The sequence below is a fragment of the Micromonospora sp. A3M-1-15 genome, from assembly GCF_024213425.1.
Lineage (GTDB): Bacteria > Actinomycetota > Actinomycetes > Mycobacteriales > Micromonosporaceae > Micromonospora > Micromonospora chersina.
In genome coordinates this window covers 1-111,682 of record NZ_JANAVK010000010.1, presented here as the reverse complement: position 1 = coordinate 111,682, position 111,682 = coordinate 1, and the positions used below count along the sequence as shown (strand labels likewise).

The 111,682-nt window shown below is 74.6% G+C and carries 106 protein-coding genes and 1 pseudogene (1 of these 107 cut by a window edge); 60 read left to right on the top strand and 47 right to left on the bottom strand.

Translation table 11 applies throughout. The features are described 5' to 3' along the window. Together NLX85_RS32790 and NLX85_RS32785 are read left to right on the top strand one after the other, a co-directional pair. Positions 1–154 carry the final stretch of a ferredoxin reductase gene (locus NLX85_RS32790; protein WP_254341742.1) on the top strand. It extends 608 nt beyond the left edge of the window, so only the last 154 of its 762 coding nucleotides appear in the window; its start codon lies beyond the left edge, outside the window; the stop codon is at positions 152–154. A 17-nt stretch (positions 155–171) separates the two neighbouring features. Next, positions 172–465, top strand: coding sequence for a DUF6510 family protein (locus tag NLX85_RS32785; RefSeq protein ID WP_254341764.1), 294 nt, complete (start codon positions 172–174; stop codon positions 463–465). Positions 466–477: 12 nt separating this feature from the next. Here the strand turns inward: NLX85_RS32785 and NLX85_RS32780 are convergent. From NLX85_RS32780 to NLX85_RS32770, 3 genes and pseudogenes are all read right to left on the bottom strand, one after another. After that, positions 478–2,004 (bottom strand): annotated as a pseudogene (locus NLX85_RS32780) (glycosyltransferase family 2 protein); the annotation flags it as partial. Further along, the gene (locus tag NLX85_RS32775) at positions 1,986–3,557 is read right to left on the bottom strand and encodes a glycosyltransferase family 4 protein (protein ID WP_254341762.1); all 1,572 of its coding nucleotides are present in this window, start codon (positions 3,555–3,557) and stop codon (positions 1,986–1,988) included. The pseudogene NLX85_RS32780 and the gene NLX85_RS32775, both read right to left, overlap by 19 nt. A gap of 226 nt (positions 3,558–3,783) precedes the next feature. After that, the gene (locus tag NLX85_RS32770; RefSeq protein ID WP_254341740.1) at positions 3,784–5,010 is read right to left on the bottom strand and encodes an MFS transporter; all 1,227 of its coding nucleotides are present in this window, start codon (positions 5,008–5,010) and stop codon (positions 3,784–3,786) included. A gap of 382 nt (positions 5,011–5,392) precedes the next feature. Here NLX85_RS32770 and NLX85_RS32765 point away from each other — a divergent pair, with 382 nt between their 5' ends. Next, positions 5,393–5,926 carry a GNAT family N-acetyltransferase gene (locus NLX85_RS32765; RefSeq protein WP_254341739.1) on the top strand — a complete coding sequence of 178 codons (534 nt, stop codon included), beginning with the start codon at positions 5,393–5,395 and terminating at the stop codon, positions 5,924–5,926. 51 nt (positions 5,927–5,977) lie between these two features. Here the strand turns inward: NLX85_RS32765 and NLX85_RS32760 are convergent, their stop codons facing one another. Both NLX85_RS32760 and NLX85_RS32755 read right to left on the bottom strand, forming a co-directional pair. Further along, on the bottom strand, positions 5,978–6,136 hold the full coding sequence (locus tag NLX85_RS32760) for a hypothetical protein (RefSeq protein WP_254341738.1): 159 nt from the start codon (positions 6,134–6,136) through the stop codon (positions 5,978–5,980). A gap of 96 nt (positions 6,137–6,232) precedes the next feature. Continuing rightward, entirely contained in the window at positions 6,233–7,681 is a 1,449-nt protein-coding gene (locus tag NLX85_RS32755; RefSeq protein ID WP_254341737.1) for a M20/M25/M40 family metallo-hydrolase, read from the bottom strand. A 107-nt stretch (positions 7,682–7,788) separates the two neighbouring features. Here NLX85_RS32755 and NLX85_RS32750 point away from each other — a divergent pair, with 107 nt between their 5' ends. Then, positions 7,789–9,939: a glycogen debranching N-terminal domain-containing protein gene (locus NLX85_RS32750; RefSeq protein ID WP_254341736.1), complete on the top strand. Its 2,151-nt coding sequence runs from the start codon at positions 7,789–7,791 to the stop codon at positions 9,937–9,939. Positions 9,940–9,981: 42 nt separating this feature from the next. Further along, the gene (locus NLX85_RS32745) at positions 9,982–11,280 is read left to right on the top strand and encodes an NAD(P)/FAD-dependent oxidoreductase (protein ID WP_254341735.1); all 1,299 of its coding nucleotides are present in this window, start codon (positions 9,982–9,984) and stop codon (positions 11,278–11,280) included. Between the two features lie 15 nt (positions 11,281–11,295). Here NLX85_RS32745 and NLX85_RS32740 read toward each other — a convergent pair whose 3' ends face one another. From NLX85_RS32740 to NLX85_RS32730, 3 genes are all read right to left on the bottom strand, one after another. Then, on the bottom strand, positions 11,296–12,423 hold the full coding sequence (locus NLX85_RS32740) for an AI-2E family transporter (protein ID WP_254341734.1): 1,128 nt from the start codon (positions 12,421–12,423) through the stop codon (positions 11,296–11,298). A 76-nt stretch (positions 12,424–12,499) separates the two neighbouring features. Further along, positions 12,500–13,291 (bottom strand): spermidine synthase, encoded by a 792-nt coding sequence (locus NLX85_RS32735; RefSeq protein ID WP_254341733.1) that lies wholly within the window; start codon positions 13,289–13,291, stop codon positions 12,500–12,502. 36 nt (positions 13,292–13,327) lie between these two features. Continuing rightward, the gene (locus NLX85_RS32730) at positions 13,328–14,299 is read right to left on the bottom strand and encodes a DUF2267 domain-containing protein (protein WP_254341731.1); all 972 of its coding nucleotides are present in this window, start codon (positions 14,297–14,299) and stop codon (positions 13,328–13,330) included. A 185-nt stretch (positions 14,300–14,484) separates the two neighbouring features. On the opposite strand from NLX85_RS32730, the gene NLX85_RS32725 reads away from it, so the two are divergent. Then, positions 14,485–14,799 (top strand): hypothetical protein, encoded by a 315-nt coding sequence (locus NLX85_RS32725; protein ID WP_091309108.1) that lies wholly within the window; start codon positions 14,485–14,487, stop codon positions 14,797–14,799. Between the two features lie 64 nt (positions 14,800–14,863). Here the strand turns inward: NLX85_RS32725 and NLX85_RS32720 are convergent, their stop codons facing one another. Together NLX85_RS32720 and NLX85_RS32715 are read right to left on the bottom strand one after the other, a co-directional pair. Further along, complete coding sequence (locus NLX85_RS32720; protein ID WP_254341729.1) at positions 14,864–15,211, bottom strand: STAS domain-containing protein; 348 nt, start codon at positions 15,209–15,211, stop codon at positions 14,864–14,866. Positions 15,212–15,257: 46 nt separating this feature from the next. Continuing rightward, complete coding sequence (locus NLX85_RS32715) at positions 15,258–15,653, bottom strand: STAS domain-containing protein (protein WP_254341728.1); 396 nt, start codon at positions 15,651–15,653, stop codon at positions 15,258–15,260. Between the two features lie 209 nt (positions 15,654–15,862). Here NLX85_RS32715 and NLX85_RS32710 point away from each other — a divergent pair, with 209 nt between their 5' ends. The 5 genes from NLX85_RS32710 to NLX85_RS32690 all read left to right on the top strand — a co-directional run bounded on the left by NLX85_RS32710 (position 15,863) and on the right by NLX85_RS32690 (position 20,203). Next, positions 15,863–17,611 carry a PP2C family protein-serine/threonine phosphatase gene (locus NLX85_RS32710; RefSeq protein ID WP_254341727.1) on the top strand — a complete coding sequence of 583 codons (1,749 nt, stop codon included), beginning with the start codon at positions 15,863–15,865 and terminating at the stop codon, positions 17,609–17,611. Beyond that, positions 17,608–18,657, top strand: coding sequence for a B12-binding domain-containing protein (locus NLX85_RS32705; protein WP_254341726.1), 1,050 nt, complete (start codon positions 17,608–17,610; stop codon positions 18,655–18,657). Before NLX85_RS32710 ends, NLX85_RS32705 begins: the two co-directional genes overlap by 4 nt. 78 nt (positions 18,658–18,735) lie before the next feature. Next, positions 18,736–19,083 (top strand): STAS domain-containing protein, encoded by a 348-nt coding sequence (locus NLX85_RS32700; RefSeq protein ID WP_254341725.1) that lies wholly within the window; start codon positions 18,736–18,738, stop codon positions 19,081–19,083. Between the two features lie 73 nt (positions 19,084–19,156). After that, positions 19,157–19,603 (top strand): response regulator, encoded by a 447-nt coding sequence (locus NLX85_RS32695; protein WP_254341724.1) that lies wholly within the window; start codon positions 19,157–19,159, stop codon positions 19,601–19,603. 120 nt (positions 19,604–19,723) lie between these two features. Continuing rightward, positions 19,724–20,203: an ATPase gene (locus tag NLX85_RS32690; protein WP_254341723.1), complete on the top strand. Its 480-nt coding sequence runs from the start codon at positions 19,724–19,726 to the stop codon at positions 20,201–20,203. Between the two features lie 8 nt (positions 20,204–20,211). Here NLX85_RS32690 and NLX85_RS32685 read toward each other — a convergent pair whose 3' ends face one another. Continuing rightward, complete coding sequence (locus NLX85_RS32685; protein ID WP_254341721.1) at positions 20,212–21,051, bottom strand: hypothetical protein; 840 nt, start codon at positions 21,049–21,051, stop codon at positions 20,212–20,214. A gap of 331 nt (positions 21,052–21,382) precedes the next feature. Between NLX85_RS32685 and NLX85_RS32680 the strand changes: the two genes are divergently transcribed. Then, on the top strand, positions 21,383–22,333 hold the full coding sequence (locus tag NLX85_RS32680; protein ID WP_254341720.1) for an endonuclease/exonuclease/phosphatase family protein: 951 nt from the start codon (positions 21,383–21,385) through the stop codon (positions 22,331–22,333). A 4-nt stretch (positions 22,334–22,337) separates the two neighbouring features. On the opposite strand, the gene NLX85_RS32675 is transcribed toward NLX85_RS32680, so the two are convergent. Together NLX85_RS32675 and NLX85_RS32670 are read right to left on the bottom strand one after the other, a co-directional pair. Beyond that, complete coding sequence (locus NLX85_RS32675) at positions 22,338–22,766, bottom strand: OsmC family protein (protein ID WP_091309083.1); 429 nt, start codon at positions 22,764–22,766, stop codon at positions 22,338–22,340. A 398-nt stretch (positions 22,767–23,164) separates the two neighbouring features. Beyond that, positions 23,165–24,112: a serine/threonine-protein kinase gene (locus NLX85_RS32670; RefSeq protein WP_254341717.1), complete on the bottom strand. Its 948-nt coding sequence runs from the start codon at positions 24,110–24,112 to the stop codon at positions 23,165–23,167. A gap of 149 nt (positions 24,113–24,261) precedes the next feature. On the opposite strand from NLX85_RS32670, the gene NLX85_RS32665 reads away from it, so the two are divergent. After that, the gene (locus NLX85_RS32665) at positions 24,262–24,477 is read left to right on the top strand and encodes a hypothetical protein (RefSeq protein WP_254341716.1); all 216 of its coding nucleotides are present in this window, start codon (positions 24,262–24,264) and stop codon (positions 24,475–24,477) included. Between the two features lie 6 nt (positions 24,478–24,483). On the opposite strand, the gene NLX85_RS32660 is transcribed toward NLX85_RS32665, so the two are convergent. Genes NLX85_RS32660 through NLX85_RS32650 form a run of 3 tightly spaced genes read right to left on the bottom strand, consistent with a single transcriptional unit; the run spans position 24,484 to position 26,999 of the window. Continuing rightward, positions 24,484–25,278, bottom strand: coding sequence for an alpha/beta fold hydrolase (locus tag NLX85_RS32660; protein ID WP_254341714.1), 795 nt, complete (start codon positions 25,276–25,278; stop codon positions 24,484–24,486). After that, the gene (locus tag NLX85_RS32655; RefSeq protein WP_254341712.1) at positions 25,275–26,168 is read right to left on the bottom strand and encodes an SDR family oxidoreductase; all 894 of its coding nucleotides are present in this window, start codon (positions 26,166–26,168) and stop codon (positions 25,275–25,277) included. Before NLX85_RS32655 ends, NLX85_RS32660 begins: the two co-directional genes overlap by 4 nt. Before the next feature lie 9 nt (positions 26,169–26,177). Further along, the gene (locus tag NLX85_RS32650) at positions 26,178–26,999 is read right to left on the bottom strand and encodes an FAD:protein FMN transferase (protein WP_254341710.1); all 822 of its coding nucleotides are present in this window, start codon (positions 26,997–26,999) and stop codon (positions 26,178–26,180) included. Between the two features lie 173 nt (positions 27,000–27,172). Between NLX85_RS32650 and NLX85_RS32645 the strand changes: the two genes are divergently transcribed. Genes NLX85_RS32645 through NLX85_RS32625 form a run of 5 tightly spaced genes read left to right on the top strand, consistent with a single transcriptional unit; the run spans position 27,173 to position 33,716 of the window. Further along, entirely contained in the window at positions 27,173–27,913 is a 741-nt protein-coding gene (locus NLX85_RS32645) for a response regulator transcription factor (RefSeq protein ID WP_107079796.1), read from the top strand. Beyond that, complete coding sequence (locus NLX85_RS32640) at positions 27,891–29,402, top strand: cell wall metabolism sensor histidine kinase WalK (protein WP_254341709.1); 1,512 nt, start codon at positions 27,891–27,893, stop codon at positions 29,400–29,402. The genes NLX85_RS32645 and NLX85_RS32640 overlap by 23 nt, the downstream gene beginning before the upstream one ends. A gap of 45 nt (positions 29,403–29,447) precedes the next feature. After that, entirely contained in the window at positions 29,448–31,613 is a 2,166-nt protein-coding gene (locus tag NLX85_RS32635; RefSeq protein WP_254341708.1) for a glycosyltransferase family 39 protein, read from the top strand. Between the two features lie 3 nt (positions 31,614–31,616). Continuing rightward, the gene (locus tag NLX85_RS32630) at positions 31,617–32,843 is read left to right on the top strand and encodes a bifunctional glycosyltransferase family 2/GtrA family protein (RefSeq protein ID WP_254341707.1); all 1,227 of its coding nucleotides are present in this window, start codon (positions 31,617–31,619) and stop codon (positions 32,841–32,843) included. Between the two features lie 54 nt (positions 32,844–32,897). Next, positions 32,898–33,716, top strand: a complete 819-nt coding sequence (locus NLX85_RS32625) for a helix-turn-helix domain-containing protein (RefSeq protein WP_254341706.1) — start codon at positions 32,898–32,900, stop codon at positions 33,714–33,716. A gap of 66 nt (positions 33,717–33,782) precedes the next feature. Here NLX85_RS32625 and NLX85_RS32620 read toward each other — a convergent pair whose 3' ends face one another. Then, entirely contained in the window at positions 33,783–34,181 is a 399-nt protein-coding gene (locus NLX85_RS32620; protein WP_254341704.1) for a VOC family protein, read from the bottom strand. 181 nt (positions 34,182–34,362) lie between these two features. Between NLX85_RS32620 and NLX85_RS32615 the strand changes: the two genes are divergently transcribed. From NLX85_RS32615 to NLX85_RS32600, 4 genes are all read left to right on the top strand, one after another. Continuing rightward, positions 34,363–34,512, top strand: coding sequence for a hypothetical protein (locus NLX85_RS32615; RefSeq protein ID WP_167364301.1), 150 nt, complete (start codon positions 34,363–34,365; stop codon positions 34,510–34,512). 5 nt (positions 34,513–34,517) lie between these two features. Next, entirely contained in the window at positions 34,518–35,933 is a 1,416-nt protein-coding gene (locus NLX85_RS32610) for a class I SAM-dependent methyltransferase (protein WP_374628785.1), read from the top strand. After that, on the top strand, positions 35,926–37,971 hold the full coding sequence (locus NLX85_RS32605) for a sulfatase-like hydrolase/transferase (protein WP_254341702.1): 2,046 nt from the start codon (positions 35,926–35,928) through the stop codon (positions 37,969–37,971). The genes NLX85_RS32610 and NLX85_RS32605 overlap by 8 nt, the downstream gene beginning before the upstream one ends. 194 nt (positions 37,972–38,165) lie before the next feature. Next, positions 38,166–39,449 (top strand): citrate synthase, encoded by a 1,284-nt coding sequence (locus NLX85_RS32600; protein ID WP_091309039.1) that lies wholly within the window; start codon positions 38,166–38,168, stop codon positions 39,447–39,449. A gap of 71 nt (positions 39,450–39,520) precedes the next feature. Here the strand turns inward: NLX85_RS32600 and NLX85_RS32595 are convergent, their stop codons facing one another. From NLX85_RS32595 to NLX85_RS32575, 5 genes are all read right to left on the bottom strand, one after another. After that, the gene (locus NLX85_RS32595) at positions 39,521–42,337 is read right to left on the bottom strand and encodes a M14 family zinc carboxypeptidase (RefSeq protein ID WP_254341700.1); all 2,817 of its coding nucleotides are present in this window, start codon (positions 42,335–42,337) and stop codon (positions 39,521–39,523) included. Positions 42,338–42,415: 78 nt separating this feature from the next. After that, complete coding sequence (locus tag NLX85_RS32590; RefSeq protein WP_254341698.1) at positions 42,416–43,189, bottom strand: fasciclin domain-containing protein; 774 nt, start codon at positions 43,187–43,189, stop codon at positions 42,416–42,418. Positions 43,190–43,193: 4 nt separating this feature from the next. Continuing rightward, positions 43,194–45,296 carry a M14 family metallocarboxypeptidase gene (locus NLX85_RS32585; RefSeq protein ID WP_254341696.1) on the bottom strand — a complete coding sequence of 701 codons (2,103 nt, stop codon included), beginning with the start codon at positions 45,294–45,296 and terminating at the stop codon, positions 43,194–43,196. 109 nt (positions 45,297–45,405) lie between these two features. Further along, positions 45,406–46,062: a response regulator transcription factor gene (locus NLX85_RS32580; RefSeq protein ID WP_254341694.1), complete on the bottom strand. Its 657-nt coding sequence runs from the start codon at positions 46,060–46,062 to the stop codon at positions 45,406–45,408. A 134-nt stretch (positions 46,063–46,196) separates the two neighbouring features. After that, positions 46,197–46,616 (bottom strand): NUDIX domain-containing protein, encoded by a 420-nt coding sequence (locus tag NLX85_RS32575; protein ID WP_254341692.1) that lies wholly within the window; start codon positions 46,614–46,616, stop codon positions 46,197–46,199. A gap of 97 nt (positions 46,617–46,713) precedes the next feature. Between NLX85_RS32575 and NLX85_RS32570 the strand changes: the two genes are divergently transcribed. Beyond that, positions 46,714–47,607: an alpha/beta hydrolase gene (locus NLX85_RS32570; protein WP_254341690.1), complete on the top strand. Its 894-nt coding sequence runs from the start codon at positions 46,714–46,716 to the stop codon at positions 47,605–47,607. A 37-nt stretch (positions 47,608–47,644) separates the two neighbouring features. Here the strand turns inward: NLX85_RS32570 and NLX85_RS32565 are convergent, their stop codons facing one another. Both NLX85_RS32565 and NLX85_RS32560 read right to left on the bottom strand, forming a co-directional pair. Then, positions 47,645–48,145 (bottom strand): GNAT family N-acetyltransferase, encoded by a 501-nt coding sequence (locus NLX85_RS32565; RefSeq protein ID WP_254341688.1) that lies wholly within the window; start codon positions 48,143–48,145, stop codon positions 47,645–47,647. A 94-nt stretch (positions 48,146–48,239) separates the two neighbouring features. Further along, the gene (locus tag NLX85_RS32560) at positions 48,240–49,637 is read right to left on the bottom strand and encodes a glycosyltransferase family 4 protein (RefSeq protein ID WP_254341687.1); all 1,398 of its coding nucleotides are present in this window, start codon (positions 49,635–49,637) and stop codon (positions 48,240–48,242) included. A gap of 313 nt (positions 49,638–49,950) precedes the next feature. Between NLX85_RS32560 and glgX the strand changes: the two genes are divergently transcribed. The 5 genes from glgX to NLX85_RS32535 all read left to right on the top strand — a co-directional run bounded on the left by glgX (position 49,951) and on the right by NLX85_RS32535 (position 57,827). Continuing rightward, positions 49,951–52,071, top strand: a complete 2,121-nt coding sequence (gene glgX / locus NLX85_RS32555) for a glycogen debranching protein GlgX (RefSeq protein ID WP_254341684.1) — start codon at positions 49,951–49,953, stop codon at positions 52,069–52,071. Between the two features lie 3 nt (positions 52,072–52,074). Next, positions 52,075–54,411: a malto-oligosyltrehalose synthase gene (treY, locus tag NLX85_RS32550; RefSeq protein WP_254341682.1), complete on the top strand. Its 2,337-nt coding sequence runs from the start codon at positions 52,075–52,077 to the stop codon at positions 54,409–54,411. Continuing rightward, positions 54,408–56,141, top strand: a complete 1,734-nt coding sequence (gene treZ / locus NLX85_RS32545; protein ID WP_254341680.1) for a malto-oligosyltrehalose trehalohydrolase — start codon at positions 54,408–54,410, stop codon at positions 56,139–56,141. The genes treY and treZ overlap by 4 nt, the downstream gene beginning before the upstream one ends. Before the next feature lie 121 nt (positions 56,142–56,262). After that, entirely contained in the window at positions 56,263–56,592 is a 330-nt protein-coding gene (locus tag NLX85_RS32540; protein WP_254341678.1) for a YciI family protein, read from the top strand. Then, the gene (locus NLX85_RS32535) at positions 56,592–57,827 is read left to right on the top strand and encodes an RNA polymerase sigma factor (protein WP_254341676.1); all 1,236 of its coding nucleotides are present in this window, start codon (positions 56,592–56,594) and stop codon (positions 57,825–57,827) included. The genes NLX85_RS32540 and NLX85_RS32535 overlap by 1 nt, the downstream gene beginning before the upstream one ends. A gap of 42 nt (positions 57,828–57,869) precedes the next feature. Here NLX85_RS32535 and NLX85_RS32530 read toward each other — a convergent pair whose 3' ends face one another. Continuing rightward, on the bottom strand, positions 57,870–58,868 hold the full coding sequence (locus NLX85_RS32530; RefSeq protein WP_254341673.1) for a hypothetical protein: 999 nt from the start codon (positions 58,866–58,868) through the stop codon (positions 57,870–57,872). A 142-nt stretch (positions 58,869–59,010) separates the two neighbouring features. On the opposite strand from NLX85_RS32530, the gene NLX85_RS32525 reads away from it, so the two are divergent. Beyond that, positions 59,011–59,586, top strand: a complete 576-nt coding sequence (locus NLX85_RS32525; RefSeq protein WP_254341671.1) for a GNAT family N-acetyltransferase — start codon at positions 59,011–59,013, stop codon at positions 59,584–59,586. Between the two features lie 10 nt (positions 59,587–59,596). On the opposite strand, the gene NLX85_RS32520 is transcribed toward NLX85_RS32525, so the two are convergent. Further along, the gene (locus NLX85_RS32520; protein WP_254341669.1) at positions 59,597–61,075 is read right to left on the bottom strand and encodes a glutamate--cysteine ligase; all 1,479 of its coding nucleotides are present in this window, start codon (positions 61,073–61,075) and stop codon (positions 59,597–59,599) included. A gap of 163 nt (positions 61,076–61,238) precedes the next feature. Here NLX85_RS32520 and NLX85_RS32515 point away from each other — a divergent pair, with 163 nt between their 5' ends. Then, a complete protein-coding gene (locus NLX85_RS32515) occupies positions 61,239–61,577 on the top strand; it encodes a DUF3817 domain-containing protein (RefSeq protein WP_254341667.1) in 339 nt (112 codons plus the stop codon). A gap of 10 nt (positions 61,578–61,587) precedes the next feature. On the opposite strand, the gene NLX85_RS32510 is transcribed toward NLX85_RS32515, so the two are convergent. Together NLX85_RS32510 and NLX85_RS32505 are read right to left on the bottom strand one after the other, a co-directional pair. Continuing rightward, positions 61,588–62,448, bottom strand: a complete 861-nt coding sequence (locus NLX85_RS32510; RefSeq protein ID WP_254341665.1) for an alpha/beta fold hydrolase — start codon at positions 62,446–62,448, stop codon at positions 61,588–61,590. Between the two features lie 37 nt (positions 62,449–62,485). Beyond that, a complete protein-coding gene (locus NLX85_RS32505) occupies positions 62,486–63,034 on the bottom strand; it encodes a hypothetical protein (protein WP_254341758.1) in 549 nt (182 codons plus the stop codon). Between the two features lie 142 nt (positions 63,035–63,176). Between NLX85_RS32505 and NLX85_RS32500 the strand changes: the two genes are divergently transcribed. The 4 genes from NLX85_RS32500 (at position 63,177) to NLX85_RS32485 (ending at position 69,120) form a co-directional block, all read left to right on the top strand. Beyond that, positions 63,177–64,304, top strand: coding sequence for a Vms1/Ankzf1 family peptidyl-tRNA hydrolase (locus tag NLX85_RS32500; RefSeq protein ID WP_254341663.1), 1,128 nt, complete (start codon positions 63,177–63,179; stop codon positions 64,302–64,304). Then, complete coding sequence (locus tag NLX85_RS32495) at positions 64,297–66,057, top strand: thiamine pyrophosphate-binding protein (protein WP_254341661.1); 1,761 nt, start codon at positions 64,297–64,299, stop codon at positions 66,055–66,057. The genes NLX85_RS32500 and NLX85_RS32495 overlap by 8 nt, the downstream gene beginning before the upstream one ends. A 277-nt stretch (positions 66,058–66,334) precedes the next feature. Then, entirely contained in the window at positions 66,335–67,744 is a 1,410-nt protein-coding gene (locus NLX85_RS32490) for a hypothetical protein (protein WP_374628773.1), read from the top strand. Between the two features lie 242 nt (positions 67,745–67,986). After that, positions 67,987–69,120, top strand: coding sequence for a SigB/SigF/SigG family RNA polymerase sigma factor (locus NLX85_RS32485; RefSeq protein WP_254341659.1), 1,134 nt, complete (start codon positions 67,987–67,989; stop codon positions 69,118–69,120). Positions 69,121–69,186: 66 nt separating this feature from the next. Here the strand turns inward: NLX85_RS32485 and ctaD are convergent, their stop codons facing one another. The 5 genes from ctaD to NLX85_RS32460 all read right to left on the bottom strand — a co-directional run bounded on the left by ctaD (position 69,187) and on the right by NLX85_RS32460 (position 74,860). Beyond that, positions 69,187–71,214 (bottom strand): cytochrome c oxidase subunit I, encoded by a 2,028-nt coding sequence (ctaD, locus tag NLX85_RS32480; RefSeq protein WP_254341657.1) that lies wholly within the window; start codon positions 71,212–71,214, stop codon positions 69,187–69,189. A gap of 87 nt (positions 71,215–71,301) precedes the next feature. Further along, complete coding sequence (locus NLX85_RS32475) at positions 71,302–72,033, bottom strand: ATP-binding protein (RefSeq protein WP_254341655.1); 732 nt, start codon at positions 72,031–72,033, stop codon at positions 71,302–71,304. Between the two features lie 94 nt (positions 72,034–72,127). Beyond that, entirely contained in the window at positions 72,128–72,592 is a 465-nt protein-coding gene (locus NLX85_RS32470; RefSeq protein ID WP_374628772.1) for a DUF4383 domain-containing protein, read from the bottom strand. A gap of 110 nt (positions 72,593–72,702) precedes the next feature. Next, positions 72,703–73,857, bottom strand: a complete 1,155-nt coding sequence (locus tag NLX85_RS32465) for a glycosyltransferase (protein ID WP_254341653.1) — start codon at positions 73,855–73,857, stop codon at positions 72,703–72,705. Positions 73,858–73,879: 22 nt separating this feature from the next. After that, the gene (locus NLX85_RS32460; protein WP_254341755.1) at positions 73,880–74,860 is read right to left on the bottom strand and encodes a glucosyl-3-phosphoglycerate synthase; all 981 of its coding nucleotides are present in this window, start codon (positions 74,858–74,860) and stop codon (positions 73,880–73,882) included. A 249-nt stretch (positions 74,861–75,109) separates the two neighbouring features. Between NLX85_RS32460 and NLX85_RS32455 the strand changes: the two genes are divergently transcribed. The 8 genes from NLX85_RS32455 (at position 75,110) to NLX85_RS32420 (ending at position 84,474) form a co-directional block, all read left to right on the top strand. Further along, positions 75,110–76,150: a Gfo/Idh/MocA family protein gene (locus NLX85_RS32455; RefSeq protein ID WP_254341647.1), complete on the top strand. Its 1,041-nt coding sequence runs from the start codon at positions 75,110–75,112 to the stop codon at positions 76,148–76,150. Continuing rightward, complete coding sequence (locus NLX85_RS32450; RefSeq protein ID WP_254341645.1) at positions 76,143–77,231, top strand: zinc-binding dehydrogenase; 1,089 nt, start codon at positions 76,143–76,145, stop codon at positions 77,229–77,231. The genes NLX85_RS32455 and NLX85_RS32450 overlap by 8 nt, the downstream gene beginning before the upstream one ends. 29 nt (positions 77,232–77,260) lie before the next feature. Then, positions 77,261–79,009: an ABC transporter ATP-binding protein gene (locus tag NLX85_RS32445; RefSeq protein ID WP_254341643.1), complete on the top strand. Its 1,749-nt coding sequence runs from the start codon at positions 77,261–77,263 to the stop codon at positions 79,007–79,009. 108 nt (positions 79,010–79,117) lie between these two features. After that, entirely contained in the window at positions 79,118–81,409 is a 2,292-nt protein-coding gene (secA2, locus tag NLX85_RS32440; RefSeq protein ID WP_254341641.1) for an accessory Sec system translocase SecA2, read from the top strand. Positions 81,410–81,598: 189 nt separating this feature from the next. Then, entirely contained in the window at positions 81,599–82,339 is a 741-nt protein-coding gene (locus NLX85_RS32435; protein ID WP_254341639.1) for an ANTAR domain-containing protein, read from the top strand. A 76-nt stretch (positions 82,340–82,415) separates the two neighbouring features. Beyond that, complete coding sequence (locus NLX85_RS32430) at positions 82,416–82,919, top strand: DUF2231 domain-containing protein (protein WP_254341637.1); 504 nt, start codon at positions 82,416–82,418, stop codon at positions 82,917–82,919. A gap of 43 nt (positions 82,920–82,962) precedes the next feature. Beyond that, positions 82,963–83,721 (top strand): class I SAM-dependent methyltransferase, encoded by a 759-nt coding sequence (locus NLX85_RS32425; protein ID WP_254341635.1) that lies wholly within the window; start codon positions 82,963–82,965, stop codon positions 83,719–83,721. Between the two features lie 57 nt (positions 83,722–83,778). Next, on the top strand, positions 83,779–84,474 hold the full coding sequence (locus tag NLX85_RS32420) for a gamma-glutamyl-gamma-aminobutyrate hydrolase family protein (RefSeq protein WP_254341633.1): 696 nt from the start codon (positions 83,779–83,781) through the stop codon (positions 84,472–84,474). A gap of 73 nt (positions 84,475–84,547) precedes the next feature. On the opposite strand, the gene NLX85_RS32415 is transcribed toward NLX85_RS32420, so the two are convergent. Both NLX85_RS32415 and NLX85_RS32410 read right to left on the bottom strand, forming a co-directional pair. Further along, a complete protein-coding gene (locus NLX85_RS32415; RefSeq protein WP_256567894.1) occupies positions 84,548–85,471 on the bottom strand; it encodes a DUF3500 domain-containing protein in 924 nt (307 codons plus the stop codon). 86 nt (positions 85,472–85,557) lie between these two features. Then, positions 85,558–85,950 carry an ankyrin repeat domain-containing protein gene (locus NLX85_RS32410; RefSeq protein WP_254341629.1) on the bottom strand — a complete coding sequence of 131 codons (393 nt, stop codon included), beginning with the start codon at positions 85,948–85,950 and terminating at the stop codon, positions 85,558–85,560. A gap of 68 nt (positions 85,951–86,018) precedes the next feature. On the opposite strand from NLX85_RS32410, the gene NLX85_RS32405 reads away from it, so the two are divergent. The 9 genes from NLX85_RS32405 to NLX85_RS32365 all read left to right on the top strand — a co-directional run bounded on the left by NLX85_RS32405 (position 86,019) and on the right by NLX85_RS32365 (position 92,215). Continuing rightward, positions 86,019–86,396, top strand: coding sequence for a signal peptidase I (locus tag NLX85_RS32405; RefSeq protein WP_254341627.1), 378 nt, complete (start codon positions 86,019–86,021; stop codon positions 86,394–86,396). Positions 86,397–86,513: 117 nt separating this feature from the next. After that, positions 86,514–86,966 (top strand): cysteine dioxygenase family protein, encoded by a 453-nt coding sequence (locus NLX85_RS32400; RefSeq protein ID WP_254341625.1) that lies wholly within the window; start codon positions 86,514–86,516, stop codon positions 86,964–86,966. A gap of 50 nt (positions 86,967–87,016) precedes the next feature. Further along, entirely contained in the window at positions 87,017–87,508 is a 492-nt protein-coding gene (locus tag NLX85_RS32395) for a rhodanese-like domain-containing protein (protein WP_254341623.1), read from the top strand. A gap of 52 nt (positions 87,509–87,560) precedes the next feature. Beyond that, positions 87,561–88,151, top strand: a complete 591-nt coding sequence (locus NLX85_RS32390) for a winged helix-turn-helix domain-containing protein (RefSeq protein ID WP_374628767.1) — start codon at positions 87,561–87,563, stop codon at positions 88,149–88,151. A gap of 301 nt (positions 88,152–88,452) precedes the next feature. Then, a complete protein-coding gene (locus NLX85_RS32385) occupies positions 88,453–89,061 on the top strand; it encodes a winged helix-turn-helix domain-containing protein (protein ID WP_254341621.1) in 609 nt (202 codons plus the stop codon). A gap of 105 nt (positions 89,062–89,166) precedes the next feature. After that, positions 89,167–89,796, top strand: a complete 630-nt coding sequence (locus NLX85_RS32380) for a uridine kinase (RefSeq protein WP_254341619.1) — start codon at positions 89,167–89,169, stop codon at positions 89,794–89,796. 245 nt (positions 89,797–90,041) lie between these two features. Continuing rightward, positions 90,042–90,440, top strand: a complete 399-nt coding sequence (locus NLX85_RS32375; RefSeq protein ID WP_148431330.1) for a TraR/DksA C4-type zinc finger protein — start codon at positions 90,042–90,044, stop codon at positions 90,438–90,440. 45 nt (positions 90,441–90,485) lie between these two features. Continuing rightward, positions 90,486–91,361 carry a DUF72 domain-containing protein gene (locus NLX85_RS32370; protein WP_254341618.1) on the top strand — a complete coding sequence of 292 codons (876 nt, stop codon included), beginning with the start codon at positions 90,486–90,488 and terminating at the stop codon, positions 91,359–91,361. Positions 91,362–91,786: 425 nt separating this feature from the next. Then, on the top strand, positions 91,787–92,215 hold the full coding sequence (locus tag NLX85_RS32365; protein WP_154226126.1) for a DUF2267 domain-containing protein: 429 nt from the start codon (positions 91,787–91,789) through the stop codon (positions 92,213–92,215). On the opposite strand, the gene NLX85_RS32360 is transcribed toward NLX85_RS32365, so the two are convergent. Together NLX85_RS32360 and NLX85_RS32355 are read right to left on the bottom strand one after the other, a co-directional pair. Next, positions 92,172–93,008: a DUF72 domain-containing protein gene (locus NLX85_RS32360; protein WP_254341617.1), complete on the bottom strand. Its 837-nt coding sequence runs from the start codon at positions 93,006–93,008 to the stop codon at positions 92,172–92,174. The two genes, NLX85_RS32365 and NLX85_RS32360, sit on opposite strands and share 44 nt — an antisense overlap. 9 nt (positions 93,009–93,017) lie before the next feature. Beyond that, positions 93,018–93,761, bottom strand: coding sequence for a PIG-L deacetylase family protein (locus NLX85_RS32355; RefSeq protein ID WP_254341616.1), 744 nt, complete (start codon positions 93,759–93,761; stop codon positions 93,018–93,020). Positions 93,762–94,035: 274 nt separating this feature from the next. On the opposite strand from NLX85_RS32355, the gene NLX85_RS32350 reads away from it, so the two are divergent. Further along, the gene (locus NLX85_RS32350; RefSeq protein WP_091308928.1) at positions 94,036–94,326 is read left to right on the top strand and encodes a hypothetical protein; all 291 of its coding nucleotides are present in this window, start codon (positions 94,036–94,038) and stop codon (positions 94,324–94,326) included. 8 nt (positions 94,327–94,334) lie between these two features. Continuing rightward, complete coding sequence (locus NLX85_RS32345; protein WP_254341615.1) at positions 94,335–95,606, top strand: cupin domain-containing protein; 1,272 nt, start codon at positions 94,335–94,337, stop codon at positions 95,604–95,606. Positions 95,607–95,749: 143 nt separating this feature from the next. Here the strand turns inward: NLX85_RS32345 and NLX85_RS32340 are convergent, their stop codons facing one another. The 5 genes from NLX85_RS32340 to NLX85_RS32320 all read right to left on the bottom strand — a co-directional run bounded on the left by NLX85_RS32340 (position 95,750) and on the right by NLX85_RS32320 (position 100,801). After that, positions 95,750–96,421, bottom strand: a complete 672-nt coding sequence (locus NLX85_RS32340; RefSeq protein ID WP_254341614.1) for a hypothetical protein — start codon at positions 96,419–96,421, stop codon at positions 95,750–95,752. Then, positions 96,418–99,090, bottom strand: a complete 2,673-nt coding sequence (locus NLX85_RS32335) for an FtsK/SpoIIIE domain-containing protein (protein ID WP_254341611.1) — start codon at positions 99,088–99,090, stop codon at positions 96,418–96,420. The genes NLX85_RS32340 and NLX85_RS32335 overlap by 4 nt, the downstream gene beginning before the upstream one ends. Beyond that, positions 99,083–99,964: a hypothetical protein gene (locus tag NLX85_RS32330; RefSeq protein WP_254341609.1), complete on the bottom strand. Its 882-nt coding sequence runs from the start codon at positions 99,962–99,964 to the stop codon at positions 99,083–99,085. Before NLX85_RS32330 ends, NLX85_RS32335 begins: the two co-directional genes overlap by 8 nt. A gap of 9 nt (positions 99,965–99,973) precedes the next feature. Beyond that, positions 99,974–100,234, bottom strand: a complete 261-nt coding sequence (locus NLX85_RS32325; RefSeq protein WP_030504016.1) for a hypothetical protein — start codon at positions 100,232–100,234, stop codon at positions 99,974–99,976. A gap of 189 nt (positions 100,235–100,423) precedes the next feature. Then, complete coding sequence (locus tag NLX85_RS32320) at positions 100,424–100,801, bottom strand: hypothetical protein (RefSeq protein WP_254341608.1); 378 nt, start codon at positions 100,799–100,801, stop codon at positions 100,424–100,426. Between the two features lie 116 nt (positions 100,802–100,917). On the opposite strand from NLX85_RS32320, the gene NLX85_RS32315 reads away from it, so the two are divergent. The 3 genes from NLX85_RS32315 to NLX85_RS32305 are packed head-to-tail and all read left to right on the top strand — an operon-like array spanning position 100,918 to position 104,029. Next, the gene (locus tag NLX85_RS32315; RefSeq protein ID WP_254341605.1) at positions 100,918–103,467 is read left to right on the top strand and encodes an ATP-dependent Clp protease ATP-binding subunit; all 2,550 of its coding nucleotides are present in this window, start codon (positions 100,918–100,920) and stop codon (positions 103,465–103,467) included. Positions 103,468–103,505: 38 nt separating this feature from the next. Next, positions 103,506–103,679, top strand: coding sequence for a hypothetical protein (locus tag NLX85_RS32310; protein ID WP_254341604.1), 174 nt, complete (start codon positions 103,506–103,508; stop codon positions 103,677–103,679). After that, positions 103,679–104,029 carry a DUF3140 domain-containing protein gene (locus NLX85_RS32305; protein ID WP_212836627.1) on the top strand — a complete coding sequence of 117 codons (351 nt, stop codon included), beginning with the start codon at positions 103,679–103,681 and terminating at the stop codon, positions 104,027–104,029. The genes NLX85_RS32310 and NLX85_RS32305 overlap by 1 nt, the downstream gene beginning before the upstream one ends. 69 nt (positions 104,030–104,098) lie before the next feature. Here the strand turns inward: NLX85_RS32305 and NLX85_RS32300 are convergent, their stop codons facing one another. From NLX85_RS32300 to NLX85_RS32290, 3 genes are all read right to left on the bottom strand, one after another. Continuing rightward, on the bottom strand, positions 104,099–104,335 hold the full coding sequence (locus tag NLX85_RS32300) for a hypothetical protein (protein ID WP_091308900.1): 237 nt from the start codon (positions 104,333–104,335) through the stop codon (positions 104,099–104,101). Positions 104,336–104,354: 19 nt separating this feature from the next. Beyond that, positions 104,355–105,341, bottom strand: a complete 987-nt coding sequence (locus tag NLX85_RS32295) for a LysR family transcriptional regulator (RefSeq protein WP_254341603.1) — start codon at positions 105,339–105,341, stop codon at positions 104,355–104,357. Positions 105,342–105,416: 75 nt separating this feature from the next. Next, positions 105,417–106,034, bottom strand: coding sequence for a hemerythrin domain-containing protein (locus NLX85_RS32290; RefSeq protein ID WP_254341602.1), 618 nt, complete (start codon positions 106,032–106,034; stop codon positions 105,417–105,419). 116 nt (positions 106,035–106,150) lie between these two features. Here NLX85_RS32290 and NLX85_RS32285 point away from each other — a divergent pair, with 116 nt between their 5' ends. Both NLX85_RS32285 and NLX85_RS32280 read left to right on the top strand, forming a co-directional pair. After that, positions 106,151–107,479, top strand: coding sequence for a M20/M25/M40 family metallo-hydrolase (locus tag NLX85_RS32285; RefSeq protein WP_254341601.1), 1,329 nt, complete (start codon positions 106,151–106,153; stop codon positions 107,477–107,479). Between the two features lie 57 nt (positions 107,480–107,536). Further along, positions 107,537–108,196, top strand: coding sequence for a hypothetical protein (locus tag NLX85_RS32280; RefSeq protein ID WP_254341600.1), 660 nt, complete (start codon positions 107,537–107,539; stop codon positions 108,194–108,196). A 67-nt stretch (positions 108,197–108,263) separates the two neighbouring features. Here the strand turns inward: NLX85_RS32280 and NLX85_RS32275 are convergent, their stop codons facing one another. Further along, the gene (locus NLX85_RS32275) at positions 108,264–108,455 is read right to left on the bottom strand and encodes a DUF5703 family protein (protein ID WP_091265978.1); all 192 of its coding nucleotides are present in this window, start codon (positions 108,453–108,455) and stop codon (positions 108,264–108,266) included. A gap of 90 nt (positions 108,456–108,545) precedes the next feature. After that, complete coding sequence (locus NLX85_RS32270) at positions 108,546–109,517, bottom strand: aldo/keto reductase (RefSeq protein WP_254341599.1); 972 nt, start codon at positions 109,515–109,517, stop codon at positions 108,546–108,548. Between the two features lie 167 nt (positions 109,518–109,684). Between NLX85_RS32270 and NLX85_RS32265 the strand changes: the two genes are divergently transcribed. Both NLX85_RS32265 and NLX85_RS32260 read left to right on the top strand, forming a co-directional pair. Further along, positions 109,685–110,737 carry an LLM class F420-dependent oxidoreductase gene (locus NLX85_RS32265; RefSeq protein ID WP_091265972.1) on the top strand — a complete coding sequence of 351 codons (1,053 nt, stop codon included), beginning with the start codon at positions 109,685–109,687 and terminating at the stop codon, positions 110,735–110,737. Continuing rightward, complete coding sequence (locus NLX85_RS32260) at positions 110,734–111,570, top strand: undecaprenyl-diphosphate phosphatase (protein WP_254341597.1); 837 nt, start codon at positions 110,734–110,736, stop codon at positions 111,568–111,570. Before NLX85_RS32265 ends, NLX85_RS32260 begins: the two co-directional genes overlap by 4 nt. The last annotated feature ends 112 nt before the right edge of the window (positions 111,571–111,682 follow it).

The following is a 111,682-nucleotide window of genomic DNA, read 5'->3' as shown; positions in this document are numbered from 1 at the left end:
CGACGTGAACAGCCACGGCTGGCCGCCCGACCTGGAGCCGCTCTGCTACGTCTGCGGCCCCACCGGCTTCGTGGAGACCGTGGCGGACCTGCTGGTGGGTCTGGGCCACCCGACCCGGCGGGTGAAGACCGAACGGTTCGGCCCGACCGGCTGACCACCCGAGGAGAGCGCATGACCGACATGTCCTATCTGGACGGCAACATGCTCGACGGGCCGATGCGCGAGCTCTTCGCGGTCGACCTGAGTTCCGCCATGGGCCGCTGCGACCACTGCGGCACGACCGGCCCGGTGGCCGGGCTGCACGTCTACTCGCACGCCCCCGGGCTCATCGGGCGCTGCCCGGCCTGCACCGGGGTGATGGTGCGCCTGGTGCGCGCCCCCGAGCGCGCCTGGCTGGACCTGCGTGGCACCACCTTCCTTCAGATCCCCCTGCCCCTCGACCAGCCCCACCCCCGCCCGCTCTGACGCGGCCACCCTCGGCCACCGGCGGCGCAGCCGGCTGACGAGCTGCCCGACGGTCACCGGCACCACCGACAGGACGAGCTGGCCGTTGCGCGGGTCGACGGTCGCGGCCACCCCGTACAGGCGGGCGCCGCGGCGCACCACCCGGGGGCGGCCGGCGGCGAGCCGGGGCGCCCGGACCGGGGCGCTGCCCCGGCCGTGGTCGCCGTCGAGCTCGGCCCGGACCGGGTGCCGCTGGCCGCTGGCCGCGCTGCCGGCGAGGAGCCGGTCGACCGGGAAGTCGGTCCGCACGGTCCGGCCGGTCGGGTCGGTGGCGTCCAGCAGGGTGGTGCCGTCGAGCGGGCCGGCCACCAGCCGGACCGGCCCCGCCTCCGCCGCGAACCGGGGGTACGGGCTGCGCGTGGTCACCGCGAGGGTGTGCGCGTCCGCCCAGCTCACCGTCACGGTGTCCAGGCGGGCCAGCCAGTCGGCGCGTACCTCGGTGACGTCGGTCCAGGCGGCCGGCGCCCCCGGGTAGCCGGCGTGCCAACGGCCGTGCGCGACCACCGTGGCCGGGACACCCCGCTCGGCGTCCTGGTCGATGACGGCCAGCAGTTCGTCGACGCCCCCGGCGGTCACCGCGCCGAGCCGCAGCCGGGCCTCGATGTCGAGCCGGTCGCGGAGCCCGTCGGTCACGTACCGCTCGACGAGCCGGCGTACCGCCGCGTGCACCCGCTCCTGCGCGGCGCGGTCCAGCCGGCGGAAGTCGTCGCCGACCAGGTTGGCCAGCTCCAGCCCGACGTGCCGGCGCAGCACCGCGTCCCGGCGCGGGCCGGCCGGGATGAGCCCGGCCACGAACGCGAACAGCCGCTCCACGCTGACCAGGCGCTTGTCGACCCGGCTGTGGTAGGTGATGTTGCGGGCGTCCAGGCGGCGCACCGCGTGGTAGTAGTCGTAGTCGGCGAGCACCGAGATCCGCCGGGCGTGGTAGCAGGCGGCCAGGGTGAACGGCTGGTCGCTGAGCACCGGCATGTCCTCGGGGAAGCGCAGCCCGAGCCGGTCCACGAGGTCCCGACGGAACAGCTTGGTGTTCGCCAGCGACCAGGGCAGCGCCGAGTCGAACAGGCTCACGTCGACCACGTTGCCGGCGGCGAAGACGTCGGAGAAGACGTGCCGGCCGTTGACCCCGACCACCTTGCCGAGCACCACGTCCGAGCCGTACCGGTCGGCGGCGGCGACCAGCCGCTCCAGGGCCTCCGGGCCGAGGTGGTCGTCGGAACCGAGGAAGAAGACGTACCGGCCGGTGGCCAGCTCCAGGCCCCGGTTGCAGGGGGCGGCCGGGCCGCCCGAGTTGGCCTGGTGGACCACCTTCACGGTGCCGGGGTGGCGGGCGGCGAACCGGTCCAGCAGCCGGCCGCTGCCGTCGGTGGAGCCGTCGTCCACCGCCACGATCTCCAGACGGTGCCGGCCGATGGTCTGGCGCAGCAGCGAGTCCAGGCAGGCCCGCAGGTAGGGGAGGGTGTTGTAGACCGGGATGACGACGCTCACGTCGGGGGTGGGCACCGGAGCGCTCCTCGTGGAGTCGGCGGGGCGGGCGGGTCCGCCTGGGGCGGGGGCGGGGCGTCGGGCAGCAGCCGCCGGTAGACCGCCTCCAGCACCTCGGCCTGCGCCGACCAGGTCCAGCCGGCGAGCAGGCCCGGCCGGTCGTACGCGGCGCGGTGCCGGGCGGGGTCGGCCAGCACGGCGGTCACCGCGCGGACCAGGTCGTCGACGTCGCCGGCGCGGAAGACCTCGCCCTGGCCGGTCTCCCGCACGGTGGCGGCCATGGTGCGCACGTCGCTGACCACCACGGGCAGCCGGGCGTGCGCGTACTCGAAGAACTTGGTGATCAGGGCGATCTCGTGGTTGGGCCAGCGGTGGATCGGGATCACCCCGACGTCGGCGCCGGACAGGAACGGCACCACCTGCCAGTGCGGCACGTACGGCAGCACGTGCAGCCGGTCGGCGGCGCCGAGCCGGGCGGCCCGGTCGGCGAGGCGCTCGACGTAGCGCAGCGCCGGGTTGACGACCAGCGCGAGGTGCACCCCGGGCAGCCGGGGCAGCGCCTCGACCAGGCTGTCCAGCCCGCGCTGCGGGGCCGCCGCGCCGCTGTAGACCAGCAGCGGCACGTCCGGGCCGATGCCGCACTCGGCCCGCAGGTCCGGCGGCGGCACGTCGTCGGCCGGGCGGCGGTCGTCGGCGGGGGCGTTGAGCAGCACGCCCGGCGCCTCGGCGAGCCCGTGCTCGCGGCGCAGCAGCTCGGCCAGGTCCGCCGAGACGGTGAGCACCGCGTCGGCGTACGGGGCGTACTCCCGCTCGTGGGCCCGGTGGGCGGGCAGCCAGCGCGCGTGGTCCCGCCACGGCTTGATCCCCGGCAGGAACTCGTGGGCGTCCCAGACCAGGGCGACCCGGCGGCCCTGGCCGCCCGCCCGGATCTTGGCGCGGGCGCCGACACCGAGCATCCGGAAGTCGTGCGCGTGGATCAGGTCCGGGCGCAGCCGGTCCACCTCGGGGCCGTAGGCCAGCTCGTAGTCCCACAGCCCCGGCTCCAGCCGCCGCCAGGCCCGGTCACCCAGCGCGAGCTGCCAGAACAGCGTGTACGCCCGGTCCCACGGGCCGCGGAACCGCCGGCCGTACCGGACCCGGTTCATCATCTTGCTGCGCAGCCACACCCAGCGGTCCAGCAGCCGGGCGGCGACCTCCCGCCGGCGCAGCGCGCGCCGGGCCCGGCGCAGCGGGCCGCCGGCCAGCTCACCGGCCGCGGCACGTCGCGTCACGAGACCGGACCGGACGGCCAGGTCGGCACGCCAGGCGCGAACCCACTGGGCGCGGTGCTCGGCGATGCCGCCCGACCGGTACGCCAGCGGCCAGCGCAACGAGCGGCGGAACTCGTGCCGGCGCCGGTGCAGCGGCTCCGGCACGGGCAGCAGCCGCACCTCGGCGGCCCCGAGCCGCCAGCTCCGTTCCGTGCCGTCCGGCGAGCGGCCGAGCAGCGTCACGTCCCACCCGGCCTCGGCGGCGGACCGGGCGATCTTCTGCACCCGGGAGTCGCCCTCGACCTTGTTGTCGACGAGCATGACGACCCGGCCGCGGGGCGCCGGTGTCGCCTCGTCGTGTGCCACTGCTGGTCCTCCGCTGGTCGGCCGGCCGTCCCGGCGCGACACCACGCTGGTGGAGGCATCCGTCGTCGGGGCTACGCCGACGTGACGGCAAGGTGACCGAGAGGAGGCGGTTGAGCGGTGACCCGCGACACGGGGGACGCCGGTGGGGAGACCGGACGGCCTCCCCACCGGCGGGGACGGATCAGCGGGCGGTGTCGCCCAGCCGGCGCCAGGCCAGCGCCGTGAGCACGGCCAGGGTCACGGCGGCCAGCCAGAACGGCGCCAGGAGGCTCCCGGTCGCCCGGGCCAGGACGCCGCCCGCGACGGTGCCCAGCGCCGCTCCGCCCAGGTCGGCCAGGGCGTAGACGCTGTTCACCCGGCCGCGTAGCCGGTCCGGCACGAGTCGCTGCCGCAGTGACACCACGAGCACTCCCCAGACCATGGCGTGTGCGCCCCACACGGCCAGCGCCGCGCCGGCGACCACCGGATGCCGGGTCCCGGCCAGGACGACCTGAAGCCCGACCTCGATCAGCAGCCCGGCCCGCAGCAGCGTGGGGGTGCGGAAGCGGGACCGCAACCGGGTGGCCAGCGCGCTGCCGGCCAGCCCGCCGACCGCCGAGGCGGTCAGCAGCAGGCCGTACCCGACCTCGGCGAGGCCGAGCCGCTGCCGGGCGTAGAGCACGAACGCGGCGAACGCGGCGCAGAACGCCACGTTCATGACGGCGATGCACCCGGCCAGGGTGCGCAGCACCGGCACGGCCCAGAGCGTGCGTACCCCTTCGGCCATGTCGGCCCGCAGCGACCGGCGCGCGCCCGGGGGCGCCGGCGGCGTCGCGGACGGAACGGGTCGCCAGCGCAGCAGCGCCAGCAGCAGCGCGGCCGTCCCGAAGGTGGCCGCGTCGAAGCCGAACGGCAGCGCGGCCGCACCCACGAAGAGGTACGCCCCGAGAGGCTTGGCCACGAACTGGTTGCCGATCACGAAGGTGGCGGAGAGCCGGCTGTTGGCCTGCTCCAGGCGGTCGGCGGGCACCACCGACGGCAGGAGCGCCCCGGCGGCGGTGTCGGCCAGGGTCTCGCCGACCCCGGTGAGGAAGAAGGCCAGGCAGACCAGTGGCACGGTGGCCGCCCCGGCGAGCACCGCGCCGGCCAGCGCGGCCAGCACCAGCGCCCGACCGAGGTTGACCGCGACGATCAGCCGGCGGCGGTCGAGCCGGTCCGCGAGCGCCCCGCTGACGAGGGACAGGAGCAGCCACGGCAGTTGCGGGGCGAGCGCCGCGGCGGCCACCGCCGCCGGATCCGGGGTGAGCGAGGCGACGAGCAGCGGCGCGGCCACCAGGGTGACGCCGTCGCCGAGGTTGGAGACCGCCGAGGCGATCCAGAGCCGGTGGAAGTCGGGGCCGAGTCGCCCGGCGGGAAGGGTGGCCGTCATGCCGGCCACCGGGCAGGGATGTGCGGTCCGGGCGCGGCGCGGCGCCCGGACGGGTCGTCCGGAAACACGAGGAACTCCCTCGGAAGCGATGTGGTGGCGTGCGGGCACGCCGGGATGTCGGGACCCGCGCGGGGCGGATCATCGGATCGCTTCGCGGCGAGGGGGTGGCGGTGTCGGGGCCGGTGGGCGGCGCCGGGTGGCGGCGTCGCCGGTCAGGTCAGGACACCGGGACGCCCAGCGGCGAAGCGGGAACCAGCACCGTGCCGAGTGGAGCAGTCCTCATGATCGACCTCCCGTCCTCGGGGGCCACGCTAGGGCACCCCGGCGCGGGGCGCGACCCCGGTTGGACAGCGGCCGGGCGGGTGACCGAGAGTGGATCACCGTGAGGTACCTGCGCAGCGACGGCCGCGTCGCGATCCGCCGCCCCCGCCCCGACGACGAGGCGGAGTTCGTGGCCGCCGCCCGGCGCAGCCACGACCTGCACCACCCGTGGCTCGCCGCGCCGAGCGACGCCGGGCAGTACGCCACCTACCTGCGCAAGATCCGGGGGCGGGGCAGCTCCGGGTACCTGCTCTGCGACCGGGCCACCGGCGAGATCGCCGGGTACGCGAACATCAGCGGCATCGTCATGGGCGCGCTGCGCGGCGGCTACCTCGGCTACGCCGCGTTCCTGCCGTACGCCGGCACCGGCCACGCCTCCGCCGGGGTCCGGCTGGTGATCGAGCACGCGTTCACCGCGCTCGGCCTGCACCGGCTGGAGGCGAACATCCAGCCCGGCAACGAGCCGTCGAAGCGGCTGGCCCAGCGGCTCGGATTCCGGCTGGAGGGCTTCTCACCGGACTACCTGTTCATCGACGGCGCCTGGCGGGACCACGAGCGCTGGGCCATCACCGCGCCGGAGCCGGGGCTGCGCTGACGGCGCGGTGGCGGCCGCCGAAAGGGCGACCGCCACCGGCGTCGTCGGACCTCAGCGGCCAGGCCCCCGATCCTGCGGGCGCTGGCCGGTCAGCCGTTGCCGCTTCGCCTCCTTCTGCTCGAAGCGCCGGCGCTGCCGGGGCGTGAGCTGCGGGCGGCCGCTCTGCTGCCGGTAGTGGGCCTCACGTCGGTCGGACGGCAGGATACTCATCCCGGGCTCCCCTCGGTCGTGATCGACTCTCGCGCTCCCACCACCCTCCGTCGCGTCCGGGTGAGGCATCCTCACCCGGTCCGGGTGGGGGCGCGGTCAGCTGCCCGGCTTCGGGAAGGCCACCGGGCTGCGGTGCCCCGTCCGGTCCACCGCCCGCACGCCGAAGAACACGTTGTCCTTGGACAGGTCGATGGTCACCTCGGTGACGTCGCCTACCGGCAGCACCTTCTGCCACTCGGGGGCGGTGGTCTCCCGCCACACCACCTCGTAGCCGGCGAGGTCCGGCTCGGTGCCGCGCTGCCAGCGCAGGGTGGTGTCGTTGGTCAGGTTCGTGGTGACGACGGTGACCCCCTTCGGGGTGCCGGGCGCCTGGGCGAGGGACCACAGCGTCGCGCCGTTCACCCGGGCCACCCGGGTGATGTAGTCGAAGTCGCAGAACTCCGGCAGGTCGCCGTACTGGACGCCGTCGACCACCCGGACGTCCTGGTGCTGGTGGGCGAAGTCCTCGTTCGGCTCGGTGAACCGCCCGGCCGGCCAGCCCTCCCGCAGGAACGAGATGTGGTCGCTGCCGCGCAGGTAGCGGTCCCGCCGGTAGATCACCCGGACCCGCATCCCGGTCGCGCCGTTGCACGCGACGTCGGACACGAACCGGGCGAGCTGCCGCGAGGGCGAGTCGTTCTCCCCGCCGACGGACTGCCGCACGCTCGCCTCGGCCGGCGTCTCGGCCGTCGGCACACCCTCGGCGAAGAGCCGGACCGAGCGCGGGTCACGGGTGCCGTCGTCGGCCGTGCTGCTCCCGACGATGTCGTTGCTGAACATGCCCTGGACGTCCACGCCGGCAGCCTTGAGCCGGCCGGCCAGGTACGCCGAGCCGTACAGCCCCTGTTCCTCGCCGGCCACGGCGGCGAGGACGATGGTCGCCTCGCTGCGCCGGGTGGCCAGCACCCGGGCCAGTTCCATGACCACCGCCACGCCGGATGAGTCGTCGTCGGCGCCCGGGGCGTCGCTGACCGCGTCCATCACGTCGGTGGCGCGGGAGTCGTAGTGGCCGGTGATCACGTAGACCCGGTCCGGCGCGGTGTCGCCGCGCAGGGTGGCCACCACGTTGGTGATGGTGGTGGCGGTCGGGATCCGGGAGGCCGGCTGCTGCACGTACGACTGGAGCTCGACGGTCATCCGGCCGCCGGAGGCGGCGGCGTACCCGGTGAGCTGGGCGTGGATCCAGTCGCGGGCGGCGCCGATGCCGCGTACCGGATCGTTCTGGTCGGAAAGGGTGTGCCGGGTGCCGAACGCGGCGAGCCGGCGGACGGTGGCCTCGATCCGGTCCCGGTCGATCTCGCGCAGCAGCGCGGCCAGCTCGCGGTCCGGCGGCTGCGGCCGGACCGGGTGGCCGGGGCCGGGCGGCGTGACGGCGTCGGTGGCGGCGGCCGGGGTGGCGGCCAGCGGGGCGGCCACGGTGGCGGCCGTGGCCGCGGCGGAGGCGGTGAGGAAGGTGCGCCGGGTGGGCCTCGTGGGCCGACCCCCGGCGGTCTCGTGGGTTCCCATCAGGGCATCCTCGCCCCGGATGGTGAGAGTTGTCCATATAGCCGGAGATGGATTCATCCGGAACGGGTGATGCCGCCCTCGCCCGCGCTCCTTCTACCGTGGGCGGCATGGCTGCCGTGCGTCCGACTCCGGCCGATCCGAGGCCCGACCTGGCCGCCGCCGCCGGGCCCGGCGACCAGCGAGCCGTCCCGCCCGAGCTCGGCCCCGAATCGCTCGCGGTGCTCAGCGGGCCCACCTTCATGTACTCCGACCCCGCCGGGGACGTGCCGCCGGGCAGCATCGGCGGGCTGGTCCACCTGGACACCCGGATGGTCAGCGGCTGGGTGCTGACCATCGACGGCTGCCGGTTCCCGGTGCTGCGCTCGGAGACCATCGACCACTACTCCGCGCAGTTCATGCTCACCAATCCCGAGCTGCGTGGCCTGCCGCCGGACAGCCTCACCGCGCGCCGGCTGCGCTACGTCGGCGAGGGGTTCCACGAGCGCATCGAACTCGTGTCGTTCTGCACGGAGTCGGTCCGGTTCGAGGTCAGGCTGGCCGTCGCCGCCGACTTCGCCGACCTGTTCGAGGTCAAGTCCGGGGTGCGGGACCGCTCCGCCGACATCGTCCGACGGCACGGCGTCGATGGCGCCGCACTCTTCTTCCGCTACGACCGGGACGGTTTCACGGCCACCACCGAGGTGCGTTCCAGCCTGCCGCCGGACCGGATCGAGGGCGACGATCTGGTCTGGCAGGTGGAACTGGACCCCCGTGAGGGCTGGCAGGTGGACCTGGAGGTGCCGCTGCCGCCGGGGCTGGGCGTGGTGGAGCCGGTGCGCGGCGACATCGCCGAGGTGTTGCACCGGCGGGCAGACGACCCGCTGCGTCGCTGGATGGAAACCCGCGCGATGCTGGACAGCGACAACCCGGTGCTGGAACGGGTCACCCGCCGGTCCCGCCACGACCTGGCCGCGCTGCGGCTGGACCTGGAGGTCAAGGGCCAGCGGGTCATGCTGCCCGGGGCCGGGCTGCCCTGGTTCCTCACGGTCTTCGGCCGGGACACCCTGATCACCGCGTACCAGACCCTGGTGGCCGGGCCGGGCCTGGCCCACGGGGCGCTGCTGGCGCTCGCCCGCCTCCAGGGCACCCGGTGCGACGACTTCACCGACGAGGAGCCCGGCCGCATCCTGCACGAGGTCCGCAGCGGCGAGCTGACCCGCACCGGCGCCAAGCCGTACACGCCGTACTACGGCACGGCGGACGCCACCCAGCTCTGGCTCATCCTGCTGTCGGAGTACTGGCGGTGGAGCCGCGACGACGAGACCGTCCGCCGCCTGCGCGAGCACGCGCTCGCCGCGCTGCGCTGGATCGACGAGTACGGGGACCGGGACGGCGACGGGTACGTCGAGTACGCGACCCGCTCGCCGGAAGGGCTGGGCAACCAGTGCTGGCGGGACTCGCCGGACGGCGTCTGCTTCTCCGACGGCCGGATCCCGGTGCTGCCGATCGCCACCTGTGAGATCCAGGGCTACACCTACGACGCGAAGCTGCGCCTGGCCGAGCTGGCCGACGGCCCGCTCGCGGACCCGGTGCTGGCCGCCCGGCTGCGGGCCGACGCGGGCGAGCTGTACGAGCGGTTCAACCGGGACTTCTGGCTCGACCGACGCGGCGGCTTCTACGCGGTCGGCCTGGACGGCGACAAGACCCCGATCGACTCGAAGACCTCCAACATGGGGCACCTGCTGTGGAGCGGCATCGTCCCGCCGGAGCGCGCCGAGGCGGTGGTGCGCCAACTGATGCACGACGACATGTTCTCGGGATGGGGGATCCGCACCCTCTCCCGGGACGAGCGCACCTACAACGCCCTCGGCTACCACCTGGGCACGGTCTGGCCGCACGACAACTCGATCGCGGCGCTCGGTCTGGTCCGCTACGGCTACCGGGACGAGGCCAACCGGATCGCCATGGCCCTGCTGGAGGTGGCCGAGCAGTTCGGCTACCGGCTGCCGGAGGCGCTCAGCGGGTACAGCCGGGACCGGACCATGTTCGCCGTGCCGTACCCGACCGCGTGCAGCCCGCAGGCCTGGGCGGCCGGCGCCCCGCTGGCCCTGGTCCGGGCCATGCTGGACATCAACCCGGTGGGCGGCCGGCTGGAACTCGACCCGGACGTGCCGCCCGAGCTGGGCCGGATCACCGCCGAGCGGGTCCGCGCCTTCGGCCGCTGCTGGGACGTCGAGGCGGTCGGCCGGACCGCATACGTCCGGCTCGCCCCCGACTGACGGCCACGTTTGTCGGGGTCCTCGACGGGAACGGCAGCGGGCATGACGAAACCTCGTGTGGTGATCGTGGGGGCCGGGTTCGCCGGATACCACGCGGCGAAGACGTTGAGCCGGCTGGCCGGCAAGCGGGCCGAGATCGTCCTGCTGAACACGACCGACTACTTCCTCTACCTGCCGCTGCTGCCCGAGGTCGCCGCCGGGGTGGTCGAGCCCACCCGGATCTCCGTGCCGCTCGCCGGCACGCTCGACGGCGTCCGCGTGGTCATCGGCGAGGCGGACCGGGTCGACCTGCAGAACCGCTGGGTCGGCTACCGCTCCGCCGAGGGGGACCACGGCCAGCTCGCGTACGACCGGCTGGTGCTCTGCGTCGGCAGCGTCAACAAGCTGCTGCCGATCCCCGGGGTGACCGAGTACGCGCACGGCTTCCGCGGCCTGCCCGAGGCGCTCTACCTGCACGACCACGTGATCCGCCAGCTCGAGCTGGCCGAGCTGGCCGAGGACCCGGTCGAGCAGCGGTCGCGGACCACGTTCGTGGTGGTCGGCGCGGGCTACACCGGCACCGAGGTGGCCGCGCACGGGCAGCTCTTCACCGACCGGATGATGGCCCAGCGGCCCCACCTCAAGGTGCGTCCCCGCTGGATGCTGCTGGACGTGGCCCCGCGCGTCCTGCCCGAGCTGGACCAGCGCCTGTCCGTCACCGCCGACCGGGTGCTGCGCCGGCGCGGCGTCGACGTGCGGATGGGCACCTCGGTCTCCGAGGCCACCCCGGACGGGGTGCTGCTCACCGACGGCGAGTACGTCCCGACGTGCAGCCTGGTCTGGTGCGTCGGGGTACGCCCGGACCCGTTCGTGGCCGAGCTGGGGCTGCGCACCGAGAAGGGGCGCCTGGTGACCGACGAGTACCTCAACGTCCCCGGTTACCCGGAGGTGTTCGCCTGCGGCGACGCGGCGGCCGTGCCCGACCCGACCCGTCCCGGGCAGATCTGCGCGATGACCGCCCAGCACGCACAGCGGCAGGGCAAGCTCGCCGCGCACAACATCGCCGCCTCCTACGGGCAGGGCAACCGGAAGCGGTACAAGCACCGCGACCTGGGCTGGGTGGTCGACCTGGGCGGCAAGGAGGCGGCGGCCAACCCGCTGCACGTGCCACTCGCCGGCCTGCCGGCCAAGGTGGTCACCCGCGGCTACCACCTGTACGCCATGCCCAGCAACCGGGCCCGGGTCGGCGCGGACTGGCTGCTCGACGCCACCCTGCCCCGGCCCGCCGTGCAGCTCGGCCTGGTCCCGGCACACGCCGTGCCGCTGGAGAGCGAGTCGCCCGAGGTGGTGTACCGACGCTGACCGGGTCCGCCCGTCTCATCCGCCGGCCGGCGGCGGGTTCCCGTCCCTGGGAGCCCGGCCGCCGGCCGGACGCCGGAGCGGCACGTCGGCGGCCGGGACGGGCAGCGCCTGCCGGCCGGTGCGGGCGAACTCGCGCAGCAGGACCTGCGCCATACCGGCCGCCGGGATGGCCAGCAGGGCGCCCACGAGTCCCGCCAGTTCGGCGGCGAGCAGCACGCTGACCAGCACGGTCAACGGGTTCAGCCGGACCGCGCGGGCCATGATGACCGGCTGGAGCAGGTGGTTCTCCACCTGCTGGTAGACCACGAAGAAGACCAGCACCACGACGCCGGCCGTGGGGGAGTGCAGGAACCCCGCCCCGGCCGCGACGATCGCCCCGAGGGTCGCCCCGACCAACGGGATCAGGTCGGCCAGCGCGACCACCAGGGCGATCACCCCGGCGAACGGGACCCCGAGGAGGAAGAGCACGCCGAAGGTCAGCCCGCCGCAGATCACGCTGATCAGCAGGTTGCCGCTGAGATAGCCGGTGATGATCCGGGAGGAGTCCCGGCCGATGCGCCGCAGCCGCTCCGCCGCACCGTCGCCGACGAGCTTGAGCGTGCCGGAGATGATCTTCGGGGCCTCCAGCACCATGAGGTAGGCCAGCACCACGACGGTGACCACCGCGGCGACGACCTGAAGCACGCCCCGCAGCACCCCGACCGCCGGCTCGCCGAGCCGGGAGCCGTAGCGCTGGATCTGTTCGGCGTGGGTGTCGGCGTACCGGCGCAGGTGGAAGCGGTTCAGCGCCTCGCCGACCGGGCCCCGCCCGGCCCGGGCCTCGTGGATGAGGTGCGGGGCCCGGTCGGCGAACCGGCCCAGCTCGTCGACCAGCGGCAACACGATCATCGCGCCCAGCGCGGCCAGCACCACGAAGGTGGCCAGGAAGACCAGCAGGGTGGCCAGCGCCCGGCGCCGGACCAGCCGCCGCTCCACCCGGTCCACCAGAGGCTTCAGGGCGACCGCGAAGAACGCCGCGACCAGGCCCCAGACAAGCACCCGCCGGGTCGCCCAGAGCAGCGCCAGCCCGACCAGCGTGGCCAGCACCAGACCGATCACGATGAGCGCCCGGCGGGCGGTGGACCGGTCATCGGCGTTGCTCATCCGGCGCGGCTACCCGCCCCCGACCCTGGGAAACCCGGCGCGGCACCCGCCCCCGACCCTCGGAGAACCCGCCGGCTCAGCCCTCGGCCAGGGTGGCGTCGGTGGCCGGGCGGGTGCCGGCGACGAACGCGTCGAGCGTCGCACCGTGCACCACCCCGCCGGGCACCGGGTCGCCGGCGGCGCGGGCGACGAGCCGGCGTACCGGCAGGCGGTCGGGCCGCGTCGCGGCGGCGAGCACCAGGTTGCCGTACCGCCGGCCGCGCAGCATCCGCCGGTCGGCGACCAGGCAGACGTCGGCGAAGACCGTCCGCAGCGTGGCCACCTGGGTCCGGGTGTGCGCCAGCGGCGGGAGGTCGGTGACGTTGACCAGGAAGACGCCGTCCGGGCCCAGCACCCGGGCCACCTCGGCGGCGAACTCGACGCTGGCCACGTGGCGGGGCATCCGGGCCGCCCGGTAGACGTCGGCCAGCACCAGGTCGTAGGCCCCGGCCGGCGCGGCGGTGACCGCGTCCCGGGCATCGCCGTTCTCCACGACCACCTCGGGCGGCACCGGCGGCAGGTCGCGGCGCACCAGTTCGACCACCGCGGGGTCGCGCTCGATCACCCGCTGCGGGGAGCCGGGACGGGTGGCGGCCAGCCAGCGCGGCAGGGTGAGTGCCCCGCCGCCCAGGTGCAGGGCAGCCAGCGGCCGGCCCGGTGGGGCGGCCAGGTCGACCACGGCGGCCATCCGCCGCACGTACTCGAAGTGCAGGTGGCGCGGGTCCGTGACGTCGACGTAGGACTGTTCGACCCCGGCGGCGAGCAACGTCCGGCCGGTGGGCCGGGCCGGGTCCACGACGATCTCCAGGGCCTCGGCGTCGCTCTCCACGGCGGGCAACGGTACCCGGCCCGCACCCGACGCCGCTCAGCCGGCGGCCATCCCGGCGCCGGCCTCGTCGATGGCGTCGTCGACCCGCCGGGCCAGGTCCACGTCCGCCGCCGTCACCCCGTCGACCTGCTGGGTACGCACGGTGAGCACGGCGCTGTCCTGGTCGGGCCGCCCGATCTGCGGGCCGCGCCCGGTCTCGCCCCGGAGCTGGTCGAGCCGGTCGAGCACCCGGTCCAGGTTGCCGGCCGGCAGCTCGATGGTGCGCACCAGGGACTGCCGGTCACTGGACCAGTACGGCAGCTGGGCGAGCGCGTCGCGCAGTTCCTGCTCGTCCAGCGGAGCGGCGGCGGACGTCGCGCCCACCAGGCCGCCGCCGGCCACCGGCGGCGCGAGCAGGTCCCGCAACCCGTCCGGTACGCGCAGCGACTCGACGAGGTCGCCGTCCGCGTCGGCCAGCGCGGCCAGTGTGGCCTGCGCCTGGTAACGGGCCTGCTCCGGGCTGAGGCGGCTGCGCCGGCCCACCTCGGCCAGGAAGCCGGGCAGGTCGCGCCGCTGCTGGATGCCGTCCACCGGCACCACGTCGTGCAGCTTCACCGGCACGGCCTCGAGCAGCCGTTCCCGCTCGGCCTCGTCGAGCGCCCACGCCAGCGCGAGCACGGTCGCCTCGGCCGCCACCTTGGCCGTGGAGAAGTCCACCCCGGCCCGCCGGCTCACGTCGTCGACGAGATCCCGGTAGCCCATGGTCGTCACCCGGGCCGGCCGCTCGTCGGGCAGCGGGCGCGGGCGCTCCGCCACGGCCGCCGGCGGCGGCGCGGGACCGCCGCGCGTGGTATCCGGCTTGTGCCGGCCGGCCGGCGGCGGGCCAGACCGTTCGCGCTGGTCCAGCGAGGTGATCTGCTTGGACGCGCTCAGGCTGGCGCCGGTCTGGCTGGGCCGCAGACCGCGTTCCCGGGCGTCCCGGGCCAGGGCCCGGCGGCGCTGGTTGTCGCCCTCCATCTGCTTGCGCATCGTCGCACCTCGTTCCTGGTCGGTTGCGCTTGCGCCGGTCGCGTTCCCGGCGCCGCTGGGAAGGAAACGGGCGCTGCCGGTCCGGCCAGCTTCACTCGCTGCGGGTGAGGACCGGTCACCCGGCGGGGCCGCACCATCGGGGTGGACCGGAAGAACTTCCGACGCACGCGGAAGGGCAGGTCGTCATGAAACGGATCGTGGAGATCGTCCCCGCCCGGCCCGGCTGGTACGCGCGGTGGCAGGTCGACCCGGAGGGCACCCGCTGCTATCCGGTGACCCTCTGGGCGCTGCTGGAGGAGAGCGACGGCAGCGGACGCGAGGTCGTCGGCGTCGACTGTGTGGGGCAGTGGCCGGGAGCGGACGACAACGAGGTGGGTGGGGAGTTCGTCCGTTACCTGTTCCAGACGCCCGATTCCGGCGCGCCCGAGGACGCGGCCTCGCCCACGGTGGGGGAGCTGCGCGAATCCGGCCCTCGACTGCAGGCCATCCCGGCCGCCTGAGCCACCCTCCCCGGCCCCCGGCCCCTGGTCCCAGGGTCGGGGGCCACCCCCCGTCCGGCGGCGGTCAGCCGACCTGGCGGGTGTCCCCGGTCGCCGCGGACGGCGGGATGGCCAGCAGCTCGGTCAGCCCGGTGCGGTCCAGCAGCTGGCGTACCGGCGGGTTCAGGGAGTCCAGCCGCACCGTGCCGGCGCCGGACCGGTGGATGACCACCAGCGCGCTGAGGCCCGAGGAGTCGCAGAGCGTCACCCCGGCGAAGTCGAGCAGCAAGTCCTGGTAGCCGTCGCGGCGCAGCTCGGCGGCGGCGGCGACGAGGTCGGGCGCGCTGTCGAAGTCGAGCTCACCGGTCAGCCGAAGCCGGGCACGTCCGGCGGCGAGCCGGTCCACCTCGATGGTCAACAGCTGGGAGGGCATGTCGCCATGTTCCCAGGTGGGGATGATCGGGAAACCCCGGGGGTGCTCACGCGAAGGCGGCCGAGTCCGTCGCGGGCCGGCCGGACCGGCCCTCCGGCCGCGGCCGCGACAGCAGGCCGGTGACCCCCGTCATGTCGAGGATGGTGGTCAGGAAGCGGGGCGGCTCCCGGAGCAGGATCGCGGTGCCACCCCGCTGGCCCTCCCGCCAGGCGTGCACGATCACCGACAGGCCGGTGCTGTCGATGAAGAGCAGGTCGCCGAAGTCCAGCACGAGCGTCGCGGGGTGCTCGGCCAGCAGCCGGTCGACCTCGGCGCGCAGCGGGGCGGCCGTGGTGAAGGCCAGGTCACCGCCGACCTTGACGACCGGGGCCGCGGGGTCGGACCGGTCCAGGGAGATGGTCAGCGGCGTCGCCTCGGGCGTGTTCCGTCGGGGTGCCACCATCACGCCTTTCCGCGGCTCCCGCTCGGGGCCGGTCGTCAGGGATCGTAACCACCCCGGACCGGCCCCGCTGGATGGCGCGTCCGCAGGCCGGGGCGCAGGCCGTGGGGTGGCGGTCCCGGCACACCGGCGTAGGGTGGGGTGGAGAGATCTGACCATACGCGCCGTCTCCGGCGCGCCGCGGGGTATCGAGAAGGAGTGGGGCTCAACTGGTGACTGCTGCCGACGTCAGGGGTGCTGACCCGGGCGACGGAAGGGTCTCCAGGCCGGGCGCCGGAAGGGCTCGCCCGAGGTCCACCGCCGCGGCGGCCCTGCCGCCCCTGGCCCCGGACCGCGGCCTGCCGACCCCCGACTGGTCGGAGGTGGTGGAGCACTTCCGCGAGGGTCTCATCGTCTGCGACGCCGACGGCGTGGTGCGGCACCTCAGCCCGGTCGCCGAGCGGCTGGTCCCCGAGGTGGTGGCCGGCGAGGTGCTCGCCGCGGCCGGGGTGCCCGCGCTGCTCGGCGCCGATCCGGGCGAGTTCACCCATCACGGGCGCCGCCTGCGGCTGCGGCGGGTCCCGCTCTCGGCCGCCCGCCGCTGCTGGTACGTCGAGGACGTCACCGAGAGCGTCAGCCGGGCCGACGCGTTGCTCGCCGAGCGGGCCCGCTCGGCGTTCCTCGCCGTGGTCGGCGAGAAGCTCGGCAACCCCCTGCACCCCGACCGCGCCGCCGCGGCGGTGGTCCGGCTGGCCGTGCCGACCGTGGCCGACGTCGCCGTGCTGGTGCTGGCCCCGCGCTCCGGCCGGGTCCGCTGGTGGCGGGCCGTACGGGCGGACGACGAGGCGCCCGCCGTGGACAGCGGCATGCTCGCCGCCACGGCGCTGCCGTCGGCGATCGCGGAGGGCCTCGACGGCGCCGAGCCGCACGCCCTGGACTGGCTGGTCGAACAGGCCGTCGAGGCCGGCTGGCTGCCGGGGCTCGACGCGGCCGGAGCCACCGCGCGGGTGGTGCCGCTGCCCGGTCGGGAGACCCCGGCCGGCGTGCTGCTCGTGGCCCGCCGGGCCGGCCGCTGGTACGACGATGCCGACCTGGACCTGGTCCGCGCCTTCGCGGCCCGCGCCGGCGCCGCGCTGACCACCGCCGTGCTCTACCGCGACCAGGCCGAGGTCGCCGACACCCTCCAGGCCAGCCTGCTGCCCGTCGAGCCGGCGGCGGCCACCGGCGTGCAGTGGGGCACCGCGTACCGGCCGGCGCAGGCCGGGCTGCGGATCGGCGGTGACTTCTACGGCTCCCACCGGCTCGTCGACGGCGGTTCGGTCTTCTTCCTCGGCGACGTCTCCGGCAAGGGCGTCGAGGCGGCGGTGTTCACCGGCCAGCTCCGGCAGTGCCTGCACGCGCTGCACCGCGTCGAGTCGCAGCCGGGACGGCTGCTGAAGCTGCTCAACGACGCGCTGCTGGAGACCACCCAGGCGCACGGGCAGGGCCGGTTCGCCACCATGGTGCTGGGCGTGGTCCGCCCGCACCGCGACGGCAGCCTCACCCTGACGATGGCCGGCGGCGGCCACCTCCCGCCGCTGGTGCTGCGGGCCTCCGGCGAGGTCGAGGTGGTGCCGCTGAGCGGGATGCTGATCGGCGTGGTGCCGGATCCCCGGATCGGCGAGGCGACCGTGCACCTGGCGCCGGGCGAGACCTGCCTGCTCTACAGCGACGGGGTGACCGAGGCGCGGGGCGGCCGGCGCGGCGACGAGCAGTTCGGCGCCGAGCGGCTGCTCCACGCGGTGACGGGCTGCCACCGGATGCCCGCCCCGGCGCTGGCCGAGCGGATCGAGCAGGTGACCTGCGACTGGCTCGGCCACGGCGACCACGACGACATCGCGGTGCTCGCGCTGCGGGCCACCGGCCCGGGCCGACCGGGCCGCCACCTGCACGCGGTGCACGGTCCGACCGGTGCCGACCGACCGAGGGAGACCACTCCGTGACCGCGACGACCACCGAGGCCGACCCGGCTCACGTCTTCCCCGGCTACCTGGAGTTCCTCGCGGAGGCCGATGAGCACGGCGCCGTCGAGGTGGCCGTCGGGCTGCTGGAGTCCGGCGTGCCGGCCGAGCGGGTGCTGCTGGACCTGGTCGCCCCCGCGCAGGCCGAGGTGGGGGAGCGGTGGGCGCGTGACGAGTGGAGCGTGGCCCAGGAGCACGCCGCCACCCACATCAGCGAGCGGGTGGTGGCCGCCGTCGCCGCGTACGCCGATCCCCGCCCGACCCGGGGCCGGATCGTGGTGGCCTGCATGGACGGTGAGTGGCACGCGCTGCCGGCCCGGCTGGTGGCCGAGGTGCTGCGGCTGCGCGGCTGGCAGGTGACCTTCCTCGGGGCCAGCGTGCCCGCCGCGCACCTGGTCTCCTACCTGCACCGCTACGACGCGCACGCGGTCGCCCTGGCCTGCGCGCTCCCGATGCGGCTGCCGCACGCCCACCGGATGATCGAGGCGTGCCGCCGCTCGGACGTGCCGGTGGTGGTGGGCGGGCGCGGCTTCGGCGACGACGGCCGCTGGGCCCGGGTGCTCGGGGTGGCCTGGGCGCCGGACGCGCCTATTGCGGCCGACCTGCTCGCCGACGAGCGGGCGCTGCGCTCGGTGCCGCCGGCCCGGCTCGACCACCTGGCCGACGACGAGTACGCGAGCCTCACGAAGCGCCGCGGCGAGCTGATCGACAGCGCTCTGGCCGACCTGCGGGAGCGGGTGCCGGGGGTGCGCGACTACACCCCGACACAGCTCGACTCGACCGTCAGCGACCTCGGCTACATCGTCGACTTCCTCGCCGCCGCCCTCTACGTCGACGACGAGTCGCTCTTCGGCGAGTTCGTCGAGTGGCTGGTGGCGATCCTGGTCAGCCGCCGGGTCCCGGCGAGCGCGGTGGGGCTCACCCTCGACCACTATGGACAGCGGCTGCGCGACTTCCCCCGCGCCGGCCGCTTCCTCGACCGGGCTCGCGCCCTGGTCAGCGGGCTGCCGGCCGCCCCGGCACGGTGACCGCCGAGGTGCGGGGAACCCTGCGTATACTTGCTGCACTGCAAGGGTTGGCCTGCGGTGGGAGCGAGGGGGGCCACGGTGACGTTCACGGTCACACACGCCCGGCTGGACGGCGGCCGGGCCCGCCTCCGGCTCGCGGGTGAGCTCGACCTGGGCACCGCGCCGGAGCTCACCGCCGCCATCGACCGGCTGGCCGCCGAGGGGCACCGTGAGCTGCTGCTGGACCTCACCGAGCTGACCTTCTGCGACTCCACCGGCATCGCCGCGTTCGTCCGCGGTGACAACCTCGCGGCCGCCGCGGGCGGGTGGTTGCGGCTCACCGGGGCGACCGGGCGGGTGGCCCGGGTGCTCCGGATGACCGGGCTGGACGACGTGCTGCGCTACGAGGCGGACAGGGCCGACCCGGCCACGCCGGCCGCCTCCTGATCGGATAGATTTCCCCGCCGGTGGTCGACCTCGCCGTCGGCGCCTCCACCTCCGAGACGAAGCAGGTTTTCCCATGGGTCATGGCACCCCCAGCCCCGTTCGTATCCTGGTGGTGGACGACGATCCGGGTGACGTCCTGATGATCGAGGAGGCGCTCGAGGACTCGGACGTCGAGAAGGTCATCGACGTGGTCAACGACGGCCAGGAGGCGATGGAGTTCCTCCGCCGCGAGGGCCGGCACACCGAGGCCCGTCGGCCCGACGTCATCCTGCTCGACCTGAACATGCCGCGCATGGACGGGCGTCAGGTGCTCGGCGAGGTGAAGCGGGACGAGAACCTGTGCACCATCCCGATCGTCGTGCTGACCACCTCCAACGCCGACACCGACATCCTCGGCAGCTACACCCTCCAGGCCAACGCGTACGTGACGAAGCCGATCGACCTGGACGACTTCAACGACGTGGTGCGCCGCATCGACGAGTTCTTCGGCCGGGTGGTCGTGCTTCCCAAGCACCCCTGACCACCTTCGTCCGGGCATCCGGATGCTGAACATTTTGCGGGAACGGCCACGGGCGTGGCCGCCCGCCGCCCAGGATCGTCAGGTGGGGAAGTGACACCAGCTGCCTGGGGGGCGACACGCATGAGGTTCTCCGTGGTTGAGACCGGTTACGACCAGCGGCAGGTGGACTCCTGCCTGGACGAGCTGGGAATCCGGTTGGTCCGGCTCGCCGCCCGCGCGGAGAGCGCCGCCGGCGCCGGCCGGGAGTGGGACCAGATCCGGGAGGACGCGACCCACCTCTGCGACTTCCTGCGCCGCCGCACCGCCGTCGTGGACGGCGAGGTGACCGCCGGGACGGCCGCCGAGCGGGAGGCCGCCGCGCTGCTGGCCCAGGCCCGCGGCGAGCTGGAGGCCGCCCGCGAGGAGGCCCGCCAGGTACGCGAGCAGGCGTACGCCGAGGCGGTCCGTGCGCGCCGGGACTTCGAGGCGGCGCTGCTGGCCCGCCGCCGACGCGAGGCCCGTGTCGACGAGGTCCTCGCCGGGGTACGCGGCGACGTGGTGCCCCCGGAAACCCCGACCGCCGCCGCGGGGCTGCCGACCGGTGGGCGCAACGCGGCCTGAGCGCCCGCTCAGACCAGCGCCGCCACCACGGTGGTGGCCCGCTCCTCGTGCTGCGCGTACGCGTCGGGGAAGGCGGAGACCTGCACCGCCTGGGCCGCCGCCGTGAGGCTCAGCTCGGTCCAGTCGGGCACCTCGTTGAGCGCGGTGAAGAACGCGCGGGCCGCGTACGCCGGCCGCATGATCTCGGCGACGGTGCCCCAGCCGCTGCTGGGCCGCTGCTGGAACAGCCCGATCGAGTCGTGGTCGGAGCCGCTGCCCTGGTGCGGGTAGTCGAACGACTCGGGGAGCACGTCGCTGGCCAGGTTGTAGAGGTTGCTCTCCTGCATGGCGGTGGCGACGGCCACCACCAGCGCCCGGCGGGGCATCTTCATGGCCAGGCCGGCGTCGACGATCGCCTTGGCGTTGTCCATCTGCCGCTGGTCGAGGCCGGCGACCGGCCGGGGGTGCTTGGGCCGGACCGGCTTCTTCGGGGCCTTCCTGGTGGGCGTCGGGCTGGGCGTGGCGACCGGGATCGGGGTGACCGGCACGGCGACCGGCGGGGCGCTGCGCTCGAAGTCCCGGGAGGCACGCTGCTCGCTGGCGGCGGCCGCCCGGTCGGCGAGCGCCTCGCGGACCGGCTCGTGCGCCTGCCCGGTCGTCCGCGCGCCGACGACCCCGATCAGGCCGAGGCAGCAGGTCACGCCGGTGGCGACGGCGACCCGGGCGGGGGTGGAGCGGATCGGCCCGCGCCGTGCCGGCTCCGGGGCCCGGTGCCGCCCGATCGTCCGTTCGGCTGATGCCGGGTCGATCGTACGGCGAACGGGTGAGGTCTCGGTTGGCTGCTGTTCAGCGGGGTCGTCGGGATGCACCCGCCGAGGCTAGAAAGCTTCCCGGCCCTTGCCATCGGGGTGGTTGGTGGCATGCGTCACAGTTTGCCGCTATCCGCCCCCGCATTACGCTCGGTAGAACATGAATTCGATCTCTCTCGCCTTTCGTATTTTCCGGTCATGTCGGAAAGTCCGGAACGGAACGTACGCATGATCATCTTTTTGGCGGTTCCGGCCGGCCTCCTCCGTTCGGGGGAGGTCAGGCCCGTCACCTGGGCGTACTCGCCTGGGCCGGAGAGGCCAGGCGGCCGGTCCGGGGGACGTACTCGGATCGCCACTACCCGCGGGCCGGCGGCTCGATACGATGCGGACGGTGACGGAGCAGATGGTCGATGAGCGGGCCGCCGGAGAACCCGCCGGCCGTCGGGGCCGGCGAGGGCTGATCGTCGGTGTCTGCGCCGTCCTGCTCGCCGTGCTTCTGGTCGGCCACCGCGCGGTGCCCAACGTGCACGGCCTGGGCAGCCTCGTGGACAGCGCCACGCCACTGCTCGGGCTCGGCGTACCCCTGCTCGCGCTCGCGGCGCTGCTGCGCCGGTCCCGGCCGGCCCTGCTCGCGGTCCTGCTGCCGGCGGTCGTCTGGGCGGCCCTCTACGGTGGGGCCTGGCTGCCGCCGGCCTCCGGCGCGGGCGCCACCTCGCTGCGGGTTGCCAGCCAGAACCTGCGCTCCGGCAACCCCGACCCGGCCACCACGGTCGACGCCCTCGCCGACGCCGACCCGGACCTCATCGGGCTTCAGGAGGTCGACGACGGCGACCGGGTCGCCGCCGCGCTGGCCGGCCGCTACCCGCACCGGGCCACGGTCTCCACCGTCGCGCTGTGGAGCCGCTGGCCGATCCGCGAGGCACGCGGCGTGGACACCGGCCTCGGCTGGGAACGGGCCCTGCGGGCCGTGGTCGCCGCCCCGCAGGGCGACCTCGCGGTGTACGTGGTCCACCTCGGCTCGGCCCGCGCCGGGCACACCGCCACCCGCGACGAGACCGTCGCCGCCCTCGCCGCCACCGTCCGGGCCGACGACGCGCCTCGGCTCGTGGTGCTCGGCGATCTGAACACCGCCACCACCGACCGGGTCTTCGCGCCGCTCACCCACCTGCTGCGCGACGCCCAGGCCGACGCCGGACAGGGCTTCGGGTTCACGTGGCCGGCCGACCTTCCGGTGACCCGCCCCGACCACGTCCTCTTCCGGGGGCTCACCCCCACCGCGGCCGGCGTGCTGCACACCCCCGACAGCGACCACCGGGCGGTGACCGCCGGCTTCCGCTGGTGAACGGTCAGTGCCGGCCGTTCTCCGCCGGGGTGACGGTCAGCCGGTGCCGGCTGTTGTCGCCGCTGGAGAACGGCCAGAGCCGGTCCGCGTGCGCCACCAGGTCGGCAAGCTGCTCACGGGTGAGGCCGGCCGAGGAGATCTCGGCGTGCACGTCGGCCCGGTACCGGCCGTCGTCGTCACGGCCCAGCTTCGCCGCCGCGGTCACCTCGACGGTGTGCGCCTCGTCGGTGATCTCACCGGCCGCCTCCACCGCCGCGTGGTGCAGGCAGGAGGCGAACGCGGCCGCCAGGAGCTGTTCGGGCGTCAGACCGGTGCAGTGCGGCGCCAACGGGGACGCCAGGGCGGAGGAGAGACCGCCGTCTTCGGTGCGTACGTGACCGCCCGCGGCGGTCGCCGTGGCCGTCTCGGCCAGCCAGGAACTCGGATCCGGCATCGCGTTCCTCCCGTCACTCACCCGCCCGGCTACCCGGCCCCCGGCCGGCGAAACCGCGCCTGAGCAGGCAGCGCCGGTGGGCTACGCGGTGTCACCGCCGGTCCGACCGGGGGGATGCTGCGCGGCGCCTTTGCTCTGCAGCCACGGAGGCAACAGTTGCGGTGAGTGACCACGCCGGCCGGGGGCGTGCCCGCCGGCGTGGAGAAAGGGCAGCTCAGGATGGTGGTGCGCGGAGGGCTGCAGAGCAAAGGCGGGAAGAAGCCTCCCCGGCCCTCGCCGGGGCCGTTACTGATGGTGAACGCGGCGGCGCCTGCACGCACAGTGACCTCTGCGTCGGGTGAGCGGTGCCGATGAACGCCGGACAGGAGGGATGGCTCGGCGAGGTCTGCCCTACGGCGTCAGCCGGCCCGGCCCGTCGGGTACGCGTCGACGGCGACCGCCTCGGTCGCCTCGGCGGCGGCCCGCTCGGTCCACGGCGACACCGGCACGCGCCGCTGGCGGGGAGCCGCGGCGACCATCGGCACGTAGACGCGGGCGTCCACCACCTCGGCGAGCAGCAGCGCGGCCATCAGGCTGCTCGGCCGGGCGGTCGGGTCGGTGGCGAGGCAGCGCCGGCACAGATCGGCCGCCTCGGCCGGCAACCCGTCGATCTCGGGCAGCGGCTCCGGCGCCCGGCGCCGGCCCGAACGGAGCAGCTGGGTGGTGGTGTCGGCCGTGTACGGGAGGCGACCGGTCAGGCAGTAGTAGAGGAGCACGCCCAGGGCGTACATGTCGGCGGCGGGGGTGGCCGGCTGCCGGTCGAGCTGCTCCGGCGCCAGGTACGCCGGCGTGCCCACCACGATTCCGTCCGGGGTGTGGTCCGGCGCGCCCGCCGGGGTGGCGATCCCGAAGTCGAGCACCTTCACCCCGGCCGGGGTCAGGATCACGTTCGCCGGCTTCACGTCCCGGTGCACGATGCCGTGCGCGTGCGCGGCCGCCAGGGCGGCGCTCACCTCGGCGCAGACCCGTACCGCGATCCGCCAGTCCAGCGGGCCGCCGCGCAGGTGGGCGGCGAGCGTCTCCCCCTCGGCCAGTTCCATCACGATGTACGGCAGCGCGCGTCCGTCCGGCAGGGCGGCCGTGCCGAAGTCGTGCACGCTGGCCACGTTCGGGTGCACCAGCCGGGCCGCCGAGCGGGCCTCGGCTCGGATCCGCTCCACCGACGTGGCCTCCCCGTCCAGTCCCGGCGAGATCAGCTTCACCGCGACGGTCCGGTCGAGGACGAGGTCGTGCGCCCGCCACACCTCGGACATCCCGCCGATGCCGACGCGCCGTTCGAGCTCGTACCGCCCGCCCAGCGTCCTCATCGACCACTCCTCGTCCTCGTTCGGTCCCCTCCGGTCTCGCTACCCGAGCCCCGAGCAGGGCAAACCGCCGGGGTTACCGCCCCCGGGCGGGGTAGCTTCGCGGGCAGGGGATCGTGTCGACGTCGAGACGGAGGGTGACCGTGGGTCTGGTGCGCGTACGGTTCGTCGGCGGGCCGGCCGACGACCTGGTCCGGGACCTGCCCGCCGACCCGGACGGGTCGCCGCCACCGCGGTGGATCCTGCGCCACCCCGACCGGCCGCCCGGCGGCGAGGCGGACCACCTCTACGAGCGCGACCACCACCACGACGGGGGCGACTGGACGATGCGCTACGTGCGCACCGACCCGTTCGGCGCCACCGAGTGAGCCCGGTCAGGCCGCCCGCGCGCCGGTGGTGTCGAGGATGACCGAGGCGACAAGCTCCGGGTCGTCGTGCATCGGCACGTGCCCGCAGCCGGTCAGGCCCAGGTGCCGGGCCGCCGGCAGCCGGGTCCGGGCCAGCGCGGCCTGCCGGTAGGGCAGGATCCGGTCCCGGGTTCCCCAGGCGACCGTCACCGGCACGGTCGGCGCGCCGGCGAACGCGTAGCCGCGGCCGGCGCGGGCCACCGCGCGGAAGGCCCGCGCCTCGCGCAGCGCCCGCGCGTCGGCCAGCGCCTCGGCCAGCGCCATCCGGTTCGGTCGGGCCAGGATCATGCCCAGGGCGAGGGTGCGCAGCGCCGGGTTGCCGAACAGCGAGCGCAGCACCGGCTCGGGCAGCCGCGCCGCGTTGCGGTGCAGGGTGAGCACGGTGAGCGCCCAGCGCAGCTCGCGCGGGGTGCAGAAGCCGGCGGGGGAGAGGGCGGTGGCCGAGGAGACCGCACCGGAGGCGGCCAGCTCCAGCGCGATGGCCCCGCCGAGGCTGTTGCCCGCCACGTGCGGGCGCTCCAGCCCGAGCGCGGCGAACAGCTCCACGACCGCGGCCACCAGGCCGGGCATGTCGGCGGGCAGGCCGGCGGCGGGCACCGGCGAGCGGCCGAAGCCGGGTAGGTCGACGGCGATCACGTCGTGCGCCTCGGCGAGCCGGTCCAGCACCGGTGACCAGGCGGCCCAGTGGTGCCCGATGCCGTGCAGCAGCACCAGCGGGGCGCCGGCCCCCCGCCGCTCGAAGACCACCTCCACGCCACTCATTGCCGCACGTCCGGCGTGCTCGCTCCGAAGCCCCGGCCCAGCGCCCGGGTCTGCTCCTCGATCAGCGGGACCGTGTCCCTCGCGGTCCGGCCGATCAGCCGGTCGGCGAGCGGGCTGACCAGCACCGACCGGACTGCCTGCACGACGCCGACGGCTCGTGGCACGTAGACCCGCCGCCGGCGGCGCTCGATCGCCCGGACGAACGCCGCGGCGCACTCCTGCACCGTGGTGGTCCGCCGCATCGGCCAGGGCAGCTTCGCCAGCGCCGCCTCGAACGCCGGCAGGTCGGCCCGCGCCTCGCGGACCAGGTCGGTGTCCACCCAGGACGGGTGCGCCGTGCCCACGGCCACCCCGCGGTGCGCCAGCTCGAGCCGGATGGCCGTGCCGAAGTGCTCGACCCCGGCCTTCGAGGCGCAGTAGGCGGCCATTCCCGGCAGCGCGGCGAACGCGGCGGCGGACGAGACGATCAGCAGGTAGCCCCGGCGGGCGGTGAGCGCCGGCACGGTCGCCGCCGCGGTGCGCATCGCCCCGATGAGGTTCACCTCGACCGTGCGGACCAGCGCCTCGACGTCGCCGACGGCGATGGTGCCCCGGTTGGCCACCCCGGCGTTCGCCACCACCGCGTCGATGCCGCCCAGCGCCGCGACCGTGCCGTCGACCGCGGCGGCCAGCTCGGCCTGGTCGGTGACGTCGGCGGGAAACCACACGTGCCCGGGACCGAGCTCCGCGGCGAGCGCGGCGAGGCGGTCGGGCTCCAGCCCGACCAGCGCCAGCCGTGCGCCCCGGGCGGCGGCGAGCCGGGCGGTGTGCTCGCCGATGCCCCGGGCCGCCCCGGTCACCAGCACGACCTTGCCGGCCAGCCGGCCGGCGGGACGACCGTCGATGGACATGCCGGCAAGTTACCACCGGGTAGCAGGCTGGGGAAGGCCCGTCCGGCGTGTCCGCGGCCAGGCCCGGACGCCCTGTCCGGCCAGCCATTCCGGGCCGCCCGCGCCGCGGGCCAGCGCGCCCACCGCCAGCATCGCGGCCCGCGCGGCGTCGGGCGCGGCCACCGTCACCGCGGACCACGGCGAGTCCGGCGCGGCGCCGGTGCGGGGATCGCGTACCCCGCCGCCGTCCGGGCGCAGCACGTCGGCCGTGACCAGCGCGCCGCCGGTCAGCGTGGCCGGCCCGTGCGCGACCCGCCAGCCGCCCGCCGGCGCCGGCCCCGCGGCGGCCACCCGGGACCCGACCGCCACCAGCACCCCGATCCCGTGCCGGGCCGCCACCTGCTCGGCGCACCGCTGCACCAGGTACGCCCCGGCCGTCGCGCCCAGGTCCAGCCAGAGCGGCGGGGGCACCGCCAGCAGGTCCCCGCGCAGCGACACCGCCCGCCAGCCCTCGCCCCGGTCCACCCGCCCCCAGCCCGAGCCGCAGGCCGGCAGCGGGGCCACCGACCGGCGCAGCCGGGCCGCGCCGACCGTCGGGTCCACCGCGCCGCCGCTCGCCTCCGCCGCGCCCAGCGACACCGCCACCAGGTCGCGCAGCAGCGGACCGACCGGCACCGCCCGGCCGGCCGCCCGGTGCGCCCGGGACAGCTCCAGGTCGACCGCGCGCAGCCCGGCCAGCCGGCGCGCCACCTCGCGGCGGGCCGCCGGCAGCGCCGTACGATCGGACACCGCCACCCGGACCGCCGCACCACGACTCCACCACCGGAGCTCGAAGAACCCGTCCACGCTCATGCGCCGAGCGTCCCCGGCGAGGCTGGAGGGGACGTGGGCCGTGCCTGTGCTCCGGCTGTGCGTCCGCCCCGACGACCCGACCGCGCGGATCCCCGCGGCCGGCCCGCACAGCTGGTACACAGGATCAGGACAGGACCGGCACAGCGGGTGCGCCCACGATGGGGGTCATGGTCATGAACGGGCAGGCCGCGCAGGGCCGGATCGAGCTGCGCCGACCCGACGGCGAACCGGTGCGGGTGCTGGTGGTGGACGACGAGCCGACGCTCACCGACCTGCTCTCGATGGCGCTGCGCTACGAGGGCTGGCAGGTGACGACCGCCGGCAACGGGATGGCGGCGATCAGCGCCGCCCGGCAGTTCAAGCCCGACGCCGTAGTGCTCGACGTCATGCTCCCGGACCTCGACGGCTTCCAGGTGCTGCGCCGGCTGCGCGAGCAGGCCCCCACCGTGCCGGTGCTCTTCCTGACCGCCCGGGACGCGGTGGAGGAGCGGATCGCCGGGCTCACCGTCGGCGGCGACGACTACGTCACCAAGCCGTTCAGCCTCGAAGAGGTGATCGCCCGGCTGCGCGCCCTGCTGCGCCGCTCCGGGTTCGCGGTCGCCGCCCGCGAGGAGGCGGTGCTCACCGTCGGCGACCTCAGCCTCGACGAGGACAGCCACGAGGTACGCCGCGGCGGCGACCTCATCAACCTCACGGCTACCGAGTTCGAGCTGCTGCGCTACCTGATGCGCAACCCGCGCCGGGTGCTCAGCAAGGCGCAGATCCTCGACCGGGTCTGGAACTACGACTTCGGCGGCCAGGCCAACGTGGTCGAGCTGTACATCTCGTACCTGCGCAAGAAGATCGACGCGGGCCGCGAGCCCATGATCCACACCTTGCGCGGGGCGGGTTATGTCCTCAAGCCCGCGGAGTGACCGGGGCGGTCGGCTGCGTCGGCGGCTGGCCGGCTGGTCGCTGCGCCGCCGCCTGGTGCTCTCCGTGGTGGCGCTGCTGGCCCTGGTCAGCGTCGGCATCGGCGGCCTGACCACGATCGCCCTGCGCCACTTCCTGATCCGCCAGGTCGACGACCAGATCACGGCCGGCGACCGCCGACGCGAGAACGTGCCCGACATCTTCCGGGACCAGCCGACGCCCGGGCGGCCCGGCGACGCCGGGCAGTGCGAGGCGCTCCAACCACCGCCCGGCTTCCCCGTGAACTCCGTCGCCGTGAAGGTCGACGACGGTCAGGTCACCTGCGCCAAGATCAGGACCGGTCCGCGCGTGGTCGAGTCGTTGCCGGCGGAGCAGGCGGCGGACGCGGCCGGGCAACCCACCGACGGGCGGCCCCGCACCGTGGACATCGGGGACCGTGGCGACTACCGGGCCGTCGCCCATCAGATGGCCGACGGAGACGTCCTGGTCTTCGCCGTCCCGCTGTCCAGCGTCAACGACACGGTCATGTGGGTGCTGGTCGCCCAGGCCGGGCTGGTCACCGCCGGGCTGATCATCGCCGGCGGGCTCGGCGCGCTGATCGTCCGGGCGGCGCTGCGCCCGCTGAACCGGGTCGCCGCCACCGCCGCCCGGGTCACCGAGCTGCCCCTGGACCGGGGCGAGGTGGCCCTGTCGGTGCGGGTGCCGGCGGCCGACACCGACCCGCGTACCGAGGTCGGGCAGGTGGGCGGCGCGCTCAACCGGATGCTCGGCCACGTCGCCGCCGCGCTCGCCGCCCGGCAGGCCAGCGAGACGCGGGTACGCCAGTTCGTCGCCGACGCCAGCCACGAGCTGCGTACCCCCCTCGCCGCCATCCGCGGCTACGCGGAGGTGGCCCGGCGCGGCCGGGACGAGGTCCCCCCGGACGTGGCGCACGCCCTGCGCCGGGTGGAGTCGGAGAGCACCCGGATGACCAGCCTCGTCGACGACCTGCTGCTGCTCGCCCGGCTCGACTCCGGCCGTCCGCTCGCGGTCGAGCCGGTAGACCTCACCGCCATGGTGGTCAACGCGGTGAGCGACGCCCACGTGGCCGGCCCCGAGCACCGCTGGCAGCTCGACCTGCCCGACGAGCCGCTGAGCGTCACCGGCGACGCCCACCGGCTGCACCAGGTGCTGGCGAACCTGCTCGCCAACGCCCGCGTGCACACCCCGCCCGGCACCACGGTGACCACCCGGCTCACGCCGGTGGCCGGTGGCGTCGAGCTGAGCGTCACCGACGACGGCCCCGGCATCCCCGCGGAGCTGCAGCCGGAGGTCTTCGAGAGGTTCGCCCGCGGCGACAGCTCGCGCTCCCGGGCGCACGGCAGCACCGGCCTCGGGCTGGCCATCGTTGCCGCCGTGGTGGAGGCCCACCACGGCCAGGTCGAGGTGGCGAGCCGCCCCGGGCGGACCGTCTTCACGGTGCGGCTGCCCGAACGCACAGCTGGCGCATAGGCCGCTCACGGGGCCGGGTCAGCGGGCCGCCCGAGGCTTGCCGGCATGGACAGAACAGAGAGCCTGCTGACCGCGCCCACGGCCGGGTCGCCCGCGACCGACCCGGCCCCCGCGCCCGCCCCGGAACCGGTCCCGACCCCGGCGCCAACGGCGGCCGAGCCGCCCCGTCGCGACCCGCGCTGGACCCGACCGGCGCTGCTCGGCCTGCTGCTGGCCACCGCCCTGCTCTACCTCTGGGGCCTGGGCGCCTCGGGCTGGGGCAACGCGTTCTACTCGGCGGCCGTGCAGGCCGGCTCGGAGAGCTGGAAGGCGTTCTTCTACGGCTCCTCCGACGCGGCCAACTCGATCACCGTCGACAAGACCCCCGCCTCGCTCTGGCTGATGGCCCTCTCCGTCCGCGTCTTCGGGTTGAGCAGCTGGTCGATCCTGGTGCCACAGGCGCTGCTCGGCGTCGCCTCGGTCGGCGTCCTGTACGCCGCCGTCCGCCGCTGGTACGGGCCGGTCGCCGGCCTGCTCGCCGGCGCCGTGCTCGCGGTCACCCCGGTGGCCACGCTGATGTTCCGGTTCAACAACCCGGACGCCCTGCTGGTGTTCCTGCTGGTCGCCGCCGCGTACGCGACGGTGCGCGCGGTCGAGACGGCCAGCACCCGGTGGATCACGCTGACCGGCGCGCTGGTCGGCCTCGGCTTCCTCACCAAGATGCTCCAGGCGTTCCTGGTGATCCCGGTCTTCGCAGGGGTCTACCTGCTGGCCGCGCCCACCGGCTTCTGGCGGCGGCTCCGCCAGCTGCTGCTCTCCGGGCTGGCCGTGGTGGTCGCCGCCGGCTGGTGGGTGGCGATCGTCGAGCTGGTGCCGGCGAGCGCCCGCCCGTACATCGGCGGTTCCCAGCACAACAGCATCCTGGAGCTGACCCTCGGCTACAACGGCCTCGGCCGGATCACCGGCGACGAGGAGGGCAGCGTCGGCGGCGCCGGCCGGATGGGCGGCGGGGGCGGGGGCCCGTTCTCCGGACAGTCCGGCCTGCTGCGGATGTTCGACACCGAGGTCGGCGGCCAGATCTCCTGGCTGCTGCCGGCCGCGCTGATTCTGCTGGTCGCCGGGCTGTGGCTCGCCGGGCGGGCGGCGCGTACCGACCGGACCCGGGCCGGGTTGCTGCTCTGGGGCGGGTGGCTGCTGGTCACCGGGCTGATCTTCAGCTTCATGTCCGGGATCTTCCACGCGTACTACACGGTGGCGCTGGCCCCGGCGGTCGGCGCGCTGGTGGGCATCGGGGCGACCCTGCTCTGGCGCGCCCGGACGACACCGGCCGTGGGCGGACCGCCGGCCTCGGGACGGTGGCGCCGGTTCGCCGCGACCGTGATCCTGGCCGGCACCCTCGCGGTGACCGCCTGGTGGTCCTGGCGCCTGCTCGGCCGCAGCGCCGACTGGTACCCGTGGCTGCGCACCGCCGTGCTCGTCGTCGGCCTGGCCGCCGCCGCGCTGCTGGTCGTCGCCGACCGTCTGCCCCGGCGGGTGGCCCCGGTGCTGCTCGCGCTCGGCGCGGCGGCCGCGCTCGCCGGCCCGGTGGCCTACTCGCTCCAGACGGCGGCGACCGCGCACACCGGCTCGATCCCCAGTGCCGGCCCGTTCGTGCAGGGCGGCTTCGGCCCCGGCGGCCGCGGCGGGTTCCCGGGTGGCGGCCGGATGCCGGGCGGCATGGAACTCCCCGGCGGCCAGTTCCCGGGCGGCCAGCTCCCCGGCTTCCCGGGCGGCCGGAACGGCGGCACGGCGCAGAACGGCGGGATCGCGCCCGGCGGCGGCCCGCAGTTCCCCGGCGGCGGCCGGTCGCAGGGCGGCGGCATGGGTGGGCTGCTCGACGCCCGCGAGCCGAGCGCCGAGCTGAAGGCACTGCTGGAGGCCGACGCGGACGACTACACCTGGGTCGCCGCGACGGTCGGCTCGAACAACGCCTCCGGCTACCAGCTCGCCACCCGCGAGCCGGTGATGCCGATCGGCGGCTTCAACGGCAGCGACCCGTCGCCGACCCTCGCCCAGTTCCAGCGGTACGTCAGCGAGGGCAGGATCCACTACTTCATCGGCGGCGGCGGTTTCCGGGCCAACGGCGGCAGCGACGCCTCCGCCGAGATCGCCGGCTGGGTCGCCGAGAAGTTCACGGCGCAGACCGTCGACGGCGTGACCGTGTACGACCTGAGCAGCGGAAAGCAGGGCTGAGCGATGACCAACACGCGCGAACCCCGGGCCGCGGTGCAGGCCCGGCCCACGGCGCCCGCGGCGGTGCTGGACGTGGTGGTGCCGGTCTACAACGAGGAGGCCGATCTCGCTCCCTGCGTCCGGCGGCTGCACGCGCACCTCACCGCGCACTTCCCGTACCCGTTCCGGATCACCGTGGCGGACAACGCCAGCGTGGACGGCACCCTCGCGGTGGCCGAGGCGCTCGCCGCGGAACTGGCCGAGGTGGGGGTGCTGCACCTGGACGCCAAGGGGCGGGGCCGGGCGCTGCGGGCCGCCTGGTCGGCCTCACCGGCGCCGGTGCTGGCGTACATGGACGTGGACCTCTCCACCGACCTGGCGGCGCTGCTGCCGCTGGTCGCCCCGCTCATCTCCGGCCACTCGGACCTGGCCATCGGCACCCGGCTGGCGCGGACCAGCCGGGTGGTCCGGGGGGCCAAGCGGGAGGTGATCTCGCGCGGCTACAACCTGCTGCTGCGCGGCACCCTCGCGGTGCGCTTCTCCGACGCGCAGTGCGGGTTCAAGGCGATCCGCGCCGACGTGGCGGCCGGGCTGCTGCCGCTGGTGCAGGACACCGGCTGGTTCTTCGACACCGAGCTGCTGGTCCTGGCCCAACGGTCGGGGCTGCGGATCCACGAGGTGCCGGTCGACTGGGTCGACGACCCGGACAGCCGGGTGGACATCGTGGCCACCGCGATGGCCGACCTGCGCGGCATCTGGCGGCTGGGCCGGGCCCTGGTCACCGGGGCGCTGCCCCTGGCCGACCTGCGCGCCCAGCTCGGCCGGGCGCCGTTGCCCGCGCCGCCGGCGCAGGTACCGGCCGGGCTGCCCCGGCAGCTCGCCCGGTTCGCGGTGGTCGGGGTGGGCAGCACGCTCGCGTACCTGGTGCTGTTCCTGCTGGCCCGCGGCCCGCTCGGGGCGCAACCGGCGAACCTGCTGGCCCTGCTGGTGACGGCGGTGGCCAACACGGCGGCCAACCGGCGGCTCACCTTCGGCGTCACCGGCCGCCGGCACGCCGGCCGGCACCACCTTCAGGGGCTGCTCGCGTTCGCCCTCGGCCTGGCTCTGACCAGCGGCTCCCTGGCGGTGCTGCACGGCACGGCCGGCACCCCGCCCCGCGCCCTGGAACTGACGGTGCTGATCGCCGCCAACCTCGCGGCGACCGCCCTCCGCTTCACCCTGCTGCGTCTCGCCATGCACCACCGCGCCTGACCGCTCGCCAAGATCGGGAGCGGGGAGCGGGTCCCGACGTGGCAGGGTGGGGGCATGTACCGGGAGGAAGCGGCACCGGGAGTTCCGGGGGCCGTCCGGTGGGCGAGCGTCTCGCGCGGCGAAGAGCCGGTGCGGGTGCTGCCGGACGGGTGCCTGGACCTGCTCTGGTCCAGCCGGTCCGGGCTGCTGGTCGCCGGACCCGACCGGCACGCGCACCTGTCGGTGAGCGTGCCGGGGGAGCGGTGGGTCGGGCTGCGGCTCCCGCCGGGCACCGGGCCCGCGGTGTTCGGGGTCCCCGCCGATGAGCTGCGCGACCAGCGCGTGCCTCTCGGCGACCTGTGGGGGCCGGCCGCCGCCGAACTGGCCGACCGCGTCGCGACTGCCGGCGCGTCATCCGCGACCGCCGGTCGGGACCGGCGAGGACACCCGGGACGGCTCCCGGCCGGCTCGCCCACCGCGCCCGCCGACGGCCCGGCCGCGCCGGCGCTCGGCGAACTGCCGGCAGGGTCCATCGCCGCCCTGCTGGAGGAGGTCGCGTTGCGCCGGCTGCGGACGGCGGGCGGGCCCGACCCGCTCGGCGCCCGGGTCGCCGCCCGGCTGGCGGCCGGCGCGACCGTCGCCGCCACCGCCGCCGAGGTCGGCCTCGGCGCGCGGGCCCTGCACCGGCGCAGCCAACTCCTCTTCGGGTACGGCCCGAAGACCCTCGCCCGCATCCTGCGGATGCGCCGCGCCCTCGGCCTGGCCCGCGCCGGCACTCCGCTGGCCGAGGTCGCCGTCCTGGCGGGGTACGCCGACCAGGCGCACCTCACCCGCGAGGTGACGGAACTCGCCGGGGTCCCCCCGACCCGCCTGCTGCCGCCCGCCGGCGACTGATCATGGACAGTTACCGTCCCGCTCGAACGGCAGCTGTCCAAGATCGGCGGGAGACGCGGCCGTGGCTCACTCGGACTTGAGCGGGGCGAACAGGTCGACGCCGTTGCCGTCGGGGTCGTGCAGGACGGCGTAGCGCTGGCCCCAGAAGGCGTCCCACGGCGCCAGGTGCCCGTGGTGGCCGGCGGCGGTCAGCTCGCCGTACCAGCGGTCCACCTCGACCGGGTCGGCGCAGCGGAAGGCCAGGGCGGCGCGCGGGCCGCCGGTCGCCGGGGCGTAGCCGGGGTCGAAGCCGCGGATGGTCTCGACGGTGTCCCACGCGAGCCGGACGCCGTTGTCGAGGGTGATCTCCACGTGCGGCTCGCGTTCCGCGCCGGCCGGGACCGGCAGGCCGAGCCGGCGGTAGAAGTCCAGGGTGCGCCCCATGTCGGTGACGACCATTCCGATGAGATCGAACTGCGGTGTCATGCGGTCACGGTAGGAGCCGGTCGGCCCGCCCGTCTTGAACGGATCGGACGGGGGACGAGTGACCGGTGTGGCCCGCACGTCCGGGAGCGGGAGCGTACGGTGTGGGACAAGTCCGGCTTAGAGCGGTAAAGCTCTCATATCGGGCCGGACTCCGATGACTGGCGAAGGAAGGGAGCTGGCCGTGACGCACCTGGCCTACCTGGACGCGGGATCCGGCAGCCTGATCGTGCAGGCGGTGGTCGGAGGGGTGGCCGGCGTGGCGGTGGCCGCCAAGCTCTACTGGCGACGGCTGGTGGCGCGGTTCCGCCGGCAGCCCACCGACCAGGGCTGACCGGCGTGGCGGCTCCCGACACCGGCCTGCGCGCCGAGCCCGGCTCCTTCCGCGACCCCGGCAACCGGGTCTTCCACCGCGCCGGCGAGGTGCTGCGCGGGCTCGACGAGCGGTCCGCGCGCGACTGGCGCGCCCTGGCGGCCAGCGACTTCTTCCGCGACCTGCTCGCCGGCGGTCAGGTCTGCGGCACCCAGGAGGTGTTCCCCACCCCGGTCGACGTGCCCTGGGCCGCGGTGCTGCGCCACGAGCGGATCCCGTTCGTCTCGCATCCCTACGAGTGGTCGTACGGGATGCTCCGGGACGCCGCCCTGCTGCACCTGGAGGTGCTGCGGGCGGCGCTGGCCGCCGGCTTCACCACCAAGGACGGCTCCGCGTACAACGTGCAGTGGCGGGGCGCCCGGCCGGTCTTCATCGACGTCGGTTCGTTCGAGGCGGCCCGCGACGGCGAGCCCTGGGCCGGCTACCGGCAGTTCTGCCAGACCCTGCTCTACCCGCTGCTGGTCCAGGCCCACCTCGGGCTGGACTTCCAGCCCTTCCTGCGGGCGCGGATCGACGGCATCGAGCCGGACCAGATGCGCCGGCTCTTCGGCGGGGCCCGGCGCTGGCGGGCCGGGGTGCTCACCCACGTGCACCTGCACGGCGCCATGCAGGACCGCAACGCCGAGGCCAGCACCAGCGCGGTGCGCGCCCAGCTGCGGGCCGCCGGCTACTCGCGCGAGCTGGCCCTGGCCACCGTGCGCGGTCTGGCGAAGCTGGTCCGCCGGCTGGACCACCGGCCGGGGGAGAGCCACTGGTCGGACTACCAGCGCACCTGCGCGTACTCGGTGCCGGACCGCCAGGTCAAGGAGCACTTCGTTGACCGTGCGGTGGCCGCGACCGGGCCCGGCCGGGTGCTCGACCTGGGCGCGAACGACGGCCGGTACGCCCGGATCGCCGCCCGGCACGCCGACCACGTGGTCGCCGTCGAGCAGGACCCGGCCGTGGTGGACGCCCTCTACCGGGCGCTGCGCGACGAGGGGGAGCGGCGGATCCTGCCGCTGGTGATGGACCTGGCCGACCCGTCCCCGGGCGGCGGCTGGCGGGGCGTCGAGCGGGCGTCCTTCGCCGACCGGGCCCGGGCCGACGTGGTGCTCGCCCTGGCCGTGGTGCACCACCTGGCGATCGGCCGGAACGTGCCGCTGCCCGAGGTGCTGGACCAGCTCGCCGCGCTGACCGTGACCGGCGGCAGCCTGGTGGTCGAGTTCGTCCACCCGGAGGACCCGATGGCCCGCCGGCTGCTGGCCAACAAGCCGGACGGGCTCTTCCCGGACTACCGCCGGGAGGTGTTCGAGTCGCTGCTCGCGGCGCGGGGGCGGGTCGTGGCGCGCACCGAACTGCCGTCGGGCACCCGCACCCTCTACCAGGTGGTGGTGGGTGGCTGAGGGCACGCTCGCGCCCCCGCAGGCGCCGCCGGCGAGCCCGGAGCGGCCCCGGGCTCGGGGTGGTTGGCGTGGCGAGGTGGGCCGGCTCCTGGAGGTGGTGGCGCTGGTCGGGCTCGTGGTGACCCAGCCGCTGCTGGACGTGCTCGGCCGCAGCCCCGACTTCTTCCTGTTCCACCGCGCCTCCCGGGCCGACGTGCTGCTCCTGGTGGCGCTGGTCGCGATCGCGCCGACCGTGCCGTTCGCCCTGCTCGGCGCGGTCGGCCTGGTCGCCGGTCGGCTCGCCCGGGTGGCCGTGCACACGCTTGTCGTGGGGCTGCTGCTGGCCGCGCTCGCGGTCCAGGTGGGCCGGCACGTCACGCCGCTGCGGGGCGTACCCCTGCTGCTCGTGGCGGGTGTGGCCGGCGCCGCCGCGGCGGCCGCCCACCGGCGGTGGCGGGCCCCGGGCCGGGTGCTGCGGGTGGCCGCGGTCGGGCCGCTGGTCTTCGTCGGCCTGTTCCTTTTCGCCTCGCCGGCCTCGGCCGTGGTGCTGCCCCGCGGGCACGGCGGCGCCGCCGGGGTGGCCGGCGCCGGCGCGCACCCGCCGGTGGTCATGATCGTCCTGGACGAGCTGCCGCTGGTCTCCCTGCTCGGCCCGGACGGCCGGATCGACGCCACCCGGTATCCGCACTTCGCCGAGCTGGCCGGCGGCTCGACCTGGTACCGCAACGCCACCGGCGTCAGCGGCTGGACGCCCTACGCGCTGCCGGCCATGCTCACCGGGCGCTACCCTGCCGAGCCGTTCGCCCCGCACTACTCGCAATATCCGGACAACCTGTTCACCGCGCTCGGTGGCCTGTACGACATCAAGGCCGAGGAGAGCATCACCCGGCTCTGCCCGCCCAGCCGCTGCGAGCAGCCGGTCAGCCCCGAGCAGGGGCTCGGCGTGCTGGTCCGGGAGAGCGGGAAACTGCTGCGCCAGGTGACCGCCCCGGTGGACAGCCGGATCGACCCGGAGGACTCCTACCGGGAGCAGACCCGGGCCGAGGTGGGGCTGGACGCGGCTGAGCCGGTGCCGGCCGACCCGAAGTTCCGCTGGGACACCCTCGACGACAACCAGCCGGCCCGGTTCACCGCCTTCCTCGCGGGGCTGCGCCCCACCGCCCGGCCGACCCTGCACTTCCTGCACCTGCTCATGCCGCACTCGCCGTGGGCGTACCTGCCGTCCGGGGCGCACTACGCCGCCCCCGAGGACCTGCCCAACGACGGGGCCGGCTGGGTGGACCTGGCCCGGGCCCGGCACCTCGCCCAACTCGGCTACACCGACCGGCTGATCGGCGAGACGCTGCGCACCCTGCGCGCCACCGGCCTCTACGACAAGGCGCTCGTGCTGGTCACCGCCGACCACGGGGTGAGCTTCCGCCAGGACTGGCAGGGCCGGGGGCTGGACGCCATCACGCACGCGGCCGACCAGGTGGCCTGGGTGCCGATGTTCGTGAAGGAGCCCGGCCAGCGAGCCGGCCGGGTCGACGACCGGAACTGGGAGCACGTGGACCTGCTGCCCACCATCGCCGACGAGACGCACGTGCGGATCCCCTGGCGGGTGGACGGCCGCTCGGCGAGGCAGGCCCCGCGCGAGCGCGCCGACAAGCGCTTCTACGACCGGCCCGGCCAGCCGCTGACGATCACCGGCGGGGTCCCGTCCCCGCCCGCCCCGCCGCCGCCCGACCCGCTGCTCGGCGCCCGCGTGGGGGACAGGCCTTCCGGGGGTACGGCCACGGTGGCCGACCTCGCCGCGTTCCGCGACGTCGACCCCGCGCACGGCGAACTGCCCGCGCTGGTCTGGGGGACGGTGCCCGCCTCGGTCCCGGACGGCACCCGGCTCGCGGTGGCGGTCAACGGCACGGTCGGCGCGGTCGTGCCGGTGGTCCGGCCCGACCCCGGCGGCCGGCGCTTCGCCGCGCTCCTGCCCGACGACCGGCTCTTCGCGGCCGGGTCCAACCGGCTCGACATCTACCGCGTCGGGGCCGACGGGACGCTGCGCCGGCTCACCCTCTCGTGATCATCCACGGCGGCGGCGGGTAGCCTTCCCAGCTCGGGGTGGTCGCGCTTCCACGGGGTTTCCGAGCCGGCAAGTCGGGAATCGGGTGACGCATACCTCACCACCGAACCATGACGAGCGGTGTCCTCCCCACCGTGATTACGGTAAAAGCGAAGGCAACTCAACGAAGATCTTGCCGGCGAAGCGAGGAACAGATGACGGAAGTCAAGCTCGACCACCCCGGTGGGCAGCTGTCGATGCCGGTACAGCCCGCGGTCGAGGGGCCCGCCGGGATCGGGGTGGGCAAGCTGCTGAAGGAAACCGGGATGACGACGTACGACCCCGGTTTCGTGAACACCGCGTCCTGCTCGTCCGCGATCACCTACATCGACGGTGACGCGGGCATCCTGCGGTACCGCGGCTACCCGATCGAGCAGCTGGCCGAGAAGTCCTCCTTCCTGGAGGTCTCGTACCTGCTGATCTACGGCGAGCTGCCGACCCAGACGCAGCTGACCGAGTTCAGCGACCGGATCCGGCGGCACTCGCTGCTGCACGAGGAGATGCGCCGCTTCTTCGACGGCTTCCCGCGCGACGCGCACCCGATGGCCGTGCTCTCCTCGGCCGTCAGCGCCATCTCGACCTTCTACCAGGACAGCCTGGACCCGTTCGACTCCGAGCACGTGGAGATGTCCACGATCCGGCTGATGGCGAAGGTCCCCACCATCGCCTCGTACGCGTACAAGAAGTCGATCGGCCAGCCGCTGCTCTACCCGGACAACTCGCTGGGCTACGTCGACAACCTGCTGCGGATGACCTTCGGTGTTCCGGCCGAGGAGTACGAGGTCGACCCGGTGATGTCGAAGGTGCTGGACATGCTGTTCGTCCTGCACGCCGACCACGAGCAGAACTGCTCCACCTCGACCGTCCGGCTGGTCGGCTCCAGCAACGCCAACCTGTTCGCCTCGGTCTCGGCCGGCGTGAACGCGCTGTTCGGCCCGCTGCACGGCGGCGCCAACCAGGCCGTGCTGGAGATGCTCCAGAAGATCCAGGCCGACGGCGGCGACGTCCGGTCCTTCGTGCAGAAGGTCAAGGACAAGCAGGACGGCGTGAAGCTGATGGGCTTCGGCCACCGGGTCTACAAGAACTACGACCCGCGCGCCGCCATCGTGAAGAAGGCCGCGCAGGACGTGCTCGGCCGGATGGCCAAGCCGGACCCGCTGCTCGACCTCGCGGTGCAGCTGGAGGAGATCGCCCTCGCCGACGACTTCTTCGTCTCCCGCCGGCTCTACCCGAACGTGGACTTCTACACCGGCCTCATCTACAAGGCCATGGGCTTCCCCACCAAGATGTTCACGGTGCTCTTCGCGCTGGGCCGGCTCCCCGGCTGGATCGCCCAGTGGCGCGAGATGATCAACGACCCGGAGACCAAGATCGGCCGCCCCCGGCAGATCTACACCGGCTACGCCGAGCGGGACTACGTCCCCGCCACCGAGCGCTGAGTCCGGTCCCGACGGCGAAGGCCGCCGACCCCGTGGGGGGTCGGCGGCCTTCGTGTATGCGGGCCGCTGCGTCAGCCCACCAGGGAACGCAGCGGGATCCGCGCCTCCCGGAGGGCACCCACCAGGTCACGCAGGAACGGGTGCTCGTCGGCCTGGAGGCCGGCCGGATTCGGGATCACCAGGTAGGCCGACCCGTCCACCTCGGAGACCCGGGCGGTGTCGGTGTACCGGGCGACGACCGCCTCGGCCCGACCGCGGTCGGCGGCCGCCACCTCGACGGTGATCGGGCGCCACTCGCCGCCCAGGTCGTCCGCCACCGGCTGGGCCGCCGCGGCCGCCCGGGCGGGGTCGACGCCTGTCGTCCGCCGCGCGCCGCCGCGGTCCGCCGCCGCGCCCGACGGGTAGAGCAGTGCGTTGGCCACCAGGTGCAGCCCGTTCTCGTTGTACGCCCGGAAGAGCGGGTTGAACGCGAACAGCACGGCCCGGCCGGCGCCGGTCGGCTCGTCCACGAGCGCGACAGTGCCCTTCAGCACCTCGCTGCGCGTGGTGTAGCCGTTCGCCCAGAAGGTGTCCCCGGACGGGTAGGTGAGGACGTTGGTGCCGGTGCTGCTCGGGTTCAGGATCGAGTCGCTGTTGTTGAACTCGAAGTCCTCCGCCGGGCGGCCCAGCGCGACCGGGCTGCTGCCGTCGACGTCGACCCGCAGGTGCGAACCGATCATCCGGTAGTCCGCCGGCTTCGCCTTCTCGGTGGTGGAGGTGAGGCCGGCGGCCCGGGCCATCCGGGTGCCCTCGTTGCGCAGGCCGAGGTAGGTGTGGCCCTGGGCGATCCAGTTCCGCAGGTTGGCCTGCCCGGCGGCGGTGAGCCCGCCGGTCGCGCTGCTGCCGTCCGGCACGAGCAGCACAGTGCGCCCAGTGAACGCCGGGGTGTTGTCGTTGATGTCGGCGGTGGTCACCGGCGTGAGGTCGAGCCCCCACCGCTTGCCGAGCACGTACCGGGCCTCGCCGTGCGAGCCGGAGGTGGTGGAGATGCCGGTGCCCTGGAACAGGCCGACGTCCGGCAGGTCCACCGGGCTGCCGGTGGCCGCCGCGCCGCTGGGGCTCAGGGTCACCCCGAGCGACCGGGCCAGCCGGTCGATCTCCGGGGTCAGGCTCTTCGCGGGGAAGCCGACCACGCTGGTGTCGAGGTCACGGACGAGCGGCACGCCCAAGCCGAGCAGCCGGAAGGTGAGTTCGGCCGCCGCCGCCGAGTCCAGCGGGTACGCGTACGACCCCTTCGCCCCGGCCGCCGAGGTCGTGCCGCCGGTGATCTCCCGGACCGGCCGGGCGTGCGGCCGGACGTCGTCGCCGGTGTAGATGGTGTCCACGCCCATGAGCAGCGGGTTGCTCCAGGACGACACGTCGTAGAAGTAGGGGAACGGGACGTACGGGTCCTCGCCCATGATCGCCTGGATCCAGTGCTTCTGCGGCTGGTCCATCGGGATCCAGTACGCGCCCACCGGCACCGTGACGTCGGTCGCGGTGCGCCCGCCGAAGACCCGGGCGGTGGGCACCGTCGTCGGCCTGGTCACCTCGTAGACCTCGACGTCCATCCCGCGCAGCCGCTCGACCAGCCGGCGCACGTCGCCGAGCTGCCGGTCGGGAAGCAGGAAGTACGAGCGGATGCTGATGTCCGGCACCGGGAACTGGACGGTGTTGGTCGGCTGGACCACCTCGTTCGGCTCCAGCGCCCCGGCCCGGCCCTCGGCGAGCGCGTCCGTCCAGATCTTGTAGTAGCCGGTGAGCACCTCGTGCCTGTTCGCGGCGGCCCAGCCGAGGGTGGACCACTGGGTGTGGAACTGCTGCTGGACCCGGTCGGCCACCGCCGACGCGCTGCCCTTCTCGAAGGTCATGCCCGCGGCGCCGAAGCCGGCGGCCGGGACGGTGTCGCCGTAGCCCATGAAGAACAGGTCGTACGTCGCGTAGTTGAAGTAGCACTCGGTGGTGACGGCGCCGCCGCAGGCGCCGTTGAAGCCGAAGCCGGCCTTGTTGGCCTCACCGATCCGGTTGATCCAGTCGACGTTCTCGCTGGCGATCTCGTGGTGGATCGGGTCGGCGTTGGGCGGGAAGAAGTACTGCCGGCCGCCCATCTCGTGCGCGTCGACGAAGACCTGCGGCGGGTACTGCCGCAGGAGTTCGATCTTGCCGTCGGTCTCCTGCTGGGTGCGGGCGAACCAGTCCCGGTTCATGTCGAAGCCGTACTCGTTCTGCCGGCGGCTGGCGTCGCGGCCGTCGGGGTTCTGGGTCGGCACGATGACGGTCACGAGGTTGTCGTTCCGCTCCGCGACCGCGCAGGACAGGCCGGATGCCAGCTCGTACAGGGTCTTGAGCGCGGCGTCCGTGCCGCTCTTCTCCCCGCCGTGCACGTTCGCGGTCACCCAGACGATGGCCGGGCGGTCGGCCGCGGTCTCGGCGGCCTTCTTCGCCGTGGTCCGGCGCGGGTCCCGCAGGTCGCGGATGTCGTCGGCGATCTGCCGCAGCGCGCCCCGCCGGATGTGCCGCTCGTTCGAGACGACGGCGTACGGCAGCGGCTGGCCGAGCACGCTCGTCGCCATGACGCCGGTGACGACCCGGTCGGAGGCGGCGTCGACGGCCGTCAGGTAGCTACGGACCTCGTCGTTGGTGACGACCCGCTCCTGGCCGGTGCCGAGCGGGAAGCCCAGCGCGGACTCGGGGCTGGGCACGGTGGACAGCCGGGCGGCAGGATCGTCGCTGCAGCCGGGCGGCGTGGGGGCGGCGCCGGCCGGCGCGCCTCCGAGCAACGGCGTCAGGCCGGCCAGCAGGAGCAGCGCGGCGAGGCCGGCCGTTCTTCTCGTGGGGACCGCCCGGTGTGGACGCTTCGACAGGCGCATCGGGATGCCTCGTTTCACTCGGGGGCAGATCGAGCGAGCTGGATCGAACGTATGAGCTGCGGTTTCGGTGAGCAAGAGTCAGTGGGAGCGGTGCCCGGCCGCGCCGCCGGTGGTGGGCAGATTGCCGAGCACGTGGTTGATGATGTGGATCCGCGCGCCGGCGACCTGGTAGTCGGCGCACACGGTGTCGGCCTGGTCGGCCAGGCGGGCGCTCCCCCCGCCACCGGTGACCGTCACCGTGGTGCCGGCGAGCGTCGTGACCTTTCCGGCGGACACCAGGTCGGACAGCGACAGCGACCCGGCGACGAGGTGTTCGCGGAGCAGGCCGCGGAGCTTGTCCCGGTCGGCCAGGAGCAGGTGGTCCAGGTCGTCCTCGGAGAACTTGGCGGCGAACGCGTCGTCGGTCGGGGCCAGGATGGTCACCCCCGAGCCGCCGTGCAGGTCGGCGGACAGGCCGGACGCCCGCACCGCCGCCTCGAACCTGGTGAGGACGGGAAGCCACTGCAGAGCGACCTCGGCCGGCTGGCCGGTGAGGGCCGCCGGGTTGCCCGGGTCGCTGCCGGAGGGCAGCAGGTCACACAGCGGGCCGCTCACGACGGGCGCCGCGTTCGGCGCGGCGCCGCCGGCGGCGGCCGGCGAGGCGGTGCCGGCACCGGAGCAGCCCGTGCCGGCGAGCAGCAGGGACAGCGCGGCCGCGGCGAGCGCGGCGGCCGGTCGCCGGCGTGCCGGCCACCGGCGCCGGGGGAGGATTCGGGATCGCGGGGGGATGACGGGCCGTTCCACGGCGTCTCCGGTCAGGTCGGGTCGTACCGGCCGGACCGGGGTGGCCGGTCCGGCCGGTACGACGATCAACGGATCAGAGGCTCGCGCACTGGCCGGTCTTCGGGCCCTGCGTCGAGTTGCCCAGTTCCAGGTCGACCGGCGCCGTGGCGTTGCCGTCGCAGCGCAGCGGGCCGGTGACCGTGTTGGCCGCCAGCAGCGGCGCGTCGCCCCGGTTGCCGGACACGTCGAGCGGACCGTCGACCGTGGCGTCGACGACCACCACCGGGCCGGTGCCCTGCGCGATCCGGACCGGGCCGCCGACCGTGCTGTCGGTCAGGAAGACCCCGGCGGCGCCGGTCGCGTCCACCGGGCCGGTGATCGACGAGCCGGTGGCGACAAGCGTGCCGCCGGGCCGGACCCGGACCGGGCCGGTCACCGTGGCGTCCCGCAGGCAGGTGACGCCGGAGACCACGAGCGGGCCGTCGTGCGGGCCGGTCACCGTCGGGTGCACCCGCTCGGCGTCGACCAGCTTCTCCACGGCCTGCCCGTCGAGCAGCAGCGGGATCAGCCCCCGTTCGGGCTGGGCGAGGGGCACCACGTACCCGTCGTCGACCTTGACCACCTTCCAGCCGTGCGCGGCGAGCCGCTGCGCGACAGTGGTCCGCTGGCCGGCCGGGCCGTCGGTGCGCTCACCGTGGTACTGCTCCTCGGTGAGCCGGTAGGCGCACGGCGCGTCGGTGAGGATCTGGTCCTCGCGCGGGGCGTCAAGCGGCGGCGGGGCCTCACCCGGGTGCGGCGACGGGTACGCCGCGATCGGGCGGGAGCCGCGGAAGACGATCCGGCCGGTGTTCGACACCTGGAAGGTGATCGCGTCGGCCCGCGCGGAGGTGATCTCCTTGAGGTTCGCCCGGTGGTAGTCGAGGAACTGCTGGAACGTCCAGAGCGCCGAGTACGCCTTGCGCCGCCGGTTGTTCGCCGTGTTGCCCTCGTCCGGCCGGGTGGTGCCGCCGGCGCTGCGCAGTTCCAGCAGGGAGTTCACCACGTTCTTGAGCCCGAGCGTGTTGCGCAGGATGGTCTCCTCGCTCAGCCCCACGTTGCCGCCGCCGTTGCACCCGTACGGGCAGGGCCACCAGCCGTCCTTCGCGCCCTGCGTGTACATGTGACCCTCGATCATGTGCTGCGACTCGTCGAAGATCGGCTGGGCGACGTTCTGGTGCCGCGGCGGCAGCATCGGCAGGTCGCCGGCGCTGGAGTTGCCGAACTCGTGCCCGTCGTAGCCGGCCACCGGCCGGTAGTCGCGCAGCATCCGCACCAGCGCGAAGGTCTCCGGCTGGCGGACCAGCGAGTAGTCCCGGTTGAGGTCCTGGCCGGTGGAGTTGCCCCGGGTGTTGGCCGCCCGGCCGTCCCCGTTGATGGTGGGCACGATCAGCACGGTGGTGTGCGACAGCAGGTCCAGCGTGCGCGGGTCGTCGCTGAAGGCCAACTGGCGCGCCATGATGAGGCAGGCTTCCCGGTCACCCGGCTCGTTGCCGTGCACGTTGCAGTTGATCATCAGCGGCGAGGTGGCGGCCACCGCCGCCGGGGTGGCCGGCGGGGTGGGGTAGCCGATGACGAACATGTTGATCGGGCGGCCCAGCGCGGTCCGGCCGATCTCGGTCACCCGGACACGGTCGCTCGCCTCGTCGACCGCCGCGGTGTACGCGTACTCGTTGACGTCGCTGGTGTACTGCGCCGCGAGGGTCGTCTCCCACTGGGTCCGGAGGTTCTGGCCCGGCACGGCGGGGTCCCCCCAGGGGGCCCGGGTGGTGCCGGCGATCGGCGCCGAGAACGGCTGGTCGGTGGCGCCGAAGCGGGCGCGGACCCGCCACTGGAACCGGGCGCCCGGGTTGAAGCCGGCGTCGGCGAAGGTGGGCGAGGAGTTGTTGATCTGACGGTTCGGCCGCCAGACGCCGGTGATGACCGCCGGTCCCGCCGCCGTGTCGTCGGCGGCGACCGGGGTGCGCTCGATCTGGTAGTCGGTGGCGCCGTCGACCGGCGTCCAGGCGAGGGTGGCGTAGCCGTCGCCCTGCACGACCGTCAGGCCCTGGACCTGGCCCGGTTCGGCCGGGTCGGCCTGTGCGGGCACGGGCCCGGCGAACGCCGCGAGGCTGGCGGCGAGCAGGGCGGAGAGAAGGGCCGTCGTCCGTCTGTCTCTCATGGAAGCTCCAGAACAGGTGGGATGACTTCGGTCCGGACAGCACACGCCAGCCACCCCGCCCACGGTGGACGGCGCTCGATTTCTTGAGATTGATCTGAGGATCGGCGGCTCACTCCGGCCGGAGCCGGTAACCCACCCCGCGTACGGTCTCCACCAGGCCCGCGTCGTCGAGCTTGCCCCGCAGGGCGGCGACGTGGACGTCGAGGGTGTGGCCGCCGCCCCAGGTGGTCTGCCAGACGTCCATGAGCAGCCGCTCCCGGGGCACCACCGTCCCGGCCTGCCGGGCCAACGCCATCAGCAGCGCGAACTCCTTGCGGGTCAGGACCACCTCCCGGGCGCCGAGCCAGACCCGCCGGGCGTTGAGGTCCAGCCGCAGGTCGCCCACCTCCAGCGCCGGCTCGGCCCGGAAGGCGCGGGCGCTGCGGCGCATCACGGCCTCGATCCGGGCCTGCAACTCCGCCATCGAGAACGGCTTCACCACGTAGTCGTCGGCGCCGGCCCGCAGTCCCGCCACCCGGTCCCGCTCGTCGGAGCGCGCGGTCACCGCGATGATCGCGATGTCCTCGTTGTGCCGGCGGATCTCCCGGCACAGCGCCAGGCCGTCCCGGTCCGGCAGGTTGAGGTCGAGCAGCAGGAGGTCGACCGGCCCCGCCTCGGCCGCCTCCGACGCGGTCGTGGCCGTGATGACCGAGTTGCCCCGGCGGCGCAGCGCGGCGGCGAGCGCGGACGCGACTCGCAGGTCGTCCTCCACCAGAAGCACCCGCACCGCGTCTCCTCGAACCTCGTCGCGACAGGTTCACGCGAGTCTGTCCGATCCGCACCGGCCGCGACCAGTCCGGACGGGAGATCACGGCCAGACGATCATGCGTGTCGAGCCGTCGGGCCGACCCGGTGAGCCCCTCAGGAGTGGCTCGGTGCCTTGAGGTGAAGCGGTAGGACGAACGCGGTGGAGACCGCCAGCTCGCGGTCGAGCACCTCGTCGCGGGGGACGAAGACCATCGCCCGGCCCTCGCCGCACACCACGTCCTCCTGGCGGGCGTCCGTGGCGCCGCGGAAGACGTGGACCGTGACCGTGTGCGGGAAGCCCTCCTCGTAGGGGCGCGGGCCGGTCCAGAGGGGACGCAGCTCGCCCGCGGTCAGGCCGGTCTCCTCCCGCAGCTCCCGGCGGGCGGCCTCCTCCGGCGTCTCACCGGGCTCGATGCTCCCGCCGGGCAGGCTCCACTGGTTGGGTGAGACGGGCGCGTGCTCGTCACGGTGCTGGAGGAGGATCGCGTCCGAGGGGTCGACGAGCAGGACGAGCGCGACGTCATAGCTGGCCATCGCGGCATCATTCCACGGCGGCTCTCCCGGCGCGGGACCGTCGGCGCGAAGCTTCCGACCAGCCGGAGCCGGCCGGCCGGCCCACTAGCATGATCCCGTGCCGGAGGACTTCATCGCTGACGACCAGTTGGCCGCATTCCTGCGGGCCGTGAGGGCCCAGCCCACCGTCGGCGAACCGGACGTGACGACCGCGCGTCTAGCCTCCCGCGCACGGGCCGCGGCACGTACGCCGGGACCGGAGGTCCCGACCATCGACACGACGATGGCGGGTGTCCCGGTACGGGTGTACGCGCCGGGCGCGGTCCCAGCGGTCGTCTACCTCCACGGCGGCGGGTTCGTCCTGGGAGACCTCGACACGCACGACGCGCAGGCGCGGCGGCTCGCCGTGGCCACGGCGGCGTCGGTGGTCGCGGTCGACTACCGACGCGCGCCGGAACATCCCTGGCCGGCGGCGGTCGACGACGCGGTGGGGGTGGTCCGGCGGGTGGCCGGCGACGGGACACCGGTGGCGGTGGCCGGGGACTCGGCCGGCGGTCTCATCGCGATCCTGGCGGCGCTGCGGCTGCGCGACGAGGTTCCCCTGCTGGCGCAGCTGCTGGTCTGCCCGAACGCCGATCCCACGCTCCGGTGTCCGAGCGTCGAGGACAAGGGGCGCGGCTGGCTGCTCGATGCCGGCACCCTTCGCCGGTGGGTCGCCATGTGGCTGCCCGATCCCGACACCCGCGACTCGCCGTCGACCAATCCGCTCGTCGCGGACCTGCGAGGTCTGCCGCCGGCCGTCGTCGTGACCGCCGAGCACGATCCTCTGCGCGATGAGGGTGAGGCCTACGTCGCGCGCCTGCGGGCCGCCGGCGTGCCGGTGACGCACCGACGTGAGCCCGGACTGGTCCACGACTTCCCGACCCTGCGGGACGTGTCACCCGCCGCCGCCACGGCGGCGGACCGTTTCCTCCGCGACGCCGCGCAGGTGCTGGGCCGACGATCCAGCTGATCTTCCGCGGCCGACGCGCGGCCGGGCGTACCACTGGTCACCGGACGCCCAGACGCCTGCCCAGGGAGAAACCGGAGTCGGCGTAGCCGTGCCGACCGTAGAAGCGCACCGCACCCACGTTGCGGTGGTGGATGCCGGCGGACAGGTACGTGATCCCTCGATCGGTCGCCCACCGTTCGGCCGCCTCCAGCAGCGCTGTTCCCACCCCGAGTCCCCGGGCGTCAGGCAGCACGACGGTGTGCACCTGCGCCGACGGCTCAGGACGCAGGATCTGATGCTCCGGCGGCTCGGACTGCCGCAGCACCTCGATCATCCCGACCACCCGGCCGTCCCGAACCTCGGCGACGAGAACACCGTCCCGCCCCGCCTCGTCGCCCAGCAGGGCCGTGAAGTGACGCGCCACCGTCTCGCGCCGCGGAACGCGGTAGACGTCCGGATCGAGAGCGAGGTGGGCCTCGGCGTTGGCCAGCCGCAGCTCCACCAACGAAGGAACATCCGCCAGGCCCGCCAGCCGAACCGTCAGCCCAACCTCCCGCATGATCGCGATCCTAGGGGCGACGCGGCAGTCCTGGGGAGGTGTCCATGATCGGCCGCCGGCCCGGTGCAGGGGCCGGCGGCCGTCATGGCTCGGGTCAGCGCAGGCCGGCGGCGGCGAGCAGGTTGCCCTCGGGCAGGGCGGGCAGGGTCCGGCCGGCGGTCATCCGCTGCTCGGCCCGGGCGGCCGTGAACGCGGGATCGCCCGCGATGGCGGACGCGTACGCGGCGGCCGTGCGGGACGCGATGGCCGACCAGCCGTACTGCTCGTGGACCATGGCGCGGGCGCGCCGGGCGAGCAGCCGCGCCCGGTCCCGGTCGGAGAGCAGCGCGTGCACCGCCTCGGAGAGCCCGTCCGGGTCCTGCGGGGCGAAGGTCAGCCCGGTGACGCCCGGCTCGACGATCTCGGCCAGCCCGCCGGTGCGGGACACCGCGAGCGGCGCGCCGGCCGCGGCCCCCTCCAGGGCCACCATGCCGAACGGCTCGTAGATGCTCGGCACGGCGAAGCAGTCCGAGGCGGCCATCACGGCGGGCAGGTCGGTGCCGCCCAGGAAGCCCGGCATGCTGACGGTGGCGCCCAACCCGAGCCGGTGCACCTCGGCCTCCAGGGTCGCCCGGTAGGGCCCGTCGCCGACGATCACCGCGCGCAGCCCGGGGTGCCGGTCGCGCAGCCGGGGCAGCCCGGCCAGGAGGTGCTGCACGCCCTTCTCGTAGACCAGCCGGCCCGCGAAGGTGACAAGCGGGCCGTCCCCGGCGAACCGGGCGCGGGCGGCGGCGACCGCCGAGCCGGGCACCCGCCAGCGGTGCGGCTCCACCCCGTTGGGGACCACGTCGACCCGGGTCGGGTCCACCCCGAACAGCGCGCCCACCTCGTCGCGCATGTAGCCGGAGCAGACGATCACCCGGCCGGACTCGGTGGCCAGCCAGTGCTCGACGCCGTGGATGGTGCGGTTCATCTCCTCGGGCAGCCAGCCCTGGTGCCGGCCCGCCTCGGTGGCGTGGATGGTGCTGACCAGCGGCACGTCCAGGTGCTCGCGCAGCGTCATGGCGGTGTGCGCGACGAGCCAGTCGTGGGCGTGGATGACGTCGTACGCGCCGGACTCGGCGGCGCGCAGGGCGGCCCGGGTGAGGGTGTGGTTGAAGGCCATGGTCCAGGCCAGCAGCGAGCCGGTAGCGAGGGGGAAGGTGACCGGGTCCTCGGCGGCGCGGACGATCCGCACGCCGTCGGCGTACTCCTCCAGGGGAGCGCCCTCGGCGTGGCGGGTGACGACGGTGACCTCGTGGCCGGCGGCGGCGAGGGCGACGGAGAGCGCGTGCACGTGGCGGCCGAGGCCGCCGACGAGCACCGGCGGGTACTCCCACGACAGCATGAGGATGCGCCGGGTCCGGGGCGGCACGCCGGGCTGCGGTGGGATGGTCGGGCGGGAGGTGAGGGTGGGCCGGTGGGTCCGGTCCGTCGCGGTGGCGGGCTGCGCGCCGACCCGCAGGGTGGTCACATCGATCTCCGTCCATGCATGCTGGAACGCGCCGGCGTCACTGGCGGCGTGGGAAGCGTGGGGGGCGGCCGAACGGCCGGGTGGACCCGCGCGGGCACGCGTGTCCGTTATCCAGGAAAAGCCATCCGGCGCGAACCCGCACCTCGAAAAGGGCGATCGTGACGGACGACACCCGAAGGTCCAGCCCGCCTCAGGTCGGTGGATTTCGGTTACCGTCCGAACGGGTGGATTGGCGGAGCGTGCGGCGGGGCATTAGCGGCGTGCGCACCGGCGGCCCGCCCGTCCGGTGCGCTCATGATCATGAAGGAGCGACATGCAGGTCTGGCCGGGCGAGAGCTACCCCCTCGGCGCCACCTACGACGGGATGGGCACCAACTTCGCGATCTTCTCGGAGGTGGCGGAGAGGATCGAGCTCTGCCTGTTCGACGAGTGGGACACCGGCGCCGAGCTCCGGGTCGAGCTGCGCGAGGTCGACGCGTACGTCTGGCACGCCTACCTGCCGGGAATCGAGCCCGGCCAGCGCTACGGCTACCGGGTGCACGGGCCGTGGGACCCGGCCAACGGGCTCCGGTGCAACCCGCACAAGCTGCTCCTGGACCCGTACGCCAAGGCCGTCGACGGGGAGGTCACCTGGGGCCCGGCCGTCTACGACTACGAGGTGGGCGGCGACCCGGACCGGCGCGACGACACCGACTCGGCGCCGTTCATGCCGAAGTCGGTCGTGGTGAACCCGTACTTCGACTGGGGCAACGACAGGCCGCCGCGCACGCCCTACCACCACTCGGTGATCTACGAGGCGCACGTGCGCGGGCTGACCATGCGCCACCCGGACATCCCGGAGGAGCTGCGGGGCACGTACGCGGCCATCGCCTCACCCGTGATGATCGACTACTTCAAGCAACTCGGGGTGACCGCGGTCGAGCTGATGCCGGTGCACGAGTTCGTGCACGACCACCGCCTGGCCGACCTGGGGCTGCGCAACTACTGGGGCTACAACACCATCGGCTTCTTCGCCCCGCACCACGGCTACTCCGCCCTGGGCCGGCTCGGCCAGCAGGTGCAGGAGTTCCGGGGCATGGTCAAGGCGCTGCACGCGGCCGGCATCGAGGTGATCCTCGACGTGGTCTACAACCACACCGCCGAGGGCAACCACCTCGGGCCGTCGCTGAGCTTCAAGGGCATCGACACCCCGAGTTACTACCGGCTCTCCGAGGAGGACCGGCGCTACTTCGTCGACTACACCGGCACCGGCAACAGCCTCAACGTGCGCAGCCCGCACTCCCTCCAGCTGATCATGGATTCGCTGCGCTACTGGGTCACCGAGATGCACGTCGACGGCTTCCGCTTCGACCTCGCGGCCACCCTGGCCCGGGAGTTCTACGAGGTGGACCGCCTGTCCACCTTCTTCGAGGTGGTGCAGCAGGACCCGGTGGTCGGCCGGGTCAAGCTGATCGCCGAGCCCTGGGACGTCGGCCCCGGCGGCTACCAGGTCGGCAACTTCCCGCCGCAGTGGACCGAGTGGAACGGCAAGTACCGGGACACCGTGCGGGACTTCTGGCGCGGCGAGCCGGCCACCCTCGCGGAGTTCGCCTCCCGGATCTCCGGCTCCGCCGACCTCTACCAGGACGACGGGCGCCGCCCGTTCCACAGCATCAACTTCGTCACCTGCCACGACGGATTCACCCTCAACGACCTGGTCTCCTACAACGACAAGCACAACGAGGCCAACGGCGAGGAGAACCGGGACGGGGAGAGCCACAACCGCTCCTGGAACTGCGGCGTCGAGGGGGAGACCGACGACCCGGGCGTGCTGGCCCTGCGCGCCCGGCAGCGGCGCAACTTCCTGGCCACCCTGATCCTCTCGCAGGGCGTGCCGATGCTCGGCCACGGCGACGAGCTGGGCCGCACCCAGCGCGGCAACAACAACGCCTACTGCCAGGACAGCGAGCTGGCCTGGGTCGACTGGGAACGGGCCGACGAGGACCTGGTCGCCTTCGTCCAGCGGCTCACCGACTTCCGCAAGCGGCACCGGGTGTTCCAGCGGCGCCGCTTCTTCACCGGGCTGCCGGTCGGCGGCCGGGCCGCCGGCACCGCCCTGCCCGACCTGGCCTGGTACACCCCGGACGGCCGGGAGATGACCGGCGAGGACTGGGGCAACGACTTCGGCCGCTCGGTGGCCCTGTTCGTCAACGGCGACGGCATCCCGGAACGCGGCCAGTACGGCCAGCGCCACCGGGACGACTCCTTCCTGCTGCTGTTCAACGCGCACGACGCGCCGCTGGACTTCACCCTGCCGCCGGCCGAGTTCGGGCAGCGGTGGGAGCCGGTCATCAGCACCGCGGACCCGGATCCGGAGAAGACCCCGACGGTCGACGCGGGCGGGAGCGTCTGCGTCCCCGACCGCTCGCTGCTGGTCCTGGAGAGGACGGCCTGACCCATGCCCGACACCCCCCACCCCCACGACACGACGGCGACGACGACGCGGGTGGGGTCGACCTACCGTGTCCAGGTCCGCCCCGGCTTCGACCTCGACGCCACCGCCGGTCTCGCCGGCTACCTGGCCGACCTGGGCGTCACCCACCTCTACAGCGCGCCCCTGCTCACCGCCACCCCCGGCTCGCAGCACGGGTACGACGTGGTCGACCACCGCGCGGTCAACCCGGAACTCGGCGGGGAGGGCGGCCGGCAGCGCCTCGTCCGGGCGCTGCGCGCGGCCGGGCTCGGCCTGGTCGTGGACATCGTGCCCAACCACGCCGGGGTGGCCCGGCCGGCGGCCAACCCGGCCTGGTGGGACGTGCTGCGCCGGGGCCGGGCCTCGGCGTACGCCGACTGGTTCGACATCGACTGGGACCGGGGCCGGCTGCTGCTGCCCGTCCTCGCCGACACTCCCGACGCCCTCGACGACCTCAAGGTGGTCGACGGCGAGCTGCGCTACCACGAGCACCGCTTCCCGATCGCCGACGGCACCGGGGACGGCGCCCCGCGCGAGGTGCACGACCGGCAGCACTACGAGCTGGTCAACTGGCGGCGCGGCGACACCGAGCTGACGTACCGCCGGTTCTTCGCCGTCTCCGACCTGGCCGGCCTCCGGGTGGAGGACCCGGAGGTCTTCCGCGCCACCCACGCGGAGATCCTGCGCTGGGCCGCCGCCGGCGACCTGGCCGGCATCCGGGTCGACCACCCGGACGGGCTGCGCGACCCCGCCGGCTACCTGGCCCGGCTGCGCGCCGCCGCGCCCGGCGCGTGGCTGGTGGTGGAGAAGATCCTGGAGTACGGCGAGGAGCTGCCGGACTGGCCGGTCGACGGCACCACGGGCTACGACGCCCTCGCCGCGGCCTGCGGGCTCTTCGTCGACCCGGACGCCGAGGCGGACTTCACGGCGCTGGACGGCCGGCTCACCGGCCGGCACACCTCGTGGGAGGACCTCACCCACGACACCAAGCTGGCGGCGGCCACCCGGCTGCTCGCCGCCGAGCTGAGCCGGCTCGCCGCGTTCGTCCCCGAACTGCCCGCCGAGCAGGTCCGGCCGGCCCTCGCCGAGCTGGCCGCCTGCTTCCCGGTCTACCGCGGCTACCCGCCGGAGGGCGCCCGGCACCTGGCCGCCGCCCGCGCCGAGGCCGGCCGTCGCCGCCCCGACCTGACCGCCGTGCTGGACGCGGTCACCGCCCGGCTCCGCGACCCCGGCCACGAGCTGGCCGCCCGCTTCCCGCAGCTCTCCGGCGCGGTCATGGCCAAGGGCGTGGAGGACACCGCCTACTACCGGTGGAGCCGGTTCGTGGCGCTCAACGAGGTGGGCGGCAGCCCGGCCCACTTCGGGGTGCCGCCGGCCGAGTTCCACCGCTTCGCCGCCGCCCGGCAGGTGCGCTGGCCCGCGAGCATGACCACGCTCTCCACCCACGACACCAAGCGCGGCGAGGACGTCCGTGCCCGGCTCGCCGTCCTGTCCGAGCTGCCCGGGCGGTGGGCCGAGCGGGTGGCCGACTGGATGTCCCGCGCCCCGCTGGCCGACCCCGCGTTCGCCCACCTGCTCTGGCAGACCGCCGTCGGGGCCTGGCCGATCGAGCGGGAGCGGCTGCACGGGTACGCGGAGAAGGCCGCCCGGGAGGCGTCGGCGTCGACCAGCTGGGCCGACCCCGACCCGGCGTTCGAGCACGAGCTGCATGCCCTGGTCGACCGGATGTACGACGACCCGGAGCTGCACGCCCAGCTCACCGCGTTCGCCGACGAGATCACCCCGGCCGGCTGGTCCAACTCGCTCGGGCAGAAGCTCGTCCAGCTCGCCATGCCCGGTGTGCCGGACACCTACCAGGGCACCGAGCTGTGGGAGAACTCGCTCGTCGACCCGGACAACCGCCGCCCGGTCGACTTCGCCGTACGCCGGGACCTGCTGGCCCGGCTCGACGCCGGCTGGCGGCCCGCGGTGGCCGCCGACGGCGCGGCCAAACTGCTCGTGGTCTCCCGCACCCTGCGGCTGCGCCGGGACCGCCCGGAGCTGTTCACCGGCTACCGGCCGGTGCCCGCGCACGGCCCGGCCGGCGCGCACGCCGTGGCCTTCGACCGGGGCGGCGCGATCGCGGTGGCCACCCGGCTGCCGCTGCGGCTGGCCCGCGCCGGCGGCTGGGGCGACACGACGCTGGCGATTTCCGGCAACAGTGTTACGGACGTGTTCACCGGTCGGGTCTACAGTGGGTCTGAGCTGCTGATGCACGATCTGCTGAGCACCTATCCCGTCGCCCTCCTCGCTCCCACCGACTCCGTGGAGGCAGCCGCATGACCGAGTTCACGGTGTGGGCGCCCGAAGCCGCCCGGGTGCGGCTGCGCCTGCCCGGCGTCGCCGACCACGACATGCGTCCCGGGCCGGAGGGCTGGTGGCGGGTCGAGGTGCCCGGCGCCGGACCGGGCACCGACTACGCGTTCCTCCTCGACGACGACGAGCGTGCCCTGCCCGACCCCCGGTCGCCCTGGCAGCCGCAGGGCGTGCACGGGCCGAGCCGGCGCTACGACCACGCGGCGTTCGACTGGACCGACCAGGACTGGACCGGCCGGCAGCTGCCCGGCAGCGTCCTCTACGAGCTGCACATCGGCACGTTCACTCCCGAGGGCACCTTCGACGCGGCGATCGGCCGCCTCGACCACCTGGTCGACCTCGGCGTCGACCTCGTCGAGCTGTTGCCGGTCAACGCCTTCAACGGCGAGCACAACTGGGGCTACGACGGCGTCTGCTGGTACGCGCCGCACGAGCCGTACGGCGGGCCGGACGGGCTCAAGCGCTTCGTCGACGCGGCGCACGCGAAGGGGCTGGGGGTGATCCTCGACGTCGTCTACAACCATTTCGGGCCCTCCGGGGCCTACGCGCCGCGCTTCGCGCCGTACCTCACCGAGCAGAGCAACACCTGGGGCCGCACCGTCAACCTGGACGGGCCGCACTCCGACGGGGTGCGCCGCTACATCGTCGACAGCGTGCTCATGTGGCTGCGCGACTATCACGTCGACGGCTTGCGGCTGGACGCCGTGCACGCCATGCCCGACTCCCGGGCCACCCATCTCCTGGAGGAGGTCGCGGTCGAGGTGGAGACGCTCTCCACCCACCTGGGCCGGCCGCTGTCGCTGATCGCCGAGAGCGACCTCAACGACCCGAAGCTGATCACCCCCCGGGAGGCCGGCGGGTACGGGCTGCACGCCCAGTGGAACGACGACGCCCACCACGCGCTGCACACCCTGCTCACCGGGGAACGGCAGGGCTACTACGGCGACTTCGGCTCCCTCGAATGCCTCACCGACGTGCTGACCGGCGCGTTCTTCCACGCCGGCACCTGGTCCAGCTTCCGCAACCGCAGCCATGGCCGGCCCGTCGACCGGCAGCGCACGCCGGGGCACCGGTTCGTGGCGTACCTGCAGAACCACGACCAGATCGGCAACCGGGCCACCGGGGACCGGATCTCCGCCACGCTCTCCGCCGGGCTGCTGCGCGTCGGCGCCACCCTGTTGATGACCGCGCCCTTCACCCCCATGCTGTTCATGGGGGAGGAGTGGGCCGCCAGCACACCCTGGCAGTTCTTCACCAGCCACCCCGAGCCCGAGCTGGCCACCGCCGTGGCGACCGGGCGCCGGCGGGAGTTCGCCGCCCACGGCTGGCCGCCGGGGGACGTGCCCGACCCGCAGGACCCGCAGACCTTCGTCCGGTCCCGGCTCGACTGGGCCGAGTTGGACAAGCCCGAGCACCGGGAGATGTACGACTTCCACCGGCGGCTCATCGCGCTGCGCAAGCGCCGTCCCGACCTGTCCGACCCGCGGCTCAGCCACGTCGAGGTCCGCCACGGCGACCAGTTCCTGCTGATGCGCCGCGGCGGCTGCCTCGTGGTGGCGAACCTGGCCGGCAAGGCGCAGCGGATCAACCTGCCCGGTGTGGTGCGCCGGGTGCTGCTCGCCACCTCCGAAGGGGTCACCGTCATGCGGGACGGGATCGAACTGCCGGCGGAGTCGGCCGCGATCGTCGCGCTCTGAGCGGCGTACGACAATCCTCGGAGAAATCCCGGCGCGCGTGTCGGATCGGGGCGGCGGCGCTCGTAGCAGGGGTGACAGGCGGCCCGAGGGAGCGGCCACCCGGCGACAGGAGATGATCCCCATGGCGCAGTACCTGATGTCCGTGCTCACCGACACGGCCGACCTCGCCACCGAGGCGGAGATGGCCGCGATCGACGTCTTCAACGAGCGGCTTCGGGCTGACGGCCACTGGGTCTTCGCCGGCGGCCTCGCGTCGCCCGGCTCGGCCACCGTCGTGGACGGCCGCCACGGGGAGCCGGTGTTCACCGACGGGCCCTACGTGGAGTCGAAGGAGCACGTCATCGGCTTCTGGATCATCGAGGCGCCCCACCTCGACGTGGCGCTCCGGCTCGCCGCCTCGGGGTCGAAGCACTGCAACCGGAGGGTCGAGCTCCGGCCGTTCCTGGGTTGATGACCGACGTCGACGAGGTGATCACCCGGGTCCACCGCGAGGAGTGGGCCCGGGTGGTCGCGAGCCTGGCCCGGCGCTTCGGCGACCTCGACATCGCCGAGGACATGGCCGCCGAGGCGTTCGCGACCGCCGTCGAGCGCTGGCCCGTCGAGGGCGTCCCGCCGAGTCCCGGCGCGTGGCTCACCACCACCGCCCACCGCCGGGCCATCGACCGTCTCCGGCGTGAGGTCCGGCGGGAGGAGAAGCACAGGGAGGCGCTGATGCTGTCCGACACCCCCGAGCCGCTTGGCGCCATTGACGACGACCGGCTCCGCCTGGTCTTCACCTGCTGCCACCCCGCTCTCGCCATGGAGGTGCGGATCGCGCTGACCCTCCGGCTGGTCGGCGGGCTCACCGTGCCCGAGATCGCCCGCGCGTTCCTGGTCCAGGAGAGCGCCATGGGCCGGCGGATCACCCGCGCGAAGGCGAAGATCAAGGCGGCCCGGATCCCCTTCGGCGTGCCGTTGCGGGAGGACCTCCCGGCGCGCCTCACCGGGGTGCTGGCCGTCCTCTACCTGATCTTCAACGAGGGCTACCTGGCCTCGGGCCCCGGCACGGAGGCGGTCCGCGGCGACCTGACCGCCGAGGCCATCCGGCTGACCCGGCTGGTCCGGGCCCTCCTGCCGGCCGACGGCGAGGTCGCCGGACTCCTGGCGCTGATGCTCCTGACCGAGGCCCGGCGGGCGGCGCGGGTGTCCGCGAGCGGGGAGCTGGTCACCCTGGAGGAGCAGGACCGCGGCGCCTGGGACCGCGAGCTGATCGCCGAGGGCCACGCCCTGGTCCGCGCGCGCCTCGCCTCCGGCCAGCCGCCGGGGCGGTACCAGATCCTCGCCGCGATCAACGCCGTCCACACCGACGCCCGCGACGCCCGGGACACCGACTGGTCACAGGTCGTCGCGCTCTACGACCAACTGGTGCGCCTCGACCCCTCGCCGATCGTGCGGCTCAACCGGGCGATCGCGGTCGCCGAGCTCGACGGCCCGGAGGTCGCCCTCGCGGAGGTGGACGGCCTGCCGCTGGAGGGCTACCACGCCTTTCACGCCACCCGCGCCGCCCTGCTGCGCCGGCTCGGCCGGAGCGCGGAGTCGCGGGCGGCGTACGACCGGGCCGTCGGCCTGGCCGGCAACACCGCCGAGACGGCGTACCTCATCCGCCGCCGCGACCAGCTGGCCGGCCCGGCGACCGCGTCGCCGTGACGCGGGACCGGGCCGGCGGGGCGCCGGTCCCGCACCGCCCGGTCAGGCCCAGGGGGCCGTCGGGTACCAGGGAATGATCTCGCGGCGGGCGAGCAGCCGGACGTCCCAGTAGAGGAACGTGAAGGCGCCGGCGACGAGGAACGCGACAGCGGTCAGCACCGCGAGGCGGCTCGGCCGCGCCGCGAACCACCGTTGCAGCCGGGAGCCGGCGAGCCAGGCCAGCAGCAGGAACAGCACCGCCATGATGACGATGTTGCCGATCGACTGGAGGGTGAACGCCGCCGCGCCGTAGAGCGGGTTGCCGCTCTCGGCGGCGTCACGGAACATCTGCCGGAACAGCGCGAAGGGCCGTCCGATCAGGAAACCGGCGATCAGCACGCCCATGAAGACCATCGGCGCGTTGGGGTGGCGCCGGGCGAGCCGCGCGAACGGGTCCGGCACCACGCCGAGCGAGGCCAGCCCGAGATAGACCATGACCAGCCCGATCACTCCGAACACCACCATCGACTGGATGCTGCGCGGCGACAGCCCGCTGGGTGTGGTCGGCGCGGTGGAGAACTGCGGCATCGACGTGCCGACGAGACCGACCACGGCGCCGTACGCGGCCGACACCGTGGTCATGCCCACCGCCATCCAGCCGAGCGGCCGCAGCGGCGCGGCGAACCGGCTCCACCGGCCGCCGGTGCTGCCGGTCAGCGGGGCGAGGGCGCCGAACGCGGCGATGTTGCAGGCGGTGAAGGTTCCGGCGATGCCGGAGACCAAGGCGAACAGCACGCCCGCGGCGATCCCCTGGATGGGGGTCTCCTTCGCGTCGTGGCCGAGCAGGGTGTTGGCGACGTTGTCGCCAATGGTCTGGTCCACGAACTCGGCCGACCAGACCACGGTCAGCAGGAATCCGCCGAGGACGGCCAGCAGGGCGACGAGGCCCCGCCGCCGGGGGAAGTGCCCGTTCACGAAGGTGGAGGTGCCGACGCGCACGGGGGTGCGGGGGAGTCGGACCTGGTCGTCGGGGTGCCGTGGGGGCCGGTGGGTCTGCGTCACGGAGCGCTCCTCGCGGTCGGGGACGGAACCGATCCCATCCTCGGGTCGCAGCACGCGCCTGGCTTCCTCCCCCGTGCGGAACCCGGAGCCCCCTTCCCGCCCGGGGCGGCGGAGCGGGCCACGGGCGGCTAGCGTGCCGGAAATGGACGAGGCCGAGCCGCCGGCGAGGCTCGCCGGCATCGCGCACGAGGTGGGCGGCGGCACGGTCCGGCTGCGCCCGGTGGCCGAGCCGGACCTGGCGATGTTCCGCCGGTTCGCCACCGAGCCGGGCCTGATCGGGCTGGACTGGGCCGGCTTCCGGGATCCGGGCGCGCCCGCCCGCCGGTATGCCGAGGACGGTTACCTGGGCGAGCGGGACGGCCGGCTGATCGTCTGGACCGAGCCCGAGGAGGCCGCCGCCGGCTACGTGAGCTACCTGTCGGGCAGCTACGGCGGGCGGGCGCCGTACTGGGAGATCGGCATCGTCCTGCTGCCCGAGTGGCGTGGTCGGGGCATCGGCTGGCGAGCGCAGGCGCTGCTCTGCGACTACCTGTTCGCGCACACGCCGGTGCAGCGGATCCAGGCCGGCACCCACGCGGAGAACCTCGCCGAGCAGCGGTCGCTGGAGAAGGCCGGCTTCCAGCTGGAAGGCGTCGTCCGGGCATGCGAGTTCCGTGCCGGCGCCTGGCGCGACGGGCACCTCTACAGCCGGCTGCGCGACGACCCGTCCCCGCTCTGACGCGCAGCGGTCAGGGGAGTGGCCACTCGTGGACCGGGCGGTTGCTGTGCATCAGGTCGACGTAGTGGCGCACCACCTCGCGCAGCGCCTCCGGCCGGTCCAGGTGGTCGGCGGACTCCAGCCGGTGCAGGGTCTCCACCTGCCAGGTCGCCCCGTTGCGGCCGGTCAGGCAACGCTGCTCGACGATGCCGAGCAGCCGGTCCCGCTCGGCCGGGTCGAGGCCCCACCGGTCCAGCCCGTGGTGGGCCAGCGGCAGCAGCCGGCGCAGCACCAGTTCGGTCACCGGCAGGTAGCCCAGCCCGGGCCAGAACACCTGGGCGTCGATGCCGTGCCGGGCGCAGTTGGTGAAGTTCTCCTCGGCCGCGCTGAACGACATCTGTGACCACAGCGGCCGGTCGGACTCGGCGAGGGCGCGGACCAGGCCGAAATAGAAGGCGCCGTTGACGACGGTGTCCAGCACGGTCGGCCCGGCGGGCAGCACCCGGTTCTCCACCCGCAGGTGCGGGCGCCCCTTGAGCACGTCGTAGACCGGGCGGTTCCACCGGTAGACGGTGCCGTTGTGCAGCCGCAGCTCGGCGAGCTTCGGCACGCCGCCGGCGGCCAGGGTCTCCGCCGGGTCCTCCGGGTCGCACACCGGCAGCAGCGCCGGGAAGTAGCGCACATTCTCCTCGAACAGGTCGAACACGCTGGTGATCCAGCGTTCCCCGAACCAGACCCGGGGGCGTACCCCCTGGGCCTTGATCTCCTCGGCGCGGGTGTCGGTGGCCTGCTGGAACAGCGGCACCCGGGTCTCCCGCCACAGCTCCCGGCCGAACAGCAGCGGCGAGTTGGCCCCCAGCGCGACCTGGACGCCGGCGATGGCCTGGGCGGCGTTCCAGTAGTCGGCGAACTGGGCCGGGCTGACCTGGAGGTGGAACTGGGTGCTGGTGCAGGCGGCCTCGGGGGTGATGGTGTCCGCCGTGGTGGCCAGCCGCTCCACCCCGCTGATCGAGATCCGCAGGTCCTCGCCGCGCGCGGCGAAGATCTGCTCGTTGAGCAGGGCGTAGCGGGGGTTGGCCGACAGGGTCTCGGCGGTCAGGTGCTCCGGGCGCAGGGTCGGCAGGATGCCGATCATCACCATGTGCGCGCCGACCGCGCGGGCCTTCTCCTCGGCGGCGTTGAGGCTGGCCCGGACGTGCTCCTCGAACTGCGCCGTGCCGGTGCCGGTGAGCCGGCGCGGCGCGACGTTGATCTCCACGTTGAACTGGCCCAGCTCGGTCTGGAAGCTCGGATCGGCGATCGCCTCCAGCACGTCCGCGTTGCGCATGGCCGGCTGGGACTCGTCGTCGACCAGGTTCAGCTCGATCTCCAGCCCGGTCATCGGCCGCTCCACGTCGAAGCGGGACTCGCGCAGCATCTCGGCGAACACGTCCAGGCAGCGCCGCACCTTGTCGCGGTAGCGGGCGCGGTCCTCCCGGCTGAAGGTGCGCACGCCGACGTCCTCGCCCATGGTCACCACCCTGTCACCGTTGGTCCCCCTAACCTCGCACGCCCCGGTGTCGCGGGGAAAGACCCGGGGGATCCATTACTACCCAGCCGTCCCGCCGGTGATCCCTGTCGCGTCGCCGGTTTCCCCGGCCGGTCCGGCACGCCCGGGTGGCTAGCATGGCCGGATGCGCGAGACCACCATCCGGCTGTTCGTGGCGGCGGCGATCGCCGAGGCCTGCTCCTGGGCCGCCCTGCTGGCCGGCATGGCCGTCAAGTACGGGCCGCCCCGCAACGAGATCGGCGTGCACGTCTTCGGCCCGGTCCACGGCGCGCTCTTCGTGGCGTACGGGCTGCTCGTGCTCGTGGTGGCCCGGCAGCGGCGCTGGTCGCTGTGGCACACCGCCATCGCGCTGGCGTGCGCCGTGCCGCCGTTCGCCACGGTGCTCTTCGAACGCTGGGCCCGCCGCCGCGGCCTCCTCGCCGCCCCGGCCGCCGCCGGCCGTCCCCTCACTCCGGTCGGCTGACCGCCGCGGCTCACCCGGCCAGGAAGTCCCCGAGCAGGGCGGCCAGTTCCGCCGGGGCCTCCTCGGCCATGTGGTGCCCGGAGGGGATCGAGGCCGCGCGCACGTCGTCGGCCCAGTCCCGCCAGATCGCCGCCGGGTCGCCGTACAGGTCGACCATGTCGTCCCGCTCGGACCAGGCGAACAGCACCGGACAGCCGATCCGCCGGCCGGCGGCCCGGTCCGCGTCGTCCGCCGCCCGGTCCGGGCCGAGACCGGCCCGGTAGTCCTCGCACATGGCGTGCACCGTGGCCGGGTCGTGGATGGCCCGCCGGTAGTCGGCGTACGCCTCCGCGCCCATCGCCTCCGGCGAGCCGCCGTACCAGGCGTCCGGGTCGGCGTTGATCACCCGCTCGGCCGGCTTGGCGAGCTGGCCGAGGAAGAACCAGTGCCACCAGCGGGCCGCGAACCGGGCGTCGCAGCGGGCCAGGGCCTCGCCGATCGGCACCCCGTCCAGCACGCCGAGCCGGGTCACCCGGTCCGGGTGGTCCAGCGCGGTCCGCATGGCCACGTACGAGCCCCGGTCGTGGCCGACGACCGCCGCCCGGGGGTGGCCCAGCGCGTCGAGCAGCGCCACGACGTCGCGGGCCATCGCCCGCTTCGAGTAGACCGTGTGCTCCGGGTCGCTCGGCGGCTTCGACGAACCGCCGTACCCCCGCAGGTCCGGGCAGATCACGGTGTGCCGGGCGGCGAGCAGCGGCGCGACCCGGTGCCAGGTGGCGTGGGTACGCGGATGCCCGTGCAGCAGCACCACCGGCGGCCCGGAGCCGCCGTGCCGGACCCGCAGCCGGACCGGGCCGAGATCGATCTCCGACAGGGTGAATCCGGGGAACATGAGCGAGCCGGTGCCCCGGGCGGGGGAGGCGGAAACCTCAGCCGAGCGCCGAGCAGGCGGCGACGCCCGCGACCAGCAGCACGCCGAGCACCGCCTGGAGCAGCAGCGCCGGCCCCAGGTGCGACCAGACCGTCGCGGTGCGCGGGGTCAGCAACTGGCCGGTCGTCAGGTTGACGATCCGCTCGATGCGGGGCGGCAGGTCGGCGTCGCGCTGCGGGCGCAGGGTGAGCTGCACGTGGTCGCCGGGGTGCAGGGCGCTCTGCGGCAGGTGACCGTGCAGCTCCACCTCCACGAGCCGGTCGGCGGCGTCGCGCACCCGCACCGGGGTGACCAGGAACTCGGGCCCCTGCTTCAGCTCCTTGAAGCTGCGCCGGGCGCCCCCGCCGCCGCTGCTCAGCAGGGCGCGCACCACCCGCAGCAGCAGCCCCACCACACCCGCGGCGGTCAGCACCGCGACCAGCACCGGCTGCCCCACCCGCACCTCGCGGGCATAGCCCTCCAGGAGGCGGACCAGCCGCCCGGTGACGATCCGTTCCGTCGGGTGGACGGCGCGGCGAATGTGCAGCTCCGTGTCCATGTTCACCACCGAGAGTTCCGTCGCGTTCACTGATCGTATCGATTCTCCGGGTTGAACGACGTGAATGAACGCCGGTCACGCGGCCCGGCCCGCAAGGTGACATCCGCACTCGCGCGGGTATGCGTGCGGCCGAGCTGGAAAGGGGTCGAGCATGCAGCTGTCCTTCCTGCGCCCGCTCTACGACCGTCCCGGGCCCTGGTGCTCGGTGTACATGGACGCCTCCCGGGACACCCACGACGCGCGTCCGCAGGTCGACCTGCGCTGGCGCGCGCTCAAGGGCGACCTGATCGGGCAGGGCGCCGACCAGGCGACCGTCGAGGCGGTCGAGGAGGTGGTCCGACGGCACACCCCGATGCCGGGCGACTACGGCATCGCGGTCTTCGCCAACCGGGGGCGGGTGGTGCTCACCGAGTACCTGTCCGCGCCGCCGTTGCGCGACCTGGGGAGCTGGTCCGCGCTGCCGCACACGATGCCGCTGGTCGCCCAGCGCGGCGAGCAGATCGCCTGGGTGCGGGTGCTGGCCGACCGGACCGGGGCGGACGCCGTCGCGGTCAGCGCCGGCGGGGTGCCGCGCCGGGCCTCGATCAAGGGGCGGGAAAGCTGGCAGCTGCGCCGGGTGCAGCCGGGCGGCTGGTCGCAGTCCCGCTACCAGCGGGCCGCCATGGAGGCCTGGCACCACAACGCCGGTGACGCCGCCGCGGCCACCGCCGAGCTGGCCGACCGGGTCGGCGCGGACGTGGTGGTCGTCGCCGGTGACATCCGGGCCACCGGGATGATCGCCGCCCAGCTGCCGGAGCGCTGGCAGGACGTGCTGGTCCGCACCGACGCCGGCTCCCGCGAGCAGATCGGCTCCGACGACATGCTGATGGACGACATCACCGTGCAGACCATCGCCGAGGTCGCCGACCAGCGGATCGCCACCGCGCTGGACCGCTTCGGCGTGCAGGAGGACGTCGGCGCCGGCCTGGACGCGGTGGTCTCCGCCCTGCAACGCAACCAGGTCGACACGATGCTGATCGTCGACGACGCGTCCGCCGACGGCGACCTGTGGATCGGGCCGGAACCGACCGAGATCGCCACCGACCCGCGGCAGCTGGCGGACATGTCCGTGGCCGACCCGCAGAAGGTACGCGCCGACGCCGCGCTGCTGCGCGCGCTCATCGGCACCGACGCCGAGCTGACCGTGCTCGCGCCGGAGGAGGCGCCGGAGCTCACCGACGGGGTCGGCGCCGTGCTGCGCTACGTCGACGCCAGCACGCCCGGGCGGGGCAATGGCTGACCGCACCGTGGCCGACCTGGTCGTCGAACGGTTGCGGGCCTGGCGGGTGCCCCGGGCCTTCGGTTACCCGGGGGCGGCGATCGCGCCCCTGGTCGACGCGCTCGACGCGGCGGGCGGGGATCCGGAGTTCATCCCCGCCCGGCACGAGGAGACCGCCTCGTTCATGGCCACCGGGCACGCGAAGTTCACCGGCGGGATCGGGGTGTGCCTGGCCACCCAGGGGCCCAGCGCGGTGCACCTGCTCAACGGCCTCTACGACGCCAAGCTGGACAGCAAACCGGTGGTGGCCATCGTCGGCGAGGACATCACCGGCCCGCTCGGCGGGGCGCACGAGGAGATCGGGCTGAGCCGGCTCTTCGGCGACGTCTGCAACCAGTTCGTCCGCTACGGCCGCACGCCCGACCAGGTGCCGCGCCTGCTGGACCAGGCGTTCCGCACCGCGGCGGCGACCCGCAGCCCGACCTGCGTGGTGCTGCCGTACGCGTTGCAGGTGGCCGCCGTCCCCGACCTGATGCCGCAGGTCGCCGGCGTGATGTCGGCGACGCCGGGCGAGCCGCTGGCCCGGGTGCTGCCGCACGACGTGGACCTGGACGCCGCCGCCGCGCTGCTCGGCGCCGGCCAGCGGGTGGCGATCCTGATCGGCCAGGGCGCACACGGCGCGGCCGAGGAGATCGTGGCCCTCGCCGACCGGCTCGGCGCGGGCGTGGCCACCTCGCTGCTGGGCAAGCCGGTGCTGGACGAGCGGCTGCCCTTCCACACCGGCGTGCTCGGCGAGGTCGGCACCACGGCCGCCGCGCAGCTCATGGGTGGCTGCGACACCCTGCTCATGGTGGGCACCAACGACCCGTGGACCGACTGGTTCCCCATGCCGGGCCAGGTCCGAACGGTCCAGATCGACATCGACGGCCGGCGGATCGGCACCCGGTACCCGGTGGACGTGCCGCTGGTGGGCGACGCCGCCGAGACGCTGCGCGCGCTGCTGGCCCGGGTGCCGGACCGGCCCAACGCCCAGTGGCGGGGCGTGGTCGAGGGTTCGGTCGACCGGTGGCGGGAGGCCGCCGCCGAGCGGGCCGCCGCCCCGGCCGAGCCGATCAACCCGCAGCTCGTGCTGCAGGAACTCTCCACGCGGGTGCCGCGCCGCGGCTCGGTGGCGGTGGACGTCGGCTCGGTCATCTACTGGTACGCCCGGCATCTGGAACTGCCGCCGGGCGTCCGGGCCCAGCTCTGCGGCACGCTCGGCTCGATGGGCTGCGGCCTGCCGTACGCGGTGGCCGCGAAGCTGGCCCGGCCGGACGAGCCGGTGATCGCGCTGCTCGGCGACGGGGCCATGCAGCTCAACGGGCTGGCCGAGCTGATCACCGTGGCGCACCACTGGCAGGAGTGGCGGGATCCCCGGCTGGTGGTGCTGGTGCTGAACAACCGCGACCAGTCCGGGATGGGCGGCGGTCGCCCGCCCGGCGCGTTCGCCGACCGGCGGCCCGACGTGCCGTATGCCGGGTGGGCCCGGCTGCTCGGCCTGCACGGGGTGCGGGTGGACCGCCCCGACCTGGTCGGTCCCGCCTGGGACGAGGTGCTCGCCGCGGACCGGCCCAGCGTGCTGGAGGCCGTGGTCGACCCGGCGGTCGCGCTGGATCCGCCCGAGCCGGCCCTGGCCGACCTGCGCGGCCTGTTCGCCGACGGCGACGCGGCCCGTCGGGTACGGGAGCGGGTCCTGCACACCGGAACGGCCGTCGAGGCGGAGGACCTGGTCTAGAGCATCCGAGGGCCCAGCGTCGATCATGAAGTCAGCGCCTCTGGAAAGCGCGCTGACTTCATGATCGACGCGTCTGGCTGCCGGCTGGCGGCACTAACGGCGGGAATCGGGTCGGCGCCCTTGGGGCGGGGCACGGCGGAACGGCCGCCGTGCGTGCCGCGCGCGGTGCCGCCACCCGGCCGGTGATTGGCCCGACCCGTGGGGGGATGCCCCGTTTAGACCCCAGAGGGACGGGAAGCCGGGCCGCGTGGTGAACGAACGAGGCAAGGTGGGGTCGGTGCGGAAGGTGCCCGTGGGGTCGGCCGCCGACGGTGGGCTGGGCGGCGACCGGGTGGTGGCGCCGGGCAGCGCCGCCCGCCTCCTGGTCGCCGTGACGGCCCGGGCGCTGCGCGGCGACGACTGCGGTGACCTCGGCCACCCGGGCCCGCTGTCGCGCCTCACCGGGGCCCCGGAGCCGGTTCGCCGCGCCGCCGCGGCGCGGGCCGCCGGCCGGGCCGCGCTCACCCCCGCCGAGGTCGCCGAGGTGGACCTCGAGCGGGTCGCCGGTTGGTTCGTCGGCCAGTACCCGGCCCGGCGCTGGCCCGGAGCGGTGTTCGGCTCGCCGCACGGCGCGGCGGCCCACCTGGCGGTGGCGCTCGGGGTGCCCTGGCTGCCCGCCGGGTTCGAGGTGGCCGCGCACTGGACCCGGGGCGCGGTGGACCGCCCGGACGCCGCGCTCGACCACGGGGCGGCGCTCGCCGGCCGGCTCCTCGCCGGCAACGCCCGCGTGCACGTCCGGCAGGTGCACTGCCCGGCCAGCCGGGGCGCGTCGGCGGGCGCCCTGGTGAGCCTCGCGCTGCGCTGGTGCGCGCTGCCCGCGGCGTACGCCCGGTTCCTGGCCGAGGGCCTGGAGCCCGGGGCACCGGTGCTGCTGCTGCACGACGCGCGCACCTGGCCGGTGCGGGACGACGGGATCGGGCACAGCTTCCAGGTCGGCTCCCCGGCCAGCGGGCTGGACCCGGTCGACTTCCACCCGGACGCGCACGCGCTGCGCCAGGTGCTCCGCTCGACCGGCGGTGACGGGGCGCGGTGGGCGCCGCCGGACGTCACCTCCCCGGCGGCCTTCGCCGAGAACGGCGTGGAGTCCGGTTTCGAACACGACGCCCGGGAGTGGGGCGGCCGGCACGGGCACCCGCTGCACCGGATCGTCGTCCCGCAGCCGGACGCGCTGAGCGCGGCGACCGCCGACCTGTACCGGCGCTGGCTGCGGCGGGCCGGCAAGACCGGCGACCGCCTGGTGGTCGAGTGCGGACGGCTGCTCGACCCGTGGCAGGTGGTCCGGGCCGGCCTGGTGCCCTACTGGTGCGAGAACGCGACCCGCCGGAGGGTGCAGGGGGTCGAGTGGTGGCTCGCCGGCAGCGAGCCGTTCAGCTCGGTGGACGTGCTGCCCGAACCGCCCGGGGTCCGCTCGCCGGCCGTCGCGGGGCTGCCGCAGTGGCTCGCCGTGGCCGGGTTCGGTCGCCGCCGGCGGGCCCTGGACCGGGGCTCGGCGCGTGGCTACCCGGTCGCCGCCGTCGCCACCCGCCGTGCCACGGAGGTGTTGCGCAACCAGCCCTACGACCTGCCCGTGCCGCCGCCCCTGGGGATGGCCGACGCCCTCGCCGCGCTGCGCGACGCGGGCGCCCACCAGGGGTTGATGGTCTCCTGACGCGGGCGGCCGGCGGGTCGCCGGCCAACCTGGCGAAACATCCTCGCGATCCTGCGGTCCGTGATTGAGTACCTACGGAGCGGGAACACCGCTCGCCGCGGAACGGCCCACGACGCCGTGCGGCGGGCGGCCGCCGCTCCCGGCGTTCCGTCACGTAACCCAACTTCCGGCCCGGTGCGTGGCCCGACCACGCGCACGACCGGTTCCGATCCGGGCGGGGGACCTTCCTGAGGGAGGCGCGGATGTTCGGACAGACCACCACAACCACACCACCACCCACCGAGCGGGGCCTGGAGGACCTCGACGCGGCGGCACTGGCGTACGCGGCACGGATCGCCGGCCTGCCACCGGAGCGGCGGCAGGAGGCGCGGGACGACCTGGTGCGCTTCGCGCTGCCCTTCGCCGGCCGGCTGGCCCGCCGTTACCGGGGCCGCGGGGAACCGCTGGAGGATCTGGAGCAGGTGGCACGCCTCGGCCTGGTCAACGCCGTCGACCGGTACGACCCCGAACGGGGCTCGTTCACCGCGTACGCGGCCATCACCATCGTCGGCGAGATCAAACGGCACTTCCGGGACCGCACCTGGGGCGTGCACGTGCCGCGGCGGCTGCGCGACCTGATCCTGGAGGTCGGGCAGGCGACCGCGGCGCTGACCAGCGAGCTGTCCCGGGCGCCCACGGTGGCCGAGCTGGCCGAGCGGCTGGAGACGCCGGAGGAGGAGATCCTCGCCGCGCTGGAGTCGGCCGCCGGCTACAGCCCGGCCTCGCTCAACGCGCCGGTCGGCGGGGAGAGCTCCGCCGAGTTCGGCGACCTGGTCGGCGAGTCGGACAACGCCCTGGAGTCGGTCGACGACCGGGTCACGGTCAGCGGCCTGCTGCACCGGCTGCCCTGGCGCGAGCGGCGGATCCTCGCCATGCGCTTCTACGGCAACCAGACCCAGGCCGAGATCGCGGCCCGCTTCGGCATCTCGCAGATGCACGTGTCCCGGCTGCTGTCCCGGGCGCTGACCTGGCTGCGCCAGGCGATGCTCGCCGACGCCCCGCCACCCTGGCAGAACGGCGCGGCCGAGTCCGAGCCGGCCAAGGCGAGGATCTCGGTGCGGCAGAACGGCGACCGGGTCGTCGTCGAGGTCGGGGGAGAGGTCGACCGGGACGGCGCGGACCAGCTCCGCAAGGCCATGCTGGAGGCGGTCACGGGGCACCCCCGCGAGGTGGTGGTCGACCTGGTGGGCGCGGGCGGCTTCGACGCCGGCGGGATCGCCGCGCTGATGGCCGGCCGGGACGCCGCCGCGCGTACCGGGGTGCCGTTGCGGCTGACCCGGGTGCAGCCCGCGGTGCGCCGCTCGCTCGCCGCGGCGGGCCTGCCGGCGGCCGACTGACGGAACGTACGACGAGAGGAAGGGCCGGCGCCCGCGGCGCCGGCCCTTCCTCCTGTGCTGACCCGCTCAGCTCTCCCGGTTGTCCCCGTGCCCGCGGCCATCCGGCTTGTCCCCGTGCCCGCGGGGGTGCTCCCAGCGGGGGTTCGACGGCCTGCTGCGCTGCGGGCCGAACTGCGTCTCGTCCGGCTCCTCGGTCTCCTCGAAGCTGGGCCGGCGGACCTCCTCCGGCTCCGGCACGTCGACCGGCCGCGCGCCCGACTGCGGGGCGGGCTGGTACTCGACGGCCTCGCGGGCGCCGTGCGCGCCCTCGGCGGCCGGCGACTCGGGGACGTGCCGCTCGTGGTGCAACTCCTCCATGAAGTGCTGCGGGGGCCTGGTGGTGCGCTGCGGCAGGTCCCGGCCGAGATCGGAGACGAGCGGGCCGTACTTCAGGTCGAAGGCCGGCCGCTCGGAGCGGATCCGTGGCATCCGGTCGAAGTTGCGCAGCGGTGGCGGGCAGGTGGTGGCCCACTCCAGCGAGTTGCCGAAGCCCCACGGGTCGTCGACCGTGACCTTGGCGCCGTACCGCCAGGACTTCCACATGTTGTAGATCACGAAGAGGGTGGACGCGCCGAGCAGGAAGGAGCCGAGGGTGGAGATCACGTTGAGCGTGGTGAAGCCGTCGCCGGGCAGGTAGTCGGCGTACCGGCGGGGCATGCCCTCGGCGCCCAGCCAGTGCTGGACGAGGAAGGTGGCGTGGAACCCGATGAACATGGTCCAGAAGTGCATCTTGCCGAGCCGCTCGTCGAGCAGCCGGCCGGTCATCTTCGGGAACCAGAAGTAGAGCCCGCCGAACGCGGCGAACACGATGGTGCCGAAGAGCACGTAGTGGAAGTGCGCCACCACGAAGTAGGTGTCGGTGACCTGGAAGTCGGCCGGCGGGCTGGCCAGCAGGACGCCGGTCAGGCCGCCGAGCAGGAAGGTGACCAGGAAGCCGACGGCGAACAGCATCGGCGTCTCGAAGGTGATCTGGCCCTTCCACATGGTGCCGATCCAGTTGAAGAACTTCACGCCCGTGGGCACCGCGATGAGGTAGCTGAGAATGCTGAAGAACGGCAGCAGCACCTGGCCGGTGGCGAACATGTGGTGCGCCCAGACGGTCATCGACAGCACGGTGATCGCGATGGTGGCGAGCACCAGACCCGTGTAGCCGAAGATCGGCTTGCGCGAGAAGACCGGGATGATCTCGGTGATGATGCCGAAGAACGGCAGCGCGACGATGTAGACCTCGGGATGGCCGAAGAACCAGAACAGGTGCTGCCAGAGCATCGGCCCGGCGGTGGTCGGGTCGTAGACGTGCGAGTGCAGGATCCGGTCGGAGGCGAGCGCGAACAGCGCGGCGGCCAGCAGCGGGAACACCAGGATCACCAGGACGCTGGTGAGCAGCATGTTCCAGGTGAAGATCGGCATCCGGAACATGGTCATGCCGGGGGCGCGCAGGGTCAGGATCGTGGTGATCAGGTTGACCGCGCCCAGGATGGTGCCCAGACCGGAGAGCGCCAGGCCGACCACCCACATGTTCCCGCCGACGCCCGGGCTGTGCTGCGCGGTGCTGAGGGGGGTGTACGCGGTCCAGCCGAAGTCCGCGGCGCCCTGCGGGGTGAAGAACCCGGCCACGGCGATGATGCCACCGAAGAGGTAGAGCCAGTACGCGAAGGCGTTGAGCCGGGGGAACGCCACGTCCGGCGCACCGATCTGCAACGGCACGATGTAGTTGCCGAAGCCGAACACCATCGGCGTCGCGAACAGCAGCAGCATGATCGTGCCGTGCATGGTGAACAGTTGGTTGTACTGCTCGGGGGAGAGGAACTGCATCCCGGGCTGGCCCAGCTCCGCCCGGAGGAGCATCGCCATGATCCCGCCGATGACGAACCACGCGAAGGACGTGATCAGGTAGAGCAGGCCGATGAGCTTCGCGTCGGTGGTGCGCAGCAGCCGCCACAGCGTGTTGCCCTTGACCGCCTCCCGCACCGGGCCGGGATAGCCGCCGAACTCGGCCGGCGCGAGGATGGCCGGCCCCCGGTCTCGTGGCTCCGTGACTACCCGTTCAGGCATGGCTTCTCACCCCGTGTGACGACAGACAGGACGGGCACGCGTACCCGACCCTCTGCCCATCAAACCAGGCGAGAGTGGAGAATTCGGTCAGTTCGCCGGCAGCATGGCCCAGACCACCTTGCCCGAGCCCGCCGGGCTGCTGCCCCAGCGCTGGGTCAGCTCGCGGACCAGCATGAGCCCGCGCCCGCCCTCGGCGCGCGGGTCCCGGTCGGTCACCGCCCGGGCGGTCGCCGGGCTGCCGTCCATCACGGCCACCCGCAGGTACGGCCGGCGCAGGGTCAGCGTCACCTGCATCGGGGTGCCGGCGTGCCGGACGACGTTGCCGACCAGCTCGCTGAGGACCAGGGAGGCCGGGCCGGCCAGTTCCGGGATGTTCCACCGGGTGCACGCGTCGGTGACCAGCTCGCGGGCCCGGCGGCAGGCCCCGGCCACCGGCTCCAGCCGGGCCCGCAGCCGCGGGTCCGCCACCGTGCCGGCCAGCGCGGTCGCCTCCGCGCAGTCGCGGCGGACCGGCACCACCCGGCAGGCGGTGGTCTCGGCGAGCCAGGCCGCCGTTTCCGGTGGCGGGGCGCACAGCACGACCGGCACCGCGGGCCAGTCCGCGGCCCGGCGGAACGCGGCGGCGAAGACGGAGAGGGCGAGGGGGTCGGTGACGTCGAGCTTCTCCAGGTCGACCACGAGGGCGTCCGGCTGCGCCGCCAGGCACCGGTCCAGCACCGTGTGCACCGAGCGCATCGTGGCCAGGTCGAGCGCGCCGGTCAGCCGTACGACGGTGACCGCCGACTCGTCGCGGACCTCGCACCTGATCCGGGTCGACATCCCCAGGCCCTCGTTTCCGTCTCGTCGGGAGGATCTGGGAAGTACCCGTGCCCGGGGCGGGTGAAACCGGACATCAGCCCCGGGCGCTGCCCGCTCAGCGGCGATTCCGGTCCCGGGTGAGGAGCAGTCCGAGGGCGATCATGCCGACACCGAGCAGGAAGTGCAGCCAGTTGTCCGCGCCGTTGAGCGGGATGAAGTTCGCGCCGCTGTTGTGATCGACCACCACGCCGTAGAGCCAGAGCACGAGGTAGATCGCGCCGCCGCCGATCAGGAACGTCCGGGCCCCGGGAACGGTCCGGGCCAGCAGCAGGCCGGCGACGCCGAACAGCAGGTGCACGATGTTGTGCAGCCACGAGACCTGGAACAGCCCGAGCAGCTTCGCGTCGGAGTCGTGCCCGGCGAACTTCAGGTCGCTGAAGTGGGTGGTGATGCCCGGGATGAAGCCCAGCACGCCGATCACCAGGAAGAGCACGCCGACGGTCGCCGCGGCCCGGCGTACCGGCGCCTTGCCGTCGGCCGGGTTGCGTCGCCCACGGGAGTGCGCCATCGAGTTCGTCATGCCGGCCTCCTAGCTGACAGGGACCGCGCGGCTTTCCCCGGCCCACCGGAGACAAACGCACGCCCGGCCGGACCGTCCCCGGGGACGGTCCGGGCCGGACGCGGTACGACTCAGGCGGGCTGCAACGGTCGGGTGGCGAGCTGGCGGACCCGCTCGTACAGGTCCACGTACCGCTGGGCCATCAGCTCGGGGGTGAACCGGGCGGCCGCCTCGCGCCGGCACTCGTCCTCCCCGAGCAGCCCGGCGGCCAGCACCAGGTCGCCCAGCTCCTCCTCGTCGGTGGTGAGCAGCCCGGTCCGGCCGTGCTCGATGAGCTCCGGCAGGCAGCCCCGGTCGGTGGCCACCACCGGCGTGCCCAGCGCGAGCGACTCGACCACCGCCGTGCCGCCGGGCTCCTCCCACCGCAGCGGGAACAGCGAGGCCCGCGCCCCGGCCACCAGGTCGTCACGCTCCTGCCCGGCCACCGTGCCGACCCAACGCACCAGGTCGCCGTCGACGTGCGGGGCCACCTGGTCGTAGAAGAACCGCACGTCCGGGTTCTGCCGGGCCTCGTCGCCCGCCGCGGCCAGGTCCTCGGGCCGGTGGTACGGGCCGACCGGGCCGGCCAGCACCAGCGGGAAGCCGACCTGCCGGGCCAGCCGGGCGCCCAGGTCCTGCCCCTTGCCCGGGTTGATCCGGCCCAGGATGACCACGTGCTCGCCCTTCTCCACCGCCGGCCGGCGGTCCGCGCCGACGGCGAGCGGGGTGGACAGGTGCACGTGGCCCACCGAGTGCTCCTGGAGGGCGCGCGGCGCCCGGGCGAGCTGCGAGGCGGACACGCCGTTGACCCGCACCCGGTCGCCGCCGTCCAGGTTGCCGTACAGCTCGGGGTGCTTGGCCAGGTCCCAGTGCAGGGTGTGCAGCGCGGGCGGGGCGTCCGCGCCCATCGCGGCCAGGGTGGCCAGGCCGACCGCCTCCACGTGGTCGTGCACCAGGTCGATGTCGTCGCGGCCGTGCAGCGCCCGGACCACCCCGTTCAGGTGCGCCTGGGACACCCCGCAGACCTGGTTGTAGGGCCGTTGCAGCGCGTGGAACTGCCCGTCCGGGAAGACCGAGATCTTCTCGTCGACCGGCAGCGTGCTGCTCTCCACCGAGGCGAGCACCACCCGCACGCCGAGCTTGCGCAGCTCCGGCACCAGGGTGGCGACCACGTTCTCGATCCCGCCGTAGCCGGGCGGCGGCACGGACAACCAGGGACCCGCGTTCATCAGGACGGTGAGACTCATCGTGCGGTGTCCCTTCCCTTGTTCACGCCGCGACCCGTCGCCGCGGCACCCGGTGGCGCAGCTGCGCCAGCGGCGGCCGCTCCTCGATCGAGACGTCGCTGACCACGATCTCGCGGTCCAGGTTGGGCAGCGCCTCCGAGCCGCCCCGCCGGAACTGGGTCAGCAGGGCGGTCGGCTCCACGCCCGGCACCGCCCAGCCGCGCCGCTGCAACCGGGACCAGGCGGTCAGCATGATCTGCGCGGACATCTGGCCCAACGCCGCGGTGTCCTGGTGGCGGTGCTTGCGCTCACCCAGGTCCACCTGGGCCAGCGCGTCCAGCCCGACCAGCTCCAGCAGGTCGATGAGCATGGCGGTCTCCACGCCGTAGCCGGAGACGAAGGGCACCCGCTCCAACACCTCCCGGCGGCCGGCGTACTCGCCGGCGAGCGGCTGCACGAAGCCGGCCAGCTCCGGCCAGAACAGGTTGAGCAGCGGGCGGGCCATCAGCTCCGTCACCCGGCCCCCGCCGTCGGCCTCCACCCCGGTGGCCCGGACCAGCGGCCGGTGGTAGAAGCCCTTCACGAAGTCGACCGACGGGTCGGTGAGCAGCGGCCCGAGCAGCCCGGTGACGAAGTGCGGCCGGAACTCCCGCAGGTCGGCGTCGACGAACGCGACCACGTCGCCCTCGGCCGCGGCCAGCCCGGCCCAGAGCGCGTCGCCCTTGCCGGTGAGCCGGGGCAGCCCGCGCGTCATGGCGTCCTGGCTGACCACCTCGGCGCCCGCCGCCCGGGCCACCTGCGCGGTCCGGTCGGTGGACCGGGAGTCCACCACGATCAGCTCGTCCACGAGGGACACCCGGTCCATGAGGTGCTCCCGGATGGTCGACACGATCGCCCCGACGGTCGCCTCCTCGTTGCGCGCCGGCAGCACCACACTGACCCGGCTCGCGCCCTTGGCCCGCAGCAGGCGCCGCGTCGGCCAGTGGTCGGCGGACGTGGTGCGGTACGTGGCCCAGGCCTCCACCACAGGTGAGACGATCGAATCTGTATCCCGCACGGGCACACCCCCAGGTTGTGGCGGAACCACGGGCTTCTGGTTTTCCCATTTCACCGCCCGTGCTAACCGGATCATGCCTAACAGCTTGATCACGACCTGGGTGCCGGTCGGTTCCCACCCGGTGAACGTTTGATTGCGTGTCCCACCGCGTTTGACCACGGGGCAGCCCGGGGAGTGCTCTCGGCAGTCTGTCGGAGCGGTGAGAGGGTCGAGAAGATGCGCGCGTGCCGGGTGGGACTGGTCGGAGCCGGCGGGGTGGCGCAACGCCACGCCCGGGTGTTGACGGGCTTCGACGACGTGGAACTGATCGGGGTGACCGACGTCGCCCCGGACGCGGCGGAGGCGCTCGCGGGCACGCACGGCGCCCGGACCTTCCGCGACGTGGACGAGCTGCTCGCCGCCGGACCGGACGCCGTCTACGTCTGCGTGCCGCCGTTCGCGCACGGCCCGGTCGAGGAGGCGGTGATCGACGCCGGGGTGCCGATGTTCGTGGAGAAGCCGGTGGCCGTGGACCTGGAGACTGCGGAGCGGGTCGCCGCGCTGGTCGAGCGGCGCGGCCTGCTCACCGGGGTCGGCCACCACTGGCGCTACCTGCACGTGGTGGAGGAGGCCCGGCAGCTGCTCGCCGACCGTCCGGTGCGGATGGTCAACGGGGCCTGGCTGGACAAGGTGCCGCCGGTCGCCTGGTGGGCCCGCCGGGACCGCTCCGGCGGTCCGGTCGTCGAGCAGGCCGCGCACGTCCTGGACCTGGTCCGGCTGCTGGTCGGCGAGGCTACCGAGGTGACCGCGTACGGCGACGGCACCCCGCCGGCGGTGGAGGGCGCGGACATCGACTCGGTCACCGCGGCCACCCTGCGCTTCGCCTCCGGTGCCGTCGGCACCCTGGCGGCGGCCTGCGTGCTCGGCTGGAAGCACCGGGCGGGCCTGGAGATCCTCGCCGACGGGCTGGCCCTGTCGCTGGCCGAGGACGGCCTGACCATCTGCGACGCCGACGGCGAGCGGCACCTGCCCGCCGACCCGGACGGCGCCCGGGTCGCCGTCGACCGGGCCTTCGTCGACGCGGTCCGGGGGATCGGCGACGACGTGCGGGTCCCGTACGCCGAGGCCCTGCGCACCCAGCGGCTGGCCCTCGCGGTGGCCGAGTCCGCGCGGACCGGGCGGGCGGTGGCGCTGCCCACCGGGCCGGCCGCGCGGCTCACCGCCGCGGTCGCCGACGCGACGCCGGCCGAGGCGACCGGGGTGACCGTCGATGCGTGACCGGGTGGTGGTGGTCAGCGGACCGGGCCGGGTCGAGCTGGTCGAGCAGGACGCGGGGGAGCTGCGGGAAGGCACCTTCCGGGTGGAGACCCTCTACAGCGGGGTGTCCGCGGGCACCGAGCTGAGCTACGTCAAGGGCACCAACCCCTACCTGAACGTCACCTGGAACGCCGGCCTCGGGCTGTTCCAGCCGGGGGAGGCCAGCACCCCGTATCCGGTCACCCGGCTCGGCTACATGCAGGTCGGCCGGGTGGTGGAGAGCCGCACCCCGGCCGTCGCCGTGGGCACGGTCGGCGCCATGACGTACGGCCACCGCAGCGGGTACGTGGCGGACCCGGTGGCCGAGCGGTTCGTGCCGCTGCCCGACGACCTCGACCCGCTGCTCGGCGTCTACGTCGCGCACATGGGCCCGATCTGCGCCAACGGCCTGCTGCACGCGGCCGCCGACCTGTGCGGCACCGACGTCCGCTCGCTCGGCGACGGGGTGCGGGGCCGGCGGGTGGCGGTGGTCGGCAGCGGGGTGGTCGCGCTGCTCACCGCGCTGTTCGCGCGGCGGCACGGTGCCGCCTCCGTGGTGATCCTCGACCCCACCCCGGCCCGGCGCGAGGTGGCCGAGGCGCTGGGCCTGGAAACCCTCGACCCGGACGCGGACGACCCGGCCGTGGTGCTGAAGACCCGCTGGAACCACGCCGCCGGCGACCGGGGCGCGGACGTCGTCTTCCAGTGCCGGGGCCAGGACTGGGCGCTCCAGCTCGCGCTGCGCCTGCTGCGCCCCCAGGGCACCGTGATCGACCTGGCGTTCTACCAGGCCGGCGCGGACGCGGTCCGGCTCGGCGAGGAGTTCCACCACAACGGGCTGTCGCTGCGCTGCGCCCAGATCGGCCGGGTGCCGCGCGGGCTGGCCCCGACCTGGGACCGGGAGCGGCTCTCCGCCGAGACCGTCGAGCTGCTCCGCCAGTACGGCGACCTGATCCGCAAGCACCTCGTCTCCGCGGTGGTGCCGCTGGAGGAGGCGCCGGCGCTGCTCACCGACCTGGCCGAGCGGCGCCGCTCCGAGCTGCAGGTGGTGCTCACCGGCTGAGCCTGGGCGGGCCCGGTTACGGTGCTGCCATGACCACCGAAGCCGGGAGCCCGCCGGGGCTCGCCGCCCTGCTGCCGTACCTGCGCGCCCACCGCGGCACCCTCGTCGCGGTGGGCGCGCTGTCGTTCACCGGCGCCGGGGCGGCGCTGGCCCAGCCCCTGCTCACCCGGGGCGTGCTGGACCGGATCACCGCCGGCCGCCCGGCCGCCGGGTTGGTCGTCGCCCTGGTGGCGCTCGTGGTGGTCGGTGCGCTGCTCGGCGGGCTCCGCGACTTCCTGCTCCAGCGCACCGCCGAGGGCCTCGTGCTGGGCACCCGCCGGCGGCTCGCCGGGCACGTGCTGCGGCTGCCCATCGCCGAGTACGACCGGCGCCGCACAGGTGACCTGCTGTCCCGGGTCGGCGCCGACACCACGCTGCTGCGGGCGGTGGTCACCTCCGGCCTCTTCGAGACCGTCACCGGGGCGGTCATGGTGCTCGGCGCCGGCACCGCCATGCTGCTGCTGGACCCGCTGCTGTTCGGGGTGACCCTGGCCGCCGTCGCGGTCGGCGTCGGCTTCGCCCTCACCGTCGCCCGGCGGGTGCGCGGGCTGGCCCGCCAGGCCCAGGAGCGGGTCGGCGAGATGACCTCGGCCGTCGAGCGGGCCATCTCGGCGGCCCGGACCATCCGGGCCAGCCGCGCCGAGCGGCGGGAGACGGCCACCGTGGCGGCGAGCGCGACCGAGGCGTACGCGGCCGGGCTGCGGGTGGCCCGGGCGCAGGCCGTCGTCGGTCCGACCAGCACGGTCACCGTCCAGGGCGCGTTCCTGCTGGTGCTGGCCGTGGGCGGGGCCCGGGTGGCGGCCGGGGCGATCAGCGTGGGCGACCTGGTGGCCTTCGTGATGTTCCTGTTCTTCCTGGTGCTGCCGCTGGGGCAGGCGGTGCACGCGTACACCCAGCTCCAGAGCGGGCTCGGCGCGCTGGCCCGGATCGAGGAGATCCTCGCCGTGCCCGGGGAGGGGGCGGACGACCGGCCCGCCCCGGTGACCGCCCGGCCCGTCGCGACCGGACCGGCGGCCGTGGAGTTCGACCGGGTCGGCTTCGGCTACCCGGGCGGCCCGCCGGTGCTGCACGAGGTGAGCTTCACGGTGCCGGCCGGCACCCGGACGGCCCTGGTCGGCCCGTCGGGCGCCGGCAAGTCCACCCTGCTCGCCCTGGTCGAGCGCTTCTACGAGGTGACCGGGGGCGCGCTGCGCCTGGACGGGGTGGACGTGCGCGACCTGCCCCGGGACGCGCTGCGGGCCCGGCTCGGCTACGTCGAGCAGGAGGCGCCGGTGCTCGCCGGCACGCTCCGGGACAACCTGCTGATCACCGCGCCGGACGCCACCGACGACCGGCTGCGCGCCGTGCTCGACGAGGTCAACCTCGGGCACCTGGCCGAGCGGACGGCCGACGGGCTGGACGTGCAGGTCGGGGAGGGCGGCGTGCTGCTCTCCGGCGGGGAGCGGCAGCGGCTGGCCATCGCCCGGGCGCTGCTGGCCGGGCCGCCGGTGCTGCTGCTCGACGAGCCGACCAGCAACCTCGACGCCCGCAACGAGGCCGCGCTGCGCCGGGCCATCGACGCGGTCGCGGTGCGCCGCACCCTGTTGATCGTGGCCCACCGCCTCTCCACCGTGGTGGACGCCGACCAGATCGTGGTGCTGGACGGCGGCCGGGTGGTCGCCGTCGGCACCCACGACGAGTTGACCTCGACCAGCCCGCTCTATCGCGAGCTGGCCACCCACCAGCTCCTCGTCGGATGATCGCGAAAACGCCCTGACCTGCGCAGACACGGCACAATCCGGACACGCTCCGGCGCCCGCGGCGGGCGGGGGTCACAATCGGCTCCGGTTCGCGTACCGTTGCCGCTCATGGGTGTGTCGCAACGTCTGAAGAGCAGGTTCCGGCGGTTCCTCGAGCGCCCGGGGACGACGGTCGACCTGGCCCCGCTGGAGAAGCTGCTGCCGGCGATCGAGGGCCGCGAGGCGGAGCTGGAGAAGCTCTCCGACGCGGAGCTGACCGAGGCGGCCGGGCAGGCCACGGGCTACGAGGAGATCTGCGCGATCGGCCGTGAGGCGGCCCGCCGCGGCCTCGACCAGCGGCCGTACGACGTCCAGCTGCTCGGCGCCATGGCGCTGCTCTCCGGCAAGGTCGCCGAGATGGCCACCGGCGAGGGCAAGACGCTCACCGCGACCGTCGCCGCGTACGGGCACGTCCGGATGGGCAACGGCCCGGTGCACGTGCTCACCGTCAACGACTACCTGGCCCGCCGCGACGCCGAGTGGATGGGCCCCGTCTACACCCTGCTGGGGCTCACTGTCGGCTGGGTCAACGAGGCGTCCACCCCCGAGGAGCGGCGTGCCGCCTACGCCTGCGACGTCACCTACGTGTCGGTCAGCGAGGCCGGCTTCGACTTCCTCCGCGACCAGCTCGTCACCGACCTGGCCGACCGGGTCCAGCCGACGCTGAAGACCGCGATCGTCGACGAGGCCGACTCCATCCTCATCGACGAGGCCCGCGTGCCGATGGTCCTGGCTGGCGCGGTCCCCGGTGAGCAGGACCCGGTGCACGCCGCCGCCGCGCTGGTCCGGGGCCTGCGCAAGGGCCGGCACTACACGATCGCCGAGGACGGCCGCAGCGTCGCCTTCACCTCGGCGGGCCTCGCCACGGTCGAGGCCAAGCTCGGCGGCATCGACCTCTACGACGAGGAGCACGTCGCGCAGCTCTCCGCGGTCAACGTGGCGCTGCACGCGCACGCCCTGCTGCACCGCGACGTCGACTACATCGTCCGCGAGAAATCGGTCGAGCTGATCGACGAGATGCGCGGCCGGGTGGCCCAGCGCCGCCGCTGGCCGGACGGCCTCCAGGCGGCGGTCGAGGCCAAGGAGGGCCTGGACGCCACGGCCGAGGGCGAGGTGCTCGGCACCATCACCGTGCAGGCCTACATCGCGCTCTACCCCACGGTCTGCGGGATGACCGCGACCGCGGTCCTCGTCGGCGACCAGCTCCGCGAGTTCTTCGGTCTCGAGGTGGCGGTGATCCCGCCGAACACCCCGTGCGTCCGGGAGGACGAGCCGGACCGGATCTACGCCACCCGGGCCGAGAAGGAAGAGGCGCTGATCGACGAGATCCGGCGCTGCCACGAGGCCGGCCGCCCGGTGCTGGTCGGCACCCTCGACGTCAAGGAGTCCGAGGGCCTCGCGGCCGGCCTGCACGCCGCCGGGGTGCCCTGTGTCGTCCTCAACGCCAAGAACGACGACGAGGAGGCGGGGATCATCGCCGAGGCCGGCGCGTACGGCGCGGTGACGGTCTCCACCCAGATGGCCGGCCGGGGCGTCGACATCCGGCTCGGCGGCAGCGACCAGGCCGACCGGGAGCGGGTGGCCGAGCTGGGCGGCCTCTACGTGATCGGCAGCGGCCGGCACGACAGCCGCCGGGTCGACGACCAGCTCCGCGGCCGGGCCGGCCGGCAGGGCGACCCGGGTGGCTCGGTCTTCCTCGTCAGCCTGGAGGACGACCTGGTCGTCCGGCACGCCGGCGACACCGTCCCGCCGTCGCCCCGGATGAACGCCGACGGCCTGGTCACCGACCCGCAGGTCGACTACGCGGTCGAGCACGCGCAGCGGGTCGCCGAGGGCGTCAACCACGAGATCCACCGCAACACCTGGCGCTACAGCCAGGTGATCGAGCAGCAGCGCAAGGCGCTCGCCGAGCGCCGGGAGCGGCTGCTCACCAGCGACGTCGCCGCCCTGATGCTGCTGGAGCGGGTGCCGGAGAAGGCCGGCGAGATGGACGAGGACCTGCTCGCCGAGGTGGCCCGCACGATCGCCCTCTACCACCTGGACCGGCTCTGGGCCGACCACCTGGCCGAGCTCTCCGAGGTGCGCGAGGGCGTGCACCTGCGGGCGCTGGGCCGGCTCGACCCGCTGGACGAGTTCCACCGCAGCGCGGTGCCCGCGTTCAACGAGCTGATCCCCGAGATCGAGACGCGCACCATCGCCACCTTCGAGGAGACCGAGTTCGACGACGGGTGGGAGCCGGACTCCGCCAAGCTGGTGCGGCCGACCGCCACCTGGACCTACCTGGTGCACGACAACCCGTTCGGCTCCGAGCTGGACCGGCTGATCGCCTCGGTGGGGCGGCGGCTCATCGGCTCCCGCTGACCCTCCGCGAGGGGTCCCTTCCGGTGCGTACCGCGCCGGAAGGGACCCCTTTGCGCGGTTTCGATCCTGGTTTGCGAGGGTAGTAGGCCGGGGCTTCGAGTCAGGGAGAAGAGTGGACATGGGACAGGCAACGGCGCCGGACGGGGACACCGCGTACACGGACGCGGAGGTGGCGGAAGCCGTGGCCCGGTGAACCTCGACACGCGGGAGCCCATGATCGACACGCTCGGGGTGCTGGAGACCGCCGCGCTGCTGCGGGAGCTGACCGCCGGCCTGATCGCGGTCGCCGGCTTCGACGAGGCGCTGGACCGGTTGGTCCGGATCGCCCGGGACGCCGTACCCGGGGTGGACTGCTGCGGCTTCACGGCGCTGCGCGCCGGTGAGCCCGCCGGCGTGGCCGCCTCCGACCCGGCGCGGGCGGAGCTGGACGACCTGCGGCACGGCCCGGACACACCGGCCATGACCGCGATCCGGCGGCGGGAGATGATCACCGCCGCCGACCTGGGCGAGGAGTCGCCCTGGCCGGCCTGGGCCGAGCGGGCCCGCGGGCTCGGCGTGCGCGGGGTGATCTCCGCGCCGGTGGACGTGGACGAGCAGGTCATCGGAGCGATCAACCTCTACGCCGAGTCGGCCGGCGCGCTCACCCCCCGGCACCAGCTCACCGCCATGCTGCTCGCCGAGCACGGCGGGCTGCTGCTCGCCGCCGCCCGCGACCGGGAGCGGCAGGCCGCCCGGGCCGACCAGCTCGACACCACGCTGCTGGCGGAGGGGGTCGTCGGGCAGGCCGTCGGCGTGATCATGACGCAGCGCGGCTGCCCCGCCCCGGAGGCGCTGGACGTGCTCCGCAGCGCCGCCTCCTCGTTGGACATACCGCTGCGCGAGGTGGCCGAGCGGCTCGTGCTCACCGTCTCCCGGCCCCGGGACAACTGAGCGACATTCGTTTCACCCCGGTGGGCCTCGGGTAGCACCCTGGACTGGTGAGCTGATCCGACCTGGGGAGGAACCGATGGAGAGCCGACTGCGGGTGCAGGGCCATCCGATCCAACCGATGCTGGTGACGTTCCCGTTCGGACTCTTCGTCAGCGCCGCGGTCTTCGACCTGACCGATGTCGCCGGCGGTCCGGCCTTCCTCGGCGAGGTGGGCTACTGGACGGCGGTCGCCGCCCTGGTCGCCGCCGCGCTCGCGACGGTCGCCGGGATGGTCGACCTGTGGGACGTGCGGGCCGGCCGGACCCGCCGGACCGCGATCACGTTCAACCTGGTCAACGCCGCGATGGCGGCGCTGTTCCTGCTCACCTGCCTGATCCGGGCGCACGCGCCGCAGCGCGGCGCGACCGGCGTCCAGGTGGCCACCGAACTGCTCGCGCTGGCCGTGGGCTCGGTGGGGGTGTGGCTGGGCGCGCGGCTGATGCGCCAGTTCGACCGGGGCCGGGCCGCCGAGCCGACCGGGTTCGAGGCGCTCCGGGACATCCCCGGCGCCACCGTGGAGATCATCCGTCCGAAGGCCTGAAAACGCCTTGCCGCCGGCCGCCTCCGGCCGCCAGGCTCGGCCGGTGAGCACGGTACGGAACGCCGATGAGCTGATCGCCGAGGGCGCGGCGGCGCCGGTCGAGGGCTGGGACTTCGACTGGCTGGCCGGCCGGGCCACCGAGGAACGCCCGCCCTGGGGCTACGCCCGCCTGGTGGCCGCCCGGATGGCCACCGTCGGCGCCGCGCTGGACATCGACACCGGCGGGGGAGAGGTGCTGGCCGAGGTTCCCGTCCCGCCGCCGCTGCTGGTCGCCACCGAGGCGTGGCCGCCGAACGTGCCGGTGGCTTGGCGGACGCTCGGCCGGATCGGAGCCTGCGTCGTCCAGGTGGCCGACCGGCCGCCACTGCCGTTCCGCGACGCGTCGTTCGACCTGGTGGTCAGCCGGCACCCGGTGGACACCTGGTGGGAGGAGATCGCCCGGGTGCTGCGCCCCGGCGGCGGCTACCTGTCCCAGCAGATCGGCGCCGGCACCGTCCGCGAGCTGAGCGAGGCCATCCTCGGACCGCTGCCGCCGCCGGCCAGCCGCCACCCGGAGCGGGCGGTCGCCGCCGCCGAGGCCGCCGGGCTGACCGTGGTGGACCTGCGCGAGGCCACCCTGCGGACCGTCTTCCACGACGTCGGCGCGGTGGTCTGGTTCCTGCGCAAGGTGGTCTGGACGGTGCCCGGCTTCACCGTCGACCGCTACCGGGCCGAGCTGCGCCGCCTGCACGAGCGGATCCGCGCCGACGGCCCGTTCGTGGCGCACGCCCGCCGGTTCCTCATCGAGGCCCGCCGCCCCTGACCCGGCGCCCCGCGCGTCCACCAGCAGCTACCTCCGGTGATGGAAAGCAGGACCGAGATGCACCGCATGAACGTCGTTACTCGACTGGCCCTGGTCGGCGACCAGCATCTTGACGATGCCGCCCACGCGCCGGTCGTCCGGGCGATCCGAGGTCTCACGGGGAGCAGCGGCATGACGATCGACGCCACCTGGATCCGCACGGCAAAGGTCGACGGCAGTCTCGACGACTACGACGGGGTCTGGCTCGTCGGCAGCCCCTATGAGACGGAGTCGGGCGTCATCACTGCCGCAGGCGCCGCCCGCCGAGGCGGGATTCCCCTCCTGGGCACCTGCGGTGGCCTCCAGCTGGCCGTCATCGAGTTCGCGATGCAGGTGGCCGGCCTCGCGGAGGAGGACATCCTGACTCCACTGTCCTGCAGCGTCGGCGGCGACGAGTGCGTCGTCCTCGCCACCAGCGGATCGCTGTTCGAGCGAGCCCTGGGCACGCGCCGAACCGTGGAGCACTACCACTGCTCGTACGGCCTGAACCCGGCGACCATGCAGGCGCTGACCGCGCACGGGATGCGGTTCACCGGCGTCGACGAGGATGGCCTCATCCGGGTCGCGGAGTTGCCGACGCATCCCTTCTTCCTGGGCACTCTCTTCCAACCCGAACTCGCCGAGAGGACCGACCCCCACCCGATCATCCAGGCGTGGGCCGACGCTGCCCTGGCCCGGGGGCGCTCGCGTGTCCGTGGACGATCGCTGGGTTGATCAAGGAGTATGCGTCTGATTGAAGATCAGCTGCGACGCAAGCTTCTTGATCAACCACACGGACGTGGGGCCGTCAGTGCGCGGCGGCGTGGTGGGCGGCCAGCACGTCGGCGCCGAAGTCGCTGGCCGGGCGGCGCAGCACGGTGTGCGCGTGGTTGCCGTCCTCGGTGGTGTTGTCGTACTCGATCAGCAGGTCGTCGCCCTGGACCCGGTAGTAGTGCCGCTGCCCCGGCCCGACCGGGCCGGCCCAGGCGAAGTGCAGCTCGCCGCCCGCCAGCCGGCCCGCCTCCCGCGCGGCCAGCTCCGGAGGGAGCCGGTCCAGGTAGAGCGCGACGAGCCGGTCGAGCAGCGCCCGGCCGGTCGGGGTGAGCCGGTCCCGGGGCACGCCGAGCGGGTCGAGCCGACCGGGTGCGCGGGCCCGGGTGGCGCTGATGATGTCGGCGGGCGCCTCGTCGGCGACGACCGCGGCGGCCCGGCCCGCCGGACCGAGCGCGTCGAGCAGTTCCCGGGCCAGGTCCTCCTCCGGCCCGAGCGGCCGGGAGACCGGCCGGCCGGCGTGCCGGACGGTGGCCGGGTTGGCGCCGAGGAAGATCGGGGCGGGGGAGACCTGGTCGTCGACCACGGTCATGCTCACCGACAGGTGGTGTCCCTCGAACCGCCACGCCCACCCGTCGTCGCGCGCCGGGTCGCCGAAGACGGCCACCCAGTAGTCGCCGCTGTGCCGGCCGCGCCGCCAGCCCTCCGCCCGGTCGAGTACCTCCTCCAGCGCCACCACGGCCATGGCCTGGGCGTACGCGGCGGGGCTGAGCGCGGTGGCGAGCAGCCGGTGGGCGGCCTTGCGGGCGGTGACGTCCAGGTCGGCGAGGCTGGCGCCGGGCCGGGGCCGGGGTCGGTACTCCAGCCACCGGCGGGCCGGCTCGTCGTCGAAGTCGTGCCGGGCCCGCTGCCGGGCCGGCTCGTCGAGCGCCGCCAGCAGCGCGCCGGCCGCCGCGCGCATCTGCTCGGGTACGGGATCCTCCACCGCACCTGTATACCGTCCCGCCGCGGGCCGCGTCGGGCGCGCCGGCACCTCGGTCGGGCCGGTCAGCTCCGGCCGAGGAGGGTGAGCATCTCGGGAAGGTCGAAGAAGCGGGCGGTCTCGACCGCCGACGGGTCGCCGTGCTCGGGGTCGGCGCCGGCGTCGAGCAGCGCCCGGACCGCTTCGGCGTTCCTGCGGAACACCGCCGCGGCGAGCGCCGTCTGCCCCCGGTCGTTGGTCCGTGCGGGGTCGGCGCCGCGGGCGAGCAGCGCGCCCACGGTCTCCGGGTGGGCGTGGTACGCGGCCAGGATGAGCAGCGTGTCGCCCTTGCCGTTGGTCAGGTTGACCGGCAGCCCCGCGTCCACGTTCGCCGCCAGCTCGTCGGTCGTCCCGGCGCGGGCCAGGTCGAACATCCGGTGGGCGAAGGCGAGCGCCTCGGCGTCGAGTTCGTCGGGCATCCGTCCAGGTTAGTGGGCGCCCCGCCGGGCCCGCCTGGTAGCTTGCCGAGCCGGCACGGGAGGCGTGGATGGACGATCGGGTGTACGTCGGCAACGCGGCGGTGGACGGCGCGACCGACGCGGGCTGGCTGCTGGGCCACTTCAAGCCGCTCGGCGACGTCCGGCACAGCACCGAGGTCGAGGTGAAGTGGGGCGTGCACCCGGCGGGGGAGACCCGTTCGCAATGGGCCACCGGCGAGCGGCGTACCGCCCTGCTGGTGCTGATCAGCGGCGCGTTCCGGATCGAGCTGGCGGACCGCACCGTGGTGCTGCGCGCCCCCGGCGACTACGTGGTCTGGGGCCGGGGCGTGGACCACTCCTGGTACGCCGAGCGGGAGTCGGTGGTGCTCACCGTGCGCTGGCCGTCGGTACCCGGCTACCGGGTGGAACCGCCCGTCCTGCGCTGACGGCCCGACCCGCGGACCGGAGCGTCCCAGCATCCGATATTACCTACTAAACCTATAGGGTTTAAAGCCTAAAGTGACGGGGCACGCGCCGCCCGTACCGTGAGGACGCCCCCGCCGATGACCAGCTCCGACCCGTCCGACCTGCTCGCCGTCGCCGCCCGCTGGGCCGACCCGACCCGCTGGCCCGTGCCACTGCGCTTCGACCGCGCCGAGCGGTGGTACGCGCGGCTCGCCGCCGACGACGGGCACGAGGTGTGGGCGCTGAGCTGGCTGCCCGGGCAGGGCACCGACCTGCACGACCACGGCGGCTCCTCGGGCGCCTTCCTGGTCGTCGCCGGCGCCCTCGTCGAGGAGACGGTCGGCGGCGGCCGGTTGCGCCCGCACCGGCTCGCCGCCGGCACCGGCCGGCGCTTCGGCCCCCGGCACGTCCACGTGGTCACCAACCGGGGTGACCAGCCGGCGGTCAGCGTGCACGTCTACCGGCCCGCGCTGCGCCGGATGACCCGCTACCGCCTCGCCGCCGGGCAGCTCCTGGTCGCCGAGGTGGCCGAGGCCGGCGTCGCCTGGTGAACCGGCCCGCACCCCAGTCCCCGAGACTCGCCGCACGGAAGGACGCCACGATGGCGCAGCCCCCCACCCGCACCGAGAGCTGTCCGGTCCCGCCACCCGGCTCGCGGAGCATCGACGAGATCCTCGCCGCCGCCCGTGCCCGGCTGCGCCGGCTCGACCCCGAGCACGCCCACCTGGCGGTCCGGGGCGGGGCGCTGCTCGTGGACATCCGGCCGGCCGGCCAGCGCGCCGCGCACGGCAGCGTCCCGGGCGCCCTCGCCGTCGAGCGCAACGTCCTGGAGTGGCGCTTCGACCCGCGCTGCGCGGCCCGGCTGCCGCACGCCGTCGACTACGACGTACCCGTGATCGTCCTCTGCCAGGAGGGCTACACGTCCTCGCTGGCCGCCGCCGCACTCCAGGACCTCGGCCTGCACCGGGCCACCGACGTGGCGGGCGGCTTCGCCGCCTGGCGCATCGCCGGCCTGCCCACGCTCGGCCCCACCCCGCCGCTCCGACCCTCGTCCACCGCGCCCCCGGCCACCGCCGGCCGGGCGCCCCGCTGACCGCCCCGCCGCACCCGGTGGGGCGGGGCGACCGCCCGCACAGGAGGCCCCCATGTCCGTCGTCGCCATCACCTCCCGTCCCGCCCGGCCGGGCCGCCCCGACCGGGCGGCCCCGCCCCGGCCGCGTACCGCCCCGACCCTGACCATCACCCTCGACCTGGGCGCCGGCGCGCTGACGCCCGGCCTGGCCCGGCTGGTCGACCTGCTGGACGAACTCGCCGCCTCCGGCGAGGGCCTGCTCCGGCCCGAGGAGCACCGGGCCGCCCGCGCCGTGCTCGACGTGCGCCGCGCCGCCGCGCCGCCGGAGCCCCCCGCGCCGCCCGCCGGGGCCGAGGAGCCCGGCACGGTACGCATCCTGACCGGCACCCGCCGGGTCCGCCACGACGGTGTCGAGGTGGCCCTCACCCGGATCGAGTACGACCTGCTGCTCTTCCTCGCGGAACATCCCCGGCGGGTGTTCACCCGGCGGCAACTTCTCGCCAACGTCTGGGGCTACGAGCACGCCGTGGCCCGCACCGTGGACGTCCACGTGCGCCGGCTGCGGGCCAAGCTCGGCGTCGACACGCCGCTGGTGACCACCGTGTACGGCGTCGGCTACCGGCTCGCCGACGAGGCCCGGATCGTGGTGGACGGCGAGCGCTGAGGCCGGCCCGGCGGCGCGCGGCGCACCCGGATCCCGGGTGCGCCGCGTTCACGTCCACGCGCCGCGGGAGCTAGCACCGGCCATTGTGAACCGGGCGGGGACCCCCCGTACCGGGTCAACCCGGCGCTCTGCTGTAATCAACGGGCCTCGTACGCAGAGCGAGCACGCGGCTGCGATGTGTTCGCCAATTGTCACATTCATGCAACGCAGCCGCCCCTTGACCCTCGCACAGGCGCCGGGAAGCATCGATGAAGCGGCGTCCCGGGCCGTGGGGAGATACCCGGACCAGCCAAGGAGGACCATGTCGGTCAGCCCCGCCTCGTCGCGCGCCGGATGGCATACGTCCCAACCCGCGGTCCCGGGTCGTCCCCCCGGCGGCCAGCGTCGCCCCGCCAACACCTCGGCGCCCGTGCTCACGGTGACCCTGAACATCCCGCTGGCCTGTGAGGAGTCGCTCACCCCGGCCGCCCGCCGGCTGCTGGACGCGGCCCGTGAGCTGCTCGAACGCGGCGACGCCGTGATCAGCACCGGTGCCGTCCCGACGGAGCGCCGCCCCGACGCGGCGCCGCCCGGCCGCTCCCCGGGCCGGCCGCTCGCGCCGACGATCCCCACCCTGCACATCCTGGCCGCGTCCCGGTCCGTGCTCCGCGACGGGGAGCCGCTGCCGCTGACCCGGCTGGAGTTCGACCTGTTGCTGCACCTCGTCGCCCACCCCCGCCGGGTGTTCACCCGGTTGCAACTCCTCAATGCCGTCTGGGGCTACGAGCACGCCGGCGTCCGCACCGTCGACGTACACGTGCGCCGGCTGCGCGGCAAGGTCGGCGTGGACGTCCCGCTCGTCACCACGGTCTACGGGGTCGGCTACCGGCTCGCCGACGACGCCCGGGTGACCATCGACCGCACCGGCTGACCCCCCGGGTCCGGCCACCACGTGCCGATCCCTCTCCGGACGGAGCCCCGACCGCCCGGCGGATCGCGGTGGTGAGCCCTCCCGCCCGCCGGGCAGGATGGTCGGATGCGCGTCCGCCCCATCACGCCCGAGCTGCTCGTCACCGAGCTGGCCGACCGCCTCGCCGGCGCCGCCGCGCCCGGCCGGCTGCGGGTGGCCCTGGACGGCCCGCCGGCCGCCGAGCCGGACACCCTCGGCGCCGCGTTGGTCGCCCCGCTGCGCGCCGCCGGCCGCCCCGTGCTGCACGTCCGGGCCGCCGACTTCCTCCGGCCGGCCTCGATCCGCCTCGAGCGCGGCCGGACCAACCCCGACGCGTACTACGAGGGCTGGGTCGACGAGGCCGGCCTGCGGCGGGAGGTGCTCGACCCGGCCGGCCCGGACGGGTCGGGGCGGCTGCTCCCGTCGCTGTGGGACGCCGCCGCCGACCGGGCCAGCCGCGCCCCGTACGTCGACCTGCCGCCCGGCGGGGTGGTCCTGGTCAGCGGCGCGCTGCTGCTCGGCGGCGGCCTGCCGTTCGACGTCACCGTCCACCTGGTGCTCTCGCCGGCGGCCCTGGACCGGCGGACCGACCCGGAACTGCGCTGGACCCTGCCGGCCTTCGCCCGGTACGCCGACGAGGTCGCCCCGGCCTCCTTCGCCGACGTGGTGGTCCGGGCCGACGACCCGCGGCACCCCGCCCTGGTCGAGCGCGACTGACCCGGACGTAGCACCCTTTTCGGGACGACCGGCGGCGGACCGGCAGGGACGGGCACGGTCCGAGCGGCACAACCGCACACGAACGGCCACGAAGAACGCGGAAATCCCCGGTTTGGCCCGCGCAGCGGGCGGGTAATCGCCCGGCTCACAAGGCACGGGTGATCTCGCCCGCGCATCCATCGGACCACGTTCCGGGGCGCTCGCCGCCCCGGAACGGTATGAGGCCCCAGGAAAGGCAGGCAGCGATGCTCGTCCACGACACGACAGCCACGGGCCGCTCCCAGGCGGAGGTCGACCAGATCCGGCAGTCCCTGAAGTCGCGGTACGACGAGCTGACCGCGGAGTACGAGCAGGCCGTGCTGCAGAGCCAGGTGCTCCGGCTCGTCGAGGTCGGCGACACCGCCGGCGACGACCAGGCCGACAGCGGCACCAAGACCGCCGAGCGGGACACCGCACAGTCCCTGCTGCGCACCATCCTGGACCGGCGCGCCCAGTTCGAGCACGCGCTGACCCGGCTCGACGAGGGCACCTACGGCTTCTGCGAGGGCTGCTCCGCGCCGATCCCCGTGGAGCGGCTGGAGATCTTCCCGTCCGCCACCTCGTGCGTGACCTGCAAGCAGACCCGGGAGCGGCGGGCGGCCTGAGACGCCCGGGTTGCCGGTCGGTCCCGGTAGCGGTGGACTCGCCACATGGGTGACATCAAGGTGGGCACCGCCTCCTGGACCGACCCGACCCTGCTCGACTCCGGCTGGTACCCGGCCACCGCCGACACCCCGGAGAAGCGGCTGTCCTGGTACGCCCGGCAGTTCCCGCTCGTCGAGGTGGACGCCACCTACTACTCGCCGCCCGCCGAGCGGACCGCGCGGCTCTGGGTGGAGCGCACCCCGCCCGGCTTCACCTTCAACGTCAAGGCGTTCAGCCTGCTGACCGGGCACCCGACCCGGGTGTCCGCGCTCTACAAGGACCTGCGCCCGGAGACGGAGAAGAAGAACGTCTACCCGGACGACCTGCCGCCGCAGGCGTACGAGGAGGTCTGGACCCGGTTCCTGTCCGCCCTCGACCCGCTGGTCGAGGCCGGCAAGCTGGGCGCCGTCCTGTTCCAGTTCCCGCCCTGGTTCACCATCCGCCGGGACAACAAGCAGTACCTGCTGGAGGTGGCGCGGCGGTGCGACCCGCTGCGCCCGGTCTTCGAGTTCCGGCACGCCTCCTGGTTCGACGGCGACAACGCCGAGGAGACGCTGGGCTTCCTGCGCCAGCACGAACTGCCGTTCGTCTGCGTGGACATGCCGCAGGGGCACAAGTCCTCCGTACCCCCGGTGCTGGCGGCCACCGCGGACCTCGCGGTGGTCCGCTTCCACGGCCACAGCGACAAGTGGACCAGCAAGGACATCCACGAGAAGTTCGGCTACGACTACTCGAAGCGGGAGTTGCGCGACTGGGCGCCGAAGCTGCGCGAGCTGGCCGGCGAGGCCGAGCACACCCACGTGCTCATGAACAACTGCTACCGCGACTACGCCCAGCGCAACGGGCAGCAGCTACAGGCCCTCCTCGGCGGGGAGACATAGAGCATCCTCGGCGGGTGGTCGGATCACGCGGCCTCGCCGAGGTGACGCCGCCCGCGCCGGTTCGGTCCAGGGCGCGTGTCGCCTCGCCGGGGCGTCACCACGTTCACCCGCCCGCCCGACGCCGGCCGGTGGTTCACCCGGAGAGGGTGAGCCGGCCTCACCCGGTCGCCGCGCAGCATGGACGGTGTGCGCGGTCCGTCGACCGACACGACCGCGCCGCCGAGGAGGAGGTGGGGTCATGACGGTGCGGGTCGTAGCGGATCGCCGTCGCGGCGGGGTGCTGCACGTGGTCGGCAGGTCCGACCTGCCCCGGCGGGGCGAGCGGCCCGGTCGGTTCAGCCCGACCCGGCTCTGGCGAGGGCCCAGCGGGCCGCCGGGGCGCACCGACGACCGACGCTGGGAAACCGATGCACGGGGGTGGGCAGATGGCTGAGCAGATGATTTCCGCGTTCGAGTCCTCGCTGGACAAGACGAACGTGATGCTCAAGGAGATCGAGTCGGCGTACGGCTGGCCGAAGGAGCAGCGCAACCAGTCCTACGCGGCGATGCGTACGGTGCTGCACCTGCTGCGGGACCGGATGCCGGTGGGGCAGAGCGTGGAGTTCGCCCAACAGTTGCCGGTGCTGCTGCGGGGCGTCTACTTCGACGGGTGGCAGCCGGAGAACGTGCCGATCAAATTGAACCGCGAGGACTTCCTCTACGAGGTCCGCCAGGGCTTCCCGTACGACGTGGAGGGCGGTACCGAGCGGGTGGTGCAGGTGGTGCTGGACACCCTGCGCAAGCACGTGACCCAGGGCGAATGGGAGGACGTCAAGTCCGCGATGCCGAAGGACCTGGGTCGGATGATCCCGTGACCCCACCGTCCCCGGCCCGTTCCGCCAGCCCGGCGGGGCGGGCCGGCGGCGTGCGGGTGACCGGCAGCCCGGCCCGCCGGGCCAACCCGGCGAAGGTCACCGCGTCGACGATCGCCGCGCCGCCCGGGTCGTTGTTGAAGTAGACGTACGCCGGCTCGCCGGCCGGGAAGGCGGTGGCCAGCCGGCGCACCCAGGTGGCCAGCGCGGCCCGGCCGTAGCGGGGCCAGGGCCGGGCCCGGCCCTCGTGCAGCCGCAGGTAGCCGAGGTCGGTGGTGCGCCACAGCGGGGTGATCGGGCGGCTCAGCCGGTCCGCCCAGACCAGCGCCGCCCGGTGGCGCTCCAGGACGCGCCGCGTGTCGTCGGTCCACCAGGACGGGTGCCGCGGCTCGACCGCCACCCGCACCTGCGCGGGGAACAACCGCAGCGTCGCGTCCAGAGCCTCCGGGTCGGCCCGCATGGTGGGCGGAAGCTGCACCAGCACCGGGCCCAGCCGGTCGCCCAGCCCGGTGGCCCGGTCCAGGAAGCGGGCCACCGGCTCGGCCGGCTCCCGCAGCCGCTTGATGTGGGTGAGGTAGCGGCTCATCTTCACCGCCACGCAGAAGTCGTCCGGCGTGCGGTCCCGCCAGGCCACGAAGGTGTCCCGCTCGGGCAGCCGGTAGAAGGCGTTGTTCACCTCGACGGTGGCGAACCGCGCGGCGAAGTGCTCCAACCAGAGCCGCTGCGGCAGCTTTGCCGGGTAGAAGCGCTCACGCCAGTCCCGGTACTGCCAGCCCGACGTGCCGACGAGGATCATCCCGGCCGCCTAGGCGAGGTCGATCCGGAAGACCTCGAAGGCGGCGCCGTACCGGACACCCAGCCGGCTTCCCGCCGGCCGGGCCAGCCCCTCGAGGAACTCCTCGGCGTCGAAACCGCCGTCGCCGAGCCCGCTCAGGTAGGCCCCGTGCGCCCGCAGCGACGCCACCCCGCGGTCGAAGCAGTCGGTCACGTCCACCCCGTGCCGAGCCTCCGGGGAGCCGGCCGCCCACACCTCGCGGACCCGCGACCACGGCCGTACCCCGTCGGTGAGCTGCTCGGGGAAGATCCACCGGTTGCCGGCGTCGCGGACCGCGTCCAGCGTGGCCCGCCCGCACGCGATGTGGTCGGCCTGGTTCAGCGCGTACGCCCCGTCCCAGGTGTCCCGGAAGTTGTTGGTGAGCACGATGTCCGGGCGGTGCCGGCGCACCACCGCGGCGATCTCGCGGCGCAGCGCCACGCCGTATTCCAGGAGCCCGTCGGGGAGGCCGAGGAACTCCACGGTGTCCACCCCGACGACCGCGGCGGAGGCCCGCTGCTCCTCCTCCCGCAGCACCCGGCTGCGCTCCGGCGGCATCCCGTCGATGCCCGCCTCGCCGCTGGTGAGCAGGCAGTAGACGACCTGCTTGCCCTGCCCGGTCCAGCGGGCCACCGCGGCGGCCGCGCCGAACTCCAGGTCGTCCGGGTGGGCCACCACGGCGAGCGCCCGCTGCCAGTCCTCGGCCAGCGGTGTCAACGGCTCCGGCTGCCCCACGGCCACCCCCTTCCCGCGTGCTCCCTCCCCGCCATCCTGGCACCGGACCCGGCCGCCCGCCGCCCGGCGACCCCGCGGACATCGGCTCCCGGGGCGTCCGCCATCGCCGGTGAACGGCACGACCTGCCGCAACGGGTGACCTCCGCCGGGGCCCGGCGAACCGTCCGTGCGGCCGGGTCCGGGCGTCTACGGTGTGGTTAGAGAAGATCGGGCGAGGGGTACCACCCGCTGCACACGGACCCCGACGACGGGGCGGCACACCGAGGGAGCACCCATGGCACTCAACGACGACGACATGCAGACCACCAGCGGCGGCGGTGCCGAGGGCCCGGCCGACGGTGGCGCGACCCCCGGTCAGCAGGACGGTGGCGCCGACGGCGGCGCCGACCGGGGCGCGGAGCGCGGCGCCGACCAGGGTGCCGACCAGGGTGCGGAGGGTCCGGCCGACGGTGGCGCGACCCCGGGCCAGCAGGACGGTGGCGCGGACGGCGGCGCGGAGGGCCCGGCCGACGGTGGTGCGACCCCCGGCCAGCGCGACGGCGGCGCCGACGGCAGCGCCTCCTGACGATCGCCATGACGCACATCGACCCGCCGGGCGGCCACGGCCGCCCGGCGGTTCCGTCTTCCGCGACCGAGGCCCTCGCGCGCTGCGTGGCGGTCGAGCCGACCAAGTTCGCCGCCGACCACTGGGGGCGCAGCCCGCTGCTGTCCCGGGCGGCCGAGCTGCCCAACCCGGCCGGCTTCACCGACCTGCTCAGCCCCGCCGACGCCGACGAGTTGCTCAGCCGGCGCGGCCTGCGTACCCCGTTCCTGCGGGTCGCCCGGGACGGCCAGCTCGTGCCGGCGGCGCGGTACACCGGCGGCGGCGGCGCGGGCGCCGAGATCGACGACCAGGTCCTCGACGAGAAGATCCTGGCCCTGTACGCCGACGGCGCCACCCTGGTCCTCCAGGGACTGCACCGGACCTGGCCGGCGCTTGTCGACTTCGCCCGCGACCTGGGCGCCGCGCTGGCCCAGCCGTTGCAGGTGAACGCCTACCTGACCCCGGCCGGCAGCCAGGGCTTCGCCACCCACTACGACACCCACGACGTGTTCGTGCTCCAGGTCGACGGGCGCAAGCACTGGCGGATCCACCCGCCGGTGCTGCCCGACCCGCTGGAGAAGCAGCCCTGGGGTGGCCGGGCCGACGAGGTCTCCGCCACGGCCGAGGGCCGGCCCGCGCTGGACGTGGTGCTCGAACCCGGCGACGCGCTCTACCTGCCGCGCGGCTGGCTGCACAGCGCCCAGGCGCAGGAGTCCAGCTCGCTGCACCTGACCGTCGGCATCCGGGCGCTGACCCGGTACGCCCTGGTCGAGGAACTGCTGGCGCTCGCCGCCGAGGACGCCCGGCTGCGCGCCGGGCTGCCGTTCGGCATCGACGTGGCCGACCCGGACGCCATCGAGCCGGAGCTGACCGAGACGGTCGAGGCGCTGCGCGACTGGCTGCTGCGGGCCGACCCCGCCGCGGTGGCCGCGGGGCTGCGGGCCCGGGCCTGGCCGGCGGCCCGCCCGGCGCCGATCCGGCCCCTCGCCCAGGCCGCCGCCCTGGCCACGCTCGACGCGGACAGCCGGGTCGCACCCCGGGCCGGCCTGCGCTGGCAGCTCACCCCGGCCGGGGACGGCAAGGTGGCGCTCCGCCTGTTCGACCGGACCGTCACCCTGCCCGGCACCTGCGAGCCGGCACTGCGCGCGCTGCTGGCCGGCGAGGTCACCCGGATCGGCGACCTGCCCGGCCTGGACGACGACGCCGACCGCCTGACCCTGACCCGCCGCCTCCTGAAAGAAGCCGTCCTAACCCCCGCCTGACCCCCTGGGCCCCGCACCCCGCACCCCGCGCCCAAGCGCGTCGATCATGAAGTTGTTGCCCGCCACGGCGGCGTGTCGCGGCAACAACTTCATGATCACCGGTCGGGGAGGCGGGGGGTGGGGGCGGGGGTGGGGGGTGGGGGTCAGCGGGTGGCGGTCAGGGTTAGCAGGAGGGCCGTTGTCGCCAGGCCGGCGGCGGCTACCAGGAGGATGGGGCGGGGGGTCAGCACGGCGTGGCGGCGGTCGGCCAGCAGGCGGGCCGGCGCCAGCCCGACCAGCGGGCCGAGCAGTGTCACCACCAGCGCCAGCACCGGCATCCCGACGGCCAGGTCGCCGCCGGAACCGGCGCCCAACGCCCGGGCCCCCTCGCCCAGCGCGTACGCCACCAGCGCGCCGCCGATCCCGCAGGCGACCAGCAGCGGGTTCGCCGAGCTGGGCAGCTCGCCGGGCTGGCGGGTCCGCTCCAGCAGCTCGCGTACCCCGCGCAGCAGCGGCACAGGGTCGCCGGTGGCGTCGCGGGCCGGTCCGGGCGGGTCGCCCAGCCGCCGGCCGCCGGCGCCGATCCGTGCCCGGAGCTGCCCCCACAGGTGGGTGGCCTCGGCGTCCACCCGCTCCACCATCCGCTGCGCCTCGGCGACCTCGGCCTCGGCCCGCCGCACCTGCTCGGTGGCGTCGGCCACCGCGCGGTCGGCGGCAGCGACCTGCTGGGCGTACCAGCTGTGCGCCTCGTCGCGCTGGGCGGCCACCCGGGCGGTCAGGTCGGCGAGCCGGCGGATCTGGGCGGCGTACGTCTCACTGGAGACCGGTGCGTTCATCGGGACGGACCATAAGGGATGATCACCTGTCCGGTGCGGTGCACCGCCCGGTCGAAGTAGAGGCCCCGCCACGGGCGGGGGTACCAGTCCGGGCCGCCGGTGCCCGGGTAGAGCGAGGAGCCCAGCTCGGCGCCCTGCACGTCGAGCGCCACCCAGGCGCCGATCTGGTCGGTGCGCGCCGCCGGTCCGCCCAGGTCGACCCGCATCCGGGCCACCCCGCGCCACCAGGCCAGCACGTGGGTACGCCGCTCCGGCCCGTCGTGCAGGATCCTGCGCAGCTGCTCCAGCCCGGTCCGCCGGCCGGCCTTCCCGGCGAGCTGCCCGGCCGCCGCGTCGACCGCGTAGAGCAGCAGGAAGTGCGGGGTCTGCGGGGTGCCCGGGGCGCCGAGCGCGTCGCCCACCTCGGCCATCAGCTCGGGCACCGTCTCCTCGTCGTACCAGGCGGCGTCGTCGGCCAGGTCCTCGTAGAGGGCGCGGGCGGCCGGGTCGGCGTCCGGGTCGAGGCAGGCGATGGAGAACCGGGCGGTGCCGGGGCGGTACTGCCGGGCGAGGGAGCGGGCGGCGGCGTCCAGCACCGCGCACGCCTCGTCGACGCGGGTGCCGAGCACGGCCAGGTTGCGCCCGGGGGCCCGGGGCAGCCGCAGCGCCGCCGAGCGGGCCTGCACGTCGATGATCTCGCCGAGCAGCGCGACCGGGCTGCGGGGGACCCCCTGCTCGGGGGCGGTCAGCGCGCGGAAGTCGGGCGCCTCGGCCAGCCTCGGGACGGCGTCGCCGTCGAAGAGCCGGGCGGGGGCGGCGTCCTGCGGGCGCATCCGCCACAGCCGGTGCTGGAGGTCGCTCCACGTCTCCCAGTCGCCGGCGAGCGGGATGCGGGCCACCTCGTTCCCCTCGGCCAGACCGGACTCGGCGTTGACGACGGCGTGGTGCCGGGGCAGCGACTGGGCGGCGTCGTTGCGTTCGGCCAGGATCCGCAGCGCCTTGGGCAGCGCGATACGCAGGGTGAACTGGGCGACCAGTGCGGGTCGCCCCCACAGCGCCTCGATGCCGCGGACGTCCTGCGAGGCGAGCACCAGGTGGATGCCCTGCGAGCGGCCCCGCCGGGCCAGGTCCTCCAGCAGGTCGGCGGCCTCCCGGGCGACCACGTCCCGGCCGGCGAGCAGCGCCTGGAACTCGTCGACCACCGCCACGATCCGCGGCCAGTGCCCGGTCGGGTCCACCGCGCGCAGCTCGGCCAGCTTGGTGACCTCGTGCTTCTTCGCCGCGTCGGCCCGGCGGCGCAGCTCCTCGGCGAGGAACCGCAGCAGCGCCAGCCCGAACTCCCGGTCGGTGTTCACGTTGATCCCGACCAGCCGCATGTGCGGCAGCCAGCTCGGGTCCCGGCGGCCCTGGGCGAACCGGGCGAAGGACACCCCCTCCTTGAAGTCGAGCAGGTAGAACTCCAGCTCGGCGGGGGAGTAGCGGGCGGCGAGGGCGCCGATCCAGGCGAAGATCAGGTTGGTCTTGCCGGTGCCGGACGGGCCGCCGATCAGCGCGTGCGGCGGGTAGTCGCCGAGGGTGAGCAGCACGGGCCGGCCGTGCGGGCCCTCGCCGATCGGCGCGCTGAGCCCGTGCGCCGAGTCCTCCCGCCAGTACTCGCCGGGCGGGGGGAGCAGGTCGGCGAAGGGCGCCGGCGGCGGGCCGGCGTTGACCCGGGAGGCCACCTCCCGGCAGGTCTCGGTGACCAGCCCGGCCGGCGGCGGGGCGTCGAGCACCACCGGCAGGCCGCCGATCCGGGCGTCGTCCGGGTCCACCACCACCCGGGTGACGGTCGGGCCGTCCGGCAGGTCGATGCCGCGGACCACCAGGTGCACCCCGCAGGCCGCCCCGGTGCGCACCACCCGGTCGAGCTGGCCGCGCTCGTGCCGGGACAGCTCGTCGCCGCCGAGCAGCACCGCCACCCGCCACGGCTCGGGGCGCCGGCCGGTCGCGGCGGCCAGCTCGCGCAGCGACGCGTACTCGCCGGCCAGCACGGTCTCGTTGATCCGGCGGATCTGCTCCACCAGGTCGTCCAGCAGGCGGCCCAGGCCACCCGGGCCGACGAAGGTGAGCAGCCCGGCCGTGCCGAGCGGGGCGAATCCGGCCAGGCCGCCGCCCAGGTGCTCCGGGTCGTACCCGAAGAGCCGGACGGTGCCGGGATCGGCCCGGCCCACCGAGCGCAGCAGCAGCGCGGGCACCACCGCGGCGACGCCCTCCCGGTCGCTGCCGGCGAGGTGCACGTGCCCGGCGTCGAGCAGGGGGACCAGCGCCGGCACCGGCTCGGCGCCGGAGATGCGTACCGTGCCGATCCGGACGGCACCGGGTGCCTCGCCCCGGCCGGCGGGCGTGGCCCGCCAGCGGTCCCATGGCGCGGACGCCGCGCCCGGGGCCTCCCGCTCGGCCGCGGCGGCGGCCCGGCGGGCCAGCTCGGCGATCCGGGCGGCGTGCCGGGCGTCGATCTCGGCGAGCCGGCGGTCCCGCTGCGCGCCCACCCGCTCCGGTACGGCGGCGGCGGCGCGCCGCACCCGGGCCAGCCGGTCCCGGCCGGCGGCCAGGTCGTCCTCGGCGGTGGCGAGCCGGTTGCGGGTGGCGCCCAGGGCCTCGGAGAGCATTCCCCGGACCCGCGTCACCAGTTGCGCGCGGACGTCAGCCACGGGTCGGCTCCCGGTCGTCGGTGTCCCTGGGCAGGTCGCGGCCGAGCCGGTCGAGCAGCACCCCGGTGACTACGCCGGCGGTCACCGCCGGGTCGGCGGCATGGGGCTGCTCCTGGTCGTCGCCGCGGCGCGGCGGCGGCATCCGGCAGACCCGGGTGAGCAGCGTGTCCAGCACCGGCGGGGGGAGCCCGGGCAGCAGGTCGCGGACCCGCCCGTCCAGCTCCCGGCGCAGCCGGCCCAGGTCGTCGGCGCGCGGCGGGTGGCCGAGCAGTTCGCCGGCCAGGCCGCGCAGCATCGGCGGGGCGATCGCGGCCAGCCCCAGCCCGACGTCGGCGTGCGCCCGGCGCAGCTCGCGGTGCAGCCGGTCCCGGTCGCCGGAGCGGATCCCGGTCACCACCCGGCGCAGCAGCTCGCGGGAGTCCTCGACCCGCTCGTCCGGCTCGTCCGGGGCGCCCTCCCGGCCGCCGGTCAGCTCCGCGACCCGCACCGCCCACCAGCGCCGCACGGCCGGCTGCTCGTCCCGGTCCGGCGCGGCCCCCGGCGCCGGGGGCGCCACCTCGCCGCGGGCCGGGTCGTGCCTCGGCCGGCGGTCGGCGGCCCGCGGCGGCGGCGCCCCGTCGGCGGCCAGCCCGATCGCGGCCAGGTACGCCGACAGCTGCTCCTGCGCCACCCGCAGCGCGTACCCGGCGGTCTCGGCGTGCTCGGTCGCCGCGGAGAGCTCCGGCACCCCCATCGGGTTGGCCGACTCCTGGCGGACCCAGCGCAGCCGCTCGGTGGCCTGGCCGAACTTCTCCAACGCGGCGGCGAGCTGGGCCAGCGGCAGCTCCTCAGCGGCCGCGCGGACCTGCGCGCCGATGTCCTCGACGATGGACACGACCGGTCCTCAGAGGGTCGCGACGTAGAGCTGCGCCTGCTCGACCGCCACCAGCGTGGCGGCGAGACACTCCTCCAGCTCCTGGCTGGCCTGGGTCAGCGAGGCCTGGGCCGCCTCGACGGTCTCGTGGCCGCTGCCCTCCAGCGCGCCGGCGAGGGTCTGCTGCGCCTCGGCCAGCTTCTCGCCGGCCGCCTGCACCGCTGTCTGCCCGTCTCCTATCTGCTGGAGAGCGACATCGATCGCTGCCTTCAGCTCGGCGACGCTCGCCACGGGGGACCTCCTGGGGGCGGGGGAGATCTCCATTACAACGTATCCCGACGGGTGGGCGAACATCCGCCCTCGCGGCGTTCCTGCCCGACTGTCCGATTACCGCCCTGACGTGGGTAAAGGCGCTCCCCGGCGGCACCCGTCGGTCCCGTCGGCGGACCCCCGGGTCCCGTCGACGGGACGCAGTGGCGGTCAGCGGGGCAGCCGGCGCGGGCCGTACACCTCGGCACCGAGCGCACCCACCCGGGCCCGCAGCTCACGGTCGGCGGTGACCACGGCCCGGCGGCGCCCCGGCGCGGCCGCGACCAGCTCGACGATGGTGTCGTCGCCGGACCCGGGCGCGGACACCACGGCCACACCGGGCACCGCCGGGACGTTCCGGGCCGCGCCCTCCACCACCAGCACCACCTCGACGGGCGGCGGCAGCTCCGGCGGCACGCCCGCCTCGGCGAGCGGCACCAGCGCGTCCCGCAGCCGGGCGGCCGCCCCGGCCCGGTCCCGCCACCAGCCGTCCGGCCGCGAACCGACCACGTTCGCGCCGTCGACGATCAGCAGCGGCCTGGACTCCATGCCCCCAGCGTGCCACCCGCACGCGTTTGTCGCGCCGACCGGCGGGTAGCCACCGCCGACCGTGCCGCGCCTTGTCGCGCCCCGGCGGCCGTGCCGACCGACTGCGGAGGACAGAGATGATGGGACCCGGTGACTTCGGCAACGACCCGTGGGACGAGTTCCTGGCCCGGTACTTCGGGCGGGGCGAGGGGGGACGCCGGCCGGCGCACCGGGTCGACATCACCCGGCTGATGACCGCCGACGCGCGGGAGATGCTGGCCGACGCGGCTCGCCGCGCCGCCCAGAAGCACAGCAACGACCTGGACACCGACCACCTGTTGTGGGCGGCGTTGCAGCGCGAGCCGCTGCGGGACCTCGTCCGCCGGGCCGGCGCCGACCCGGACGCGCTGGTCAACGCGCTGGGCGGGCGCGGCGAGGGCGCGCCCCGCGGCGAGGTGCCGCCGAACCTGTCGCTCACCCCGGCGGCCAAGCGGGCGCTGCTCGACGCGCACCAGCTCTCCCGGGCCATGGGCGCCAACTACATCGGCCCCGAGCACATCCTCATGGCCCTGCCGCTCAACCCGGAGTCGCCGGCCGGCCGGATGCTCGCCGCCGGGCGGATCCAGCCCGAGTCGCTCCAGGCGGCCAGCGCCGAGCGCGGCCCGTCGACCGGCCCGAAGCCGGACCGGGGCACCCCCACCCTCGACCAGTACGGCCAGGACCTCACCGAACTGGCCCGGATGGACCAGATCGACCCGGTGATCGGCCGCGCCGACGAGATCGAGCAGGCCGTGGAGATCCTGTCCCGGCGCACCAAGAACAACCCGGTGCTGATCGGCGAGGCCGGCGTCGGCAAGACCGCCATCGTGGAGGGGCTCGCCGAGCGGATCTGCGACGGCGACGTCCCGCAGACCCTGATCGGCAAGCGGGTCATCCAGCTCGACCTGGCCGGCCTGGTCGCCGGCACCCGCTACCGCGGCGACTTCGAGGAACGGCTCAAGAAGGTGATCGATGAGATCCGCGCCCACCGCGAGGAGCTGATCGTCTTCCTGGACGAGATCCACACCCTGGTCGGCGCGGGCGGCGCCGGCAGCGAGGGCGGCATGGACGCGTCCAACATGCTCAAGCCCGCCCTGGCCCGCGGCGAGCTGCGGGTGATCGGCGCGACCACGCTGGACGAGTACCGCAAGAGCATCGAGAAGGACGCCGCGCTGGCCCGCCGGTTCCAGCCGGTGCTGGTCCCCGAGCCCAGCGTCGAGGACACCGTGGCCATCCTGCGCGGCCTGCGCGACCGGTACGAGGCGCATCACCAGGTCCGCTTCACCGACGAGGCGCTGGTCGCCGCCGCCGAACTGTCCGACCGGTACGTCACCGACCGGTACCTGCCGGACAAGGCGATCGACCTCATCGACCAGGCCGGCGCCCGGGTGCGGCTGCGCACCCGTACGCCGGCCGCCGACGTGCGCGAGCTGGAGCAGCAGCTCGACGAGGTACGCCGCGACAAGGAGCAGGCCGTCTCCGACGAGCAGTACGAGCGGGCCACCCAGCTGCGTGACCGCACCGCCGAGCTGGAGGACCAGCTCCGCCGCGCCCGCGGCGACGAGGGCCCCAACCACGTGCCCGAGGTCGGGCCGAAGGAGATCGCCGAGGTGGTGTCGCGGGCCACCGGCATCCCGATCAACCAGCTCACCGAGGAGGAACGGGACCGGCTGTTGCGCCTGGAGGGACACCTGCACGAGAAGGTGGTCGGCCAGGACGAGGCGGTCAGCGCGGTGGCCGAGGCGGTGCGCCGCTCACGTACCGGGCTGGCCGACCCGGACCGGCCCATGGGCAGCTTCCTCTTCCTCGGCCCCACCGGCGTCGGCAAGACCGAGCTGGCCCGGGCCCTCGCCGAGGCGCTGTTCGGGGAGGCCGACCGGATGGTCCGGGTGGACATGAGCGAGTTCCAGGAGCGGCACACGGTCAGCCGGCTGGTCGGCGCGCCTCCCGGCTACGTCGGCTACGAGGAGGCGGGCCAGCTCACCGAGGCGGTGCGCCGCCGCCCGTACGCCGTGGTGCTGCTCGACGAGATCGAGAAGGCCCACCCGGACGTGTTCAACATCCTGCTCCAGGTGCTCGACGACGGCCGGCTCACCGACAGCCAGGGGCGCACGGTGAACTTCAAGAACACCGTGCTGATCATGACGAGCAACCTCGGTTCGGAGCTGATCACCGGCACCCAGCGCACCGTCGGCTTCGGCGCGGGCGAGCCCGGCGAGCAGGAGTCCAGCGAGCTGCGGGAGCGGCTGATGCGCCGGCTCCAGGAGAACTTCCGGCCCGAGTTCATCAACCGGATCGACGAGGTGATCATCTTCCAGCGGCTGGAGGCCGAGCAGCTGCGCCAGATCACCGGGCTGCTGCTGGAGGAGACCCGCCGCCGGCTGCACGCCCAGGACATCCGGGTCGAGTTCACCACCGCCGGGGTGGACTGGCTGGCCGAGCACGGCTACCAGCCCGAGTTCGGCGCCCGGCCGCTGCGCCGGGTGATCCAGCGCGAGGTCGACAACCGGCTCTCCCGGATGCTGCTGGAGAACGAGATCTCGCCCGGCCAGCAGGTCACCGTCGACGCGCGGGACGGCCAGCTCGCCTTCGAGGTGAGCGCCACCGACCGCGGCTACACGGCCGCGTCGACGTCCCATCCGCGATGAGGGAAGACGCCCCAGCCCCGACGGATCGGAGGGCGGACATGACCGAACCCGAGGAGACCCGGGAGGACACCGAGCGCACCGAACCCATCGTCGCGCCCCCGACGGCCAACCCGGCCCGGGTCAAGGTGCCGCCGGAGGGCCTGAAGCAGCACACCGACAAGGGCGAGGGCGACCCGACGCCGTCCGGGTCGCCGGCGGAAGAGGAGGCGTGATGGTACGCGAGGCGCGACTCGACCCCGAGGTCGAGGTGATCTGGGACGACTTCCACGCCGAGGTGAACGTCCCCTCCGAGCAGCTGCGGCGGTGGCTGCTCACCCGCGGCTCGGGGGAGGAGGCGTTCGGCCCGAACCCGGACCTGGACCTGCCCGAGCCGGGGCGGCGGATCCTCCAGGTGCTGACCAAGCGCAAGGTGGACCTCACCCCGGACGACATCGAGGTGATGCGGAACGCCATCGAGCAGATCCGGGCGCTGACCGCGGCGAAGCCGAGCCGGGGCAACGCCGACGACGAGTGGCGGCACTCGCTGCTCGACCTCGGCCACGACGTCCTCATCGAGCGCTGAGGCGCCGTCTTCTGAAGGCGACACCGCGAGGGCACCCGGGATCTGGTCCCGGGTGCCGCCGCCGTCGGTCTACTCCGATTCCATGCTCGGCAGTTGCAGTCCCGCGGCGTCCGCCGCGTCCTGCCGCTCGCCGCGGGCCCGCTCCTCCCGGGTGAGCAGGTTGGCGTACTCGGTGATGTCCGCCGGCTCCGGCACCTCGGGCAACCGGCGCAGGAACGCCTCCAGGTCGGCGGAGGCGGCGGTGTGCGCGGCGGCCGCCTGGCGCAGCAGCTCCCGCTGGTCGGCGGCGGGGTACAGATCAGTCATGCCGCCCAGATACCCGCGCTCAGGCGGTTCGCACCCCGCCCGCCGTGGTCGGCTGCGCGCCGAAGTCCGGGTGGGCCAGCAGCCAGGCCAGGTAGTCCGGGTGGTTCGCCAGCGCGTCGGTGTACGACGCCACCGCCGTCTCCAGCACCGGCTCGGCGACCCGGGCCGCCGGGGCGTCCGGGTGCCAGCCGAGCAGCAGCCGCCAGCGCAGCGGCGTGCCGGCCAGCCGGCGGGTCACCAGCCCGGCCACCGGGCGGAAGGTGGCCTGGCACAGCGCGACCGCCTCGCCCGCGTCCACCAGGTCCAGGCAGCCCCGCACGTCCGCCTCGTAGACCTTGCGGGGGGTGAAGCCGGCCCGGGCGCAGGCGGCCGCGAAGCAGTCACCGAAGCAGCCGTCCCCGGGTGCTGCCACCCACTGCTCGCGGCGCAGGTCCACCAGGCGCACCTCGTCGCGTCCGGCCATCGGGTGGGTCTGCGGCAGCAGCACGAAGACCGGGTCGACGGCCACCTCCCGCCAGCTCAGCCCGAACTCCGCCGACGGTGTGGCGTCCCCGCACACCCCGGTGAGCGCGAAGTCGAGCCGCCCGCCGGCCACCAGTTGGGCCAGCTCGTCCACCGACCAGGACGCGTACGTGGTGATCTGCACCTCGCGGCGTTCGGCCGCGAGCCGGTGCACGAGCCGGCCCAGGATGGGGCTGTTCACCCCGCCGAACCGGTACCGGCTCAGCGGGTCGCCCGCCCCGGCCAGCCGGGCCGCCTCGTCCTGGAGGCCCTTCATGGCCGGCAGCAGCACCCGGGCCCGGTCCAGCACCAGCTCACCCAGCGCGGTGGGCCGGGCGCCCCGGCGGTCCCGCTCGAACAGCGGCCCGCCGAGGGCTCGCTCGATGCGCTGGAGCTGGGCGGTCAGCGCCGGCTGGGCCAGGCCGAGCGTCGAGGCCGCCTTGGTGACGCTCCCCGTCTCCGCGATCGCGCAGACCACCCGCAGGTGTCGCAGCTCCAGATTCATACGGTGACGGTAGGACCACCCAGCGGGTGGGCGAAAGGGTCCGACGGCATCGGTATAGCTGTATGAACCAGGGGTTCAGAGGTCGCGGGGTCGCTCCAGGTCCGCGAGGCGGGTGCGCCGCCCGCTGACCACGTCGCGCACCTTGTCCAGCACGCCCACCGCCGGCTCGACGATCTTGTTCCAGGGCGGGGTGGCCGGCGTGCCCGGGTGCGGCCGCGTGGGCGCCGCCTCCTCGGCGATCTCCCACCGGTTGCCCAGCCGGATCAGCTCCGCGTCGCTGGCCACCTCGCGCAGCGGCGTCAGCAGCGCGGCGACCCGGCTCACGTGCCGGCGTACCCGGTCGGCGACGTCCGCCACCGCGGGATCGTCCGGCCCGGACAGTCCCTTGAGCGCGGTCAGCAGGGCCGCGTCGGCCTCGATCTCCCGGTCCACCAGCTCGCCGCTCTCCGGCACCGCCGCCCGGGCGGCCGGGAAGAGGTACTGCTCCTCGGCGGAGAGGTGCCGGGACACCGCGGCGGTCAGCACGTCCAGCACCTCGCGGCGGCGTGCCCCGTCCAGGCCCGCGTCGGTGACCTGCCCGGCCAGCCCGAGCAGCGACCGGTGCTCCCGGTCCACGTGGTCGGCCAGGCTCCGCCCGCCCGGCCGGTACGCGTCGTCGGCGGCGGGCGGCAGCGGCGGCAGCGGGACGGTCATGGTGCCCTCCGGGATCGACGGGTGTGGCGGTCCGGCGGTACCCGCCCGCGCGATCCGCGAAACCGCGCCCCCACCGGGGCCGACCGTCGGGCCGGGCCGGCTGGTATGAAGAACCGATGACGAGCGACGCCGCCTCCGCCCGACCGGACCCCACCGACGAGGTCGTGGACCTCTGCCGCGACCTGCTGCGCATCGACACCACCAACACCGGGGACAACGACACCAGCGTCGGGGAGCGCCGGGCCGCGGAGTACGTCGCCGAGAAGCTCGCCGAGGTCGGCGTAGACGCGGAACTGATCGAGTCCGCGCCGGGCCGGGCCAACCTGGTCGCCCGGATCCCCGGCACCGACCCGGGCCGGGACGCGCTGCTCGTGCACGGCCACCTCGACGTGGTGCCCGCCGACCCGGACGAGTGGTCGGTGCACCCGTTCTCCGGCGAGATCCGCGACGGCTACCTGTGGGGCCGGGGCGCCATCGACATGAAGGACTTCGACGCCATGGTGCTGGCCGTGGTGCGCGGCTGGCAGCGCGCCGGTGTCCGCCCGTCCCGCGACATCGTGCTCGCCTTCACCGCCGACGAGGAGGCCGGCAGCGACTACGGCGCGCACTTCCTCGCCAAGCGCCACCGGCACCTCTTCGACGGCTGCACCGAGGCGATCGGCGAGGTGGGCGGCTTCTCCTACTCGGTCGACGAGTCGCGGCGGCTCTACCTCATCGAGACCGCCGAGAAGGGCATCGACTGGCTGCGCCTGCACGCCAAGGGCCGCCCCGGCCACGGCTCGATGGTGCACGACGACAACGCCGTCACCGCGCTCGCCGAGGCGGTCGCCCGGATCGGCGGGCACCGCTTCCCGGTCGTCATGACCGACACCGTACGGGCGTTCCTGGCGGAGGTCTCCGACGTCCTCGGCATCGAGATCGACCCGGACGACCCGGAGACCGCGATCGCCAAGCTCGGCCCGATCGCCAACATCATCGGCGCGACCATCCGCAACACCGCCAACCCGACCCGGCTGGCCGCCGGCTACAAGGACAACGTCATCCCGGGCCGGGCCACCGCCACCATCGACTGCCGCAGCCTGCCCGGCCAGAGCGAGGTGCTGGAGCGGCAGCTGCGCGAGCTGGTCGGGCCGGACATCGCCATCGAGTACGTCCAGCGCCAGCCCGCCCTGGAGACCACCTTCGACGGCGACCTGGTCGAGGCCATGTCGGCCGCGCTGCGCGCCGAGGACCCGGGCGCCCGCCCGGTGCCGTACATGCTCTCCGGCGGCACCGACGCCAAGGCGTTCTCCCAGCTCGGCATCCGGTGCTTCGGCTTCGCGCCGCTGCGGCTGCCCGCCGACCTCAATTTCTCCAGCCTGTTCCATGGCATCGACGAGCGGGTTCCGCTGGACGGACTACAGTTCGGCGTGCGGGTTCTCGACCGCTTTCTCCGCAGCTGCTGACCGTGCCCGTCGCGCCGCCGGCGCGGAACCTCCCCCATCGCGAAGGGACTGCCTCACATGACCGACCAGCACGGTGAGCTGGACGCCGCCCTCGAGCGCGTGATCGACGCGGCCCGCGCCCACCTGGCCGCCGTCCGCGCCGCCCAGGGCCGGATCGACGACGACGCCGTCTGGCAGGCGTACGTCGCTTTGAACAACGCCTCGTTCGCGTACGACGAGCAGCTGCTCGACGCGTTCGGCGAGGTGACGCCCTGGGACGTCGAGTCGATCGACCCGGACGAGGCCGACGAGCGCTTCGGCGGCGGCGAGGGCGTCGAGGCGACCGACCCGCACCCGCGGGTGATCTCGGTGCGGCAGCGGCGGGACTACCGCGTCCCCAGCGTCGCCGCGCTGATCCGGGCGGCCGAGGCGGCCCGCCGCGAGGGCGCCCCGGAGGAGGACGAGACGGCCCCCGTCGAGGGTGTCGGCGAGGCCGTGCTGGAGCTGCTGCAGAGCGGCGACGGCTCGCTGTCCGCGCTCGACGTGCCCGAGCTGGAGCCGCTCGACGGCGTGGTCATGGTCAGCGAGGTCGGCACCCCGGTCGACCTGGAGTCGTTCGACGACGACGACCCGGTCGGCCCGTTCCAGCCGGCCGCCGACGACCGGCTGGTCGGCCGGCTCGACGAGCACCCGTTCCTGGAGCTCGACGAGGAGCACGACCACGACCACGCCCACTAGGCCGTGACGTCCCCGGGGCCCACCGTGCGGTGCCGGCCCCGGGGACGCCTCGCGTCCGGGCCCGCCGTCAGTAGGAGAGGCCCGGCTGCGGCTGGTTGACCCGGCGGCGCCGCAGCATGACCTGCCGCGTGCCGTCCCGGTACAGCCGCACCCGGGCCAACTCCCAACCGGAGAACTCCGCCTGGATCGCCAGCTGCGCCGCGGCGGTCAACCGATCGACGTTCGAAGGCAACCGCAGCGGCGCGTATTCGTAGTCCATGGCCTCTATGCTGCCCAGCTCCGCAGCCTGCCGCCACCCCCTGAGGGTGACCCACGTCGCCCGTGTCGCGCACCGGGGCGGGCGGCGGGCTCAGCCGTCCCGTTCCGGGTAGCCGACCGGCACCGCCGAGACGTCGTCCAGGGCCGTGACGATCTCCTCCGGCAGGGTCATCCGCTCCACCTGGAGCGCGCCGAGCAGCTGCCCGACGGTCCGGGCGCCGAGGATCGGCGCGGTCACCCCGGGCCGGTCCCGGATCCAGGCCAGCGCCACCTCCAGCGGCGACACGCCCAGACCGCCGGCCGCGATGGCCACCGCCTCCACGATGCTGGAGCAGCGCGGCTCCAGGTAGGTGGCGACGAAGCGCTCGAAATGCGGCGACACCGCCCGCGAGTCCGCCGGCCGCCCGTTGCGGTACTTGCCGGTCAGCACCCCGCGGCCCAGCGGCGACCAGGGCAGCACGCCCAACCCCATCGCCTCGCAGGCGGGCAGCACCTCGCGCTCCACGCCCCGCTCCAGCAGCGAGTACTCCACCTGGGCGGCGACCACGGGGGCCCGCCCCGGCCAGGCGGCCTGCCAGGCGGCGGCACGGGCGGTCTGCCAGCCCGAGAAGTTCGACACCCCGACGTAGCGGGCCTTGCCGCTGGACACCGCGTGGTCCAGCGCGGAGAGCGTCTCCTCCAGCGGGGTGCCCGGGTCGTACCCGTGCACCTGCCAGAGGTCGACGTGGTCGGTGCCGAGCCGGCGCAGCGAGGCCTCCAGGGTGCGCAGCAGGTGCCCCCGGGAGCCGTCCCGGCGGCGGCCGCTGCCCGGCCGCAGCCCCGCCTTCGTGGCGATGAGCAGATCGTCGCGCGGCACCAGGCTGCCCAGCAGGGAGCCGATCACCGACTCGGCGTCGCCGTCGGCGTACACGTCGGCGGTGTCCACGAGGTTGCCGCCCGCGTCGAGGTAACTCTTCAGCTGGGCGGCCGCGTCGTCGGCATCGGTGTCCCGTCCCCAGGTCATGGTGCCGAGCGCGAGCCGCGAAACCGCCAGCCCGCTTCGGCCGAGCGGTCGCTGTTGCATGGGTGAACCTTATTTCGAACCCGGCGTCACGGATATCCTCGCCCGGAGTCAAGTTCCTGCCCGACCTGACGGGCGGGTGTGACGTGTTCGAGGTGATCCGGTGATCCGCTCCACCGCCCCCATTGCGTAACCTGATGCGACCTGTGGTGCGGACGGTGGGAGGACCAGTGCGACTCGGGCTCAGCCTCGGATACCAGACGGCGTGGAGCACGCCCGCCGACCACCTGGCTCTGGCCCAGGAGGCGGATCGGCTCGGCTACTCGGTGGTGTGGGCGGCGGAGGCCTACGGCTCCGACTCGCCGAGCATGCTGGCCTGGATGGCCGGCCAGACCGAGCGGATCGACGTGGGCGCCGCGGTGATGCAGATCCCCGCCCGCACCCCGGCGATGACCGCGATGACCGCCGCGACCATCGACGCCCTCTCCGGCGGCCGGTTCCGGCTGGGCCTGGGCGTCTCCGGCCCGCAGGTCTCCGAGGGCTGGCACGGCGTCCGCTTCGCCAAGCCCCTGGCCCGCACCCGGGAGTACGTCGACATCGTGAAGCTGGCGGTGGCCCGAAAGGAGGTCGCGTACGACGGCGAGCACTACACGCTGCCGCTGCCGGACGGCCCCGGCAAGGCGCTGCGGCTGGGCTTCCACCCGCCGCGCGAGCACATCCCGATCTACCTGGCCGCGGTCGGCCCGAAGAACCTGGAGCTGGCCGGCGAGATCGCCGACGGCTGGCTCGCCGTCTTCTACGCCCCGGAGTTCGCCGAGGAGCAGCTCGCCTCGGTCCGCGCCGGCCGCGCCAAGGCCGGCAAGGAGCTGGCCGGCTTCGACGTCGTCCCGTCGGTGCCGGTGGTGGTCGGCGACGACATCGCCACCTGCGCCGAGCTGGTCCGCTGGTACGCCGCCCTCTACGTCGGCGGCATGGGCAGCCGGCAGCAGAACTTCTACAACCAGCTCGCCACCCGGATGGGCTACGGCGACGCCGCCCGCGAGGTGCAGGACCTCTACCTGGCCAAGCGCCAGCGCGACGCGGCCGCCGCGGTGCCGATGGAGTTCATCGACCGCACCTCGCTGCTCGGCCCGAAGGAGCGCATCGCCGAGCGGATGCGGGAGTACGCCGCCGCCGGCGTCACCACCCTGTCGGTCACCCTGTTCGTGGCCGACCGCGACAGCGGCGTGCAGACCCTCCGGACCGTCGCCGAGGCGCTGGACCTCTCCGGAGTCGGCGAGTGACCTGGGTCGAGGCCATCGTCCTGGGCATCGTCCAGGGGCTCACGGAATTCCTGCCCGTCTCGTCCTCCGGCCACCTGCGGATCACCTCGGCGATCTTCTTCGGCCGGGACGCCGGGGCGTCGTTCACCGCGGTGACCCAGCTCGGCACCGAGGCGGCGGTGCTCATCTACTTCTTCAAGGACATCTGGCGGATCGTCCGGACCTGGTGCCTCGGCCTGTTCGACCGCTCGGTGCGCTCCAGCCTCGACTACCGCATGGGCTGGTACGTCATCGTCGGCACCATCCCGATCGGCATCTTCGGGCTGCTCTTCAAGGACCAGATCCGCACCGCCGGCCGGAACCTGTACCTGATCTCCGGCACGCTAATCGTCTTCGGCCTGGTGCTGGCCTTCGCCGAGTACTGGGGGCGGCAGACCCGCACGCTGGAGAACTTCCGGATGCGCGACGGCGTCATCATGGGCTTCGCCCAGGCCATGGCGTTGATCCCGGGCGTCTCCCGCTCCGGCGGCACGCTCACCGCCGGCCTGCTGCTCAACCTCACCCGGGAGACGGCTGCCCGCTACTCGTTCCTGCTGGCCATCCCGGCCGTGGTGATCTCCGGCGTTTTCAGCATCCCGGACGTCTTCGAGCCGTCTGCGCCGGGCACGGCCGCGCCGAGCGGCGCGCAGATGATCGTCGCCACGGTGATCGCGTTCGGCATCGGCTACGCGGCCATCGCCTGGCTGCTGCGCTACGTCGCGCACCACACCCTGTACCTGTTCGTCCTCTACCGGGTGGCGCTCGGCTCCCTGGTCCTGTGCCTGCTCCTCACCGGCACGATCAACGCCACCTGAGCCGACCCGCAGACGCCGAAGGCCGGCACCCGTTCGGGTGCCGGCCTTCGTGTCGTGGATGTCAGCTGTTCCAGTTGTGGGCGACGATGTCGGCGGCCTGCTGCTCCCACTG

Bases quoted from the DNA above. Each gene is read 5' to 3' on its own strand.
- NLX85_RS32785 (WP_254341764.1), top strand. From the start codon at position 172: ATGACCGACATGTCCTATCTGGACGGCAACATGCTCGACGGGCCGATG.
- NLX85_RS32775 (WP_254341762.1), bottom strand. From the start codon at position 3,557: ATGCTCGTCGACAACAAGGTCGAGGGCGACTCCCGGGTGCAGAAGATC.
- NLX85_RS32770 (WP_254341740.1), bottom strand. From the start codon at position 5,010: ATGACGGCCACCCTTCCCGCCGGGCGACTCGGCCCCGACTTCCACCGG.
- NLX85_RS32760 (WP_254341738.1), bottom strand. From the start codon at position 6,136: ATGAGTATCCTGCCGTCCGACCGACGTGAGGCCCACTACCGGCAGCAG.
- NLX85_RS32755 (WP_254341737.1), bottom strand. From the start codon at position 7,681: ATGGGAACCCACGAGACCGCCGGGGGTCGGCCCACGAGGCCCACCCGG.
- NLX85_RS32750 (WP_254341736.1), top strand. From the start codon at position 7,789: ATGGCTGCCGTGCGTCCGACTCCGGCCGATCCGAGGCCCGACCTGGCC.
- NLX85_RS32745 (WP_254341735.1), top strand. From the start codon at position 9,982: ATGACGAAACCTCGTGTGGTGATCGTGGGGGCCGGGTTCGCCGGATAC.
- NLX85_RS32740 (WP_254341734.1), bottom strand. From the start codon at position 12,423: ATGAGCAACGCCGATGACCGGTCCACCGCCCGCCGGGCGCTCATCGTG.
- NLX85_RS32730 (WP_254341731.1), bottom strand. From the start codon at position 14,299: ATGCGCAAGCAGATGGAGGGCGACAACCAGCGCCGCCGGGCCCTGGCC.
- NLX85_RS32725 (WP_091309108.1), top strand. From the start codon at position 14,485: ATGAAACGGATCGTGGAGATCGTCCCCGCCCGGCCCGGCTGGTACGCG.
- NLX85_RS32720 (WP_254341729.1), bottom strand. From the start codon at position 15,211: ATGCCCTCCCAGCTGTTGACCATCGAGGTGGACCGGCTCGCCGCCGGA.
- NLX85_RS32715 (WP_254341728.1), bottom strand. From the start codon at position 15,653: ATGGTGGCACCCCGACGGAACACGCCCGAGGCGACGCCGCTGACCATC.
- NLX85_RS32695 (WP_254341724.1), top strand. From the start codon at position 19,157: ATGGGTCATGGCACCCCCAGCCCCGTTCGTATCCTGGTGGTGGACGAC.
- NLX85_RS32690 (WP_254341723.1), top strand. From the start codon at position 19,724: ATGAGGTTCTCCGTGGTTGAGACCGGTTACGACCAGCGGCAGGTGGAC.
- NLX85_RS32675 (WP_091309083.1), bottom strand. From the start codon at position 22,766: ATGCCGGATCCGAGTTCCTGGCTGGCCGAGACGGCCACGGCGACCGCC.
- NLX85_RS32670 (WP_254341717.1), bottom strand. From the start codon at position 24,112: ATGAGGACGCTGGGCGGGCGGTACGAGCTCGAACGGCGCGTCGGCATC.
- NLX85_RS32660 (WP_254341714.1), bottom strand. From the start codon at position 25,278: ATGAGTGGCGTGGAGGTGGTCTTCGAGCGGCGGGGGGCCGGCGCCCCG.
- NLX85_RS32655 (WP_254341712.1), bottom strand. From the start codon at position 26,168: ATGTCCATCGACGGTCGTCCCGCCGGCCGGCTGGCCGGCAAGGTCGTG.
- NLX85_RS32650 (WP_254341710.1), bottom strand. From the start codon at position 26,999: ATGAGCGTGGACGGGTTCTTCGAGCTCCGGTGGTGGAGTCGTGGTGCG.
- NLX85_RS32645 (WP_107079796.1), top strand. From the start codon at position 27,173: ATGAACGGGCAGGCCGCGCAGGGCCGGATCGAGCTGCGCCGACCCGAC.
- NLX85_RS32640 (WP_254341709.1), top strand. From the start codon at position 27,891: ATGTCCTCAAGCCCGCGGAGTGACCGGGGCGGTCGGCTGCGTCGGCGG.
- NLX85_RS32635 (WP_254341708.1), top strand. From the start codon at position 29,448: ATGGACAGAACAGAGAGCCTGCTGACCGCGCCCACGGCCGGGTCGCCC.
- NLX85_RS32630 (WP_254341707.1), top strand. From the start codon at position 31,617: ATGACCAACACGCGCGAACCCCGGGCCGCGGTGCAGGCCCGGCCCACG.
- NLX85_RS32625 (WP_254341706.1), top strand. From the start codon at position 32,898: ATGTACCGGGAGGAAGCGGCACCGGGAGTTCCGGGGGCCGTCCGGTGG.
- NLX85_RS32620 (WP_254341704.1), bottom strand. From the start codon at position 34,181: ATGACACCGCAGTTCGATCTCATCGGAATGGTCGTCACCGACATGGGG.
- NLX85_RS32600 (WP_091309039.1), top strand. From the start codon at position 38,166: ATGACGGAAGTCAAGCTCGACCACCCCGGTGGGCAGCTGTCGATGCCG.
- NLX85_RS32595 (WP_254341700.1), bottom strand. From the start codon at position 42,337: ATGCGCCTGTCGAAGCGTCCACACCGGGCGGTCCCCACGAGAAGAACG.
- NLX85_RS32585 (WP_254341696.1), bottom strand. From the start codon at position 45,296: ATGAGAGACAGACGGACGACGGCCCTTCTCTCCGCCCTGCTCGCCGCC.
- NLX85_RS32575 (WP_254341692.1), bottom strand. From the start codon at position 46,616: ATGGCCAGCTATGACGTCGCGCTCGTCCTGCTCGTCGACCCCTCGGAC.
- NLX85_RS32565 (WP_254341688.1), bottom strand. From the start codon at position 48,145: ATGCGGGAGGTTGGGCTGACGGTTCGGCTGGCGGGCCTGGCGGATGTT.
- glgX (WP_254341684.1), top strand. From the start codon at position 49,951: ATGCAGGTCTGGCCGGGCGAGAGCTACCCCCTCGGCGCCACCTACGAC.
- treY (WP_254341682.1), top strand. From the start codon at position 52,075: ATGCCCGACACCCCCCACCCCCACGACACGACGGCGACGACGACGCGG.
- treZ (WP_254341680.1), top strand. From the start codon at position 54,408: ATGACCGAGTTCACGGTGTGGGCGCCCGAAGCCGCCCGGGTGCGGCTG.
- NLX85_RS32540 (WP_254341678.1), top strand. From the start codon at position 56,263: ATGGCGCAGTACCTGATGTCCGTGCTCACCGACACGGCCGACCTCGCC.
- NLX85_RS32535 (WP_254341676.1), top strand. From the start codon at position 56,592: ATGACCGACGTCGACGAGGTGATCACCCGGGTCCACCGCGAGGAGTGG.
- NLX85_RS32525 (WP_254341671.1), top strand. From the start codon at position 59,011: ATGGACGAGGCCGAGCCGCCGGCGAGGCTCGCCGGCATCGCGCACGAG.
- NLX85_RS32520 (WP_254341669.1), bottom strand. From the start codon at position 61,075: ATGGGCGAGGACGTCGGCGTGCGCACCTTCAGCCGGGAGGACCGCGCC.
- NLX85_RS32515 (WP_254341667.1), top strand. From the start codon at position 61,239: ATGCGCGAGACCACCATCCGGCTGTTCGTGGCGGCGGCGATCGCCGAG.
- NLX85_RS32510 (WP_254341665.1), bottom strand. From the start codon at position 62,448: ATGTTCCCCGGATTCACCCTGTCGGAGATCGATCTCGGCCCGGTCCGG.
- NLX85_RS32500 (WP_254341663.1), top strand. From the start codon at position 63,177: ATGCAGCTGTCCTTCCTGCGCCCGCTCTACGACCGTCCCGGGCCCTGG.
- NLX85_RS32495 (WP_254341661.1), top strand. From the start codon at position 64,297: ATGGCTGACCGCACCGTGGCCGACCTGGTCGTCGAACGGTTGCGGGCC.
- NLX85_RS32485 (WP_254341659.1), top strand. From the start codon at position 67,987: ATGTTCGGACAGACCACCACAACCACACCACCACCCACCGAGCGGGGC.
- ctaD (WP_254341657.1), bottom strand. From the start codon at position 71,214: ATGCCTGAACGGGTAGTCACGGAGCCACGAGACCGGGGGCCGGCCATC.
- NLX85_RS32475 (WP_254341655.1), bottom strand. From the start codon at position 72,033: ATGTCGACCCGGATCAGGTGCGAGGTCCGCGACGAGTCGGCGGTCACC.
- NLX85_RS32470 (WP_374628772.1), bottom strand. From the start codon at position 72,592: ATGACGAACTCGATGGCGCACTCCCGTGGGCGACGCAACCCGGCCGAC.
- NLX85_RS32465 (WP_254341653.1), bottom strand. From the start codon at position 73,857: ATGAGTCTCACCGTCCTGATGAACGCGGGTCCCTGGTTGTCCGTGCCG.
- NLX85_RS32455 (WP_254341647.1), top strand. From the start codon at position 75,110: ATGCGCGCGTGCCGGGTGGGACTGGTCGGAGCCGGCGGGGTGGCGCAA.
- NLX85_RS32450 (WP_254341645.1), top strand. From the start codon at position 76,143: ATGCGTGACCGGGTGGTGGTGGTCAGCGGACCGGGCCGGGTCGAGCTG.
- NLX85_RS32445 (WP_254341643.1), top strand. From the start codon at position 77,261: ATGACCACCGAAGCCGGGAGCCCGCCGGGGCTCGCCGCCCTGCTGCCG.
- secA2 (WP_254341641.1), top strand. From the start codon at position 79,118: ATGGGTGTGTCGCAACGTCTGAAGAGCAGGTTCCGGCGGTTCCTCGAG.
- NLX85_RS32430 (WP_254341637.1), top strand. From the start codon at position 82,416: ATGGAGAGCCGACTGCGGGTGCAGGGCCATCCGATCCAACCGATGCTG.
- NLX85_RS32420 (WP_254341633.1), top strand. From the start codon at position 83,779: ATGCACCGCATGAACGTCGTTACTCGACTGGCCCTGGTCGGCGACCAG.
- NLX85_RS32415 (WP_256567894.1), bottom strand. From the start codon at position 85,471: ATGCGCGCGGCGGCCGGCGCGCTGCTGGCGGCGCTCGACGAGCCGGCC.
- NLX85_RS32410 (WP_254341629.1), bottom strand. From the start codon at position 85,950: ATGCCCGACGAACTCGACGCCGAGGCGCTCGCCTTCGCCCACCGGATG.
- NLX85_RS32405 (WP_254341627.1), top strand. From the start codon at position 86,019: ATGGACGATCGGGTGTACGTCGGCAACGCGGCGGTGGACGGCGCGACC.
- NLX85_RS32400 (WP_254341625.1), top strand. From the start codon at position 86,514: ATGACCAGCTCCGACCCGTCCGACCTGCTCGCCGTCGCCGCCCGCTGG.
- NLX85_RS32395 (WP_254341623.1), top strand. From the start codon at position 87,017: ATGGCGCAGCCCCCCACCCGCACCGAGAGCTGTCCGGTCCCGCCACCC.
- NLX85_RS32390 (WP_374628767.1), top strand. From the start codon at position 87,561: ATGTCCGTCGTCGCCATCACCTCCCGTCCCGCCCGGCCGGGCCGCCCC.
- NLX85_RS32385 (WP_254341621.1), top strand. From the start codon at position 88,453: ATGTCGGTCAGCCCCGCCTCGTCGCGCGCCGGATGGCATACGTCCCAA.
- NLX85_RS32380 (WP_254341619.1), top strand. From the start codon at position 89,167: ATGCGCGTCCGCCCCATCACGCCCGAGCTGCTCGTCACCGAGCTGGCC.
- NLX85_RS32375 (WP_148431330.1), top strand. From the start codon at position 90,042: ATGCTCGTCCACGACACGACAGCCACGGGCCGCTCCCAGGCGGAGGTC.
- NLX85_RS32370 (WP_254341618.1), top strand. From the start codon at position 90,486: ATGGGTGACATCAAGGTGGGCACCGCCTCCTGGACCGACCCGACCCTG.
- NLX85_RS32365 (WP_154226126.1), top strand. From the start codon at position 91,787: ATGGCTGAGCAGATGATTTCCGCGTTCGAGTCCTCGCTGGACAAGACG.
- NLX85_RS32360 (WP_254341617.1), bottom strand. From the start codon at position 93,008: ATGATCCTCGTCGGCACGTCGGGCTGGCAGTACCGGGACTGGCGTGAG.
- NLX85_RS32350 (WP_091308928.1), top strand. From the start codon at position 94,036: ATGGCACTCAACGACGACGACATGCAGACCACCAGCGGCGGCGGTGCC.
- NLX85_RS32345 (WP_254341615.1), top strand. From the start codon at position 94,335: ATGACGCACATCGACCCGCCGGGCGGCCACGGCCGCCCGGCGGTTCCG.
- NLX85_RS32340 (WP_254341614.1), bottom strand. From the start codon at position 96,421: ATGAACGCACCGGTCTCCAGTGAGACGTACGCCGCCCAGATCCGCCGG.
- NLX85_RS32320 (WP_254341608.1), bottom strand. From the start codon at position 100,801: ATGGAGTCCAGGCCGCTGCTGATCGTCGACGGCGCGAACGTGGTCGGT.
- NLX85_RS32315 (WP_254341605.1), top strand. From the start codon at position 100,918: ATGATGGGACCCGGTGACTTCGGCAACGACCCGTGGGACGAGTTCCTG.
- NLX85_RS32310 (WP_254341604.1), top strand. From the start codon at position 103,506: ATGACCGAACCCGAGGAGACCCGGGAGGACACCGAGCGCACCGAACCC.
- NLX85_RS32305 (WP_212836627.1), top strand. From the start codon at position 103,679: ATGGTACGCGAGGCGCGACTCGACCCCGAGGTCGAGGTGATCTGGGAC.
- NLX85_RS32300 (WP_091308900.1), bottom strand. From the start codon at position 104,335: ATGACTGATCTGTACCCCGCCGCCGACCAGCGGGAGCTGCTGCGCCAG.
- NLX85_RS32295 (WP_254341603.1), bottom strand. From the start codon at position 105,341: ATGAATCTGGAGCTGCGACACCTGCGGGTGGTCTGCGCGATCGCGGAG.
- NLX85_RS32290 (WP_254341602.1), bottom strand. From the start codon at position 106,034: ATGACCGTCCCGCTGCCGCCGCTGCCGCCCGCCGCCGACGACGCGTAC.
- NLX85_RS32285 (WP_254341601.1), top strand. From the start codon at position 106,151: ATGACGAGCGACGCCGCCTCCGCCCGACCGGACCCCACCGACGAGGTC.
- NLX85_RS32280 (WP_254341600.1), top strand. From the start codon at position 107,537: ATGACCGACCAGCACGGTGAGCTGGACGCCGCCCTCGAGCGCGTGATC.
- NLX85_RS32275 (WP_091265978.1), bottom strand. From the start codon at position 108,455: ATGGACTACGAATACGCGCCGCTGCGGTTGCCTTCGAACGTCGATCGG.
- NLX85_RS32270 (WP_254341599.1), bottom strand. From the start codon at position 109,517: ATGCAACAGCGACCGCTCGGCCGAAGCGGGCTGGCGGTTTCGCGGCTC.